This window comes from Acinetobacter sp. WC-141 (genome assembly GCF_000313935.1).
Classification (GTDB): domain Bacteria; phylum Pseudomonadota; class Gammaproteobacteria; order Pseudomonadales; family Moraxellaceae; genus Acinetobacter.
In genome coordinates this window covers 56,568-149,060 of the sequence record NZ_AMSS01000044.1, presented here as the reverse complement: position 1 = coordinate 149,060, position 92,493 = coordinate 56,568, and the positions used below count along the sequence as shown (strand labels likewise).

Here is a 92,493-nt window from a genome sequence, read left to right as displayed (position 1 = left end):
CTGTAGCGACCCTTTGCCGTGAACACGGCATGAGTAATGCTACCTTTTATAAATGGCGTGCCAAATATGGTGGTATGGATACATCATTAATGGCTCGACTGAAAGAGCTAGAAGCCGAAAATACCAGACTTAAAAAGATGTATGCGGAAGAGCGATTAAAGGCCGAAATCATCCAGGAAGCGATGGCAAAAAAGTGGTAAAGCCATCTTGCCGGCGTAAGATGGCACAACAGGCAGTTGCCCAGCATGCCATTAGTATTCGTTTGGCTTGTAAAGCATTTGGCATTAGTGAAACCTGCTACCGCTATCAAGCCAAACTCAGCGATGACAATGCACTCATTGCTGAACAGCTCATTGAACTCACTGAGGAAAATTCCGATTGGGGCTTTGGTTTGTGCTTCTCGTATTTACGGCATGTTGAGAGTTGCTGCTGGAATCACAAGCGGGTTTACCGCATTTACTGTGAGTTGGCACTGAATCTGCGTATTAAACCGAGAAGAAGACTAAAACGGCATGCGCCTGAACCATTGAAAGAACCAATCCGAGAAAATCAGGTTTGGTCATTAGATTTTATGCATGATCAGCTTTCCGATGGTCGCAAGTTTCGATTATTGAATGTGATTGATGATTACCGCCGCGAAGGCCTAGCCATTGAAGCAGGGTTCTCATTGCCCACAATCAGGGTTATTCGTACGTTGAATCAATTGCTGGAGTGGAGAGAAAAACCGTTAGTGATCCGATGCGATAATGGTCCCGAATTTATCAGTCACGAATTTGTGCGCTGGGCTACTGAGCACGGTATTCGTATTGAATATATTCAACCGGGTAAGCCACAGCAGAATGCGTATATTGAACGCTATAATCGGACCATACGTTATAGTTGGCTGAGCAAGCATTTATTTGATACTTTGGATGAAGTACAAGATTATGCAACAAACTGGTTGTGGCATTACAACCATGAAAGACCACATCAAGCTAACAAAGGAAAGCCACCTCTAATGGCTGCTTAACCTCTACTTTTAACTTCGGTTATTTATGGGAGGATTACCGCGTGTCGCTAAACTATATTATGATGTTCTACTTATCAATCATTGTATCTTTTAGGGATACAGTTTGTATTTAAATGAATATCTAGTAGTTTACAGTTATTTTTGATTTTATATAGTCTGCTAATTAATTTGTTTGGTGAGCTATATAAATAATCATTTTAAATATCTAAATTAAAATCATATTTCTTGAAAATATTAATATTTTTATAACTTTATAGGGTTGTTAAAAATCGAAATGCCAATGAGGTAAATAGATGAGTGACTTAATTAATAATAATCCTGTGTGGGTAAAAAAGATCTTATCAATTCATGGATTGCTGCCACTTCTTCGACTTGCATTAGTTTCAGCCTATTTAGTCGGTGGAATTAATAAATTAATCGGATTTCATATGGCTATTGAGGAGCAGGCGAGTTTTGGTTTACAGCCTGCTTGGCTCTGGGCATCTACAGCGATTTTGATTGAAATTGTGGGTTCGCTCTTGGTTATTTTTAATCGTTTTGTCTGGTTAGGTGCCGGGGCTTTAGGCTGTCTAACCGCCATAGCGATGCTGGTTGCAAACGATTTTTGGAATCACACAGGTCCAGCATTTTTTAGCACCTTTAATAGTTTCTTTGAACACCTCGGTCTCATTGCCGCTCTAGTAATGGTCACCATTCTTTCTAATCAACAAACAAAGTCACAATAAGTTGTAGTACTTAATTTTTACGGAGTCTTTTATGCGTAAATCATTATCAGCCTTGCTTTTAAGCACAATGCTAGTGGGCACAAATGTTGCCATTGTTCCTCAAGTTTTTGCCAAAACAACAATCAATGTAAAAAGTGAAGCGCCCGGTGTAGCTCCTCAATACGATACAACGCATGTGTATGTTAACCCAGAAGAATTCGATAAATTTACCGAGAGCTTAGTCGCGACTTTTGGTGGAACTAAATCTAAACAGGGCGTTTTTCAGGTGACGCCAACACCAAGCCAGACCATTTCTCAACTTGTATTGACTCCAGTAGGAACACTGTCTGTATTTGGTTTTAAAACTCCCGTTCCATATCCTTTTGGCTCGGAAAGAACAGGCTATTTAGTCAAAGATATGGATGCAGCCGTACAGTCTGCCAAAGCAAATGGCGCAGATGTGATTGTTGATGCATTTCCTGACCCAATCGGGCGTGATGCAGTCATCCAATGGCCGGGTGGCGTAAATATGCAGCTTTATTGGCACACCACTAAACCGAGCTATAACAAACTGGAAACTGTTCCAGAAAATCGTATTTATGTTTCAAAACAAAGTGCCGATTCTTTCGTTAAAAAGTTCGTTAATTTCTCGCACGGCAAAGTGGTTTCAGACAACCCTAAAGCGGCTGGTGTAGAAATTGGACGCCCAAATGAAACGTATAGACGTATTCGCGTTGAATCTGATTTCGGCAAAATGACAGTATTGGTTACTGATGGTCATCTTCCATATCCATATGGGCACGATATGACGGGTTATGAAGTCAAAAATTTATCAGAGACTTTAGATAAAGCCACAAAAGCGGGTGTGACAGTCTTGGTGAATGCCTATAAATCAGAGGGTCGTGAGGCGGCAATGGTACAGTTCCCGGGTGGTTATATTGCCGAAATTCATGCTGCTACAAAGTAATTTATTGTCTTAATGATTGTTCGAAATCAATGCTCATATGGCCTAAGGGCGGTGTGAGCGTAAAAGACTAAGTCTCTGCAATGACCTGTTTATTACCGTGGATAATTATATGGCCCAGCCTATTTCTAATGATAGAAAATATCGCACTAAGACCTCAGAAAATTATCTCAAAATTATAAAAATGAGTTTCTTGCTTACGGGGAGTTTATTTCTTTATGAATTTGCTCATGCAGAAAATGAAGCTTCAAATATAAATACATGTCCAACTCGTCCAAAAATTTCAACCAATCGTTGGCAAGAAAATTGGGATGTTTTAAAAAACTCGTGTGTACCAAAGAAAATAGGCGATGATTTCAAATATATACCCTTTGGCAATAATAATTATTTGTCATTGGGTGCGAATATTCGTGAGCGTTTTGAAGTCAATAATAATGCGAGATTTGGCAGCGGAAATAATCAAGCCGATCGCTATTTAATTCAAAGATTACAAGTTCATGCAGATGCACGTATTGGCGATCATTTACAATTATTTACTCAGCTTAGTGATGCAAGAGCGTTTGATAAAAAGAATATTAGCAGCACCGACCAGAATAGACTTGATGTAGAGCAAGCTTTTATTGCTTGGGTGAGTCCTTTAAATAACGGAACTTTTAAGTTTAGAGTTGGCCGTCAAGAGATGGCTTTTGACTTACAACGCTTTATTTCAAATCGCGAGGGGCCAAACGTTCGGCAAGCCTTCGATGGCATTTGGTCTGGTTATGAATATGGCGATTGGAGAGTTTTAGGTTATCTCACTAGACCTGTTCAAATTGAAAAAGATTCAACTTTTAATGACCACTCGAAAAGTAATTTAAGTTTTAGTGGCTTTCGTGTAGATAAACAAAATGTGTGGGGAGGTGAGTTATCTGGTTATTACTCACGTTATGAACGGGATAATGCATCTTTTACAAGCGTTAAGGGTAATGAAATTAGAGACTTATATGACCTTCGCCATATGGGTAAAAAGAATAATATCGATTGGGATGTTGAAGGTATGTTTCAACATGGAAGGATTGGTGGACAAACTATTCAGGCATGGGGACTCAGTAGCATTACAGGATACACGTTTGCTGACCAAGCTTGGTCGCCGCGTTTAGGCGTCCAGTTTGATATTGCTACAGGTGATAAAAACGCCAACGATAATGAACTCAATACTTTTAACCAGCTCTTTGCAAACGGCTCATACTTTACTTTGGCGGGTTACAGTGGCTACAGCAATATTATTCACATAAAACCCTCTCTGACACTTAAGCCTTCAGATAAACTTACTCTGTTAAGTGCTTTAGGTTTTCAGTGGCGTGAAACCACCCACGACGCAGTTTATTTCCAAGGCAATAACAGCATGGCAAACACAGCAGGCCAAGGCTCAAGCTGGACAGGGGCATATATTCAATTGAGAGCAGACCAAAAAATAAATGCTAATTTGTCTGTGGCTGCCGAAGGGGTTCACTTTGAAGTTGGAGATACAGTTAAGAGAGCAGGTGGTAAAGATGCAAACTATTTAGGCCTTGAGCTTAAATATGGATGGTAAAACCAGAAGAGAAAAAATATGAGCACAGATATAAAGCAAACAAAAATTGGAAGTTACCAAAATCTAGACATCGAACTCGTGACTTGGGATTGTACCTCGGCTGAGGTTGAACTTTCCTGTGCTTGTATTTTTGAACATGAAATGCATAACCGCTCTTTTTCGGGTGGATTGGCACATTTAGATGAAGCTCTAAATGGAAGACTAAATGAAATACGAAAAAATAACGGGTTCAGCGCGAAATTGAATGATGTTCTTTTAATAAATCAAACTCCATCAACCATACAAGCCTCTAATGTTTTACTTGTCGGGATGGGGGCACCAGAAGATTTCACGATAGAAAGAATCGAGACTGCGATAAAAACTGTTGTGAAAACAGCCCATCAATTGGAACTCAAAAGTGTGGCATTTGCGCCTAGTATTTTAGATACAGGTCTGAATCCTCCCGCTGGTTTAAATGAACTCATGCTAAGAAGTTTAAGAGAAGAATTAGACAAACATCATCAACTTTATTTGCAAAATTTAGTCAAAAAATCTGAAATTGAAAGATGGGTATTTGATTCAGGTTTTCAAAATTATGAGGCAAAGGCTGAGCAATATATAGCGTCTTTTGCCAAAATTTTTACTCAAGATTAATTCTGATTTTAAGAGAGAATTCGCAAAGCGTTATAAAAAGAAAGATGTTTTAATCTAACTGCATCAGCCTATACGATGCAGTTAAATGATCAATATTAAGAAATTTCTAAAATTTTTTGGGCGATATATAAATCTTGTATAGATAACCCTGAACTATCATAAATTGTGATTTGTTCCTGAGACTGTCTTCCTTGAGCATTTGCTAAAAGCACATCACCGATATTTATTAAAATTGCAGACTCGGGCGCGTGTTGGAATTCACCAATGACTTTAGACTGGCTATTCAGATCACAAAATAAACCACTATGTGCAAATAACTCTGGCGGAAGTTCTTGTTTGCCTTGTTTATCTGAACCCATAGATGAAATATGAGTACCGCTTTTTACCCATTCTGCTTTAAAAAGAGGAGTGTGGGAGGAGGTTGTGGTCACAATAATATCAGCCTGTTCACAAGCTTCTTTTGCATCAGTAATTTTAATTTCAATCCCTAATTGCTTTAGAGCTTCTGCCATTTTTTCAGCTTTACTTGAGTTGCGTCCAACTATCAAAATCTGCTCGAAATTTCTAATTTTTGCTAAAGCTTCACATTCATATTTTGCCTGATTTCCTGTACCAAATATCGCTAATACTTTTGAATCTTTTCTTGCAAGTACATGAGTTGCAACAGCATTAGACGCAGCTGTTCGAAATGCATTAACTTTGCCTGCTTCAATGGCTGCTGCCATTTTTCCGTTGGTCTGATTAAATAATAAAATGAGTGCGTTATGGCGAGGCAAACCATTTTTAGGGTTATCTTCCCAAAAAGAACCAACTTTAAGACCAGCTAAGTGCTGAGTCGCCGATGATTTAACACTAAATGTATTTTTGCTATCGGACGCATGACCGTGAACTACAGGAAAACTTTGAGTGTCCGTTTGAGTTGCAGCAATTAAAGCTTGGTAAATGGCGTCATAAGCCAGTTCATGATTGATGAGAGCAGAAGATTCAGACTCAGAAATAAATCTCATCACATCTCCAAAAGTTTATTTAAATTAAGACGCGAACAGATCGAGAGACGAGTAGACATGTAATGTCTACTTATGACGCATTAATTGGCATCATAGATAGACATCGACTTTTATTACGCAGATAAAAATTCTACATATTTAGAAATATCGACATTGCCACCGCTAATAATGATGCCTATACGTTTGCCTTTTAACTCATGTTTTAAATTACGCGCAGCAGCAAATCCGAGACAGCCTGTCGGTTCAACCACCATTTTCATTCTTTCAGCAAAGAACTTCATACAGCTAATCAGGTCTTCATCTTCTACTGTCAAAATGTCATCTACATTCTTTTGAATAATAGGGAATGTTAGTTTGCCTAGATATTGAGTTTGAGCACCATCGGCAATGGTTTGCGGCGTATCAATATGAACAATTTCTCCTTTTCTAAATGACATTTGTCCATCATTTCCTAAAGCAGGTTCAACACCATATATTTTACAGTTAGGCGAGAGCTGGCGAGCAGACAGGGCAGAACCTGCCAATAAACCACCACCACCTAAACATACAAACAGATAATCTAAGTCACCCACTTCTTCAAATAACTCTTTTGCAGCCGTTCCTTGTCCAGCAATTACATGAGGATGGTCATAAGATGGAATGAGTGTCAGGCCATTTTTTTCAGCTATTTCTTTTCCAATTTTTTCCCGATCTTCTGTATAGCGGTCAAATTCAACAATATCTGCGCCGTATTCTCGTGTTGCTGCCATTTTTGCAGCAGGAGCATCTTGGGGCATAACGATTATGGCTGGAATACCAAGAGTTTTTGCTGACAGTGCAATCGCTTGTGCGTGGTTTCCCGAAGAGAAAGCAACCACACCAGCTTTTTTTTGAGCATCATTGAATTGCAAAAGTGCATTCATTGCACCACGAAATTTGAAAGCGCCAACACGTTGAAAATTCTCACATTTAAAGAATACTTCTGCTTCAAATTCATTGTTAACAGTACGTGAAGTTAAAACAGGGGTTTTATTGACCAAACCTTTTATACGTTCAGCAGCGGCTGCGACATCTTCATAAGTTGGAAGGGTTAAATTTTTCATAATTAAACCTAATTCTATTCAATGTTTTTGGGTGCAAGATTTCGTATCGCTCAAGGAATACACAATAGATTGACCTTGTTTAGATAAAATATATATATTTAGATAAAATGTCTAATTTTATTTTCTAATGTGATAACAATGAGATATAAGATTTTGATTTACATTAAGTTTAAAATTAGATAAAAAGTCTAAATTACTATTGCATGCTTTACGCTAGGGTATGAAATAGTAAGTAAGTCATTTGGAGAAAATAAATTGGGCAATCGTGATAAATATTTACTCACTCAGCTAGATACAATTGCAAAAGGATTAAGTGAAACGCTATCTCCTTTTTGCGAAGTTGTGGTCCATGACTTAACAAATCCTGAGCATGCCATACTCTCAATACACAATAATTTATCTGGTCGAAAAATTGGAGATCCAGCAACTGAGTTAGGGTTGGCTAGAATCATGTCTCCAGAATTTCCAAACCTTATTTCAAACTATGCAAACCAGTTTGCAGATGGCCGTCCCGCAAAAAGCACGTCTATTGGAATTAAAGATGAAGAGGGCCAGTATGTGGCTGCTTTATGTATGAATATTGATTTAACGCTATTTAGAGGTATGCAAAGCGCTTTAGAGCATTTCACTAAAATTGAAACTGATAAAATTGTTGAAAATTTGGAGCCGAGTGGCACTGAAGCAATCCGAAAATATATCGATCAATTTGCCTCAAAACATGCCACTACACCACGTATGTTAAAACTCAATGAGAGAAAGCAAGTAATACATGAGCTCAAGAATAATGGTTTGTTAGACATTAAAAAGGCTTTAGAGACAGTGGCACAACATTTAGGTATATCAAGAGCGAGTGCCTATTTGTATGTAAAGGAAACTTAAGATTTATTTATATCTATCAAAATACAACTTGTTTATTGAGCATGACTCATTTAAATAATGAAATAGGAACACAACAAGCATCTCTCTAGCTTGATTTAGGAGGTCGTTATTTGAAGTTATTTATAATTATATTTATTGCAATTTTTTCTAGTATTGGACTGATCTGCTTAATTGCTCTACTCAAAAATCTAAAAAACAATTCGTCATCTGGCGAACACGATTATTCATCTTCTTCAACACATCATTTTCACGATAATAGTCCTAGTCATCATAGCTCTAGTTATTCAAATGATTGTTCATCATCTTCAGATTCAGGTAGCTGCGATAGCGGTGGCGGTGGAGATTAAAAAAAAGCCCTTTTATGCAAAGGGCTTTTGATGACTTTAAGGTAAATCGAACCAGATAAATTGACTATCTTCAGTTGCTTGAATCGTCGCTTTATCTTCAAAAACAAAGGCATCACCAGCTTTGACTTCTTGATCACCAATACGAATGACACCAGAGATCACGTGAACATAGTTCACTTTTTTAACTGGCTCAACATTTAACTCATGTCCTTTTTCCAATACAGCAGACTTTACTTCTGCATCTTGGCGAATATGCATCGGTGCATTTGTATCTGGACCTGCTATTAAATGCCATTTGTTTGGATCTTTACGCGGGTCAAGATTAATTTGCTGGTAATTTGGTTCTGCATCTCTTTCATCAGGAATAATCCAGATTTGAAGTAAATGGACAGGTGTATCACTGTTATTAATTTCACTATGAGCAACACCTGTGCCAGCACTCATGAGCTGCCATTCACCTGCGTTAATCTCGCCTTCATTTCCCATGGTATCGCGGTGTGAAATAGCACCATCAAGCACACAGGTTAAGATTTCCATATTGTCATGCGAGTGTGTACCGAAACCATTATGCGCATCAATTCTGTCGTCATTAATGACTCGTAAAGCACTTACACCCATATATTTAGGGTCATACCAGCTACCAAATGAAAAGCTATGATAAGACTCTAACCAACCTGCTTTAACATGTCCTCGATCTTCACCACGATGTAGATAACCATTCATGATCTAATCTCCCAAATTTTTATTTATCTCTTGAGAAATATCTTAACGTTCTATTGAGGCTATAAAAATAGGCTAACTGCAACATGTCGTTGCATAATTGATATGGTTGTAAAGTTTTTTATGTATCAATGCATTTTTTAGAATAAAAAAACCTGCCATGTAGGCAGGTCTTTTAAAGAAAATATTGATTATTCAAGGAATTTAACAGTTACGCCAGAACGTACTTTACTTCCTAAATCGTTTGCATCCCAGTTCGTTAAACGAATACAACCGTGTGATGCAGTTTTAGAGATTAAAGATGGGTTTGGTGTTCCGTGAATACCAAAAGATTTTTTACTTAAACCAATCCAGATATTACCAACAGGAGCATTAGGACCAGGTGGTAAAGAAAGTGGTTTTAAGTTTTTGCCTTGTACGAAGTTCGAAGGTGAGTAGCTGTACCATGGGTTACGTGCCACACCCACTACCTTGTAAGTACCGGCCGGAGAAGGCGTATCAGTACTGCCAATTGTTGCAGGAAATGAGGCAATCATTTGGTTCCGGCTATTGAAGAGATACAATTGTTTTGCACCTTTGTGGGCAATAATCAAATGAATGTCTTCTGGTAAATCATTGCGTACGTTTGGAACAATGATTTTTTCACCCGCTTTTTTGAATGTTGCTGTTGGGTTTAATCTCTTTAAGAAAGCTTCATCAATATGAAACTTCTCGCCCAACATTTCGCTAACACGAGTGTAGTACAAACCTTTCATTTTAGCTTGTAATGCGTAGTCAGAAGGAATCGACTCAGCATATGGACCTTTTAAGTCAGCATCAGAAATAGTGTATTCAATAAATGCTGGCTTGGTTTGTTTAGCAACTAACGCATCCCAAGTTTCTTTAGTCAGTTCACCAGTAGGTGATAAACCATTCATTTGCTGGAATGAAGAAATTGCTTTTAATGTGTTTTTACCGCTCATGCCGTCAATAGCACCTGGCGATGCATGCGCATTATTAAGCATAACGTGCGCACGTGCATAAACTGGAAGTTGGCCTTTACCAATATTTTCAGACCATTCTGCCGAGTTCAAGCCATCTAGTGTCCATGAAGCAGCAGGTACTTGTGTGGTTTTAGACGCCGTTGTGCTTTTAGCAGTTGCTGGTGTAGACGCAGCAATACCAGACTCAGCATTTGGGTCTTCGGTTTTTTGCAAATTTTGTAATGTTGTTGACGCTCGATTTAGATCATTTTGTTCTTGAGCGGTAATTTGTGTCGGAGCTTGAGCTTGTACAGTTGAAGCTGCATCTACTGCTAAAGGATCAATCGGATCTTCTACAGGAGCTGATACCTTTTTAGGGTTCAGTGGTTGCTCAGTTGTTGAAGCAGCAAAAGCAACATTAGCAATAATACAACTTAAACTCATAGCGAGTAATGAGCGAACAAACATGTAATTCAACCTTAAGAATTTTCATATAGGCAATAGGGGATTGATCTGTTCTTAAAGTGCAAAAAATTACCAATAACTCATCTCTATGAGCCCAAGATTGGCAATTTAGTGAGTCAAAGAATACCAATAAACCCAATGTAACATGTTGCAAGTATTGCAGAAAACCCCGCATCTTGCAGTAGACTTTTGTGTAAATATGCATTTTTTAGTAGATTGACGAGTTTTTTGTGTGAAATTGAAATTATAAAAATGTCTCTGTTTTTGATATGATGCTGCCACATAAAGAAGATAGAGATTGGTAATGACGGCTTTGAAAAATGATCGTTTCCTCCGTGCTTTGTTACGCGAACCTGTAGATACCACCCCGGTATGGATGATGCGTCAAGCAGGACGTTATTTGCCTGAATATCGTGAAACACGTTCAAAAGCAGGTGATTTCCTATCTTTATGTAAAAATACAGATTTTGCCTGTGAAGTGACTTTGCAACCTTTGCGTCGCTATGATTTAGATGCAGCAATTTTATTTTCAGATATTTTAACCATTCCAGATGCATTGGGTTTAGGACTTTATTTTGAAACTGGCGAAGGTCCTAAGTTCCAAAAGACCGTACGTACTGAACAAGATGTGGCTAACTTACCAAAGTTAAATGCAAAATCAGATCTTGATTATGTGATGAACGCTGTAAGCACAATTCGCTCTGCTTTGGGTGGTCAAGTTCCACTGATTGGTTTTTCTGGTAGTCCTTGGACGCTTGCAACCTATATGGTTGAAGGCGGTTCAAGTAAAGAATTCCGTTTTACCAAGCAAATGATGTATGCGCAGCCAGAAGTTTTGCATGCTTTGCTTGGTCATTTAGCAGATTCAGTTATTGATTATTTAAATGCTCAGATTGATGCAGGTGCTCAGGCGATTCAGATCTTTGATAGCTGGGGCGGGGCATTGGCACATCGTGAATATGTCGAATTCTCTTTAAACTACATGAATAAAATCATTGCTGGTTTACAACGTGAGAAAGATGGCCGACGCATTCCTATCATTGTGTTCACTAAAGGTGGCGGCCAATGGTTAGAGCCAATGATGACCACAGGTGCAGATGCATTAGGTCTAGATTGGACGACTCCATTAAATACAGCTCGAACTACAGTGGCTGGGCGTGTAGCTTTACAAGGAAATCTTGATCCTGCTGTTTTATACGGTTCGGCTGCTTCAATTGAAAAAGCAGTGAAAGCAATGTTGGATGATGCTTACGCAAATGGCGAAAAGACCGGTTACATTGCTAACTTGGGCCATGGGATTACTCAGTGGGTAGACCCTGCACAACCAAAAATCTTTGTAGATACAGTGCATGAGTATAGTGCTAAATATCTAGGATAGTTTTTTGTGCAATATCTCACTTTACCGTTTCAATTTATCGGCAAGGCTGTTTCGGCAGCCTTGTTTGGTATTTTGCTTTTAATTGCTTTTGCTTTAACAGCGCCGATGGGAAGCCATGAATATATGGGTTTTTATCGTTATGATTATTTACTCATCTATGCAGTATTAATCCAGATTTGCTTACTCTATTTAAAACTGGAGTCGTGGGCAGAAGCTAAAGTGATTGCTTTGTTTCACGTCATGGCAATGGTCATGGAAATATTCTTAACGCATCCTGCGATTGCATCGTGGCAATATCCACAGCCTGCCGTATTTAGAATTTTAACAGTGCCTTTGTTTGCGGGCTTTATGTATTCGGCTGTAGGTAGTTTCTTCGCACGCTCTATACGACTGTTTCAAGTGTCTTTTGAAAAGCTTCCAAGTTTTGGAACTATGCTTTTGCTGGCATTTTTCTCATATATAAACTTTATGAGTAAATTTTTTGTTCCCGACATTCGTTATATTTTATTTGCCATTAGTATTTTTATTTTTTGGAAAACAAAACTTTATTTTCAACTTAATCAACATAAATTTAAAATCCCGATGTTACCCATATTATTGACGCTCGCGTTTGTGATTTGGGTCGCTGAAAATATAAGTACATTTTATAAAATCTGGCTCTATCCAAGTCAGGTTAATGCTTGGCATATGGTGGGTTGGGGTAAGCTAGGTTCATGGTATTTATTATTAATTTTGAGTCTAGTGCTGGTGCTTAAAATATTAGGTAACAGGGATAATCAAGGTAACTGGAATTTAAGATAATTTTTCTTTTGCACTTTTCATAATATTGTTTATTTTTTAATTGCTAAATCACAGCCTTCTCGCTATCTTTAATAGCGTGTAATAAGAATTACACATAACAATACAACACATAAGAAACAATCAATAATGATTTTGGAGATTTACATCTATGTTAAAAAAATTAGCTTTAGCTGCTTTATTAGTAGCTGGTTCAAGTGTTGCAATGGCTGATAACGATGTGGGCTGTGGTGTGGGTACACAAGTATGGGCTGGCAAAAAAGGAGTAGCGCCTAAAATTCTTGCTGCAACAACAAACGGTATTTTTACTAACCAATTACTAGGGATCACTTTCGGTACTTTAGGCTGCCGTCAAGGCGGAACAGTAACAGCGCAAGTTGTCACATTCACAAATGAAAATGCAGAAGCTTTAGCACGTGATATGGCAGTAGGCCAAGGTGAAAGCCTGAACGTACTTGCTGAGTTAATGCAAATCAAACCTCAAGATAAAGAACGTTTCTTTAAAGTTTCAAAAGCAAACTTTGGTGAAATCTACTCTGCAAACAACCAAAATACGCTTCAAGTTTTAGCATCACTACAAACTGTAATGGCTAAAGACGACGTTTTAAAAGCTTACGTATAAGTTTGAAACTGAAAACCCTGTCCTATGGCAGGGTTTTTCTTATATTTAATGATAAAAATTGATGAGCTTAATGAAGTCAGTTGTTTTAGTTTTTGCCTCGTTGGCAGTGAATATTGCGTATTCAGCAGATATAAATCCATCTATTCAAAAATATTGGTCAATTGCAGAACAGAAAAAATTAGATCAAGACATTACATGGCAAAGGCTCATGTATGCCAATAAAAACCATAAAAGTGATGTCACTTATTCTGGCTATTTCATATCAGAAAATGGAAAAAATAATTTAAAAGAAGAACTGAAAGCCGACATCTCGGCATTATTTATGCCTGCTCAAGATAATCAGTCGATTCGCTGTAAATTTCCGGCACGCAGTCAATGGCTCATGCAGAAAGTAGGCATTCAAGAAAATGAATTACCTCAAGTAAAATGTTCAGAATTTGAAAACTGGATTGGACAGATTAAGCCTCATAAAGCGACCTTAATTTATGCGACCGATTTTATGGGCAATCCAAGCTCAATGTTTGGGCATACTTTATTGCGTTTAGATCCAAAAGATCAGCAGCAATTAAACTTAGTTTCCTATGCTGTAAATTATGCAGCAACTGTGGCTGGAAACGACAACTGGTCATATGCCTGGAAAGGCTTAACAGGGCAATATCCGGGTGAATATTCACTGATGCCTTATTACCGTAAAGTAAAAGAGTACGGCGATTTTGAAAGCCGTGATTTATGGGAATATGAGCTAAATTTAACGCCTGAAGAAACACGGTTTTTAGTAGCTCATATTTGGGAAATGCAGCATGTGAGCTTTCCTTATTACTTTGTGAGTGATAACTGCGCCTACAGGTTGTTAGGTTTAGTCGATTTAGTAAAACCTGAGTCTCACCTGCAAGAAAAATTCACTCATGCTTCTATCCCCATGGAAACCATTAAATCGATGCAGTAGCAAGGGCTCACCAAAGCTCCTGTGTATCGACCTGCTTTAGAAACTCAGTTATTGGCCCAAGCTCATCAACATGGCACATCTTTGGCAAAAGTGGCCCATCAAATTGCGATGATGCCCACTCAGCAGTCTTCTCAGATTTTAAAATCATTTAGTGAGCAAGATCAGGCTAAAATTTTAGAGATGGCTTACGATGATTTATATCTTCAATTTACCAGTCGTCAAATAGAAGAAAGCATTGCTCAGCCGCAGTTGCGTCAGCTTTTAGCACTCAGAAGCCAGATTGATTTAGACAAACAGCGTCAAGAACCTAAAAGACCAACAAAAGAGCCAACTCAAGGTCACAATGCACGTAATATTTCAGTCAAAGCAGGCGAGGTTCAAGGAGACAAGTTTCTCGAACTTGGTCATCGACAAGCCTATCATGACTTAATAGATCCTCAAGGAGGATACCGTGCAGGCACTCAATTACTTTTTTTAAATGGCAGTGCGCAGTGGAGAGATGATCATTTAAAACTAGAAAATCTTGATCTGTTAGAAGTAAATTCTTATAACCCAATACAACCTTTTAAAACACCGCTGAGTTGGGGATTTAATTTAGGCTGGCGTCAGGAAGCGCTTCAGGATGGTACTTTTAGTGAAGAAAAACAGCACGGCGTAGCGAATTTTAACGCTCAGGTTGGATATAGTTTTGCTGACTATGAGCGCAAACATATTTGCTATGGGCAACTACAAACCTACGTACAAGCAGGTTCAAATCTAGATAAAGGGTGGCGTGTCGGCCTAGGCCCAACTTTAGGTTGCATGAACCAATGGTTTGAACACTTCAACTCTGTGGTGCAAATTGAATTGCCTTATTGGGAAGACCAAAATCAATGGAATTTGAGAGTAAATACCCAGTGGCAATATGTGATTAATCGTAATAATGCCGTTCGATTAAATTGGGATTATGAACAACAAAATCATCAAGACTGGATGAAATCAAGTCTAGGTTATGTCTGGTTCTTTTAAAGAATAAGCCCATAAAAAAAGAGAAATGACATCATTCATTTCTCTTTTTTGTTTTAAGCAAATATTATTTCTTTATTGCATTCAACACTGCGTAAGCTGCTTTAATGCGTTCTTCATTGGGAATACGTTTATTGGTTAACATGACTAAACCAATATTCTCTTTAGGAATAAACACGACATACGTTCCAAAGCCATTGGTTGAACCAGTTTTGTGGTAAATCTTAACTGAAGGTTCTTTGGAAATGGCAGTGACTTTATTAGGCTTCATCACGATTTGCTCTGAATTACTGTCTAATAAAGTCTGTAAAGGTGCTGGATAAGAGAACTCTTCCCAACCTAATGCTTGATGCATCGTACCTACTTGATAGAAACCTTTATGTGTCTCATTAATTGCGCGTTGAATATCAGCCGGATATTTTTGTGGATTTAGATTGGCATTAACGAAACTCAGCATATCAGGTAAGGTCGATTTAACGCCGTACGCAGGCGCATCTAGTGGGCCGGGGTTAACTCGAATCGGCTGATTTTCTTGGTTATAGCCAAATGCATAGTTTTGCATTTGAGTCTTAGGCACATTTACATAGCTATGTTTTAAGCCAAGATCTGGAAAAATGGTTTTTTCTAAGACTTGGTCGAAAGGTTTATTCATAGACAAAGCTACAACTTTGCCAAATAGACCAATGCTGGGATTTGAATATTGTCGATATTCACCGATTGGGTTTTTAGGTTTCCATTCTTTGAAAAAAGTTAAAACTTGCTGATCTGTTTGGACTTCATCTGGGAATTGTAGCGCAAGGTTGCCACTCGTATACGTCGCAAGCTGAAGTAGGGTAACTCGGTCAATTGGTGTGTTTTTTAATTCTTTCCAATACTTTCCGGGTGTGTCTTCAAAAGAGATTTTTCCTTTTGTTTTTGCATATCCACCTGCTGTGGCGGTAAATAATTTACTCACTGAACCTAGCTCGAAAATGGTATTGCCATTTACGGCTTTTTTATCTTGAACCGATTGCAGGCCATAATACATTTCATAGTTTTTATTATTTTGGATAACTCCCACGGCCATGCCAGGCACATCATATTTTTCTAATAACGGTTTAAAATTTTGATCTACCAGTTTTTTAATTTCTTGCTCTTTGGGTGTATTGTCTGCATAAATTGAGGTATTAAAAATGAAAAGAGAAGGTAAAAGTAAGCAGGAAATTTTTTTAAATCGCATGATTAACTCATAAATTATTTAAAAAGAAAGATGCGTACTTTTATAACAAAAATCACATAATTTAATTGTTATGTTTTATAGACTAAGTGCTTTATCTAAATATAAAAAAACCCAACTCAGTTGGGCTTTTAAATGTGTCACTAAAGAGAAATTAGTAACTTTCAGGTACGGCACTCAAGAACTCACGGCGTGATTCTTTATCGGTTTTAAAATCTCCGATAAATGAAACAGTACGCGTAGTAGACTCTTGCTTACCTACACCACGCATCATCATACACATATGTGCTGAATCGATGACTACAGCGACACCGCGCGCGCCCGTGACTTCAACTACAGCTTCAGCGATTTGCTGAGTCAGGTTTTCCTGAATTTGCAAACGACGTGCAAACATTTCAGTAATACGGGCAAATTTCGACAAGCCAAGAACCTTGCCTTCTGGTAGATAGGCAATATGTACACGGCCATAGAATGGGAGGAGATGATGTTCGCAAAGCGAATAGAATTCAATATTCTTCACCAATACCATTTCATGGTTATCTGATGGGAAAACAGCATTATTGGTGACTTCTTCTAAAGTTTTACTATAGCCAGAAGTTAAATATGAAAAAGCTTTAGCCGCACGCACAGGCGTATCTTTAAGGCCGGGACGATCAAGATCTTCACCGACGGCAGTCAGAATATTTGCGTACGATTGCTGCATAGACATAAGAATGTTCACTTACACTGGTTGAACAAAACGGCATTCTATCAGAAAACTATAAAAAGTCTGAATTCTGTAGAAAATGCCGCTTTATTGTTGGTACTTGGGATTTTTTTCTGCGCGTTTAAGCAGTACGAGAACAGCGCCTGTGCCACCTTGATTTTCTGGTGCACTTACAAAAGCTAAAACATCGCGGTGTTGGCGTAACCATCCGTTGACATAGGTTTTTAAGACCGCTTCAGGGCCTTTACCATGCACAATTTTGATCACATTTTGGTTTTCATCTTTTGCCATTTGGATAATATGTAAAACCGCCTCACGTGCTTGCTCAATCGTACAACCGTGTAAATCTACAGCTTCAAACCAACGTATTTTCCCAGCTTTTAAGTCTTCAAAAACTTTATGCTGAAGGGTAGCAATGCGATAGCTTAATGTTGCTTGGCTTGCGACAGGATTTAAAGCAGCTTGAGTATCAGAGAGTTCAGCATGCTCAGTGTCACGACCACCTTCGGCAGCTGCACGTTTAGCGAGTGTTTGAGCATCAACTTTTTTCGCGCGAGGAGTCCTTACATCAGCAATATTACTATTATTGATGGGTTTAACACCTGCTACAGCACTTTGAAACAGATTTGCACTTTCCAATTCTTCAGACTCAGCCTGAGGTTGTTTGGCCTCAGGCTGACTTGCGATTTTGCTTGAATGAGGATTGGAGATTTGCTTTTTAAATTGCTTCAATAACTTTTGTTGCTCTTTAGAAAGCGATGAATCTTTATTACTCATATATCTTCTATTAAACCGTTTGGGGTTGTCCAAAAAGGGCGTTAAAGGCTTGATCTGGTCTTGGTTGTTTCATAAAACTTTCGCCAACCAAGAAGGTGTGAATATCATGTTCTTGCATCATACGAACATCATCTGGAGTGGCAATGCCACTTTCAGTTACGAGTAAACGAGAAGCAGGAAGTAAATTTTTCAAACGAACTGATGTGTTTAAATCTACATCAAAGGTTTTTAAATTGCGGTTATTCACACCTAACAAACATTGCTCAGACAACTTTAAAGCACGTTCCAGTTCTTCTTCGTCATGAACTTCAACCAATACATCAAGCTGATGTTCAAAAGCAGTCTTAGACATTTCTTCGAGCTGCTGATCTGACAAAGATGCAACAATCAATAAAATACAGTCAGCATGTAATGCACGTGCTTCGACTACATTATATGGATCAATCAGAAAGTCTTTACGTAAAGCAGGTAAAGCACAGTGGCTTCGTGCAATCGCAATATTTTCATCCGCACCCTGAAAAAAATCAACGTCAGTTAAAACAGATAAACATGCTGCTCCAGCTTGTTCGTACTGTTCGGCAATTTCAGCAGGATTAAAATCTGCACGAATAATGCCTTTTGATGGAGATGCTTTTTTAATTTCAGCAATTACGGCAGGGCGCTTATGCTGTAAAGCTTTTGCGAAACCTCTTACCGGAGTTGCCGCTTTAGCAAGTTCTTCAATGTCTTGCAAATTACGTTGTTTTAAACGTGCAGCAAGTTCCTCATGTTTACGGTCAACAATTTTACCTAAAATGGTATTTTGAATATTAATCATGAGAAGTCCTTAATCTGCCTGACATTGTTTTAATGTTTTGGTAAATTCAGCCAAAACACTCATTTTCTCTAATGCTTGTCCGCCATAGATAATATCTTGAGCGAATGAAACAGCCTGCGCATAAGTTTTGGTAATACCCGCCACATAAATACCAGCACCCGCATTAAGCGCAATCATATTTGCTGCTTTTTCGCCAATGTCAGTTTTATTTTTACTCAATGCATCTTTAATCAGTTTTAAACTTGCTGCTGCATCAGCAACAACTAAGCCATTTAAGGTTTGTGACTCAATGCCGACATCTTCTGGATTAAGTGTCCATTCCGTAATTTCGCCGTCTTTGAGTTCTGCAATAGCTGTAGGAGCGGCAAGGCTGATTTCATCAAGACCATCTCTTGAATGGACAACCATGACATGCTCAGCACCCAGTTGCTTCATAACCTCTGCAATCGGACGACAAAGCTCATCTGAGAACACACCAATCACAAAGCGTTTTACACCAGCTGGATTGGTCAGTGGGCCAAGTAAATTGAAAATACTACGAATGCCAAGTTCACGACGTGGACCAGCAGCATATTTCATGGCTTTATGATGGTTTGGTGCAAACAAGAAACCTACACCCATTTCACGGATGCAGCGTTCGGTTTGTTGCATATCTAAATCAAGATGAATACCTGCTTGTTCAAGTAAGTCAGATGAACCTGATTTACTTGAAACGCCACGGTTACCATGTTTTGCAATGGTTGCGCCTGCTGCTGCAATTACAAAGCTAGAAGCTGTAGAGACGTTAAATAAATTTTGACCATCACCACCTGTACCCACAATATCAACTAAATGTTTGATATCGCTCACATCGATCTTGATCGCAAATTCACGCATGACACGTGCAGCAGCTGTCATTTCGTCAATGCTTTCACCTTTCATGCGTAGCCCCATCATTAAAGCACCAATTTGTGCTTCGGTTGCCTCACCTTGCATGATGCTGCGCATAATTTCTTCCATTTGAGGCTGAGTCAAATGAATGTTCTTGGTAATGTGGTTGAGCGCCTGTTGGATATTCATAGTCATGATTTACAGCATTAATGATTAAAATTTTTAGGTGAAGTTGATCAAGAGTGGGATGTTCAGCGTGTTGCATTCCATGTTTCACTAGCTACGGGGAGCTATGTTAGCAGAAAATAACCAAAGTTTTTTGTAGTTCCTTAAGAGTTTTAAAATTTTTGCTAGTTCACTGCGTTGGTTTTATTCATAAATAAAATTTATTTATTGAAAAAGGTTTTAGTTTATTGTGAGTTTTTATGATAAATAATTAACCATTTGGTATATCTTAAACATACATATATCTAGAAAAAATGTGTATAAATCAAGCAAATAAAAATGGATATAGTAGGGCGATCTTTATTATATCTATCAATAAATATGTATTTAAATAACTTGAAATATCTAGGGCCTTTAAAAAATAAGCGCTCATTTATTTTTGTATTTGTTGCACTGTTTCATCCATTAGAAAGCTATGCACAAGAAACCGTAGAGCAACCCCAAAACCAAGCTAAACCAGATAAAGTAGTTCGTGTTGCTGTGACAGGATCTCGGATTTCAAAAGCACAAAAAGATGGGCCAACCAGTGTGACCGTGATTACCGCAGCCGATATTGAAAAACAAGGTTTTAGTAATGCATTTGATGCACTCAATAATTTGACGCAGAACACGGGGTTTGTACAAGGTGCCGATTATGGAAATACTTTTACACCTGCTGCTAATGCCATTAGTTTACGAGGCTTAGGACCGAATCACACCTTGACTTTGATTAATGGACATCGGGTTGCAGATTATCCTGTACCGTATGATGGCTCTGTCAATTTCGTAAATTTAGCCAATATTCCAACCGCTATTATTGATCGTATTGAAATATTAAACGGTGGCGCTTCTGCAATTTATGGTTCAGATGCAATTGCAGGGGTTGTGAATATTATTCTAAAAAAGAAAACAGATGGCACACAATTTAATATTAAGGCAGGTGGAACCAAAGAAGGCGGCGAAAATTTACGTTTACAACTGAGTGGCAGTAAAACTTTAGATAAGCTTAGTCTCGTTTATGGGGTTGAACTCAGCGGCCGTGAACCGATATGGGCAGCCGATCGAGATTTTATGAAGAGCCGAACTCGGTTGGGAGAGAGACCTGACACGATTGTGGGGCGTAAAAATGCTGATACTGGTAAATATCTTTCAATTGGTGGGTGTCAGGCCTTTAATGGTTTATTTAACGGATCAGTCAATAATATTGGACAAGTAGGGGCGGACAATTGTGCCAGTGGTTTGGCTCGACCGACTTATTGGACTGTTCAAACTCAAAATCGCAGTCAAAATGGTTATCTCGGTCTAGACTATGAGTTAAATGATAAAACTCAATTATTTGCAGATTTTTTGATTGGGGCAAACCAAATTGAAAATAATACCCGTAGTCCGATATGGACTTCTTTAGCTGCAACGAGTGGTTATTTCCTAAATCAAGATTCAGGAAATTATGAAATTTGGAATCGCCGTTTTGCACCTGAAGAATTAGGTGGGGTAGAACGAATAAATAAAAAATGGAAAGAACTTTCTTCTAACTTAAATTTTGGAATTCGAGGCGATATTGGAGAGACGAGCTGGAGTTATGAAGCAGCCTATAATGGTTCTATTTATACCAGTCAGCTACGCCGCCAAGGCTTATTACGCTCGAATGTTGATGAGTACTTCTTAGGTCAGCAACTTGGTACAGATGCAGATGGTATTCCTATTTATTCACCTCATTTAGATCGTTTAAGTCGTCCACTCACAGCAAGTGAATTTGAAAGTATTTCGGGCACAACAAAAGAAAAAGATAAGTCGTGGGCGCAAAGTTTAACCTTAAGCGCGAATGGTGACGTATTTAAGTTACCTGCAGGAATGGCCAAACTTGCGACTGTGGCTGAAATCGGACGTCAAGGCTTCTCGATTAAGCCAGATGAGGCGATCGAAAATGGTGAATATTATAATTTAAGCTCTAGTGGCGAATATGGCGGTACACGTACCCGCCAAGCACTTGGAGCAGAATTATTCTTACCTTTAGCAAAACCATTAAATTTAACCCTGTCCGGACGCTATGACCGTTATGCTTTGTCAGATAACAGTATTGATAAGCTAACTTTCGGTTCAGGCCTTGAGTTTAGACCACATCCGACTTTATTGGTGCGCGGTAACTACGCGACCAGCTTTCGTGCACCAGATATGAACTATCTGTTTTTAAATAAACAAAAAGGTTATTTTCCAAGTACCACCGATTATTTACGTTGTAGCCAAACGGGACAACCTTTAGATAAATGTAGCTTTAAAGATTACGCACCTGGGGCGAACTACACTTTAACTGGAAACAAAGAGCTTAAACCTGAAGAGGGTAAATCTTATGGTGCAGGTTTTGTTTGGTCGCCAACCAATAAATTTGATATTAGCGTCGATTACTGGGATATCAAAATTGATAATCTTGTGACCAACTTAAGTGAGGACAAAATTCTACGCTTAGAAGCAGATTGTCGTTTAGGCAACCAAGATATTAACTCTGCAGCCTGTATTGATGCATTAGCACGTGTGGAGCGTAACCCTGCAAATGCAGTTGTCGACCCAAATGTGATTAAGAATATAAATATCGTTCCGATTAATGCTGCATCAGACCATACCCGTGGGATTGATTTCACTAGCAGATGGCGTTGGAAAACAGACAGCTTTGGTAACTTTCTCTGGACGGTAAATTATAGCCGTGTACTAGAACATGAATATCAACAATCAAAAGATGGCGAGAAAGATGATTACTTAAAAGATTTAAGCATTCCTGATTGGCGTGACCGTTTTAATACCAGTCTCAGCTGGAGCTTTGGAGATTGGGCATCAACAGTATTAGTTAATCGTTATGGCAAAATTCCAAACGGCGACCAGACTGCCTATTTAAGCCCAACGTATTTAGTGAACTGGAGTGGTACTTATCAAATCTCTCCAAAAGCTTCTGCTTCAATCATTATTAATAACTTGTTTGACAAAGTGAAACGAGATGACACAGGCGGTTGGCCGTATTATCCGATAGGATCATATTCACCATTCGGCCGTCAAGGTTGGTTGGAGTTTAACTATAAATTTTAAGAATGATGTATGGATGCAGCGAAGTGGTACAGCAATTGCTGCATCTTTTTATTTAAAACTACAGAGGATAAAACCCCTTATGTTGGTCAAGCCTTCATTTAAAAAAAGATTACTACTTACAACATTATTATCTTTATCGGCGACACAGATTTTTGCATCGAATAACAGTGAACAAATCCCGATTGGTAAATTACCTGAGTGGGTCGTACCCGAATCTTATGATTTAGATTTTAAGATTGATCCCGCACAAAAAGGCTATACCGGTAAAACCACTATTCATTTAAAGCTGGCTCAAGCCACAGATCACATCTGGATTCATGGTAAATCTTTGACGGTGAAAGATGTGAATATCACATCGGCAGAGGGTGCTAAAACCAAAGCAAAATATGAACAAGCCTCTGAGATAGATGGGGTAAGTAAAATTAAATTTGCCAAGACTTTGCCCGCAGGCCAGTATCAACTCGTTCTAGATTTTAATGCGGCGTACGACCAGCAGCTCGACGGTATTTATAAAATCGAGTTTGAGGGTAAACCTTATGTGATGACTCAAATGGAAGCAATTAGTGCACGCCAGTCATTCCCGTCATTTGATGAGCCACGTTTTAAAACTCCGTTTAATATTCGTTTGACGATTCCAAGCAAATATTCAGGGTTTGCCAATACCCAACAAACTTCCGAGCAAGCAGAGAAGTCGGGTTGGAAAACACTTAGTTTTGCACAAACTAAACCACTGCCAACGTATTTACTTGCGTTGGCTGTCGGACCGTGGCAATTACAAAAAGGGCCAGATATTGGGGCAACTTCATGGCGTAAGCAGCCGATCCAGTTACGTGGTATTGCGCCTGATGCTAAAGCTGAAAAAATGCAGCATGCTTTATCTGAAACGCCAGCCATTTTAAAAACTTTAGAAGATTATTTTGCCTTTGGTTATCCATTTGATAAGTTAGATTTACTTGCAGCACCAGACTTTGCAGCTGGAGCAATGGAGAACCCAGGGCTGATTACTTTTAGAGACTATCTAATGTTGCTAGATAAGGACTCACCAGTCTCTTTTGTACAGAATTCATTTAACGTCAATGCACATGAGCTCGCGCATCAATGGTTCGGTGATGTCGTCACGATGCCGTGGTGGGATGATCTGTGGCTCAATGAATCGTTTGCCACATGGATGCAAAGTAAAATTACTCAAAAATTACATCCCGAATTTAATGCTGACCTAGAACGTATTGCAGATACTGCTGATGCGATGAAAAGTGATAGTTTGGTGAGTGTACGTCGTATTCGTCAGCCTATTTTAAGCAATGCCGATATTCAAACGGCTTTTGATGGCATCACTTATCAAAAAGGTGCGGCTGTTTTAAATATGTTTGAAAGCTATTTAGGTGAAGAAAAATTCAAACAAGGGGTACGCAATTATATTAATAAGCACCAATATGGTAATGCGACAGCCAATGATTTAATTAGCGCTTTAGCAGAGCAATCTGGACAAGGTGAGCGCTTTACTAGAGCGATGAAAAGTTTTCTTGATCAACCAGGTGTGCCTTTAATTAACACCGCATTACAGCAAGAAGGCAATAAAGTCTTTTTAAATGTGAAGCAAAGCCGTTATCTACCTGTGGGCTCAAAAGGTGATGCAAGAAGCCTGTGGGGCATACCGTTATGTGTACGTTATGAAGTTCCAAATGCTGCTAGTAAGGTCCAGTGTGAGTTGGTAGATCAAGCAGAAGCTAAGATTGAACTCAAAGGTGCTAGCCTTGGCAGTTGGTATATTCCAAATGCAGATGCGGCAGGGTATTACCAATTTAGTTTGCCACAAAAAGAATTTGCTCGTCTGACTGCTGCCACAGAAAAGCTTTCTAATACTGAACAGTTGGCCTATGCCTATGCAATTTCAGCGGCATTTAACCATGGTGATATTAATTTGTTGGCTGTCGTAGAGGCTGCGAAGAAATTTGCCAATTCAAATAGCCGACAAATTAGTACAGCCTTGTTTTCCCAGTTAAGTACTATTCATCGTCATGTATTAAAAACAGACGCTGAACGTGAACATTTTAGAAAAGTTTTAGCTAATTTATATTTACCTAAATTAAATCAGTTGGGTTATGTAAACAAAAAAGATGAATCAGCCGAAGACAGTTTATGGCGTAGTGAGTTAGTTAAGTTTCTTGCTTTAGATATTCAAGTTCCTGAAGTTCGTACCCAACTGTTAAAACAGTCAGATGCACTCTTTGCTCAAAAGCAGCTTAACTTTGCACAAGTAACCCCTGAATTATTGCCAACCATTTTAGCTGTACGTGTACAAGAAAAAGGCCAACCTGCTTTTGATCGTTTATCTAGTGAGTTACAACGTGTGACTCAACCGACACAACGTCTTGCAATTCTTACGGCCTTAGGTTCAGCAAATCAAGAAGCAACACGCCAACAAGCACGTCAGTTGATTTTGAACCCGCGTGTTAAAGTCGGTGAAGTTCGTACTGTGGTTAACTCCATCAATAATTATGGAGATGAACAAGGTGGTTTGTGGTCTTGGTTTAAAGTAAATCATGACGCCGTGTTTGATCGTTTAGGTAAATCTTCTGCTGGGCGTTTCCCTGCAATGTTTAGTGGGGCCGCATGTACCCAACAACAGGCAGTACAGTTAAATGACTTTTTTGCACCACGAACTAAAGAATTGGTCGGGGTAGAAAGAGGATTGAAACAGGCTAAAGAGCGTATTCAACTCTGCGAATCTTTAGTGGCAAAACAAGATGGATCGATTGTGCAACAGTTACAGTTGTAATTGATTCAGCCATAAAAAAAGCCAACTGATCGCAGTTGGCTTTTTTTATTCGGGTTACTTATCAAATCCAGTCATTTTTAAAATGACTTATTCGAGGCTACCTTAAGCGTAGATATCTAAAAAGTTTTTAAAGATTTGATGGCCATGTTGACTCAAGATCGACTCGGGATGGAACTGCACACCTTCAACAGGAAGTGTTTTATGTTTAACACCCATGATTTCTTCCATTGAGCCATCTGCTTCATTGGTCCAGCATGTTACTTCAAGGCAATCAGGCAGTGTTTCCTGATCAATCACCAAAGAGTGATAACGAGTTGCCGAGAATGGGCTAGGAAGATTACTGAAAATACCTTTATTGCTGTGGTACATATCAGATAAACGTCCGTGCATCACCGTTTTGGCTCTTACAATGTTTCCGCCAAAAGCTTGCCCAATACTTTGATGCCCTAAACACACGCCAAGCAAAGGAATTTTTCCAGCAAAGTGGTTAATTGCAGGAATGGAAATACCCGCTTCGCTCGGAGAGCAAGGGCCAGGACCAATCACGAGATATTTTGGTTGCCATCGTTCAATATCCTCTAATGTGACTTGATCATTGCGAACAACTTTTACTTCCTGATCCAACTCGCCAAAATACTGGACGATGTTGTAGGTAAAAGAGTCGTAATTGTCGATCATTAGAAGCATGATGAACTTAACCTCATGATAGTTAATATATATTTAATAAGTGACTAAAATAGTTACCCATATTGATACCCGTTTTCAGAAAAGGCTTTTAGATTTGAAATAAGAAGCCAATTTCTAATCGGCTAATGTACCAGAATTTCCTTGGCTTGTAATAACTTCATGCTTTATTGCTAGCAAAAGCATATTAATAATTCTAAGTTGATGTATTTCTTAAACTAAAACTAGTAGGGAAAATCGATAATTTAATTTGAAATTGCCTCTGTGTTATTAGGCAAAAGTTGCCACACAAAATTTTCTTGATTCAGTGGAGTAAAGCCCATTTGTTTATAGAAACCTGAGGCTGTACTGGTAAGTAACATAATTCTGCGAAGTTTGAGAGACTCCAAGTGTTCTAAGCAACATTCCATTAACCATAGCCCTAAGCCCAATTTTTGAAATTTATCGATCACAAAAACATCTTTTACATAAGCAAAGGTTGCATAATCTGTAATGATTCGAGCAAGACCAATTTGTTGGTTGTTCGGATCATATAACCCAAAGCATAAACTGTTTTGTATGGCGGTTTGTATTGTTTCTAAATCGATCCCTTTTGCCCATTTTGAATGGTATAGAAACGAATGAATCACTTCTATGTCGAGTTTAGAAGGATCTGTAGAAACGGTATAATGATCATCACGGGTGACTGCGAAATTGGATACCTGCATAGGGAAACCCTTTAATTCAAAGAAACATTGAATACGGTTAAAAATAGCATAGTGCTTACAAAGTTTTCTTCAAAACTACCTTTTTATAGTTACCATTATGTTTCGTAATCACTAATAAAAATTAAAAATTGCTTTATGCTAATAGTTGAAGGGTTTTCGATGAAAAATTTCGCTTCACTTTATTTTTAGAAAAAAAGAGCACTTTCTTATTAGAACTTTATTTAACTCAACCAGCTTTGATACATCTTAATTTATTGGAAAATAGAGATAATTACAACTCAGGCAAAATAAGATTGTTATTAGAAATAGAAAATTATTCTGCCTGAGTAAAAAAGAAGATTAAATCGCTCTAGTGTTGTAAATCAGCCAGTCTAAAACTTCTCCAGACAAATGTTCAGCGAGTCTTTCTTGAACAGTTTGATGGTAACGATTTAACCAGTCTTTTTCTTCATTCGTTAGCATATCAATAACGATACAATTTAAATGAATCGGGCAAAGGGTCAGCGTTTCAAATTCCAAGAATTCTCCGTAAGTTTTTTCAAACCCAGTGTGAAGTTTGTTTGCAACCAGATTTTCAATGCGAATACCATATTGTCCCTCATGGTATAAGCCCGGTTCGTTAGAAATAATCATTCCTTCACGCAATTTGCTATAGGCATGTATAGGCGCGTAATAAGAAAGAACTTGCGGACCTTCATGAACATTAAGCGCAAAGCCTACGCCGTGGCCTGTTCCATGTCGATAATCTAAACCATGTTGCCATAAAGTATTACGACAAATTGAATCGAGTAGAGGAGCAGCTAAACCTTCAGGATAAATCGTTTTTGCTAAAGCAATGTGACATTTTAAAACCAAGGTGTAGTCACGTTTTTGTTGCCCTGTTGGCGTGCCTACAGGAACAACACGAGTAATATCCGTTGTTCCATCTACATATTGCCCACCTGAGTCAATGAGCAATAGACCATCGCCTTCGATAAATGAATAGTGCTCTTCAGTTGCACGGTAGTGGGGTAAAGCACCATTAGCATTAAAGCCAGCAATCGTTGAAAAACTTGGTCCTATAAATCCATCTTGCTGAGCACGGAAAGCTGTAATCTTTTCATCAATGGTGAGTTCTGAAATGCTTTCACCATGATGAAGTGCTTTCTCTAACCAATGGAAAAAGTGGCAAAGCGCGACTCCATCTTTAACCATTGCATGACGGATATGAGCAATTTCGCTTTCATGCTTACGCGATTTAAAAAGTGTACTCGGGTTGATGTCGTATACAACTCGAATATCTTTTGCGATGGCTTGTTCATGAAAAATCGACACTTTCGCTGGATCTAAAAGTACTGAGGCATCAGAAATATTCGCTAAAAACTTAGCTGTATCTTGGTAGTTACGAATTTCAATACCATCGGCTGCCAAAGCTTGCTGAATGCTTACATCAACTTTTTCAGCATCAATAAAAAGAATCGTTTGTTTTGCACTGACATATAAATGTGAAAGGAACACAGGGTTATATTCTACATCTTGCCCACGTGCATTTAAGACCCAAGCAATATCGTCTAAAGATGAAATGAAATGACCCGTAATATTCTTGCTATCTAAAGTTTCACGAATAGCCTGAATTTTTTCTTTACGAGATAGGGCATTTAACCCTTCTGGCATGAGATGAATTTTTTTTGATGGAAGTTCTGGGCGGTTTAACCAAATCTCTCCAATTAAATCTTGTTGGGTTTCGAGTTTATAATTATTAACTCGTGCAGTATGTTCGAGCGCCTTAAATTGCTGAATTGATAAAGTATGTCCATTTACGACAATAACTGATTCTGGCTGTAGATTCTTTTCAATCCAAGCGAGATGTGTTGAAGATTCATCACTTGTTAATTTTTGAAGATCAAAGCCAGTTCCAACAAGTTGTTGCTCAGCTTGTACCCAATAGCGACCATCAGCCCAGAGTCCTGCAAAGTTTTGGGTCACGACGAGCGTACCAACCGAACCACTAAAACCGCTTAACCACTGCCTTGCTTTCCAGTAGTCCGGTAAATATTCTGACATGTGAGGATCGGCACTCATGACAATCAAAGCATCTACATGTTGCTTGCGCATGAGTTCACGAAGTTTCTCAAGTTTTTCTGGAACAGTTAAAACGCTCATATAGTTTCCAACTCAGGTTGAACTTTACTGGTACTTTTGTTCATTAATCTATTGATAGGTTTCTTTAATAAAAATAACACAATTGCGCCGATCACTAATGCCAAGACACATCGCATAAAGAGACTCGGTAAATGATTAATGCCATCTGCCGATACATGTCCGCCAATTAAACCAGCGATAAGATTACCCAAAGCTGAACCTGTAAACCATAGGCCCATAATTTGACTACGGATAACATCAGGTGCAAGTTTAGTCATGGTAGATAGACCAATTGGGCTTAGACAAAGTTCTCCGATAGTAAGTAGAAATAAAGTACCTACTAACCAAAATGGTGAAACTAATCCACCTGCAATAGCAAAACTGCTTGCAAGTGACATCAATAAGAAACCACCTGCTGCGAATAACAATGCGATAATAAATTTGCTGATATAACTTGGGTCTTTATTTGCCTTACCTAGTCTAGCCCAAAGCCAAGCTGCAACTGGAGCAAAAACAATAATAAACAGAGCATTGATTGATTCAAACCATACAGTTGGGATCTCAAATCCGAAAACAATACGGTCCGTATAATCTTGCGCAAATAAAGTAAAAGTTGTGGGCTTTTGTTCAAAAGCTGACCAAAATAAGGCAGATGCTGCTAATAAAACAAAGCAAATAATAATTTTGAATTTATCATGCTGCTCTAAATTCAGGAAAAGTAGTAAGTACGCAAAATAAGCAATAATACCAACGCCGATTCCTACGGTTAAGTAGGTTGCTACAGCGACTGGATTGATGTGAATGACACCAAAGTAGGTAAGAGCAATAACGACTGCGACAGATAGTAAAAAGGAGAAAGCAATTTTGGGAGCATTTTTATTTTCTATGACAGGTTTATTCCAGTTATCAGTTTGCTGGCGCAATTGATTGAAAGACTGTAGTTGTGGAATAGCGAATACACGAAAAATAAGTAATGCAACTAACATTCCAAGACCACCAATCCCGAAACCTAAGTGCCAGTTATGATCACGTGCAAATAGGCCTGTAAGAAGTGGAGCAATAAAAGAACCTATATTAATTCCCATATAAAAAATGGAGAAACCAGCATCTCGTCTACTATCCTGAGCTTTATATAATGTTCCGACAATCACTGAAATACACGTTTTAAACAACCCTGATCCAAGAACAATAAGAACTAAACCGAAATAAAAAAAGAATTGATCAAAGACAGGGGTAAGTGCAATCGATAAATGACCCAATGCAATAATGATGGAGCCATACCATACAGATCGTGCCTGACCTAACCAGTTATCAGCAATCCAACCCCCTAAAACGGTCATTAAATACATGGAACCTGCAAATAATCCAACAATTGCAGCAGCGGTAGGACGGTCAAGTCCTAAACCACCGTCATTGACCATTGCAACCATATAAAGGACCAATAGGGGACGAATTCCATAGTAAGAAAAGCGTTCCCATAGTTCTGTAAAAAATAAAGTTTTTAAGGGTTTTGGATGGCCGAAAAAAGCGGTGTCGCATTGTTCGAGTTCATTCTTCATTTCAAATCCTTTGAATATATTAATTGTTTAATAAACCAAACTTTTAGTTTGTTTAGTTATAAAAAAAAGTTATGTTTTATTTTTTAGTTTTATTTAAATTGAAAAGCAAGTTGGTACTGTATAAAAAAGGTATATAACAAATGGTAAAAAACTCCTTTGCGCTTCTTAGTGCACCAAAGCTGATCAAAATTTACCTCATCGCAGCGAATTCCATAATAAAAAAGTAAATTAAGAGATTTTTAACAAACTTTGAAAACAAGAACTCCGTCATAAAGGAAAATAATTTTTTAAAACCTCATTATTTTAATGGATGAGGTATGACGTCATAGATGACTTTTTAAGAAGGTTTTGAGAGTGATTTTATAAAACAATATTTATATTAGAACCCTTTTGGCAAAAGCATGGCGTAGATATCGTATTCTCAACTTAATTTTAAAACTTCATCATTCACCATTTATTATTTTCGTTCAGTGCAGTAAGAAGATCAGCATTCTATATAAGAAAGTATTATGATCATGAATTACTGTTAGAAATTGATGCGATGATTCATATTAGCGCAACAATTTTGCACTAAATTAGGGCGATTGCGAGCTATTCTTGTATGCCATAATTTGAAAATGTCTGAATATGGTGCATTTAACTATGCAAACAGTATAATGGGTTCAAGACAAGGGACCTAAATCATAGATAGTTATAAGCAATTCAATGTTTTAGGTAAGTCTTATAAAGTTGGTATGAGAATTGCTATATAAATACCAGCAATTAACACGCACTTAACAAGTGCAACAAAATTTCATTGGAGCAAAATGAGCATGGCGAACAAGGTCCTTCAACTCATACAAGAAAGTGGCGCAAAATGGGTCGATTTTCGCTTTACTGATACTAAGGGTAAAGAGCAGCATGTAACTTACCCAGCTGATTCTATTGATGAAGATACTTTTGAAGACGGTAAAATGTTTGATGGTTCTTCAATCGCTGGTTGGAAAGGCATTGAAGCGTCTGACATGATTTTACGTCCAGATGCAGAAACTGGTTTCATCGACCCGTTCTTTGCTGAACCAACTGTAGTTGTGACTTGTGACGTTATTGAACCTTCAACAGGTCAAGGTTATGAGCGTGACCCACGTTCGATTGCTCGCCGTGCAGAAGAATACTTAAAATCTACAGGTATCGGTGATACTGCATTCTTTGGTCCAGAACCAGAATTCTTTGTATTTGACGAAGTGAAGTGGGACATCGATATGTCTGGCGCTCGTCATACATTGATCGCTGAAGAAGCTGCTTGGTCTACTGGTAAAGATTACGAGTCAGGTAACTCTGGTCACCGTCCACGTGTTAAAGGCGGTTACTTCCCAGTTCCTCCTGTTGATTCTTCACAAGATATGCGTGCAGAAATGTGTGCAAAAATCGAAGACATCATGGGTCCAGGTCGTGTAGAAGTACATCACCACGAAGTTGCTTCTTGCCAGTTAGAAATTGGTGTGAGCTTCAATACACTTGTACGTAAAGCTGACGAAGTTCAACAGTTCAAATATGCTGTTTGGAACGTTGCTCACCAATATGCAAAAACTTCAACCTTTATGCCTAAACCAATGGTAGGTGATAACGGTTCTGGTATGCACGTTCACATGTCTATCTCTAAAGATGGCAAGAACTTGTTTGCTGGTGATGAATATGCAGGCCTTTCAGAAATGGCGTTGTACTTCATCGGTGGTATCATCAAGCACGCTCGTGCATTGAATGCAATCACAAACCCATCTACAAACTCATACAAGCGTTTGGTTCCTCACTTCGAAGCACCAATTATGCTTGCTTACTCAGCGCGTAACCGTTCTGCTTCTATCCGTATTCCATACGTTTCTAGCCCTAAAGGTAAGCGTATCGAAGCTCGTTTCCCAGACCCAATGATGAACCCGTACTTAGGTTTCGCTGCATTGTTAATGGCTGGTATCGACGGTATTCAAAACAAGATCCATCCGGGCGAAGCTGCTGATAAGAACTTGTACGATCTTCCTCCAGAAGAAGAAGCAAAAATCCCAACAGTTGCTCATAGCTTAGATATGGCTCTTGAAGCACTTCAAGCAGATCACGAATTCTTGTTGAAAGGCGGCGTGTTCACTAAAGAAATGCTTGATGCATACATCGAACTTAAAACTGAAGATGTACGTCGTCTTAACACGACTACTCACCCAGTTGAATTCGATATGTACTACAGCTTGTAATACATATTTTCATAAAAAAGCCTGCTTATGCAGGCTTTTTTATTGCTTGGAATGTTGATTGAATTCTCTACGTTTTTTATCAAAAAATTGGGGTAAACTAGGTGCGAGTTTTCATGTGAGCAGATTATGCGTAAACGTCAACCAGTACTTAAACAGGAAAAGACTTTAAATCCTGAATTGAAAACATGGTTGTATGCGTCTGGTTCTCTGACTCAACAATTGACTGAACTGGCGGGTGGCAAGTTTAGTGTGAAGCCTTTTAAAGAACATTTTCAGCGTTTAACTTTTGCAGATAGTCAATGGATGAAGATGTCTCATGCCCACACTTCATGGGTGAGGGAAACCTATTTATATGGTAGTGAAATAGAGCCATGGGTGAAAGCAAAAAGTATTTTTCCAATTCTAAGCCTACAAAAAAAAGCCCGTATATTTCAGCACATTGGTTCTACACCCATTGGCTTTTTTCTATTTCAAAGAACAACTCCGCTTTGTGACCGTCGTGTCATTCGTTTGCCAGAAGGTTGGACGAGACAAAGTTGCTATACTTGGCATGGATGTAAATTTATCGTCCAAGAAACATTCTTACCGGCTTTTGAAGCTTTTTTAAATCAGCAGCACGACAAGGAATTACTATGACGACTGCAACAAGCACAACATGGCGTCAGCGCTTAGAAGCTTATTATTATCTATGTCGATTTGATAAGCCTATTGGCACTGAACTGGTTTTTTGGCCAACCATGTGGGCGCTTTGGGTTGCATCAAAAGGAATACCTGATTTAGGTATTTTATTTGTCATGATTTTAGGCGTAATTTTTATGCGTGCCGCTGGTTGCGCTATTAATGATTTTGCAGACCGTAAAGTTGATGCGCATGTTGAGCGCACGAAAACGCGTCCCCTCGCAACTGGGGTGATTCGTGCAAGAGAAGCAGTATATGTGTTCTTGGTACTCGTTTTAGCAAGCGCATGTTTGTTGTTCTTTTTACCCATTGAAACCTTTTACTGGTCATTTGGAGCATTATTCTTAGCGTTCATTTATCCATTTATGAAACGCTATACCAACTTACCTCAAGTTTTTTTAGGTGCCGCCTTTTCATGGTCTATTCCAATGGCCTTTACTGCGGTAGGTAAAACCCCAGATTTGACTTGTTGGCTTCTTTATTTTGGTAATCTAGCGTGGACAGTGGCTTATGACACTCAATATGCAATTACAGACCGTGAATATGATTTAAAGATTGGCGTCAAATCTACGGCTATTCTTTTTGGTCGATATGACATCCAGATTATTGCACTCTTACAGGCAACCAGCCTTGTTTTGATTGGGGCTGCACTGTATTTAGAAAATATCTTATTTCCATGGGCGATCATTGCTTTAATTGTTGTTGCATTCGATTTTATATATCAAACAATTAAAACCAAAGACCGCAACCCTCAAGTATGTTTTTGGGCATTCCGTCACAATCGTTGGGTAGGATTAATCATTTTTCTGGGAATATTTTTAAATTTCATATAGTAAAAATGACCACAAGGTTGAAAAGTGTTCTATGCAGAGCACTTTTTTTATGTCTTAATATTTGTGCATAAAAAATATGCGGAATAAATAATACATAAAAAGGATATTCTATGAAACGGTCAAAAATTGCTTTAGCTATAACATTATCGGTTTCAACATTATTTCTTGCAGCATGTAATGACAATGATGATGACTTTATTGGCATAAACCCTGATAAAACTTATATTTCTGAAAAAGCTTACTCTAAGGATAGCTTGAGTGATGCTGCATCAATAAAAGTCATGACTTATAACATGGTCAATGTACAAGGGAAAACAGCTGAAGCAACGGCCCTAGTGATGTTTCCTAAAGCGGCTCAGCCTAAGGATGGTTATCGCGTAGTGGTATGGGAGCACGGCACTGTAGGCGTAGGGGATAGTTGTGCCCCAAGCAACAATACGATTAATCCACGCTTCAAAATTCTAGCGGATACATTATTGGCAGCTGGCTATGTCGTGATTGCTCCAGACTATGAAGGTTTAGGTACTCGAGGAATGCATCCATACCTTAATTTAGGAAGTGAGGCTAAATCTGCAATTGCAGCAGTTAAAGCTGCGAAGGATCATTACGGTAGTCAGTTAAATAGTTCATGGATGTCAATTGGCCAGTCTCAAGGAGGCCATGCTTCATTAGGAACAGCTGAATTTGCTAATAACGACAGTAACTACAAAGGAGCAGTTGCAACAGCACCAGCTTCTAGCCTTGGCGATATTATTTCTAAAATTGCTCCGCAAGCAATTAAAGACATTCTTGAGAAAGAGCAGGCTGGTAAAGCACCTATTGGTACGGCTGTAGAAGTGTATGCTGAGCTACTCGCCTATGCTGCATATACCACAGTGGGTATTACAGCTTATGAACCCAAATTTAATTATCGTGAAATTTTCCAACAACGTTCTCAGAGTGTAGCTGAGTTTGCAGAAGGGACTACTGGTGAAAATGGTGTATGTTTAACTGATTTGCATAATAAATTTGCAGATGATATTCGTGATTTTCTTGCGACTAATACTGACAAAACAGTGTTAGATTATCCTGGTTTAGCTGGTAACTTCCAAGAAAACCCAACTGTGAAAAAATTCTTGGCGGATAACCAACCTGCAACCAAAAAAATTAATTCACCGGTCATGATTGTTCAGGGTACTGCTGATATGGCTGTACCATATCCTATTACTCTTGCCTTACAAGAGGGGCTTAAAAAAATGGGAACTGATGTGACATTTGTGCCTGTTCTAGGGGCTGCTCATACTCAAGCGATTGTATGTAGAAATGCTGAAATTTATCAATTTGTTCAATCTAAGATGCCAGCTAAAACAAATATAGTGCTTGATCCATCGGTAATAGATGCTAGCCAAAGTCCTCATTGCACAGGTAAATTCTAAGATTTAATTATCTAATTAAAAATTAGCTTTAAAAAAAGAGCCACTTTATAGCGGCTCTTTTTGTTATATTGTTACGTATTCTGAAATTGATATTGTTTGAGTTTGAAGTAGTCATGAGCCAACGACCTGTTGAAAAAAAATCTGTTCCTTGGTTATTAATGGGATTAGGTTTACTCATTCCTTTTTTAATTATTGGAATACTTTTCTTTGCTGCAAAAAGTGATGCTAATACTAAAAAGCAATATGAACAGGAACGTCTGGAGATGGCAAAAAGAATAGCTGAGAAAGAAGCTGGTAATTCTGAAAAGAAATAACAGCTTGTTAATGAATATCCTTTTGTAACTGGCGTACAGTCGGAATATTGGTGTAGCGCTTTACAAGGTAACCTGCTTCTGTGAGCATTTGATCACGAATACGGTCTTCTTCTGCTTTTTCAAGATGGGTAGGGTCATCTAGCTCAATAATGGCAATTACTTCCATCTTGTCGTTAAGCACAACGAAGTCGGTAACTTTTCGGTTGAACTGACTACGAATTTTATAGTCATTACTGGTAATCAAAGCACTAAAAGCCACTTGGGCTAAAACGTGATAACTTGGAAAACTTTGTTTTAAACGAATAAACATCTGAGTTTCAAAGTTAGTAATGACAGGACGAGCAAAAAATTTTTGTTTTGGAAATAAATAAGGACGTAAACAAACAACAAGAAAAATGCAGGTGCTTAAGCAACCTAAAACAATAAAAAATAAGTGACTCGATTCGAACATGTGAAGGCATCATACAAATAAAAACCCACTCATGATGAGTGGGTTTTTAAGAATCTTGGCTCTCCAACCTGGGCTCGAACCAGGGACCTGCGGATTAACAGTCCGTCGCTCTACCGACTGAGCTATTGGAGAATCTGGAAAAGGATTTTAGGCAGGAAAGGGAGCTGGGTCAAGTCTTAATAATAGAATTAGTCAGAATATCTAATCGTTTGGTTTAAAAATATCCGAAACATTGATTTTATTAAAAATAATAGAAAAATATTAAATGATTGGATAAGAAAAAGCCCACAATAAATGCGGGCTTTTAGAATCTTGGCTCTCCCACCTGGGCTCGAACCAGGGACCTGCGGATTAACAGTCCGTCGCTCTACCGACTGAGCTATGGGAGATTAGTAGATGGCTCTCCAACCTGGGCTCGAACCAGGGACCTGCGGATTAACAGTCCGTCGCTCTACCGACTGAGCTATTGGAGAATCTGATGCGCATTTTATGGATGAAATCTAAAAGCGTCAATAAGAATATTAAAGAAAATGAATCGTTTGCTTGATTAATATGCTTTTGTTGTATTAAAAATAAAAAAACCACCCAAAATAGGGTGGTTTTTTATAGAGAAATAAAATTATTTCTCTACACCTGCTGGTTGACCTGCAAGTTTTGCATTTGCATAGTCCCAGTTCACTAGGCTTTCTAAGAAAGTTGCGATGTATTTAGGACGTAAGTTACGGAAATCGATATAGTAAGCATGTTCCCATACGTCAATCGTTAATACAGCAATTTGATCATGTGCAAGTGGAGTGTCTGCATTAGAAGTTTTAGTAATAGATAATTTACCGTTTACTTCATCAGCAACTAACCAAGCCCAACCTGAACCGAATTGAGTTGTTGCAGCAGCAGTAAATTCTTCTGCAAATTTTTCGTAGCTACCAAAAGCTTCTTCAATTTTAGCAGCGATTGCGCCTGTAGGCTTACCACCACCATTTGGCTTCATAGAATTCCAGTAGAATGTATGGTTCCAAACTTGAGCAGCATTGTTGAAAATACCTGCTTTAGATGCATCACCAGCAGTTGCTTTGATGATTTCTTCTAAAGTTTTACCTTCAAGGTCAGTCCCTTTGATTAAGTTGTTTAGGTTAACAACATAGGTATTGTGGTGTTTATCGTGATGGTATTCTAAAGTTTCTTTACTGATATGTGGCGCTAAATCATCATAGCCATATGGAAGTGCAGGTAAAGTAATGGTTGTCATGTTCCTATTCCTTGCATTTGCTGGGTTATACAATATTAAGTGGCTCTATTGTAAATGATTCTGTTCACAATAGGGCATCGTTTTAAAGAACTATACACAATAAAGATCTAATTAATACGCATAACACAGATTGAAAAAAAGACTTAATTAAATCGGATTATTCAATTCAAAATATTCACTTTCAATAGCGAATTGCTGTGAAATTGCTTGTGCTAATCTCTGAACTCCATAACGTTCAGTTGCATGATGACCACATGCAAAATAGTGAACGCCTAATTCTTTTGCTTCATAGAAAGTTCGTTCACTGACTTCGCCTGAAATATAAGCATCGCAATTTTGTGAAGCTGCTTTAGCAATAAAATCTTGAGCACCACCCGTACAAAAGCCTACTTTTTGAATGCTTTGCTTCTCAGCTGGTAAATGAATCACCTTAAAATCAAAATTATCTTGTAATTTTGATTTAAATTCTTCAACAGAAATAGCTTGCTCTAAATATCCAATATTTCCAATTGGATGTTTCTCGGCTAAATCGAGTGGTTCTAAATGGTGTAATCCCAATTTTTCTGCAATAGCTACATTGTTGCCCAAAGTTGGGTGGGCATCCAAAGGTAGATGGTAAGCTACGAGTGAAATATTATTTTGAATGAGTTTTTTAATGCGGTTACCACGCATTCCTGTAATTGGATACGGTTCGCCCTTCCAAAAATAACCATGATGTACGAGTAATAGGTCGGCATTCTGAGCGATTGCTGCATCAATCGCATCTTCGGACGCAGTAACGGCGCAAACGATACGTTTTACTTCAGTTGAACCTTCAATTTGCAGGCCATTTGGTGCGTAATCTTTAAATTCTGCTGCTTTTAAGGTTTGGTCGCACCACTGAATAATTTCATGCAAATTTGCCATGATATTTCCTGAATTGAGTAGTAAATAATTGCCAAAGCTATAAAAACATATTTTGTTGTGTAACTAAAGCTAGACAAATCTTTTTTGAGTTTTTTATGTATATCGACATATTTAATTTAAAATGCTTAACTGAAAACTCTTTTTGTTCAATATATTAATTTAATTAAAAACTTCTTTTCGTAGAGGATATGAACGTGCGCCGCACCTTTACATGGTTACCTTGGGTGTTACTTATTATTGTAATTGCCAGTTTTATTGCATGGCAAAAATACCATCAGCCGAAACCAACTGTTGCAGTTGATGGGGTGCAAATGCCTGCCGAGAAAGTTGAACCACTGGTTGATACTTCACGAGCGGGCGGGGTGGTGTCATATAGCGCTGCGGTCAAAGTTGCAGCGCCGGCAGTTGTTAATATTTTTACGACCCAGAAAGTTAAACAAAATCATCCCTTGTTAAGTGATCCAGTATTCCGTGAATTTTTCGGAAATCAGGCTCCTGAACAACAGCAAAATGAAAATAGCTTAGGCTCTGGGGTTATTGTACGTGCTGATGGTTATATTCTTACCAATAATCACGTAATTGCTCAGGCTGACCAAATTGTAGTTGCATTACGTGACGGACGCCGTGCGGAAGCAACAATTGTTGGAACGGATCCAGATACAGATTTAGCTGTAATTAAAATCGATTTAGATAAATTACCTGTGTTGCCATTTAAGCTTAGCGGTAATGAAGTGGGTGATGTTGTTTTGGCAATTGGTAACCCATTTGGCGTAGGGCAAACGGTAACTCAAGGTATTATTTCTGCCACTGAGCGCTCCGATTTAGGTATCAATACCTATGAAGACTTTATTCAAACAGATGCTGCAATTAACCCAGGTAACTCAGGCGGAGCATTAATTGATGTCGCTGGTAACTTAATTGGGGTAAACACTGCTATTTTCTCTCAGTCGGGTGGTTCTTTAGGTATTGGCTTTGCAATTCCAGCTAAAATTTGCCAACAAGTATTAAACTCGATTTTGAAAGATGGCCGCGTTGTACGTGGATGGTTAGGCATTAGTTTAGTACCGCCTACCCAAGACGACGTATTGGCACCTAAACAGCAAATTGGTGTTGTGGTTGCAGATGTCTTAAAAAGTGGTCCAGCGGCTTCAGCAGGTATAAAAGTGGGTGATAAGATTGTTCAGGTCAATAATGAACCAATCACTTCGGCATCTCATTTGATTAATTACGTTGCATTACAAGCGCCTAATAGCGAAATTAATGTAGTGGTTGAGCGAGCTGGGAAGCAAGAAAACTTTGTAGTAACAGTTGGCGAAAGAAAAAACCAAAATAGTCAATCTCAATATATACCGCTACCTAAACAGTAAAGTTAAAAAAAGCCTCATCATGAGGCTTTTTTATTGGTTTAAATTAAGAATGTGAGGGTGTTTGGTGTTGATGTTTGAACTCAGTTAAAGCATCAATGCGATATTGAATTAACATTTCACCAATTTCAGCACCCTTAATGTTCTCTGGTAAATCCTGAACTTTAATAGAGCGAACCACTTGCATTGCATCTAACATATATTGAGCTTGAGGATAAGGCCGGTCTTCTAAACCTAATCTTCCTTTAGCATCACATTCACATGCCTGTACAAAAGCTTCCACTCTCTCAGGGCGACGTAATACATCGAGACGCTGTAATAGACGCCATACAGTTCCTGGTTTTAAGGACATAATCTGATGACATTTTAGATGCTCTTTACACACCGATAATGCTAACTGACGAGTCTGCGTTGGAACTTTTAAACGTTCACATAATTCAGTAACGGGTTTCACTCCGCGTTCTTCATGCATGATATGGCGAGGGAGTTCATTAACAGGAGTTAATGCTTTACCCAAATCATGTACTAAAACAGCAAATCGAACATCAAGCGAGTAGTTTGACTTACATGCTTGCTGTAAAGACATGAGAGTATGTATGCCACAGTCTACTTCCGGATGATATTCGGGACGCTGCGGGACACCAAACAATGCGTCAATTTCAGGGAAAAGATGTTTTAATGCACCGCAATCCCGTAGTGTCTGAAAATAAATATCTGCATGATCTTCTAAAAGCGCGCGTGAAGTTTCTTTCCACACTCGTTCAGGTGTTAATGCATCAAGTTCACCTGATTCAGCCATCGTTTGCATGAGCTGTAATGTTTCAGGCGCAATATGAAAACCATATGCAGAATATCGAGCTGCAAAGCGTGCAACACGTAAAACACGTAAAGGATCTTCAGCAAAAGCTTCTGAAACATGGCGTAAGGTTTTATTTTCTAAATCAGTCTGACCACCATAGGGGTCATATAATTTGCCATCTTGATCCATTGCTATGGCATTGATGGTTAAATCACGACGAATTAAATCTTCTTCTAAACTTACTGTGCTATCAGTAAAAAATTGGAAACCGTGATATCCCTTACCGGACTTTCGTTCAGTACGTGCAAGTGCATATTCTTCTTTCGTTTCAGGATGAAGAAACACAGGAAAATCTTTGCCTACAGGTTGAAAACCTTGGGCGAGCATGTGTTCCGGCGTTGCACCGACCACAACATAGTCTTTTTCTTGATAGGGATGCCCAAGTAAAGAATCACGGACAGCACCGCCTACTAAATACACTTGCATGAAAAAACCTCTATTCTTCAAGCAATCATGCTACAGAATAGAGGTTTTCTCAAGTCATTAGAGAGGCTTTTCGTAAAAAGCAGTTTCTAAATTACTTTTCTTGTTGTTGGATTTCAGCAACAGTTAAAGCAGTCATATTGATAAGACGACGAGTAGTTGCAGTCGGTGTCAAAATATGAACAGGTTTTGCTGCGCCAAGCAAAATTGGACCAATTGTTACATTGTTACCAGAAGTCGCTTTCAACAAGTTAAATGAAATATTTGCTGCATCTAGGTTTGGCATAATGAGCAAGTTTGCAGAACCTTTAAAACGTGAACCCGGGAATGCAAATTGACGAATGTTTTCATCTAATGCTGCATCACCATGCATTTCACCTTCAACTTCAAGCTCAGGAGCTTGCTCAGATAAAATACGATAAACTTCACGCATTTTTTGAGCACTTGAATCAGTTTGGTCGCTACCAAAACTTGAATGAGAAAGAAGTGCTACGCGTGGAGTAATACCAAAACGACGTACTTCTTCAGCTGCCAAAATAGTCATTTCAGCAAGTTGTTCAGCAGTCGGGTTCGTGTTTACGTAGGTATCTGCAATAAACAAGTTACGATCTTCAAGCATTAATGCATTTAATGTGAAGAAGTTGTTCATGCCTTCTTTAAGACCGATAACATTACGTACAAAGTCAAGGTGAATGTTATAGCTACTGTAAGTACCACATAACATACCGTCTGCTTTACCGAATTTAACTAGTAAAGATGCAATTAAAGTTGAACGGCGACGAGCTTCACGTTGAGCATATTCAACAGTAATGCCTTTACGTTGCATTGTTTGATAGTAGTCTTTCCAAAACTCTTCATACATTGGGTTTTGTTCTTGGTCTACGATCTCAATATTTACGCCGTGTTGTAAACGTAAGCCTAATTTTTTGATATTAGCTTCAATTACAGCAGTACGACCTACTAAAATTGGTTTAGCTAAGTCTTCATCAACAGCAATTTGTACTGCACGTAATACGCGCTCGTCTTCACCTTCCGCATATGCAATACGCTTTGGATCAGCTTTTGCTTGAGCAAAAATTGGCTTCATCAAGAATGCAGAGTTATAGACAAACTCAGACAATTTTTGACGATATACAGCGAAATCTTCGATAGGACGAGTTGCTACACCTGAGTCCATTGCAGCTTTAGCAACTGCTGGAGCAATTTCTAAAATTAAACGTTGATCAAGTGGGCGTGGAATTAAATAGTCACGACCAAATGAAGCAGATTTTTCACCATATGTTGCTGCATCAGCTTCAACATGAGCCATACGCGCAATTGCATGTACACATGCAATTTTCATGTCTTCATTAATTGTAGTTGCGCCAACGTCAAGTGCACCACGGAAAATGTATGGGAAACATAATGCATTGTTTACTTGGTTTGGATAGTCAGAACGACCAGTTGCCATAATGACGTCAGAGCGTACTTCATGAGCATGTTCAGGTAAAATTTCTGGATCTGGGTTCGCCAAAGCAAAAATAATAGGGTTCTCAGCCATCTGTTTCACCATTTCTTTGGTGAGAATACCAGCAGCAGAAAGACCCAAGAACATATCAGCGCCAGCCATTACTTCATGAAGCTGAGATGCTGTAATGTCTTGAACATAACGTTTTTTAGATTCGTCTAGGCCTTCACGTGAAGTTGTTAATAGACCACGAGAATCGGCAACAATAATATTTTCTTTTTTAGCACCAAGCGCACAAAGCAAGTCTAAACATGAAAGTGCTGCTGCACCTGCACCTGAAGCAACGATTTTGATTTCATCAATTTTTTTATTTACAAGTTGCAATGCATTGAGCAAAGCTGAACCTACAATAATACTTGTACCATGTTGATCGTCATGGAATACAGGAATTTTCATGCGTTCACGAAGTTTCTTTTCAATATAGAAACATTCTGGCGCTTTAATGTCTTCGAGGTTGATACCACCGAAAGTTGGCTCAAGAGAGGCAACAATATCCACGATTTTATCTGGATCGTTTTCTGCAATTTCGATGTCAAATACGTCAACACCAGCAAACTTCTTGAAAAGAACGCCTTTACCTTCCATTACAGGTTTAGAAGCCAATGGGCCAATATTACCTAAACCAAGAACAGCAGTACCGTTAGTTACTACAGCAACCAAGTTTCCGCGTGCTGTATATTTAGCAGCAGTTGATGGATCACGTTCAATCTCTAAACATGGCGCGGCAACTCCTGGTGAGTAGGCTAAAGCCAAATCTCGTTGGTTGACAAGTTGCTTACTTGGGGTGACGCTGATTTTCCCTGGGTTTGGATATTCATGGTAATTTAAAGCGGCCTGTTTTAAAGATTGATCGTCCATCTGAGTCTCTATTTGATACAAAAAAGCAAACTAGTCAAATCACTCATTCAGGGAGAAGGCAATTCAGTTATTTTACTATGCTTTAATTTTTACCAATTAAGAGAATAGTAGACGAATTGCCAATAGCCCTGTAGTGAGCTAAATGCTAAAGAATATAACACTACTTCTTTATTTCTCACAGTCAAAAACGCTCATTTTTGGAAAAAGCGGCATATGTGAAAATAGTCTGTGAGAACAATTAAAAAGTAGGCGGATTTGTTTGTAGATAAGGAATAATCTGCTCAGCCGGGATAGGTCGACTAAAGAAATAGCCTTGTAAAAAATCACATTGCTGTTTTTGTAAATAGGCAACTTGTTCCTCTGTTTCTACACCTTCAGCCACCAGTTTAAGCCCCATGCTTTTACCCATTGCAATCATGGCATTTACAATAGCTTCTTGTTTGTGATCACCGATTTTAGAAATGAAAGCCCGATCAATTTTTAATACATCAATTGGATATTCTGTCAGATACGCTAAAGAGGAATAACCTGTACCAAAGTCATCTAGAGCAATTGAGATATCCCGCTGTTTTATTGCATGTAATAGCGTTTTGACGTTATCAGTATTGTCCAAAAGAGCCGACTCAGTAATCTCAAGTTCTAGATCTGAACCTTGTATATTATATTTTTGCAAAACCTCATCTAGATCATTGAGTAATAAGCCACGATGTATTTGCTGGGCAACAATATTCACTGAAACTTGAATGTTTGTGTAGCCTTGGCTTTTCCATTCTTGGAGCTGTTTTCCAACTTTATCTAAAACGACTTTACCAATGTCCGAAATCAGGCTACTACGTTCAGCAAAAGGTATAAACATATTTGGCAGAACTAATCCCTTTTCGGGATGTTGCCAACGAATTAATGCTTCAAAACCTATCACTGAATGATCGAGTAGACTAATTTTTGGTTGGTAATAAACGACAAATTCATCATTTTGAATGGCTTTGCGTAACTCTTGTTCTAAATCAGCAGTTTTATATGGATGCTCTGCTTTATTGCAATAGTAAGAAATGGTATTGCCTCCTAAGCGTTTTGCTTCTGAAAGTGCTTGTTCTGCATGGTTGTTAAGATGATCAATTTGTCGGCCATGCTCAGGAAAGCATGCAACACCGATTGATGCCGTAATAAAATATTCGTGATTATCAATATAAAAAGGTGCGTTGAGCGCTTGTAAAATATTTTGGCAATATTGCTCAATATTTGGATGAATGGGAGAAATTTCATAAATAATTGCAAAATCGTCACTATTTAAATAGGCAACCAAAATTGCATTAATATTGATTAAGCGTAAACGCTGAGCAAACTGTTTAAGCAGTTCATCGCCACTATCATTATTTAAAAACTCATTAAAAGCACGGAAGCGGTCAATATTTACTCGTATTAGAGCTAAATTTTTAATGTTATATGAAGGGTTTACAAGATATTGATGTAATTGATTGTAATAGTAAAGACGATTAGGCAGGTGAGTGAGACTATCATAATTTTTTAAATAGGATAGATGCTGTTCCTGACGTTTTTGCTCAGTGAGGTCACGTGCAAATCCAATATAATTTGTGATTTGATGGAATTCATCTTTAACCACATTGATGTGTAACCACAAATATACGCTTTTGCCAGAACTAAACTTTTCATCAAATTGGCCCATATATTCTCCAGTTTCGAGGAGCTGTTGGGTAATTGAGGTATGAAATTGTTGTTGTAATTCTTTTTGATTCATCGCAATGCTAAATAATTTTTTATTTAATAGTTCTGATTTAGAGAATCCGGTTAATTTTTCGTAGTAAGGATTAATATCAATATAGTTTAGGTGCTCATCTAGAATAAATATACCTTCGGCCGCCTGTTCAAGCACAATTGCCGATAGCCTTAAGTGTTCTTGATCTTTTTTCTCTTGATGTATATCTCGGGTCATACCTACCATACGAAGTGCTTTTTGTGTTTTAGGATCTCTTGTAATGACCCGCCCTACATCCTGAATCCATCGCCATGAGCCATCTCGTCGTAATATCCTGAAATTGATATTAAAATGATCTGTAATTCCTTCTATATGTTGTTTTAAACGCTCTTCAAAAAGTTTTTTATCACTTGGATGTACGCGGTCTAAAATGCTATTGAGATGAATAACGGTCGTCTGTGTTTGCTTTTGTTGATCGAAAAACGTAATTTCTAATTTTTGATTTTCAATATCCCAGTCCCAAGGCCGAATACCAGCAGTTTCATGTGTAAAAGCTAAATTGTAATGATGGCTTTCCAATTGCTCATTCATTTTGGTGAGATCGTAAGTGCGCTCTCGTACTTTTTGTTCAAGCAAATGGTTATTAAATTGGAGCTGGGCTTCAATATCTTTTGATTTGTTCACTTCTTGTTGCAGCTGTACACATAACTCTTCAGCCCACTGAGTATGTTGATCTGAAATTTGAACGAGCTGTTTATTTTTAAATAATAGTTGAGAAATCTTTTTATAGTTACGTTGAGTTGCGTATGCGCAGAGTACAGTAGCGACAAAAGCTATATTGTAAGCGAAATAAAAAGGTAGTTGAGTAATGGGCGTATGTGTAAATTGAGCAATTAATAGGGGTAAGGTACTGGGAATGAATAAAAGATAGAAATATCGGGGTTGTTGCGTTAAAAAGGTCAGTCCAATGATATGAGCAGAAGTAATAAACAAAGCAATTAAAATATGAGCATCTGGTAGGGCAACCAATTCTGCCGGAAGATAAAAATGAATAACTGTAACGTTTATTCCAAGTAAAATTCCTGAAATAAAACAAATACTTTGTAAGATAAGGTCGGCTTTTTTAATAAAATCAATAGTACGGTAATTGGTTAAAATATTTGGAATAAACCATAAGCATATAAAAGATATTATAGTAAGGCCCATAGACCAACTAAATGTTGTTATTGATGATGAAAAATAATAGGAAAAAATAGCATATGAAATCAGGCAGAGTAATATTAAGCTAATCAAATACCAGCGTATATATTGAATTGAAAGTTTAAGCTGTTCAATTTTCGTTTGATGCTGTAGATATTCTTCCTGAAGCCCAGACATAAGATTTTTCTATCCTATTTTTTTACATATATACAGAAAGAATCTGATTTATCAGTGATAAAGAATTTGAAATTTTATTCATACAATAAAAGTAAATTAACTTTAAATAACGATTTAATCAATGTTCAATGAACTCAGGTGGATAAAAATCGATAATTTAAAATAGACAAGGCAACTACAGGCGCAGTTTCTGTACGTAAGACGCGGTCACCAATACACCAATTCATAAAACCAGCTTGATTGGCTTGAGTAATTTCATTTTCACTTAAACCGCCTTCTGGTCCAATCAAAAGGGCCAGTTCGGGTTGAATACCGGCTAATACATCTCTTTGTTCTTTTTCTGGTGCTAAAACAAATTTAGATTGAGGAAGTTCAGAAGAACTTATCCATTCACTTAGAGAAATGGGTGCTAAGACTTCTGGAACTAGGTTTAATCCACATTGTTCACATGCTGCAATTGCAACCGCTTGCCAGTGATCTAATTTTTTTTGATCTCGATCGTATTTTAAGCGCATTTCACAGCGGTCACTGGTAAGCAATTGAATTTGGCTTACACCCAGTTCAGTGGCTTTTTGAATGGCATAATCCATTCGGTCACCTTTACTCATGACCTGTCCCAGAACTGCTTTAAATGGGGCGTTACGATTTGCAGGGTTAAAATTCTCAATTGTGACAAAAGCATTTTTTTTATTAATTTCGGTCAATGTAGCCAGATATTCGCCGCCTTGACCATTAAAGAGAGTCGCTTGTTCTTGTAATTGTGCACGTAAAACACGCACCCAATGATGAAATACTGATTCAGTTAGTTGAATAGTTGAACCAACTGTAAGTTCAGTTTCGATAAAAAAACGGTTCATTGGGTACGCCTTACAAAATTAATTTAAACCAAGATCAACAACGAGTTGACGAGTTGGTTCGACTTGATTCATTGAATAGAAATGTAAGCTTGGTGCACCACCTGCAATGAGGCGCTCACATAGCTTCACAACAACTTCATGACCAAAAGCTTTAATACTCTCGCTGTCATCTCCATAGGCTTGTAATTGCTTACGAATCCAACGAGGAATTTCTGCCCCAGTACCATCAGCAAAGCGGATTAAGTTGCTGGCGTTGGTAATCGGCATAATGCCAGGAGCCACCGGAATATTAACTCCAGCTTTTTCTAAGCGCTCCATAAAATAAAAATATGAATCTGGATTAAAGAAGAATTGGGTAATTCCTGCATTAGCACCAGCTTGTACTTTTTCTATAAAACGTTGGATATCTGAATCAAGATTTTCAGCTTGAGGATGCATTTCTGGATAAGCTGCAACTTCAATATGGAAATGATCACCTGAATGCTCACGAATAAAACGTACTAAATCTTGAGCATAAGGAAGTTCGCCAAGGCCAACTTGACCAGAAGGTAAGTCACCGCGTAGAGCAACAATACGGTTAATACCTTGTGCTTTATAGAGGTCGAGTAGTTCAGCAATACGCGCTTTATCATCACCAATGCACGAAAGGTGAGGTGCAACTGGTGTACCTTTACCATTGAAATCGTCAATAGCAGCAAGCGTGCGTTCACGAGTAGAACCACCAGCACCATAAGTAATCGAGAAGAAATCTGGATTTAATAGTTGTAATTCTTGATGAACAATACGAAGTTTTTCAGCACCGGCATCAGTTTTTGGTGGGAAAAATTCAAAAGAAATGGGTATACGTTTAGTCATGTCAAATCCTTGTAAACAGCGAAACAATATTTTTAGAAAAAAGGGCAGTCGGTTCACCGTCTGCCCTTAAGTTCTTAGTATTTGTAAGCGTCAGACTTGAATGGTCCCTCAACAGCAACGCCTAAATAGCCGGCTTGCTCCTGAGTTAATTGGGTAAGTACACCACCGAAACCTGCAACCATTGCCGCAGCAACTTCTTCATCAAGTTTCTTAGGAAGAACTTCTACACGAATTTTTGCAGCTTTTTCATTTGCAGGAAGGTCAGCAAATTTCTCTTGGAATAAGTGAATTTGGCCTAATACTTGGTTAGCAAAAGAACCATCCATTACACGTGATGGGTGACCCGTTGCATTACCTAAGTTCACAAGGCGACCTTCAGAAAGAAGAATGAGGTAGTTATTTTCATCTTCTGAACGATAAACTTGGTGAACTTGTGGCTTAACTTCAACCCACTTGTAACCACGTAAATAAGCAGTATCGATTTCTGTGTCAAAGTGACCAATGTTACATACAACTGCGCCAGCTTTTAAACTGTCTAACATTGCAGCGTCACATACGTGGTAGTTACCAGTAGTCGTTACAACAAGGTCAGTGTTGCCAAGTAAATCTTGGTTAATATCTTCTTTTTTACCTGTTTGTACGCCGTTTTTGTATGGAGATACAACTTCATAGCCGTCCATACATGCTTGCATTGCACAAATAGGGTCAACTTCAGTTACACGAACGATCATGCCTTCTTGACGTAAAGATTGAGCAGAACCTTTACCTACGTCACCATAACCGATCACAAGCGCACGACGGCCAGACAAAAGCATGTCAGTTGCGCGTTTGATTGCATCATTTAATGAGTGACGGCAACCATATTTGTTGTCGTTTTTAGATTTAGTAACCGAGTCATTTACGTTGATTGCAGGTACTTTCAAAGAACCGTCTTTCCACATTTCGATAAGACGTTGAACACCTGTTGTAGTTTCTTCGGTAATACCGTGAATGCGTTCTAAAAGAGCTGGATATTTTTCATGAACAAGAGCAGTTAAGTCACCGCCATCATCCAAGATCATGTTGGCATCCCAAGGCTGACCATTTACATTAATTTGTTGTTCAAGGCACCATACATATTCTTCTTCAGTTTCGCCTTTCCAAGCAAAAACAGGAATACCGCGAGCAGCAATTGCAGCAGCAGCATGGTCTTGAGTCGAGAAAATGTTACATGAAGTCCAACGAACTTCCGCACCTAATTCAATAAGCGTTTCAATAAGAACCGCTGTTTGAATGGTCATATGGATACAACCAAGGATTTTTGCACCAGCAAGTGGTTTAGACGCCGCATAACGTTTACGTAAACCAATTAAAGCTGGCATTTCTGCTTCAGCAAGTTTGATTTCTTTACGACCGTAGTCAGCAAGTGAGATGTCAGCAACTTTGTAATCTGTAAATGAAGCATTAACCGCGTTCATCAGGATCTCCTAGGGAAAAAATAGTATGGATCGTTCTGTTCGCGGATGCCGTTGTTGGTTAAAACGAGTGTTTAACCGATTGTCGAGCCTGGCAAATTGATCTTTAGTGCCGATCATTTGTCGCAGCATCCCTCGACTAGCGCAACATTGTACTTGGAAAAGCTTTTAGTGCCAATCCAGTTTTGTTTATTATCTGCCTAATTATCTTTATAGATTCAAATTATGGCCTTAAATATTCCCGAATCTTTAGCAAACCTCGAAGCGAATAGCGGTATTTTTGCAGTTTGGATGGTACTTCGGCATCATGGGGTTCAAATTGATATTTCCGAGCTGATTCAAATTTGTCGATATGATGAAGACGGCACCTATACAATTGCCTTGGCTGTTGCTTTAAAGAAATTTGGGTTTGAAGTGTCATTTCACTCAGATGAAGACCCAAATATTAGTCCAAGCGAACGCATGAGTTATAAAGAAGCAAATGTATTGAAAATACCAACGGGCCCAGCGTTAAGCTATCAGGATATTCAAGCTGAGATTCAAAATGGGAAAATGATCATCGTCTATTACGATACTTTAGCAGGAGTGGGGAACCAGTCACTTGTATATTCTATAGATCAAAATGAAATCTGCTTTTTTGATAGTTTTGAACCGATGTCAGCGGCAGTCTTTGAAAAGCAGCGTCAACTGGAAGGCATTTGTCGTCAGGTTATCGTGATTGATGATCGTAATTTTCAAATGCATTCAATCAAATTAAATTAGATAAAAAAGAGCCAGTAGAGTGCTGGCTCATATTAAAGTTATTTTTGTTGATATTCTTGAATTACTTCTAAAGCAGCACGAAAAGCCTCTTGTGTAGCAGGCGCACCGCAATATGGCAGGCTATGCAATAACGTTTCCTGAATTTCTTCAACTGTACAACCATTGTTGAGCGCGCCACGAATATGGCCTTTAAGTTCAGTTGGTGACTTAAGTGCAGTTAACATTGCCAAAGTAATTAATGAACGATATTTGCGCGGTAATACACCTTCACGTTGCCAAGTTGAACCCCATGCATGTTCGTTAATCCAGTCTTGCAATGGCTGTGTAAACGGAACAGTGTTGTCTTGCGCACGTTTTACAAAAGCTTCTCCCATCACTTCGGTGCGAACTTTTAATCCATTTTCGTAATCTTGCTTAGACATTAATTTCTCCTAAAAATAAAAGCGTCGATTGACGCTTTTATAGCTGTTTATTAATTAATGCGAATCACAAGTGATTGCAATAGTGAATTAGTGGAGGCGTCAGTCACTAAATTTGATGAGGATTCGACAAAGGAAGATCTTTATCTAAATTTTCATCAAAAACATCTGTCAGCATGCTGTCGAATCGAATTGCGTTGTATTGCAATAATTGTTGAGCCTCGCTTTCAGAAATGAAACCTTCTTTTGTAGCGTGTGCAATATTCTCTTCAAAAGTAAGTCCGGTAAACTTGCCTTTAGATTCAGCTTTCTTAAACTTATCCCAAAGTGGTTCCAGAGTCCGTAAAATTTGGAATGCATGCTCTAAACGTCCAGTCACATCATCGGCTTTGGTAGAATAAAATACGTGATTTTTAAGCTGCTCTCTGAAAGGGTGCTCTTGCATCATGAGTTCAGCGACTTGCTGTTTTAACTCATCATCGGGTTTTGAAATCACACGACCAAAAGGGAAACAGATCCATTTTACAAATGCTGCGGGAAGTTTAGCTGGGAAGTTTTCAAATAAGCCCCAAAATGCTTCCTGAATATTCAAGAAAGCTTTTTGCAGAGCTAATTTAGCATGAAGTTGTTCAGCCTCAGTTTTTTGGCCAGCTTCATAAAACTTTAAAATCGCAGTAGAAATAAAAAGGTGTGCATGAATATCGGCCAAACGTCCTGACAACATTTCTTTGCGTTTTAAGTCTCCGGCAAGTAAGCCAAGCGCCATATCTGAAACCAAAGCAAAGTTGGCACTAAAACGGTTAATCGTCTTATAGTAACTGGCAGTAAATTGATCTACCGACTGAGGGGCATCACTTGAGCCACCTGTCCAACCATAAGCAAATGATTTTGCTCCGCGGTTAAAGGTATAGGCTAAATGTTTAAATAACAGATCATCGAATTTTTTGACAGAAGTGGTTTTATCTTCAGACTGAAGTAGTTGTAACTCTTCAAAAAGGTAAGGGTGACAACGCATTGAACCTTGACCAAAAATCATCAATGAACGAGTTAAAATATTTGCGCCTTCGACTGTAATTGCAATGGGAATAGCTTGATAGGTAAGTGCAAGGAAGTTGCGTGGTCCAAGTTGAATTGCACGTCCTCCGGCAATATCCATTCCATGATTGACCACTTTACGCATCGTTTCAGTTGCATAGTATTTTGCCATGGCGGTCATCACTGCGGGTGTTCCACCTTGATTTAGACCACACGTCACTAAATAACGGAATGCTTCAAGCATATAAGCATCACTTGCAATTTCACTGGTCGCTTCTTGGATACCTTCAAATTTACCAACAGAGATATTAAATTGCTGGCGAATTTTCGCAAAAGCTCCCACAGTTAAATAGCTCATTTCACCTGCGGCGGTTGCTAGGGCTGGAAGGGAAATACCACGGCCAACACCTAAACATTCCATGAGCATTCGCCAGCCTTTACCAGCATTTTCTTGTCCACCAATAATCCAGTCAATTGGAATGAAAACATCTTCTCCTTCTACTGTTCCATTCATAAATGGAGAACCTGGGAAATGACGCGCTCCTATTTTTACACCCGCATGACTAGCAGGAATTAAGGCACAAGTAATTCCGTATTCTGTTTTGTTTTTATCCCCGAGTAGGCCTTCAGGGTCATATAGTTTAAAAGCAAGACCTACGACTGTGGCAATTGGTGCAAGCGTAATCCAGCGTTTAGAGAAATTCATGCGTAGCCCAAGAACTTGAGCACCTTCATATTCACCATAACAAACAACGCCTGAATCTGGAATGGCACCAGCGTCTGAACCTGCTTCTGGACTGGTTAAACCAAAGCATGGAATTTCTTCACCTTTAGCAAGGCCCGGTAAATATTGCTGCTTTTGGGCATCAGTACCGTAATGCATGAGTAGCTCACCTGGTCCTAATGAGTTAGGAACCATACAACTCACAGCGGTGGTGAGTGAGCGTGAAGCAATTTTGCTCATAATTCGGCTTTGTGCGAATGAGCTAAATTCTTTACCGCCAAAGGATTTTGGAATAATAAGGCCTAAAAAACCTTTGTCTTTAATAAATTGCCAAACTTCAGGTGGAAGATCTTTTAAATGATGATGAATTTCCCACTCATTGAGCATGCTACAAAGTAGCTCAACTTCATTGTCGATAAAACTTTGTTCTTCTTCTGACAATTTTGGGTAGGGATACTTTTCAAATTGAGACCAGTCAGGTGCTCCCATAAATAATTCTTTTTCCCACCAACTTGTACCTGCTTCTAAAGCCTCTTGTTCTGTAGTACTAATGCTTGGCATTGAGTTTGCTAAAGTTTTATAGGCTGGCTTGGTAATCAAGTTAAATCGTAATGGCTCAACTAAAATAATGATGCTGAGCGCAATAATTGGAATACCTAAAAGCAAAGACCATGGTGTTAGCAAGAATGCTGAAAGTATGGCAACAATAATGGCCACACCGCTACCAAGAACTTTATTTAAGTTAAAAAAGAAAATTGCCCATACTGCAATAAGCTGAATAATAATACTTAATATAAAGAGTAGGAAAATCATACTTGCTCCTTACTAGCTAAGCCCTCAGGTGGATGACGTTACAAAAGCGAGGAGATATTTAAGGCTTAACTAGCTATTTTGATGCTGTTTAAATTTGAGTTTTTATGTCGCAAATATTGATGTATATGCTAGAGCAGGGATATATCGTACTTTTAGGTATAAGATATTTTTCAGTGAAAGTGTAATGGGTTGTTTTATCGATTTGTCAAGAAATGTTATTGATTTTCTTATACAAATAAAAAAGCCCTCTGTATTAGAGGGCTTTCATAGATATTTAACTTTTAAGCTTCGATGGTTTGAACAGCGATTTTTTTAGCTGTATCTACTTTACGACGAACTTCTGGTACTGGTTCACCATGGTATTGACGATCAGCAAAGTAGCTTGAACGAACCATTGGTGCAGACCAAATATTTCTAAAGCCAAGTTTGCGGCCATGCTCTGCATAACGTTCAAACTCTTCTGGCGTTACAAAGCGGTCAATTGGCGCATGCTGTTTAGAAGGCTGTAAATATTGGCCAATCGTTACATAGTCCACATCGTGAGCGCGTAAGTCATCAAGTAATGCAATGACTTCTTCTTCAGTTTCACCAATACCGACCATCAAACCACATTTTGTTGGGATATCTGGGCAGTATTCTTTAAACATTTTTAATAAGTTTAAAGAGTGTTGATAGTCTGAACCTGGACGCATTGCTTTATATAAGCGAGGCACAGTCTCAATGTTATGGTTAAATACGTCTGGCGGACATTCGGTCATAATGCGTAAAGCAATATCCATACGTCCACGGAAGTCAGGTACTAAAATCTCAAGCAGTGTCGTCGGGCTAAGTGCACGAGCTTCTTTAATACAGTCCACAAAGTGTTGTGCACCGCCGTCAAGTAAGTCATCACGGTCAACCGAAGTAATTACTGCATACTTGAGTTTGAGATTAGAAATGGTTTCTGCCATGTGACGAGGTTCATCAGCATCGAGGGCATTTGGACGACCATGTGCAACATCACAGAAAGGACAACGGCGTGTACAAATATCGCCCATAATCATGAATGTTGCCGTACCGCCACCAAAACATTCTGGCAGGTTAGGGCAAGCAGCTTCTTCACAAACGGTATGGAGTTTTTGAGCACGTAAAGTCGTTTTAATACGCTGAACTTCTTCTGGTGCCGTCATCTTGACACGAATCCAGTCAGGTTTACGCGGCACTTCAACCGTAGGTACAACTTTTACAGGAATTCTTGCGACTTTTTCTGCGCCACGAAGTTTTACACCCTGTTCTGGTTTACGGTGTTCTGACATATGTAACTTTTCCACTCGTTTATAGAGACATTGACATTGTATTATAGCGAAGTTCTTCAGTTAATAGCGGAAAATAACTATTCATATAATAAATGTGGTTATTCAGAAATATAGGGTTGAGAAATACATAAATTCACCGCATATTAGTCATAATCTATTATAAAATATGGTCATTCAAGAGAGGAAGGAGCTTTCAATGCCACGTAAAAAAGAGGTCGTTAGTGGGAATTTCGTTAAATACGATGCGGTAGTTCTCGGTTCTGGACCTGCAGGTGAAGGCGCGGCAATGAAGCTTGCAAAAGCGGGTAAGCGTGTTGCAATTGTAGATGTGCGTGATCAACTGGGTGGTAACTGTGCACACGTAGGTACCATTCCAAGTAAAGCATTACGTCAAACAGTTTCTAGTATTATTCGCTATCAACGTGATCCAATGTTTCAAAAAGTAGGTGAGTGGAAACAGTTCACCATGAAACAGGTTCTACGTAATGCCCATAAAGTGATTCAACAACAGGTTGATACACATACACGTTTTTATGACCGCAACAAGATTGGTGTCTTCCACGGTCGTGCATATATTCAAGATAAAAATACAGTTTTAGTTTTTAGCCATGAAGGCATTAAAGAAACCATTATTTGTAAGCAAATCGTGATTGCAACAGGTAGTCGTCCTTATCATCCACAAGGTCTCGACTTCGATCATCCTCGTGTGTTTGATTCAGACAAGATTCTTGATCTTGATTACTCAATTCAAAAGATCATCATTTATGGTGCAGGCGTTATTGGCTGTGAATATGCCTCAATCTTTATTGGTTTAGATCATAAAGTTGACTTGATCAATACCCAGCAAAAACTATTAAGTTATTTAGATGATGAAATTGCTGATGCTTTGTCTTATCACTTACGTGAACAGGGTGTATTGATTCGCCACAATGAACAAATGGATCATCTTGAAACGTTTGATGACCATGTGGTTCTACATTTACAAAGTGGTAAAAAGATTAAAGCCGATGCCATTCTTTGGTGTAACGGCCGTTCAGGAAATACAGAAGGTTTAGGTCTTGAGAACGTTGGACTAGTTCCAAACAGCCGTGGTCAACTTTCTGTAAACGATCAATATCAGACTGAAGTTGAAAACATCTATGCTGCTGGTGACGTGATCGGCTGGCCATCACTAGCTTCGGCTGCTTATGACCAAGGGCGCTGTGCTGGTGCTAACATGAGTGGTGAAGATGCGAAACCAGTACGAGACATTCCAACTGGTATCTATACCATTCCGGAAATCTCATCAATTGGTAAAAATGAACAGGAATTAACGGAAGAAAAAATTCCGTATGAAGTGGGTCAAGCTTCTTTCCGTCATTTAGCTCGTGCACAAATTACGGGTGATACAGTTGGTGAATTAAAGATTCTTTTCCACCGCGACACTATGGAAATTTTAGGTATTCACTGTTTTGGTAATAACGCTGCCGAAATTATCCACATCGGGCAGGCAGTTATGCACAGCCCAAATAATACCTTGAAATATTTTGTTGAAACGACATTTAACTATCCAACCATGGCTGAAGCATATCGCGTAGCTGCGCTTAATGGTATGAATCGCTTGTTTTGATTTTAAATAAGTTTTTAATAAAAAAGCCCGCAAATTTGCGGGCTTTTTTATTTTCATTAGACCATAGGTTTTTTATATTTTTATGACAATCCAGACTATGATTTCAGCTTTTCATCATACTAATGTGGACAAAACGCTTGGTTAAAATATTCAAATAAATCTGGTGTTTGTTTCCATAAAGCGATAGAAAAAACCAGAAGAGCTACGATGAGGAAAGTCATAATTGTTTTCAAAAGTAAGGCATTATGCATCATGAATAACAGCCTCCTCATTTACAAAGAAATGTACAATAACACCTAGTATACTTAAGGCTATAGAACAGAGCCAAATCGCATCGTAATTACCTGTTAAATCATGGTTAACACCGCCAAGCCATCCACCAAAGAAAGAACCGACTTGATGGGTGAAAAACACAATACCACTTAGCATTGATAGGTACTTTACCCCAAACATATTTGCCACAATGCCGTTTGTAAGGGGAACTGTAGAGAGCCATAAAAGCCCCATAATGACTCCAAAAGTATATACAGTATAAGCGCTTAAAGGTAATAACAAAAAGGCAATGATCGCGATACCACGGCTACCATAAAGTGCCATTAATAATTTAGGTTTTGAGAAACGATCTCCTAACCAACCTGCACCGTAAGTCCCCACAATATTAAATAATCCGACTAAAGCAAGAAATACAGTACCCGTAGCTGCGTCAAAGCCGTGATCAATTAAATAGCCGGGTAAATGGACACCTAAGAACACAACTTGGAATCCACATACTAAAAAGCCTAAAGCTAACCACCAAAAGGGTTTATGTTTTCTGGCAATGTTAAGTACTTGCTTAAATGTGAGTTGAGGCTCAGCAATTGTTTTTGGTGTTTGAGTGCTAGGGCCTTTTAACATCCACGCTAGGGGAATGATGAGGGCAATTAATAGCGCACTGACTATTAGAGCTGCCGACCATCCGACATTTTTGAGTAAGAGCAGGGTAGATGGCAACATAATAAATTGACCGAAAGAACCTGCTGCACTTGCAATCCCCATTGCCATACTTCTTTTTTCTGGAGGGGCGGCTCGACCTACTGCACTCAGTAAAACTGTAAAGGAGGTTACTGATAAAGCTAGACCAATAATAAGACCTAGGCTTAAATTTAAGATTAAAATGCTTGAGCTAAAGGCCATTAAGAGTAGGCCAAGGGAGTAAAGTAATCCGCCAGCAGCAACCACAATTTTACTGCCATATTTATCTGCAATTGCGCCGGTAAAAGGTTGAACTGCACCCCAGATCAGATTCTGCATGGCGATTGCAAGACTAAAAACATGTTGGCCCCAGCCAAACTCATGGCTCATTGGCACAAGATAGAGACCGAAACCATGCCTAACGCCTAAAGAAAGTGCCAAAATAAGAGCACTTCCAATCAACATATAGATGAGGGGCTGAGAAAATTGATTGGCAGTTTTAGTCATGACTCATGGAAAATTATAATAATGTGAGCATTTATTGTAGAAGATATATCGAGTAATATCGATATATGGGGGAAGAATATTTAAGAAGAATTAAAAAGTTCGTAAGGATCGTGTTTTATGATCAGAAAATTAAAGAAGCAGAAATCATTTTGATCTCTGCTTCTTATAAAATTAAGCTGCGGAATTACGTTCGAGTAATGCTTGTTCAAAAAGAACTTGTTCTTTTTCTTTATGTTCGGTTGTGAAGCGAATCAAAATTACGCTACAGCCTGCGACCATAACCAGCCCCCCTAAAATAAATAGGCAAGTTTGAACATCAAGTAAACCTTTAAGTAAAAAACCAGCTGCGACGGCACCCACATTGCCACCTGCACCAATAATACCTGCGACACCACCTAATGCATTACGATCGATAAATGGTACGAGTGCGTAAGTTGCACCACATGCCATATGAGTAAATAGTGCAAAAATAGTCATCGAAATAATTGCGAGCGCAACAGCATTCATTTGTGAGAAGAGTATTAAGAATAAACCTTCACCCAAAATCATAAGTACAAGTACTTTGGTACGACCATCTAAACCTTTTTTAAGTGCCACTTTGTCGGAAATGATGCCACCCAGTGCGCGAGCAAATAATGCCAGTAGACCAAAGATTCCAGCAGTTAAACCAGCGGTTTTTAAATCCATTTTGAACTGATCAACATAGTACATTGCTGCAACGTTATGGATAAAAATCTCAATACCGAAACTTGCCCCATACGCCAAAAATAAAATCCAGACACGATAGTTACGAGCGGCTTGCATTAAAATTGCCGTACCACCTTTTTTACCACTGCCGACTTCAATACCTTGTGCACGAACTTCTTTAAAGTTTCCTTGAGGACAGTCTTGAGTTAATTTCCAGTAAAGAATGCCAACAATAACCATCATTACGCCAGGTACAATTAATGCCACGCGCCATCCCATGGTCTGCTCAACACCAAACATCACAATCGCACCCAGTAATAAAGGCATCAAAGCTTGCGTTGCACCACCGCCAGCATTTCCCCAACCAGCTGCTGCTGCATTTGCTGTCCCAACTATGTTCGGGGCAAACATCACACTTGTGTGATATTGGGTAATGACGAAGCTTGCACCAATAGCACCAATAAGTAAGCGAAAGAATAGAAAAGATTCATAACTATTGGCAGCAGCTACACCGAACACTGGAATGCTACCGACCAATAGGAGGGTTGTGTACGTAATACGTGGGCCATATTTGTCACAAAGTGGTCCGACAATAAGCCGTACTAAAATCGTAATTGCAACAGCAGCAATATTAATATTGGCAATTTGATCTTTTGTTAAGCCAAACTCACCTTTAATAACGGGCATTAATGGTGCACATGCAAACCATGCGAAGAAACAGACAAAGAAAGCGAGCCATGTCATGTGGAAAGCACGCATTGCTGGAGTTGAAAAACTGAATAATTTAATCTCAGTTGCTTTTTTTGCATCTAGATTGATATTTGAAGACATACGCCGTCCCCCTGAACTGAACGAAATTTTAATTTGCATGGCAATTTATTGCCTATCTGCAGACCGATCAGAGCGGACATCGTTGGCCGTCTTGGTGTATTCATTGAATCATCATTGATTCATCATGCAATGAATAAAGCAAAGGGCGTGCCAAAAAATAAATTTTACTAAAAAGGAAAAATTACTTTCTAATTTTATTAAGTTAGTTTGTGAAGATAAAAATAATTAAAAAGATCACTAAGACGAGTGAGCAGTAATAAGGATAAAGGAAACTTGGTTTATCTGTAGTTTTTATTAAATATGCTCGTTTTTTTAGCATTTTGATTTAAAAAGAAGCAATTTTTAGAGGGAAGAAATTGAAAGAAAGCTATAAAAACGTGCATCAGTTTTTATAGCTTTATATGGCACAGAAGTTAGAAGCGGTAACCGACCCCAACATATGTAATTAATGGATCAATATCAATTTTGGTATTCGCTTTGATGAGCTCTTTACCTGTATTTTGGTCAGTCACATAGATTTTTGCTTCACTATTCATTTTTGAATAAGAAACTGAACCAACAGCAAACCAGTTCGGTTTAAAATCATAAGTTGCCCCTACAGTAACGATAGGTGCAAAAGTATCGGTCGCTTCTAATTTTACGATAGGATTTGCTGAGGATGTTTTGCGATCTAATGCTGCACCTGCTTTATTATCGTGGATATTCTGGATCATGTGACCTGCTTGAATTAAATCAGCTTCAATACCGGAATTCATTTTTAAATCATTAAAGTATGCATACATCACCCCAGCTCCGATATAAGGACGGAACTTATTTACACCTGTTTTACCAAATTGATAATGTAGCTCAACGGCTGGTAACCATGCACGTGCGGTCGCAGCCTTACCCCCTTGAGCAAGATCAGTAATATGAAGGTCTTGTTTTAAAGGAATATCTCCACCAGCCTTGGCAAGTCCATCTCCTATGATTCCCCCAATCACAGATCCATCTTTTAATGGAGTCGCTTTTCCAGAAAGAGGAGCATAAATATTACCTTTTCCATTAATATCTACTTTAGGGGGAATACCACCTTTAACTTCTAAAGATAAATTGTCCGTAAAGTTGTAGTTAAACATAAGACCAGCAGTATCAGCATCAGCAGCTTCTAAGCCAGAACCTTGTTGTTCCCATTGAGAAAGACCATTAATTTCTGCTGTACCTGCAAGTGATGAAGGAAGGGTGTCTGTAAACTTATCAAGAAGGCTTATAGTGCCATACCAGAATTTTCCTGAATCTTTACTTTGGTCTATTGCATCTAAAACGGCTTTTGTAGATACATCTCCAACTTTAGATGTTGTACCTTCTGCAACACTAGTATTGATATTAACAGGGTTTCCTGAGCCTTGTGGCATGGCATGGAGCCAACCAGCAGAGACTGAAAAACGTTTGAAGCCATCACCATCCTTTAAACTAAAATATGGAGAAGCAGCGTTAGTGATTGTTGGCAGGGCAAAAAAGGCAGCTGTCATACAAAATAATGACTTTTTCATCATAAAAGGACTCCATGTCCGAACATTTGTTTACTGATTTTTATTGAGCCAACCATACCGCGTTTTATTAAAATGATTGTGTATTAAAAATTAATAATTGTAATTTTTTTGAAATATTTGTTTATATTTGGAAAGATTTCTTAATGAAAAGTACATAATAAATAATAAAAGGCTACAAAAAGCAGCCTTTTATTTAAGTTTGTTAAACTATTAGTTGAAGCGAGATAAGTCTTCTTCAGGTCGTGCAGTTAAAACTTCGATACCCGTTTGAGTGACTAAAATAGTATGTTCATATTGAGCTGAAAGTTTATGGTCCTTCGTTACAACAGTCCATTTGTCGCCTAATAATTTAGTTTGCCAGACGCCCGCATTTACCATAGGTTCAATGGTAAAAGTCATACCTGCTTCCAGACGCATACCTGTACCAGCTTGACCATAATGTAATACTTGAGGCTCATCATGGAAAACAGTTCCAATACCGTGACCACAATATTCACGGACTACACTAAAACGCTCTGATTCAACATATTTTTGGATTGCATGGCCAATATCACCTAAATATGAACCATCTTTAACAGTTGCCATTCCTCGATACATCGCTTCTTGGGCAACCTTACAAAGACGGTTAGCTAAAATAGAAGTTTCTCCGCCAACGATATACATCATGTTTGTATCACCGTGATAACCATCTTTAATCACAGTCACATCAATATTTAAAATATCGCCGTTTTTTAAAGTTTTATTTTCAGAAGGAATACCATGGCAGACAACATGGTTAACCGAAGTACAAATAGAGTGCTGAAAAGCAGGGCGTCCAGGAGCACCACCATAGCCGACACAGGCAGGAATAGCATGCTGTACATTTTCAATGTGATTACGGCAAATGGTATCAAGTTCAAGTGTACTTACACCTGCCTTAATATAGGGCTTGATCATCTCTAGAACTTCAGCCGCCAGTCGTCCTGCAATGCGCATTTTTTCAATTTCATCTGGAGTTTTGATTAATCGACGTGGAGCTGTATAAGTACTGTTCATGATCTCTAAAAACTTTTGGTAATTTACAAGTGTCTATGGTATAAATAGCCGCCCATTTTATCAAATGCTTTTCGTGAATATATTTTACGAACAATTTTGATAGATGGAGTAAAAAATCCGCACATATATCGTCACATTACTCTGGGTGCCTGTAAAAGGGTGGAGAATGCGGATATATGGAGGCCTAACCCAACTTTAAGGTAAAGAAAATGGCAGATTACAACGTAAGCATGCGTGACCTTCTTCAAGCAGGCGCGCACTTTGGTCACCAAACTCGTTTCTGGAACCCAAAAATGCGTCAATACATTTTTGGCGCGCGTAACAAAATTCACATCATCAACCTTGAGCACACTGTTCCTGCGTTAAATGATGCTTTGAACTTCGCTAACCAATTAGCAAGCAAAAAGAATAAAGTTTTGTTCGTTGGTACAAAACGTGCTGCTTCTAACATCATCCGTGAACAAGCTCAACGCGCTGGTCAACCATATGTAGATCACCGCTGGTTAGGTGGTATGTTGACGAACTGGAAAACACTTCGCCAATCTATCAACCGTTTAAAAGATCTTCAAACTCAATCTCAAGATGGTACTTTTGCTAAGCTTACTAAACGTGAAGCTTTAGAACGTGCTCGTGAGATGGAAAAACTTGAGCGCTCTTTAGGCGGTGTTAAAAACATGGGTGGTTTACCTGACGCATTATTTGTAATCGACGTTGATCACGAAGCGATTGCAATCAAAGAGGCGAAGAACTTAGGTATTCCTGTTATCGGTATCGTTGATACAAACTCTAACCCAGACAACGTTGATTACGTTATTCCGGGTAACGACGATGCGATCCGTGCAGTAACTCTATATGCTTCAGCTATGGCTGATGCAATTCTTGCTGGTAAAGAATACGCTCAATCTCAAGCGAACGCTCAAGCAAAAGGCGACGACGCTGCGAAAGACGCTTCTGAGGCTTAATGCGTTTTGACGCAGGCTTGTCATTTTTGCGACATGTAATGGTGGCAAATTAAGCGTCGAGAGTGCAAACGGCCCAGAGTTTCTTTGGGCCGTTTTTGTTGAAAAGATTTATTTTCTACCGATTTTAGGAGATCAACATGACTGCAATTACTGCAAGCATGGTAAAAGAATTACGTGACCGTACTGGTCTTGCAATGATGGAATGCAAAAAAGCATTAACAGAAGCGAACGGTGACATCGAGCTTGCTATTGATAACCTTCGTAAATCTGGTCAAGCTAAAGCTGCTAAAAAAGCAGGTAACATTGCTGCTGACGGTGCAATCACAATCGTTCAAGAAGGCAACAAAGCAATTTTAGTTGAAGTTAACTGTCAAACTGACTTCGTTGCTAAAGACGAAAACTTCTCTAACTTCTCAAAAGCTGTTGCTACTGCTGCTTTAGCTGCTGGTGAAACTGATGCTGCTAAAATCGCTGAATTAAAATTAGCAGACGGTCAAACAGTTGAAGAAGCTCGTATTGCGCTTGTTCAAAAAATCGGTGAAAACATCCAAGTTCGTCGCGCGAAAATCGTTGAAGGCGAAAACTTGGCTATTTACAAACACGGTTTAAAAATCGGTGTTGTAGTTTCTTATACTGGTGATGCTGATACTGGTAAAGGTATTGCAATGCACGTTGCTGCATTTAACCCAGTAGCTGTAAATGCTGAAGCTGTTCCTGCTGACCTTATCGCTAAAGAAAAAGAAATTGCTGAAGCGAAAGCGTTAGAATCTGGTAAACCAGCTAATATCGTTGAAAAAATGGTAACTGGTTCTGTTGATAAATATTTGAACGAAGTTGCTCTTGATCGTCAAATGTACGTAATCGACAACGACAAAAAAGTTGCTGATGTATTAAAAGCAACTGGTACTAATGTTGCTAGCTTCGTACGTTTCGAAGTTGGTGAAGGTATCGAGAAGAAAGCAGAACTTAGCTTCGCTGAAGAAGTTGCTGCTGCTCAAGCTGCTGCGAAGTAATTCGTATCACAATAAAAAAAGCCCCATTGGGGCTTTTTTTATCTCAGTTAAAATAAAGGCATACAATGACAAATAAAAAGAATCTCAGTATTGGTGGTGTCATAATTTTATTGATTGCTGCATATTTTGGCCTGGATTTATCTGGACATAAGCAAAGTCAATCACCATCCACTATACCCGAAGCTCAGCCCACTGAAACTACATTAGAAAGTAATGGGGTGGACACTATAAAAGCTGCTTATGAGCAGAGACGTAGTAATGTTCAAGTGCAGGGAAGTGGTCGAGTAAAAGCAATTTTAAGAGATGATAATGATGGGTCAAGACACCAGAAATTTATTCTTGTATTAAAAAATGGCCTTTCAATTTTAGTCGCACATAATATTGATTTAGCACCTAAAATTTCTAATTTAAGAAAAGGTGACGTGGTAGAGTTTTATGGCGAATACGAATATAACCCTAAAGGTGGTGTATTACACTGGACACATCGTGATCCACAAAATCGTCATGAAAGCGGTTGGCTCAAACATGATGGGCAAATCTACCAATAAAGCCAAATAAACGAATAAAGAGATTATTTTTATAGAGCAATTTTATTCTATTCAGTTTCTTAAAACATGCTATGGTTTTTTTAATGAATAGATGAGACGTATTTATGCAGCGGGAGCAAGCCGATTATCTGCATGTGCGAGAGCTGGGTGGTCTAGAGTTATTAAAAGCACATTATCACCAAACTCAATTTTCGAAACATACTCATGAAGGGTATTGTATTGGTGTGATTGAAGAGGGAGCACAGTCTTTTTTTAGGACGGGCCAGCTGCATGTAGCTCCTAAAGGCGATATTATTTTAGTAAATGCTGATGAGATCCATACGGGTTCATCTGCTGTTGAGTCAGGTTGGCGATATCGGGCGATTTATCCCACACCTGAAATGTTGGCAGAAGTCAGCCAAGATTTTTTTGAAAATTCCCGAGGGGCACCCTGGTTTCCTCAAGCTGTTATTCGTGACTTGGGTTTGGCTCAACAACTTTGTTTGCTCTTTGATTTATTAGAACAAAAAGATAATTTCCTGCTTAAAGAAACAATGTATTTGTCTACTTTAGCCTGCTTAATGAAACGACATGGTAAATCAAATCATACTTTTTGTGAGTTGCCAGAGGCATATTCAAAAATATTAAGAGTTAAAGAGTTGCTGGTAGAAATGCCTGAAACAAACTTTTCTTTACAAGATTTGGCCGACATGGTGGGTTTGAGTGCATGGCATTTCTTAAGACAATTTAAAAAATATGTAGGTTTGCCACCTCATGCCTGGCTTGTTCAAGCACGCTTACAAAAAGCAAGGCAATTATTAAAACAGGGTGACCAAATTGCGATGGTGGCACAGCAATGTGGTTTTTCTGATCAAAGCCATTTTAATCGTCACTTTAAAAAAGCAATGGGAGTGACCCCAACTCAATATGTAGTCAGTCTAAATAACTAAATTATTAAAAATTTATTTACAGCAATTTTATTCAATATAAATCAACTCTCATTACGCATTTTATAGAGAGATCTTTTATCTTGGATTTTATATATGAATATTCAGCTTCATCAGTTGGTGAGGTTTCCAAAAAATAAGCCATCCTATCTTTTTTTACGTGGTGCAATGGATATTTTGCCCTTGTCAATCTCTGTTATTCCGTGGGCAATTTTAGCCGGATCTATGGCAATTCATGCCGGTTTATCTTTTTATAAGGCGCTTGCAATGTCAGGAATTGTCTTTGCTGGGGCAGCTCAATTGGTTAGCTTAAGCATGGTAATGGAAGGTGCATCCGCTTTTACAATTTATGTGACGATTTTCTTTTTAACGGCTCAGCATTTCATTTATGCATTAACTTTAAGAAATGACATTTCTGCTTTGTCTCTTTCGAAACGATTAAGTTTGGGTTTTTTATTAACGGATGAATTATTTGCGGTGTGTGCATCCGGTGAAAAAAGACAGCCAGAATATCTGTTGGGTGCAGGTTTGTCTTTTTATTTATTCTGGGTGGTTTTTAGCTTGGTCGGAATACTTTTGGCAACAGTGATTCCTGATTTACTAAATTATCATTTAGATTTTTCAATTGTGGCTATTTTTATTGCCATGATAGTGCCGCTATGTAAGGGCTTACCTGTAGTTGTGGGTGTACTAATGACTTGTTTAAGCGGATTTTTCTTTAAATTTTATCAAGTTGAAGGAGCAATTTTACTTTCAGGGTTAATAGGGATGTTGGGTGCTGTGTTAACTGAAAAAATAGGTAAGGAGCAATAATATGTCTTGGTTTATAATTTTAGGTTTGGCAGCAATCGTCTTTTTTAATCGTTATTATTTTTTAGAGCCCAATGTTAAAGTTAAATTACCGCTTATTATGAATAAGATGCTTAATTATTCTGCACCCTGTTTATTAACCGCAATATGTATTCCAATAATTTTCTTTGAGGGCGATAATTTAAAGGGAATTCTTGATAATCCTTATATTTATGCAGCAATCTTTTGTGTTGCGATTGCCTTTTATCTGAAGAGGGTGCTTTTAACTGTTATTGCCAGTTTGATTTTTTTCTATTTTATATATTTTCTAATAAATCAGTAAAATGTAAAAAGCTGAATCGAAATGATCCAGCTTTAATTGAACATTTAGGAAATAGCGTGTTTTTGTCTGCTTTTCCATTTAGGTAAGACTTTCCCGAGATAAGCATCCATGCACCAGACTGGGCCAATGAGTAGAAATTGTAAATCTTTAAAGAAAGATGGTTTTTTACCCTCAATTTTATGGCCATAAAACTGTCCGACCCAAGCAATCACAAAAATAGCAATATAAAATCCTACTCCTACAGGTAGGGTATAAATGAGCCACGCCATAACAACCAGTAAAGCAGCCATTGCAACAGCAAGTACAAGATCTAAACGGGCATAAAATACTAAAGTGAGTACAAGTAATAGAGCAGTGAGTAAGGTGCTGAAATGGGCAATGATTCCAATAATAGAAAATAAAATGGCAGGAACGCAGAGCCAGTGAATTTTTTTATTGGTTGGGTTCTGATGACTTTCGCTATATTCATCAAACCATTCTGTAACGGATTTCATTAATGACACACTCCTTGTTTTAACTTTGAATTATTTTTTCTGATTATATTTTATCCTGTTCTTCGGTTAAGCGACAAGAAACCGATACTATTCAACTATAGAAACCTCGCAATACGTGTTTAAAAAAATCATGAGAAAAAACGTAATGCCTAGATTATAGAAAAAGTACTCAATCTAACCTTGAGAATGATGCAATTTTTCAGAATATTTTTTATTGGTTACTAGAAGATGAAATCATCAAAAAAAGTGCAATTTTGAGATGGGTGGGAAAATTATATAAAAAAGCTCTACTCATCTACTCTAAAAACGCCATAAATAGCCCTAATTTTAGGGAAATGGTACTAGGGTAGCGCAAATTTAATAAAGTCGTGCTAAGCGCAATTTAGAGGCTAAATTAGCTTGAGGAAAATAAAGGTAATTTTTTGTGCAAAAAATGTGCAAATTTAAGGTTGGAGAAGGGCTAAAAAAGAAATTTTTTTAACCTAAATTAGAAATTATTTTTAAAGTTTAAAAAAGAAAAAAGCCGCAGAAAGAATTGCGGCTTTTTACATGAACTCTAGAGGCTATAACTTATGAAGTTGGACCATCAACACGTTCAATATTTACTTTTGCAGTTCCAGCATTGGTAATGCCAAGGCGTTTAGCTGCACCGTATGATAGGTCAAGTACACGATTGCCATGGAAAGGACCACGGTCATTTACTTTTACAACCACACTTTTACCATTGTCTTTATTGGTTACTCGGATGTAACAGTTCAATGGTAGGCTACGGTGAGCAGCAGTTAGAGCATTCATATCGAATGTATCACCACTTGCTGTTTTACGACCATGAAATTGACGACCATACCAAGATGCCATACCAGTTTGGCTAAACTTACGAACAGTGTTTGAAGCTACTGTGTTAAGTTTTTCAATCACTGAAGGCTCATCTTCAGGGATTTCAATTTTTGCTGCGATCGCTTGACGACGGATTTGGTCGCCAGAACGTTCAGTGATTGAAAGACTGTTAATGTTAGAAAAACGAGAATTAAAATTTTGAGTATCTTTACTCAATACACGAGCTGCTAAATTAGAACCATCTACATCACTATTTAATGATGAGGATTGCACCATTTCAGCGTGCAATGGGGCCATACTTAAACTAGCCGTCAGTGCAAGAACGTATTTCAGCGATAACTGCATTTGTATAAACTCCTGAGAACATGTACTTTTTTCTTTCAGCTATGGGCTGAAATTTAAAGTGAACATGTCTTATTATTCACTTTTGCAATTGCTACATTGGGGTGGATAATATTCATCGCTTACGGAGAGTGTCTAGTCTTTAACGAGAAATCGTTACAAAAAGGGCAAAAACTTACAGTTATAGGTTAAAAAGTAATCAAAAGTGTAACAAGAAATTAAATTTGTGCATATTGTGAACTGTTTAACAAAAATATTTATTGACTTTTACATAACTCATAAAAAAGATAGCCTATCGGCTAGCCACTTCAGTACCTAATAACCATACAGCGGTAGCATACATACGGCTCTTATTATAGGTCGTAATCACTTGAAAATTCGGGTAAGTTAAATAGTAAATTGGACCGTTATAGTCTTGTAATTGAATAACATTCACCATATCCAGATCATCAATTTTAACTAAAGGATTTAATGGTGAAATCCCTAGTGTTTTTAATGCACCATATGGAAAAGGCTGAGTTAAATCTTTAGCAATAACACTTTCTGGATTTGATCCCGTGTAACGCGCCATAAATCCGATAGGTTGATCGCGTTGCCAACCTTGTTTTGCTAAGTAGTTTGCGATTGAACCGATTGCATCTTCGGCAGAGTTTCTTAAATCGATGTGTCCATTACCATCATAATCGACCCCATATTTACTAATATTGCTCGGCATAAACTGTGGATAGCCAATTGCACCTGCATAAGAACCTACAATACTATTTGTTGGGTAGCCTTCTTTATAAGTCCATGCAATAAGAGCAGCTAACTCATCACCAAAATATTCAGCACGGCGAGGGTACCCAAAAGCAAGGGTGGCTAAAGCATCACGTGTAATAAAAGAACCTTTATTTGCGCCATAGCCTGTCTCGACACCCAAAATACCCAAAATGACAGCTTGGGATACACCATATTGTTGTTCAGCGCGGTTTAAAGCATCTGCATATTGGTTTTTAAATCGGACGCCACGTTGAATTGTCCCTTCAACCAAAAACATAGAACGATAGTCATACCAAGGTTTGCTTTCACCTGGACGAGTCATAATATTTAGAATGTTTGGTAAATTTTTTGCACCATTCATTGCGGCATCAACTTGATCGCCACTTAACCCATAAGCGCTCATGGTTTTTTGTTTAAAATTTAAATAATCAGGATGTGTTGCAAAATCGTTGGCCTGGGCGAAATGACTTGTACTGATTAAACCAGTACACAAAGCGAGCATTTTTAAAGTTTTATTTAAGTGTTGAGACAACATATCGTTTTAAAATTCCAGATTATCGATGTGTATGAATGGACATGACTAAACCAAAGGTGGCCATTAAAGTAATAATAGCTGTTCCACCATAACTCATAAAAGGTAAAGGAACACCTACTACAGGTAAAATACCACTGACCATTCCCGCATTTACAAATACATAAACAAAAAAAGACAAACCAAAGGCGCCAGCGACTAATCGTCCATAGTTATGGAAGCTTTGTAAACCGATTTGGAATGTTCTAAAAATAATAGCAAAATAAAGAATAACTAAAATAAGTACGCCAATGAGCCCAAACTCTTCGGAGTACGCAGCAATAATAAAGTCGGTATGACCTTCGGGTAAAAAGTGCAAATGTGATTGGGTGCCTTCAAGAAATCCTTTACCTGAAAAACCACCCGAACCAATTGCAGTTTTAGATTGAATAATATTCCAACCTGTACCGAGTGCATCTGCCTCAGGATCAAGCAACGTTAAAACCCTTTGACGTTGATAATCGTGTAAAAGAAATTCCCAAGCAATCGGAATAATGACCGCAGCGCAAGCTCCTGCAGCACCGATCATACGCCATGACAGTCCACTTAAAAATAAAACAAATATGCCACTTGCTAGCACTAACACTGATGTTCCTAAATCTGGTTGTTCCGCAATTAATAAAAAAGGAATACCAATTAACATTAGTGATAAAATAACTTGTGAAAAGCTAGGGGGAAGAGGCTTACGTGCTAAAAACCATGCGACCATCATGGGCATGCCGATTTTCATGAACTCACTGGGTTGAACACTTCCGAAACCGGGAATATCAATCCAGCGCTGAGCACCCATTCGGACTTCGCCAAACACCATGACTGCCACAAGTGAAAATAAGCCAAACAAATAAAAATATGGTGAAAAAGCTTGATAGACCTTAGGCGGAATTTGGGCTAAACCAATCATCACGATGAAGCCAATACCAAAACTCATGGCTTGTTTACTTACTAACCCTACATCCTGTGCAGAAGCACTATAGAGTACGGTTAGCCCTAACAACGCATTTAAGAGCAGAAATAGGCATAACCAAGGGTCAACATGGAGTTGTTGCCACTTTGACGGTTGCATAGCGGTGCTAAGACCATCTCGAGGAGCTTGGCGTAAAAATTTATATTGTGGACTAGGAGACATGCGGCGTTAACTAAGGTCAATCAGTGCTTGGCGCATGCTAACATAAACGTGGTTAATGGCAATGTATATCAATATTTTGCAATAAAAAAACCTAGCTTTCGCTAGGTTTCCGATAGTCTATTTTTTTATTAGTTAAAGAATAAACCATCATGGTATTCAGCCATCGCTTTAAGTTCAGTACGATTTAAGCTTGGAATCAGTTTGTCGATTGCAATGTGAACAGCTTTTGTTACGGCTGCTGCACCAATATCGGCTGCTTTACGCTTAATCATGCCGAGGTCTAATGTTTTATTAAAATCAGACATGAAGTGTTTGATCATGGCATCGCCGAATTGTTTATATAATTCCGCTAACGCAGCTTTATTAATGTCATTGCCTGCTTCAAGCTCAGTAAAGTTATGCTTAAGGTTAGTTACTAAACCTGCATCTAAATTTACGCCTACTTTATATTGGCCTTGTGGGTCTTTAAATAAGCTTTTTTCAGAAAACTCTACTGACTGTTTAACTACATCATTTGGTGCTTTGCTTAACAATTGCTTTAAAAGTACGGCAACTGTAGATTTGACATAACCAGCAAGTTTTTCGGCAGTATCGCGTTTTTCACTCGCAGGAAAATGCTGAACTAACTGAATTAAGACATTATCAATAATTTCTTCATTGAGTTGTAAAGCAATCTTATCGCGAAGTGGATATAAAGGTTCACTAGAATTTTTATTCTCAATTCCAGTTTGTATATCGTTCAATAAGCCTTCAGAAGGGGTAAAACCAAAAAACGGCATGGTATATCCTCAAATTATTCGTTTTATTGTCGTGCCAATCGAATCGGTTTTGGCATCCATGAAAGATCCGATACTCGGCAAGGGTTAATATCAAGTCCGCCGCGACGAGTATAAGTTGCATAAACCATCAGCTTTTCAGGCTCTAGATTTTGCCAAATATCGGCAAAGATCTGTTCGACACATTGTTCGTGAAAGCCGTTATGCTGACGGTACGAGATAATATAAGCTAAAATACTACGATAACAAGGTTTTTTGCCTTTAAAACGAATAAAAACTGTACCCCAATCTGGTTGTCCTGTGACTGGGCAGTTACTTCTCAAAAGATGAGAATACAGTTCAATTTTAACTTCTTCATCAGACTCATCTCTTTTTAAAAGAGTCGCATCTGGATGTTGCTCTAAACGCTCTGGGTTTAGATCATCAATACAAATGCCTTGAGGTTTAGAAATATCTAAATCATCAACCTGAAATAGGGTTAATTCAACTTTTGCACCAGCCGCCGTAGAGAGGTCTTTTTCAACCGTTTCAATGAACGACTCTTTCGAATCAAATTGAGTGAAATTAAGACTATTGAAGTAAAGTTTTAATGACTTTGACTCAATTAAATTTGGTGAAGAAGCAGGCAATGTAATTCTGCCAATTGCAACTTGCGGGATAGCATGAGCGTTTAACCATGAGATTTCAAAAACATGCCACCAATCTTTACCTTGCGTAATACCTTCAATGTGCGAGTAAGCTTCACGAGACTGAGCACGGGCAATTGGAAATAAAACATCAGGTTGATAGTTAGTTGGATATTGGGTTTCTTTACCCAATAAAGACTGTTCGACACTCATTCACGCATTCCTGAACCACGAGCAAGTAAATAGTAAGCAATTCCGTAAAGTACAGCACAGCATAATGTCACAATGATTAAAGAGAACGTAACGTTCACATCACTATGACCCAAAATGCCGAAACGGAAAGCATTGACCATATACACAATAGGGTTAATTAAAGAAAGTTTTTGCCAAAAAGGACCAAGTGCACTAATGGCATAAAACACACCACCTAAATAAGTTAGAGGTGTAAGAACAAAGGTGGGAATAATAGAAATATCATCAAATGATTTTGCATAGACTGCATTAATAAAACCACCTAATGAGAAAAGAACCGAGGTAACTAAGACTGTATATATAGTTACGAACCAGTTGTGTATAAAAAGGTCGGTAAAGAACATGCTCATTGCAGTCACAATTGTACCAACTAATACACCACGGCAAATACCACCAATCACATAGCCCCACAAAATAATATGTAGTGGCACAGGGCTCATGATGAGTTCTTCAATGCTTTTTTGGAATTTTACACTGAAGAAACTGGAAGAGACGTTGGCATAACTGTTTGTAATGACAGCCATCATAATTAAGCCGGGTACAATAAATTGCATATAGCTCACGCCACCCATTTGTCCAATGCGTGAACCCACCAGATTACCAAAAATGACAAAGTACAAACTCATTGTAATTGCGGGTGGTAATAAGGTTTGGGGCCAAATGCGTAGAAAACGGCGTACTTCTTTACGAACTATGGTCCAGAGAGCAATTTGTAGTTGGCTAAAATTCATTTTGCCTCTCCTTCAAGATTTTTCTCGACCATTTTGACAAACAATTCTTCTAAACGGTTTGATTTATTACGCATACTACGAACACGAATACCTTGAGATTCTAATAGCTGGAATAGGTCATTTAATGTATGCGCTCTATCCATTGTTACTTCTAAAGTATTGCTATCAATTAAGTTAAACTTTACACCAATAATGTTTAACTGAAGCGGCCCAATCGGTTCGGCTAAATCGAAGATAAATGATTCTTCATTCATCTGATTAAGGAAGCTCTTCATGCTGGTATCTTCTTTAATTACACCGCGGTCAATAATCGCAATGCGACGACACAACATTTCTGCTTCTTCTAAATAGTGAGTCGTTAAAATAATAGAAGTACCACTTTCGTTCATTGCGGTCAGAAAATCCCACATAGAACGGCGTAATTCAATATCTACACCAGCAGTGGGTTCATCTAAAATGAGAAGTTTAGGCTCATGCATCATGGCACGGGCAATCATCAGACGGCGTTTCATACCGCCAGAGAGCATACGTGCTTGTATATTGCGTTTTTCCCACAGACCGAGTTTTTCTAAATAATGTTCGGCACGTTTTTCTGCAATCTTTTTGTGGATACCGTAATAGCCAGCTTGAGTGACTAAAATATCGAATGTTTTTTCAAACTGTCCGAAGTTAAATTCTTGGGGAACGACGCCAAGCTGCTGTTTTGCCAGAGATGGATGGGTATCGAGATTGTGCCCAAAAATCTCAACTGTTCCAGCGGTTTTTTTCGTGAGGGAGCTGATAATACCAATGGTTGTTGATTTGCCGGCACCATTTGGGCCTAACAACGCATAAAATTCACCTTCAGGCACAGTGAGGTTAATACCTTTTAACGCCTGAAAACCATTACGATATGTTTTGGACAAATCTCTTAAAACCAAAGCATCAGTCATGAAATTCTCACATTATGAAAGAGGGGTATATTTTGAGCGATAATGATTAATAAACCAAGTAAAATAGTCGGAATTTTTTAAAATTAAGATAAATTGAGAAATTATTATATAAAAGCTGGTGCGCCCGGCGGGGATCGAACCCACGACCCCAGGTTTCGGAAACCTGTACTCTATCCAACTGAGCTACGAGCGCATGCGTGGGGCACATCATAGGAAAAAAACACTTGCAGGTAAAGCACGAAATACATGCCAAGTGGATTTAATGCTTAATTAAACAGCAAGTTGTTCAATATTTTATATACTTTGTTAAAGAAGCTGAATTGAATAGGTAATTGTTCGTAAAGCGCTTGCAAGCTCCTGAGGGGGAATCCGTGATTCTTGCAAATTGGTAATCCATTGCATCTGACATAATTTAAGCTCTTGTATTGTTGTGGATTTCTCTATTTTTTGAACAAGTGGTTTAGTCATTAGCCCACAATAGCCACTAAGTGTTTTCATCATTAACAGTTGTATTTCTTCGAAAGAAAGAGTCTGGGGTGGTATTGCTGGTTGAGAAAGCTGAATTTCTCCCTCAAGATAAGGAGTTTGCTCTATAGAGTTAACAACAGATTCTTTTTGATTTCCTTCCATTTTATTTATTGGTGATGTGTTTAAAATAATTTCTTCACCAGTAGATGCTTCGGTAGAGGCAATTGGGGCAATAAGTTTTAAGTCTATAAGTTGTTGAATGAGTTCTGGAGATGCAATACGTTTTTTAAATTCACTATTTAAGTTTTGAAAATCTTCATGGTCTATTAACAGTAATAAACGTCTTTGTTTTGCATTTAAAACTATATTGCGTTGTTGAAGCGCAACTCTTCCCAAATTGGTTCTATAAAAACCAGCCATCGTTTTTCCCCAAATAAAAAATAAATCTGACTGTTCAATCTTCTGAGTTGAACAGTACTGTTTTTAATAAAATATAAATGGGGTTAACAATAAAACCTAAAAATGACAATATGATGAATAATCTATAAATATCATTTGGTTAAATTATTAAAAAGCATTTTCTAATGCTTTGCGAAGATAAACATCGAGCTCATCTTGGCGTAATAGCCATTGAATATAGTCTTTAGGAAGTTCAGTAATTGCTGTGCCTTTATGCTTACCAAAGTTAACAGTAGTGGGGATACGTGCTTCTTCAGAAACTCGGTAAAGCTCTTCAATATCTTGAATATTTAAATGATAGACAATATGCATCAAAATATTAGCAGTCAAAATAATATCCGCATCAGCACGGTGAGCACCTTTAAGCATTTCCCGGGCTTTACTGCTGCCTTGAGAAATCATATAGATGAGTGCTGAAATGTTATGAGCTTCTGCATCAGGCCAAGTTTTGCGCGCTAAAGCTAGTGTACAAATTGGTTTAATATTTGATACATCTACACCGCAACGAGCAATCGCAGCAATATCATAATCAATATTGTGTCCAATAATATAAGTTGTAGTTTCTGGCAATTTAAAGGTTTTATAGTGGGGCTGGTTTTCTAAATCTGACTCTAATATATGATGAACTGCCATAGCGGCATAAGAAATAGGAGCTCCCACTTGATAGAGCTGATCAAACAATTTGCTTTTATCTAAGGTGAGTTTGCCTTCATTAAGTTCAATCGGGGCATACGCAATTTCAATAGGCAAACCATTTAATGTATGAGTTTCTGTATCTAAAATAATGGCTTGCATATATGGCTCTTTAAACAATCACGAGTAATCAAGAATGTTAACAGTTGGCTATTCACTTTAAAACATGAAGTGAGGCCAGAAAGTAGTGAGAACGTTAATTTATATTAAAAATAAAGTTTTCAGAGATTAATTTCATCCAATAGAACTTGCGAAAAATAAAGATTAGGCGTAATTGTTTTTAAGGCATTAGAAAATGTTGATTAAAAACTAAAGCACAACAAAAATGGAATTTAAGGGATATATCAATGAAAAAGAAACTATTAATGACGAGCGTTCTCAGCACGAGTTTATTTTTAGTCGCTTGTGGAGGAGGAAGTAGCGATGACAGCCCAGCAAATACTAATCCATCTGGAACTCCAACCAATAATATTCAAAACCCAGTAGTTAAAGTAGATGCTTACACAAGTACTAACTTAGGATCAGTTGCTGCAGAAAGTAGTATTTTGACTTATAAAATGTTAGGCCAAAGTGGCCAAGAAGTGCAGGCAACCAGTCTAGTATTTACACCAACTACTCCACCACCAGCAGGCGGTTGGCCAATTGTAGTCTGGGCGCATGGTACTACTGGTGTCGCTGATGCTTGTGCACCAAGTAAGGCCGCTTTAGCAGACAGTACAAAAGATTTAATTAGTAAATTACTTGCAGCGGGTTATGTGGTCGTTGCGCCTGACTATGAAGGTTTAGGCACACCAGGCATACATCCTTTTTTAAATGTTAAAAGTGAGGCTTTTTCAATTACAGATGCGGTGGTTGCAACACGTAACTATTTATCACAGCGTAATTTATTAACTTCAAAAAAATGGCTGACAGTCGGACATTCACAAGGGGGACATGCTGCATTGGGTGCTGCACAATATGCGAGTCGTGCACAGTTAGACTATAAAGGTACTGTAGCCGTAGCACCTGCTTCTAATTTAGGATTTATTTTAGTAGCGGGAGAGCAGTCCGTTGCTACTGCGACCTTAGATAAAAAGATCCCAATGTATGCCCAGCTTGATACATATACTGCGTTAGTTACAGCAGGCATTCGAAATACACAGCCAAGCTTTAATTATTCGCAGGTATTTACTTCACAAACAGAAAGTACAGCACAGCAGGCAGAAACGATTTGTGCAGGGCCATTAGCGCAAACTTTTGCAGTTAATATGCAAACCTACGCAGAAACACATGGCGGCACACTAGATGGTTATACACGTACACAAACTAATTTTATGGGTGTGCCAATTGTTAAGGCATTCTTAGATAAAGATTCGCAGCCGCTACAGGCAAAGGTATCTACACCAATCATCATTTATCAGGGGCTAGCAGATACGACAGTACCTAAAGTAGCAACGGATATCTTGATATCTAATGCCACTGTAGTAGGCACAAAAATTAATAGTTATGTGACCGGTAACTGGGACCATAATACGGCGATGAGTAGTAATGTTGATAACATTGTTGGAAATGTTCAGACTTTGCTAACAGCACAATAGAGTTATTGATATTTAAAGTCTTTTTAATATTTTCATAAGGTGAAGTTAACAATGAAAAAAATTCAAATGTAAGCTTTAAACCAGCTTTTTAACTGATTTATAAATAATGGCTCATTTTTTATAAAACTTGAGCCATTTTTATTTAAAACTGAGCTAACTTCATTCTGTTTAATTATAAAGTTCATGCTACAATATGTCGCAATCTTAGCACGGCTTAAAAGCCCTAATTTATAGGACCCCCGCTAATGTTTGCCAATATTTCCATTTCTGAATTTGATCCAGAATTAGCTCAAGCAATTGCTTCTGAAGGTGAGCGTCAAGAAGCACATATCGAGTTAATTGCATCTGAAAACTATTGCTCTCCTGCTGTGATGGAAGCGCAAGGATCAAAACTTACGAATAAATATGCAGAAGGTTATCCAGGTAAACGCTATTATGGCGGTTGCGAATATGTGGATATCATTGAGCAAATGGCGATTGATCGTGCTAAAGAACTTTTTGGTGCAGATTACGCAAACGTTCAACCACACGCTGGCTCACAAGCTAACTCTGCTGTTTATCTAGCACTTCTTAACCCAGGCGATACTGTTTTAGGTATGAGCTTGGCTCACGGTGGTCACTTGACTCACGGTGCTAAAGTAAGCTTCTCTGGTAAAACTTATAATGCAGTTCAATACGGTCTAAACTCTGAAACTGGTGAGATCGATTACGAAGAAGTTGAACGTTTAGCATTAGAGCATAAGCCACGTATGATCGTTGCTGGTTTTTCTGCTTACAGCCGTGTTGTAGATTGGCAACGTTTCCGTGACATCGCGGACAAAGTTGGCGCGTACCTTTTTGTTGATATGGCTCACGTTGCAGGTCTTGTTGCTGCTGGTGTATATCCAAACCCAGTTCAAATTGCTGACGTAACCACAACTACGACTCACAAAACACTTCGTGGTCCACGTTCTGGTTTAATCCTTGCGAAAGCGAATGAAGAAATCGAGAAAAAACTTCAATCAGCTGTATTCCCTGGTAACCAAGGTGGTCCATTAATGCATGCGATTGCTGCTAAAGCAATCTGCTTCAAAGAAGCAATGTCTGATGACTTTAAAGCTTACCAACAACAAGTTGTGAAAAATGCTCAAGCTATGGCTGAAGTATTAATCGCTCGTGGCTATGACGTTGTTTCTGGCGGTACTGACAACCACTTATTCTTGTTATCTTTAATCAAACAAGATGTAACTGGTAAAGAAGCAGATGCTTGGTTAGGTGCTGCTCACATTACTGTGAACAAAAACTCAGTTCCAAATGACCCACGTTCTCCATTTGTGACTTCTGGTATCCGTATCGGTACTCCAGCGGTAACAACTCGTGGTTTTGGTGAAGCTGAAGTTCGTGAACTTGCTGGTTGGATCGCTGACGTGATTGACAGCAAAGGTGACGAAAAAGTTATTGCTGACGTAAAAGCGAAAGTTGAAACTGTTTGTGCAAAATTCCCTGTATACGCACAATAAGTTGTAGATATAAAAAAAGCGCCATATGGCGCTTTTTTTATATCAAGTTAATTAGGTAAGAATTAACTTTTAGATTTTATCAATGGTTCGGCATCATGCCAGCCACCACCTAATGCGCGGATTAAATCTACACTAGCCATCATTCTACTGCCGTTAAGCTGTGCAGAGAGTTGCTCTTGTTGCAAAATAGTGCGGTCAGAGTCAATCACATCAAGATAACTAATTGCACCTTCTCGATAACGTAGATGAGAAAGCTGATTTGCATGACGAGAAGAGGAGAGTGCTTGGTTTTGAGCCTGAATTTGCTGATCGAGAATACGTTGATCGGACAAGCCATTTTCAACTTCGCGAAATGCATTTAATACGGTTTGGCGATAGTTTGCGACACTTTCTTCATAGGCAGCTCGTGCTTGAGCAACGCCAGCCTTCCGTTGTCCGCCGTCAAATAATGGCAAAGATAAAATAGTGCCTGCAACTGGACCAAGTAAGAATGTACGGCTGGACCATTTACCCAACTCACCTAAAGTTGATGATTCATAACCGAGCGCACCTGTTAGGTCCAGTTTTGGGAAGAACGCAGCACGCGCAATTCCAATACGCGCATTATCTGCTGCCATAGCACGTTCAGCCGCAGCAATGTCCGGTCGTCTTTCTAGTAAAGCTGAAGGTAAACCTGCTGGAAGACGAAGACTATTTGCAGTTAATGGTTGAGTTGCCAAGCTAAAATCAGCAGGTGTTTTGCCTAACAATACTGCAAGTGCATGCTCTGCATTCGCTCGGTTACGAGCGATGTTCAGTGCATTGGTTTGTGCTGCAGCCAGTTCAGTCTGTGCGCGAGAAACATCTAATTCACTGACTAAACCATTTCTAAAACGTGTTTGAACTAAGTCTCGTGTCTCGCCAAGCAATTTAATTGTGCGATTATAAATTGCTTGTTCAGCATCTAACTGACGAATCAGAAAATAACCTTGAGCAACATCTGCTTGTAATGCTAAAAGTGCTGACTGATATAAAGCTTCTTGTTGCTGTACATCAGCTGTTGCTGCATTGACACTACTGGCAATACGGCCAAATAAATCGAGCTCATACGATACATTCGCTTGAGCACGCCATAAGGTTTGTGCAGATGTATGGGCATTTTCGTCTAAACCTAATGAAGCGGGAGAAGGTTTTTGACGAGTTGGTCCAAAGCCAGCACCAATACTTGGCAAACGTTCAGCTTGTGCTGCTGAACGTAACGCACGTGAAGCTTGAATATTAGCCGCTGCCGCTTTAAGACTCTGGTTTCCAGAAATGGCTTGTTGTTCAAGCTCATTCAACTGAGCATCATTAAAAACACGCCACCACTCACCTCGAATCTGCTGATCGGCAGGTTGGGCAATTTTCCAATTATTGTCTTCAAATTTAGGATCAGACTCTTTAAATTTAACTGGAACTATCACCTTTGCAGGTTGATATTCTGGAGCCAAAGAGCAGCCTGCAAGGAGCAGGCTTCCCATGAGTGAGGACAATAATAAGCTTTGTTTTGTTGTAGCCATCAAATATCCTCCTTAATGATCATGTGGGGTAGATAAAGGTGCTTCATGAACTGCTGCTGAGTGCAATTTATGTTTGCTGTTCAGTGTACGAATCAGCACATAAAAGGCAGGGGTCAGGAACAAACCAAACAGCGTTACACCGATCATGCCGAAGAACACAGCAATACCCATGGCATGACGCATTTCAGAACCTGCACCAGTTGAGGTAACAAGTGGGACTACACCCATAATAAATGCAATAGAAGTCATTAAAATTGGACGTAAACGTAGACGACTTGCTTCAACAGCTGCTTTAAAGGCAGTTGCACCTTGCATTTCAAGCTCCCGTGCAAATTCGACAATTAATATGGCATTTTTACAGGCCAGCCCGACCAGCACCATCAGACCAATTTGGGTAAAGATGTTGTTATCTCCACCTGTTAGCCAGACACCTGTCAGAGCTGCCAAGATTCCCATCGGTACAATTAAAATTACAGCTAAAGGCAAAGTTAGACTTTCATATTGAGCAGCTAAAACTAAGAACACCAGTAATACACTAATTGGGAATACCCAAAGTCCTGCATTACCTGCCAAGATTTTTTGATACGTTAAATCTGTCCATTCGAACTTAATACCACGTGGTAGAGTTTGAGCAGCAATACGTTCAACCGCAGCTTCTGCTTGGCTAGATGAATAACCCGGTGCAGGGCCGCCGTTAATATCCGCTGAGGTATAGCCGTTATAACGAACCACCATTTCTGGACCGTAAGTTTGTGTCACATTGACCAGTGATGACAATGGCACCATTTGTCCGGCACTGTTTCGGGTTTTAAGCTGCAAAATATCTTCAGGGTTAGCACGGAAAGGCGCATCGGCTTGTGCACGGACCTGATAAACACGTCCAAAACGGTTAAAGTCATTAACGTACTGAGAGCCTAAATAAATCTGCATGGTATTAAAGACATCTGTCACAGCAACACCTTGCTGTTTGGCTTTTACACGGTCCAGATCTACGTTTAGTTGAGGTACGTTAATTTGATAACTTGAGAACATTGGACCAAGTTCAGGCGCTGACTGAGCTGCTTTCATAAAGTTTTGTGCAGCATCATTTAAGGCTGAATAGCCTAAGGCACCTCGGTCTTCGAGTTGGAGTTTAAAGCCGCCCATGGTCCCTAAACCCATCACTGGTGGTGGTGGGAAAACCGCAATATAGGCATCTTGAATGGCTGAATATTTCTGGTTGAGAGCACCAGCAATTGCATTTGCAGATAAGTCTTTAGCCTTACGTTCATCAAATGGCTTTAAGGTCACAAAGACAATACCAGCGCTTGAGCTGTTGGTAAAACCGTTAATTGAGAGGCCGGGGAAGGCAACAGCACTTTCTACACCAGGTTGTTTAAGTGCGGTGTCACTCATTTTACGGATGACTGCTTCGGTACGATCTAATGACGCACCATTTGGCAGTTGAGCAAAGCTAATCAAATATTGTTTGTCTTGAGCAGGAACGAAACCACCCGGAACAATATAGGAAATACCAACGGTTAAACCTAAAAGTGCTGCATAGACGCCCATTGCGGATGCTTTGTGTGAGATGACACGACTCACACCTTTACCGTAACGATCTGAGGTACGTGTAAATACGCGGTTAAACAGCGCAAAGAAACGTCCAAATACACGGTTCATAATGCGTGTTAGTGCATCTGGTTTTGCATCATGTCCTTTTAGTAACATGGCTGCTAAAGCAGGAGACAGAGTAAGCGAGTTAAATGCTGAAATGACTGTTGAAATGGCAATGGTCATAGCAAATTGTTTATAGAACTGACCAGTTAAGCCCGTCATAAAAGCAAGAGGAACGAACACGGCAACCAGTGTTAAAGCAATGGCAACAATCGGTCCGCTCACTTCTCGCATGGCCCGATAAGTTGCATCTCTTGGACTCAAGCCTGCTTCAATATTCCGCTCGACATTTTCGACGACCACAATGGCGTCATCGACCACAATCCCGATGGCAAGTACCATCCCGAACAGTGAAAGTGCATTAATTGAGTAACCAAAAGCAAGCATGAGCGCGAATGTACCAATAATTGAAACTGGTACTGCAAGCAATGGAATGATTGAGGCACGCCATGTTTGTAAGAATAAAATAACAACAACAACTACCAGTGCAATCGCTTCAAGTAAAGTATGAACAACCGCTTTAATACTGGCACGTACGAATTGAGTTGGGTCATACACAATGTCGTATTTAATTGAAGATGGAAAATCTTTTGAAAGTTCTTTCATCGTGCTACGCACTTGATCAGAAACTTGCAAAGCATTAGCGCCCGGCGCTTGGAAAATCGGAATTGCGACCGCTTGTTTATTATCGAGTAATGAACGCAAGCCATATTGCGAGGCTGCAAGTTCAACACGTGCAACATCACCCAATCGGGTGACCGCGCCATCAGGAGCAGTTTTTAAAATAATATCTGCAAACTCTTGCTCAGTCGTTAAACGACCTTGAGCATTCACTGAAAGTTGTACAGGAGAATTAGTGGGTGATGCACCGATTGTACCTGCTGCAACCTGAATGTTTTGTTCGCGGATTGCACTCACAATTTCAGTTGCTGTGAGATTACGTTGTGCAACTTTTTGTGGGTCAAGCCACACACGCATCGCGTAGTCACCAGAACCAAATAAACCGACTTCACCTACACCTTGTAAGCGCGCCAAACGATCTTTTACGTTAAGCACTGCGTAATTACGCAAGTAGGTCATGTCATAGCGATTATCTGGTGAAGTCAGATGCACAACCATGGTTAAAGTCGGTGAGCTTTTTAAGGTAGTAACACCCAAACGCTGAACGTCTTCAGGTAAACGAGGCAATGCTTGCGACACACGGTTTTGAACCAATTGCTGAGCTTTATCTGGGTCAATACCGAGCTTAAAGTTCACTGTAATGGTTAAGTTACCGTCGCTGTTTGCTTGAGATTGCATATACAGCATGTCTTCTACACCGTTGATCGACTCTTCAAGCGGAGAAGCAACAGTTTCAGCCATTACTTTCGGGTTAGCACCCGGATATTGAGCACGTACCACCACAGATGGCGGAACAACTTCCGGATATTCAGAAATCGGTAATTTAAATACCGAAAGTAAACCGGCAAGTAGAATCAATACTGATAACACACCAGCAAAGATCGGCCGATCAATAAAAAATTTAGAAATATTCATATGTGATTAACCTTTTGCCGGAGTTGATGTTTTATCTGTTGGCTGAGGTTGAGGAGTAGTGCTGCTCGCAGTGATTTGTGCATTTGGCATCGGAACGAGGTGGGGGGTAACAGGATCACCCGGACGAATTCGCTGTAAACCATTTACCACAATACGATCACCTGCTTGTAAGCCACTATTCACGATTTGCAAGCCATCTTGTTGGGTGCCAAGTTTTACTTCACGGTAAGCGGTCTGATTTTTAGCATCGACTACAATAACAAAACGTTTATCTTGATCGACGCCGACTGCGGTTGGGCTAATCAGGATCGCTGAACGTGGTTGACCACCACCTAAACGGATTCGTGCATATAAGCCTGGTAATAAAACTCCGTTTGGATTATCGAAAGTCGCGCGGACACGAATCGTACCAGAGGTCGTATCTAGGTTATTGTCGATTGAGTTGATCGTTCCTTCACGAGAAAAACCTGTTTCATTGGCAAGTCCCATATAGACAGGAACTTGTGCAGAGTTACGCTGGTTACTGATGTATTTGAGGTAAGTTTGTTCATCCACATCGAAAGATGCGTAAAGGCGAGAGACAGACACTAAACTTGTTAAAACCTGTGCTCCATTTCCTGCAGAAACTACGTTGCCTACGGTTACTTCGGCACGAGAAATTCGACCACTGACTGGTGCAGTAATACGGGTGTACTCAAGATTTAAACGTGCAGACTGAACGGCTGCTCTAGCGGCTTGCAGGTTGGCATTGGCTGAGCGCGCATCATTTTCTGCCAGATCTAGCTCTTGGCGTGATACAGCGTTACTTTGAATGAGGCGTTGAATACGGGAAAGATTAGAACCCGTATAAGTGACTTGTGCTTCAGCCGAAGCGAGTTGAGCTTGGGCACGATTGAGTTCTGCTTCGAAAGGACGCGGGTCAATTGTAAAAAGCAAATCACCTTTTCTAACGAGGCTTCCATCTTTGAAGTGTACAGCAATGAGTTTGCCCGAGACTTGAGGGCGAATATCGACTTGGTCGATCGCTTCTAGGCGACCGGAATATTCTTGCCAATCGGTAATGGTTTTGCTGATGACATTGGAAATATCAACAGTAGCAGCTTGTTGGGCTGTCGTCGGTGCAGCTTTTGCATCGGCATTTTCATGTAAAAACATAAAACTGCCACCCGTTGCCAAAATGGCGACAAAGATGGCAGACAGCGCGAACTGTTTGCGAGAAAATGACATGAGGTGCTCCTACTTATTTGGATACCTGTTTTTCAGACTTTTAATTATGGTCCGTATGGGAGAAACAGGGTTTATGGGATGGACGGAGCATAAAAGTTTGTCAATCACGAATAAATATATTAAATTCGATAACACTATTCGTATTTTTATAACAATTGATGTATTTGAATGAAAAAATGCATTGATAGGAGTGTGCGTGTGGATCTATTTCATGCGATGAGAGTATTTAACAAAGTTGTCGAAACAAATAGTTTCAGTTTAGCGGCTGACAGTTTAGGCCTACCGCGTGCTTCTGTGACGACAACGATTCAAGGTTTAGAGAAGCATTTACAGGTTCGCTTATTGAACCGAACCACTCGTAAACTTAGTTTGACACCAGACGGTGCGGTTTATTATGAACGTACTGCGCGAATTTTAGCCGATGTTGAAGATGTTGAATCGAATTTCCATGATTCGGAACGTGGACCACGAGGACGTCTACGCATTGATGTTAAAGCTTCAATCGGACGACTCATTCTGATTCCAATGCTTTGTGATTTTCATGCCAAGTATCCCGATATTGATTTGGTGATTGGAATGAGTGATCGTCCTGTCGATTTGGTACAAGATGCGGTGGACTGTGTCATTCGTATTGGTCAGTTGAAAGATTCAAGTTTGGTTGCACGCCGTATCGGAACAATTCAGTGTGTGACGGTTGCTGCACCTCGTTACTTGGCGGAACATGGCGAACCCAAAACTATTGATGACTTAAAAAAACATCAGGTCGTGCATTACTTTAACAGTCGTACTGGACGCAATATCGACTGGGATTTTATGGTGGATGGTGAGATTCATAGCGTTGGTGTGAAAGGGCGTGTTTCTGTCAACGATGGCGATTCATATGTTGATTTGGCTGTACAAGGTTTTGGTTTAATTCAATGCCCATATTACATGGTGGCGAAACATCTAGAAGATGGCACGCTCAAGGAAGTGCTGACTGAATGGTTGCCTGCACCTATGCCAATATCAGTCGTATATCTACAAAACCGTCATTTATCACCTAAAGTTCGAGTGTTTGTGGATTGGGTGGCTGAATTATTTGCTGGTTGTCCATTGTTGAGTGGTTGCTCAATGCTATGGGATCAGAAATGTGAATTTGCCAGTGCTAAAGAACATAACCATGAATATACCATTCGGACATTGGTCGAAAATGAAAATATGGCAGAAGCCTATGCACTCAAAAATTAGTCTCGTCGTTTGAATGATTTTTCAGCATTTAATCAGGTCATATGATCTGCTGTTTTGACATCTTCATAAATCCTTAATTTATGGTATAGAAATTGCAATTATTTCGACAGAAGAGTAAGTTAGAAATACTCAAATTTTTATCACCTTATTTGGATTTTAAGGAGAAGCTTCAAGATGGCAAGCTTTATGAAAAAAATGTTCGTTTCAACAACCTTAGTTTTGGCTGCTGTTGCAACGAATGTACAAGCAAAGGATTGGAAGGTGATTCGTTTTGGTACGGAGTCCTCTTATGCACCGTTTGAATATAAAACACCAGATGGCAAGTTAACTGGTTTTGACGTTGATTTAGGTAATGCCGTTTGTGCAAAACTCAAAGCTAAATGTGTTTGGGTTGAAAACTCTTTTGATGGGATGATTCCGGCACTTAAAGCGAAAAAGTTTGATGGCATTCTTTCATCAATGACGGTCACTGATGAACGTGCAAAACAAATTTTGTTTAGTAGCAAAATCTATAATACGCCAACGCGTATGGTCGCAAAAAAAGGCTCACCATTATTACCGACAGCGGCATCATTGAAAGGTAAGCGTGTAGGCGTACAACAGGGCACAATTCAAGAAACTTACGCTAAAACCTATTGGGCACCAAAAGGTGTGAGTGTTGTTCCTTATCCAACTCAAGATTTGATTTACCAAGACATGATGTCTGGTCGTTTGGATGCAACTTTACAAGATGCAATCATGGTTGATGGGGCTTTCTTAAAACAACCAAAAGGCAAAAACTTCGCTTTTGTCGGTGGCAATGTAGTTGATGCAAAAACACTGGGCGTAGGCGCAGCGATTGGTTTACGCAAAGAAGATGCAGATTTGAAAGCGAATATTGATAAAGCACTCGCAGCAATCATTGCGGATGGTACATACAAGAAACTAGAGAAAAAATATTTCTCCTTTAACATTTACTAATGATGTGAAAAATGTCGGCTTAGTGCCGACATTTTTAAATCTATTCTCATCTCATCAATATTAGATATGGTTTTTAAGGAGAAGATGAGTCATGTTTTTATCTGGCTATGGACCACTCCTTCTCAGCGGGACATGGATGACGCTACAGCTTGCACTATTGTCACTTTTGCTTTCTGTCATTATTGGCTTAATTGGTGCGAGTTCAAAACTCTCTAATATTAAAGCATTACGCTATATTGCGACCGCCTATACCACACTCATCCGTAGTGTGCCTGATTTGGTCATTATGCTGCTGTTATTTTACAGCTTACAGTTAGGTTTAAACCAAATTACTGAATCACTGCAAATGGACCAAATTGACATCAACCCATTTGTCGCTGGTGTGATTACTTTAGCGTTCATTTATGGTGCATATTTTACAGAGACCTTTCGTGGTGCATTTCAATCGGTTCCAACGGGTCAAATTGAAGCAGCAATGGCTTATGGTATGACCCCTTGGCAGGTTTTTCGCCGTGTATTATTCCCTCAAATGATGCGTTTTGCATTGCCAGGTATTGGTAATAATTGGCAGGTTTTGATTAAGGCAACTGCTCTGGTTTCCATTATTGGCCTGACTGATATTGTAAAAATTACGCAAGATGCGGGTAGAAGTACCATGCAACTGTTCTTTTTCAGCATCGTGGCTGCTGCGATTTATTTGGCAATTACCACTATGTCAAACCTCATTTTAATGTGGCTTGAACGTCGTTATTCTGCTGGTGTGAGGAAGGGACAATTATGATTGAAATCCTTCAACAATATTGGCAGGCATACCTTTGGACAGATGGCTTACAAATGACCGGTGTCGCGATGACTGCTTGGTTATTGGTGCTTTCTATTAGTATTGGTTTTGTGCTTGCGGTGCCTTTATCCCTTGCACGAGTATCAGAAAGTCTTTGGTTGCGTGGCCCCGTTTGGTTATTTACCTACGTTTTTCGTGGCACACCACTGTACATCCAATTGCTGATTATTTACTCGGGCATTTACAGCTTTGATTACGTCCATGAACATCAGACGCTCGATGCATTTTTTCGAGAGGGCATAAATTGCACCATTTTGGCATTCGCGCTCAATACTGGTGCATATACGACTGAAATCTTTGCTGGAGCGATTCGTTCTATTCCACATGGCGAGATTGAAGCCGCCCAAGCTTTTGGTATGTCAAAATGGAAACTCTACACACGTATTATCATTCCATCGATGTTACGCCGTGCTTTGCCATTTTACGGTAACGAAGTCATTTTGATGTTGCATGCGACAACCATTGCATTTACAGCAACTGTTCCTGATATTTTAAAAATTGCGCGTGATGTAAATGCGGCAACCTATGACACCTTTAATGCTTTTGGGATTGCCGCGGTGTTATATGCGATGCTGGCATTTATTTTGATTTGGATATTTCGTCGGCTTGAAAAACGTTGGTTGGCATTTTTAAAGCCATCGAATCATTAGGAGTTATAAATGGAACAAGTGGCAAAACTAGTGATTCGTGATTTACACAAAACATTTGGCGATCATGAAGTACTAAAAGGAATATCACTTGATGCAAATGCTGGTGATGTAATTAGTATTATTGGTTCATCTGGTTCAGGTAAAAGTACTTTGCTGCGTTGTATCAACTTTTTAGAGCAACCGAGCAATGGCACCATTAAGCTCAATGGCGAAAAACTACGTACCGTCTTTGATAAAAAAGGCAATTTAAAAGTGGTTGATTCAAAGCAACTACAGAAAATGCGTACTCAGCTCATGATGGTGTTTCAGCACTTTAATTTATGGTCTCACATGACAGTGCTTGAAAATGTCATTGAAGGGCCAATTCACGTACTCGGAGTTAAACGTGCTGAGGCAGAAGAACGTGCACGGAAATATCTACGTAAAGTTGGATTACCTGAAAGCGTTGAAAGTAAATATCCAGCATTTTTATCTGGTGGTCAGCAGCAACGTGTAGCGATTGCTCGTGCTTTGGCGATGGAACCGGAAGTCATGTTGTTTGATGAGCCAACCAGTGCGCTTGACCCAGAGTTAGTGGGCGAAGTACTGAAAGTAATGCAGGGTTTGGCTGAAGAAGGGCGTACCATGATTGTGGTAACACATGAAATGGGCTTTGCACGTCATGTATCTAATCAAGTGATTTTCTTGCATCAAGGGAAAATTGAGGAACAGGGCCATCCTGATGAAGTACTCAATAATCCGAAAAGTGAACGTTTAAAACAATTTTTGACGGGCAGTTTGAAATAAGCTGTTCATACTCGGTTGCTTACTGGCAGATATATTGTTCAGGCACGAGTGTTAAAAATTTAAAGTTATTTTTATTGTATTTTAAACATTTAGGCACCCTAGACCAATAAGGTACTACGGGTGCTTTTTAATTGTAATTTATAGATGGGTATTTTTAGAAAATACATTAATAATGATAATACCTGCGATCATTAAAGTAAGACCAATACAGGCTGCCAAGTCTAAATGCTGTTTATAAAATATCCAGCCAATTGCAGAGATTAAAATAATACCTGCACCCGACCAAATGGCATATGCGATTCCGATCGGAATCGTTTTTAGCGTAAGGGACAATAAATAAAAAGCAATTGCATAGCCCACAACTGTAATGATGGATGGAATAGGAACAGTAAAACCTTGAGATGCTTTTAAGGCTGAAGTTGCAATGACTTCACAAGCAATCGCAATTGCTAAATAAAGATAAGACATGGGGAGCTGCGCCAGAATGAGTTTTAATCAATCTACATGAAATGTTGAAATGGTTTGGCAGTTTTAACGATTGTTTAATTTTTTTGGTACAAAAATACCAGTAAATCAAACTGAACTGATAAATTGATTTTAACACTAGCAAAGTGACCTCAGCTATTTATTCGTTTATTTAATCATTGAGCTGCATAGTTATTTAAGAGGATCAGCGACTTTAGCCTGATCCTCGATAGGCTTTTTAAAAAATAGATTAGCCGAGTATATTTAATCCCTTAAATTTCTCTAACAGTTGTTCTTTATTTTCAATATGCGCAGGGTCTGGTTTTATGCAATCGATAGGGCAAACCGCTTTACATGTTGGCGCATCGTAAAAGCCTACACACTCGGTACAACGAAGTGGATCAATTTCATAAACTTTGCTCCCTTCAAAAATAGCGATGTTCGGGCATTCCGGTAAGCACATATCACAATTGATGCAGTCACTGGTAATCAAAAGTGCCATTTTCAACTCGCTGAATAAGCTAATGTAGAGGCAGTAATGTTTTCCTTGGCATGCGGCAAATTGCGTATGAGTAGGGCATAACTAACATCAACATTTTGTAAGAGTGGAATCTCAACAAAATACCCCGAACCTTTAGCATCTGTAATTGGGTTACCTTTTAAATCACGCATTTCGGTTAAGGTAAAGGTGATGTTGCCTTGAGGCGTCATGAGTTCAAGTGAGTCGCCAACCACAAAACGGTTTTTAACTTCGATGCGAATATAATCACCGTGACGTTCTAAAACCTCTCCACAAAATTGTTGATAGTCAAAATGTGATGAACCATCGGCATAGTTTTGATATTCGCTATGGACATGACGTCTTAAAAAACCTTCGGTGTAACCACGGTTCGCCAACCCTTCGAGCTGAGCCATTAAGCTTGCGTCAAATGGTTTATCTGCTAAAGCATCATCAATGGCTTTTCGATAAATTTGAGCAGTGCGGGCACAGTAAAAATATGATTTAGTACGACCTTCAATTTTGAGTGAGGCGATGCCCATTTTGGTTAAACGATCTACATGTTGTACCGCACGTAAATCTTTAGAGTTCATAAAATAGGTGCCGTGTTCATCTTCTTCGGCAGCAAACATTTCTTCATCATTGCGTTGTACCAACAACGTTTGAGCCGAGGTTGTCTCTGATTGTGCTGATGAGCAGCAAGACTTTTCTGAGGTGTTGAGTTGAGTGACGGGAATCACATCGCCGTTTGCATCTTCTCGGGCTTCATGCAACTTATAGTCCCAACGGCAAGCATTGGTACAAGCACCTTGGTTGGCATCACGTTTGTTCATATAACCAGAAAGTAAACAACGGCCTGAATAGGCCATGCATAGTGCACCATGTACAAAAACTTCTAGTTCAATGTCTGGCACATGTTGCTGGATTTCTTCTATTTCTTCTAATGACAACTCACGCGATAAAATCACACGGCTTAAACCGTAATCTTTCCAAAATTTAACAGTGGCCCAGTTAATGGCGTTGGCTTGAACCGATAGATGAATTTGGACCTCTGGGAAATGTTCTCTCACCATCATAATTAAGCCCGGGTCAGACATAATGAGTGCATCTGGCTGCATCGCTACAATAGGTTCAAGATCACGAATAAAGTTTTTTAATTTGCTGTTATGTGGCTGAATATTCACCACAACATAAAACTTTTTACCCAAAGCGTGGGCTTCATCAATCCCAATTTTTAAGTTGTCATGATCAAAAGCATTATTACGCACACGTAAACTATAACGTGGTTGGCCTGCATATACGGCATCTGCACCATAGGCAAAAGCATAGCGCATGTTTTTAAGTGAACCTGCGGGAGAGAGAAGCTCAGTTTTCATAAAATAAAAGGCATAAAAAATATATGGGTTTATTTTATTAACTCTGCATTTTTGATTCAACCTACTGAATTAGTAGGGATTTGATCTAAATCTCTTTGCGCGGGTAGCATGTTTTTTGCTAACTCTCCTAAGCGCATCAAAGCATTTAACATTTTAGGGTTTAATTCGAAACACGCTGCTATACGTAAACAATGACTAAAACGTTTATCAGCCGAACATAAAATTCCTGGCATGCATAAGATTTTTTCATCCATTGCCTGATGAAACAGTTCTAGTGCATCAATAGATTCGGGCAACTCTAACCATAAAATAAATCCCGCTTGCGGACGACTCACACGGGTACCGAATGGAAAATAACGACAAATATAAGATTTAATGGCGTCAATTTGCTGTTGATAGCGTTTCTTGAGCTGCCTTAAGTGTAGGTCATAACCACCATTTTCTAAGAAAAGTCCTAAAGTTTCTGTAAGTAGAGCTGGCTCGGCAACTGTCGTTGTAAATTTCAGTTGCTGCACAATGTTACGAAAGCGCCCAGCTTCTAGCCAACCAATTCGATAGTCTGGTGCTACAGTTTTGGTATAGCTACCACACACCAAAACCCATCCATTTTGGTCAAATGCCTTAATGTTTGGAATGAGAGGTTCACTCAGTTGCAGTTCGGCGTACATTGCATCTTCAATGATGGGAACCTGAAATTGATTAGCGAGCTCGGCTAAGCGACGGCGGCTGCTTTCAGGCATGCTAAAACCGAGAGGATTGTGTCCTGTTGGAATAGTTAATATGGCTTGTACACTTTTAGATTTTAAGAGTTCTTCAAGAGCATCTAGGCACATACCTGTATGTGGTGAAGTTGGAACTTCTACAATTTTT

80 protein-coding genes, 4 tRNA genes and 1 pseudogene (1 of these 85 cut by a window edge) are annotated in these 92,493 nt (G+C 38.9%); 34 read left to right on the top strand and 51 right to left on the bottom strand.

Annotated elements, in window-relative coordinates; genetic code table 11:
* The 5 genes from ACINWC141_RS08125 to ACINWC141_RS08105 all read left to right on the top strand — a co-directional run.
* Nucleotides 1-1,009 (top strand): IS3 family transposase gene (locus tag ACINWC141_RS08125; protein WP_155757872.1). Its coding sequence is split into 2 segments (ribosomal slippage), with 1,010 coding nucleotides annotated over them: nt 1-186 and nt 186-1,009; the frame shifts between segments, so codons are not numbered across the junction. This gene is flagged as partial in the annotation.
* 293 nt (nt 1,010-1,302) lie between these two features.
* The gene (locus ACINWC141_RS08120) at nt 1,303-1,734 is read left to right on the top strand and encodes a DoxX family protein (RefSeq protein ID WP_009389993.1); all 432 of its coding nucleotides are present in this window, start codon (nt 1,303-1,305) and stop codon (nt 1,732-1,734) included.
* A gap of 31 nt (nt 1,735-1,765) precedes the next feature.
* A complete protein-coding gene (locus tag ACINWC141_RS08115; RefSeq protein WP_009389971.1) occupies nt 1,766-2,680 on the top strand; it encodes a hypothetical protein in 915 nt (304 codons plus the stop codon).
* A gap of 109 nt (nt 2,681-2,789) precedes the next feature.
* Nucleotides 2,790-4,250: an alginate export family protein gene (locus ACINWC141_RS08110; RefSeq protein ID WP_009389905.1), complete on the top strand. Its 1,461-nt coding sequence runs from the start codon at nt 2,790-2,792 to the stop codon at nt 4,248-4,250.
* A gap of 18 nt (nt 4,251-4,268) precedes the next feature.
* A complete protein-coding gene (locus ACINWC141_RS08105) occupies nt 4,269-4,883 on the top strand; it encodes a M17 family peptidase N-terminal domain-containing protein (RefSeq protein ID WP_009389768.1) in 615 nt (204 codons plus the stop codon).
* A 95-nt stretch (nt 4,884-4,978) separates the two neighbouring features.
* On the opposite strand, the gene ACINWC141_RS08100 is transcribed toward ACINWC141_RS08105, so the two are convergent.
* Complete coding sequence (locus ACINWC141_RS08100) at nt 4,979-5,890, bottom strand: ornithine cyclodeaminase family protein (protein ID WP_009390045.1); 912 nt, start codon at nt 5,888-5,890, stop codon at nt 4,979-4,981.
* A gap of 113 nt (nt 5,891-6,003) precedes the next feature.
* The gene (locus tag ACINWC141_RS08095; RefSeq protein ID WP_009389789.1) at nt 6,004-6,972 is read right to left on the bottom strand and encodes a threo-3-hydroxy-L-aspartate ammonia-lyase; all 969 of its coding nucleotides are present in this window, start codon (nt 6,970-6,972) and stop codon (nt 6,004-6,006) included.
* 255 nt (nt 6,973-7,227) lie between these two features.
* On the opposite strand from ACINWC141_RS08095, the gene ACINWC141_RS08090 reads away from it, so the two are divergent.
* Entirely contained in the window at nt 7,228-7,851 is a 624-nt protein-coding gene (locus ACINWC141_RS08090) for a helix-turn-helix transcriptional regulator (protein WP_009389939.1), read from the top strand.
* A gap of 110 nt (nt 7,852-7,961) precedes the next feature.
* Nucleotides 7,962-8,198 carry a hypothetical protein gene (locus ACINWC141_RS20670; RefSeq protein ID WP_081400064.1) on the top strand — a complete coding sequence of 79 codons (237 nt, stop codon included), beginning with the start codon at nt 7,962-7,964 and terminating at the stop codon, nt 8,196-8,198.
* Between the two features lie 36 nt (nt 8,199-8,234).
* Here ACINWC141_RS20670 and ACINWC141_RS08085 read toward each other — a convergent pair whose 3' ends face one another.
* Nucleotides 8,235-8,921 carry a pirin family protein gene (locus tag ACINWC141_RS08085; protein ID WP_009390027.1) on the bottom strand — a complete coding sequence of 229 codons (687 nt, stop codon included), beginning with the start codon at nt 8,919-8,921 and terminating at the stop codon, nt 8,235-8,237.
* 188 nt (nt 8,922-9,109) lie between these two features.
* A complete protein-coding gene (locus ACINWC141_RS08080) occupies nt 9,110-10,348 on the bottom strand; it encodes a L,D-transpeptidase family protein (RefSeq protein WP_009389879.1) in 1,239 nt (412 codons plus the stop codon).
* A gap of 301 nt (nt 10,349-10,649) precedes the next feature.
* On the opposite strand from ACINWC141_RS08080, the gene hemE reads away from it, so the two are divergent.
* The 4 genes and pseudogenes from hemE (at nt 10,650) to ACINWC141_RS20065 (ending at nt 15,097) form a co-directional block, all read left to right on the top strand.
* Nucleotides 10,650-11,723, top strand: a complete 1,074-nt coding sequence (gene hemE / locus ACINWC141_RS08075; RefSeq protein ID WP_009390017.1) for a uroporphyrinogen decarboxylase — start codon at nt 10,650-10,652, stop codon at nt 11,721-11,723.
* Nucleotides 11,724-11,729: 6 nt separating this feature from the next.
* Complete coding sequence (locus ACINWC141_RS08070; RefSeq protein ID WP_009389935.1) at nt 11,730-12,524, top strand: DUF817 family protein; 795 nt, start codon at nt 11,730-11,732, stop codon at nt 12,522-12,524.
* Nucleotides 12,525-12,672: 148 nt separating this feature from the next.
* Nucleotides 12,673-13,143: a DUF3015 family protein gene (locus ACINWC141_RS08065; RefSeq protein ID WP_009390001.1), complete on the top strand. Its 471-nt coding sequence runs from the start codon at nt 12,673-12,675 to the stop codon at nt 13,141-13,143.
* Nucleotides 13,144-13,213: 70 nt separating this feature from the next.
* Nucleotides 13,214-15,097: pseudogene (locus ACINWC141_RS20065) on the top strand (Lnb N-terminal periplasmic domain-containing protein).
* A gap of 64 nt (nt 15,098-15,161) precedes the next feature.
* Here ACINWC141_RS20065 and ACINWC141_RS08055 read toward each other — a convergent pair.
* The 5 genes from ACINWC141_RS08055 to trpD form a co-directional block, all read right to left on the bottom strand.
* Nucleotides 15,162-16,313: an extended-spectrum class C beta-lactamase ADC-295 gene (locus tag ACINWC141_RS08055; protein ID WP_009389984.1), complete on the bottom strand. Its 1,152-nt coding sequence runs from the start codon at nt 16,311-16,313 to the stop codon at nt 15,162-15,164.
* Nucleotides 16,314-16,464: 151 nt separating this feature from the next.
* Nucleotides 16,465-17,013, bottom strand: a complete 549-nt coding sequence (folE, locus tag ACINWC141_RS08050; RefSeq protein ID WP_171061966.1) for a GTP cyclohydrolase I FolE — start codon at nt 17,011-17,013, stop codon at nt 16,465-16,467.
* Between the two features lie 90 nt (nt 17,014-17,103).
* Entirely contained in the window at nt 17,104-17,793 is a 690-nt protein-coding gene (locus ACINWC141_RS08045; protein ID WP_009389787.1) for a Smr/MutS family protein, read from the bottom strand.
* A gap of 10 nt (nt 17,794-17,803) precedes the next feature.
* Complete coding sequence (gene trpC, locus ACINWC141_RS08040; RefSeq protein WP_009390012.1) at nt 17,804-18,610, bottom strand: indole-3-glycerol phosphate synthase TrpC; 807 nt, start codon at nt 18,608-18,610, stop codon at nt 17,804-17,806.
* Between the two features lie 9 nt (nt 18,611-18,619).
* The gene (gene trpD / locus ACINWC141_RS08035; protein WP_081400068.1) at nt 18,620-19,669 is read right to left on the bottom strand and encodes an anthranilate phosphoribosyltransferase; all 1,050 of its coding nucleotides are present in this window, start codon (nt 19,667-19,669) and stop codon (nt 18,620-18,622) included.
* Between the two features lie 357 nt (nt 19,670-20,026).
* Here trpD and ACINWC141_RS08030 point away from each other — a divergent pair, with 357 nt between their 5' ends.
* Nucleotides 20,027-22,759, top strand: a complete 2,733-nt coding sequence (locus ACINWC141_RS08030; protein ID WP_009389771.1) for a TonB-dependent receptor plug domain-containing protein — start codon at nt 20,027-20,029, stop codon at nt 22,757-22,759.
* A gap of 13 nt (nt 22,760-22,772) precedes the next feature.
* Nucleotides 22,773-25,538, top strand: a complete 2,766-nt coding sequence (locus ACINWC141_RS08025) for a M1 family metallopeptidase (RefSeq protein WP_009389885.1) — start codon at nt 22,773-22,775, stop codon at nt 25,536-25,538.
* A gap of 102 nt (nt 25,539-25,640) precedes the next feature.
* On the opposite strand, the gene ACINWC141_RS08020 is transcribed toward ACINWC141_RS08025, so the two are convergent.
* The 4 genes from ACINWC141_RS08020 to ACINWC141_RS08005 all read right to left on the bottom strand — a co-directional run bounded on the left by ACINWC141_RS08020 (nt 25,641) and on the right by ACINWC141_RS08005 (nt 30,627).
* The gene (locus tag ACINWC141_RS08020) at nt 25,641-26,225 is read right to left on the bottom strand and encodes an anthranilate synthase component II (protein ID WP_009390033.1); all 585 of its coding nucleotides are present in this window, start codon (nt 26,223-26,225) and stop codon (nt 25,641-25,643) included.
* A 242-nt stretch (nt 26,226-26,467) separates the two neighbouring features.
* The gene (locus ACINWC141_RS08015; protein ID WP_009390043.1) at nt 26,468-26,929 is read right to left on the bottom strand and encodes a GNAT family N-acetyltransferase; all 462 of its coding nucleotides are present in this window, start codon (nt 26,927-26,929) and stop codon (nt 26,468-26,470) included.
* A gap of 339 nt (nt 26,930-27,268) precedes the next feature.
* Complete coding sequence (locus ACINWC141_RS08010; RefSeq protein WP_009389738.1) at nt 27,269-29,071, bottom strand: aminopeptidase P family protein; 1,803 nt, start codon at nt 29,069-29,071, stop codon at nt 27,269-27,271.
* The gene (locus tag ACINWC141_RS08005) at nt 29,068-30,627 is read right to left on the bottom strand and encodes a peptide MFS transporter (protein ID WP_081400063.1); all 1,560 of its coding nucleotides are present in this window, start codon (nt 30,625-30,627) and stop codon (nt 29,068-29,070) included. The genes ACINWC141_RS08010 and ACINWC141_RS08005 overlap by 4 nt, the downstream gene beginning before the upstream one ends.
* A gap of 788 nt (nt 30,628-31,415) precedes the next feature.
* On the opposite strand from ACINWC141_RS08005, the gene glnA reads away from it, so the two are divergent.
* From glnA to ACINWC141_RS07980, 5 genes are all read left to right on the top strand, one after another.
* Nucleotides 31,416-32,831, top strand: coding sequence for a type I glutamate--ammonia ligase (glnA, locus tag ACINWC141_RS08000; protein ID WP_009390016.1), 1,416 nt, complete (start codon nt 31,416-31,418; stop codon nt 32,829-32,831).
* A gap of 126 nt (nt 32,832-32,957) precedes the next feature.
* Nucleotides 32,958-33,467, top strand: a complete 510-nt coding sequence (locus ACINWC141_RS07995) for a chorismate--pyruvate lyase family protein (RefSeq protein WP_009390024.1) — start codon at nt 32,958-32,960, stop codon at nt 33,465-33,467.
* Complete coding sequence (gene ubiA / locus ACINWC141_RS07990; RefSeq protein WP_009389888.1) at nt 33,464-34,342, top strand: 4-hydroxybenzoate octaprenyltransferase; 879 nt, start codon at nt 33,464-33,466, stop codon at nt 34,340-34,342. Before ACINWC141_RS07995 ends, ubiA begins: the two co-directional genes overlap by 4 nt.
* 110 nt (nt 34,343-34,452) lie before the next feature.
* Complete coding sequence (locus ACINWC141_RS07985) at nt 34,453-35,757, top strand: alpha/beta hydrolase family protein (protein WP_009389959.1); 1,305 nt, start codon at nt 34,453-34,455, stop codon at nt 35,755-35,757.
* A 113-nt stretch (nt 35,758-35,870) separates the two neighbouring features.
* Nucleotides 35,871-36,071: a hypothetical protein gene (locus ACINWC141_RS07980; protein ID WP_009390041.1), complete on the top strand. Its 201-nt coding sequence runs from the start codon at nt 35,871-35,873 to the stop codon at nt 36,069-36,071.
* Between the two features lie 7 nt (nt 36,072-36,078).
* Here ACINWC141_RS07980 and ACINWC141_RS07975 read toward each other — a convergent pair whose 3' ends face one another.
* From ACINWC141_RS07975 to ACINWC141_RS07950, 6 genes are all read right to left on the bottom strand, one after another.
* Nucleotides 36,079-36,522: a DUF2726 domain-containing protein gene (locus ACINWC141_RS07975; RefSeq protein WP_009389766.1), complete on the bottom strand. Its 444-nt coding sequence runs from the start codon at nt 36,520-36,522 to the stop codon at nt 36,079-36,081.
* Between the two features lie 56 nt (nt 36,523-36,578).
* A tRNA-Asn gene (locus ACINWC141_RS07970) sits at nt 36,579-36,654 on the bottom strand.
* Between the two features lie 181 nt (nt 36,655-36,835).
* A tRNA-Asn gene (locus tag ACINWC141_RS07965) sits at nt 36,836-36,911 on the bottom strand.
* A gap of 8 nt (nt 36,912-36,919) precedes the next feature.
* Nucleotides 36,920-36,995 (bottom strand) — tRNA-Asn (locus tag ACINWC141_RS07960).
* Nucleotides 36,996-37,141: 146 nt separating this feature from the next.
* Nucleotides 37,142-37,768, bottom strand: coding sequence for a superoxide dismutase SodB (gene sodB / locus ACINWC141_RS07955; RefSeq protein WP_009389881.1), 627 nt, complete (start codon nt 37,766-37,768; stop codon nt 37,142-37,144).
* A gap of 147 nt (nt 37,769-37,915) precedes the next feature.
* Complete coding sequence (locus ACINWC141_RS07950; RefSeq protein ID WP_009389900.1) at nt 37,916-38,674, bottom strand: Nif3-like dinuclear metal center hexameric protein; 759 nt, start codon at nt 38,672-38,674, stop codon at nt 37,916-37,918.
* 194 nt (nt 38,675-38,868) lie between these two features.
* On the opposite strand from ACINWC141_RS07950, the gene ACINWC141_RS07945 reads away from it, so the two are divergent.
* Nucleotides 38,869-40,041 (top strand): S1C family serine protease, encoded by a 1,173-nt coding sequence (locus ACINWC141_RS07945; RefSeq protein WP_009389955.1) that lies wholly within the window; start codon nt 38,869-38,871, stop codon nt 40,039-40,041.
* A 43-nt stretch (nt 40,042-40,084) separates the two neighbouring features.
* Here the strand turns inward: ACINWC141_RS07945 and ACINWC141_RS07940 are convergent, their stop codons facing one another.
* The 6 genes from ACINWC141_RS07940 to ahcY all read right to left on the bottom strand — a co-directional run bounded on the left by ACINWC141_RS07940 (nt 40,085) and on the right by ahcY (nt 49,945).
* A complete protein-coding gene (locus ACINWC141_RS07940; protein ID WP_009389911.1) occupies nt 40,085-41,323 on the bottom strand; it encodes a multifunctional CCA addition/repair protein in 1,239 nt (412 codons plus the stop codon).
* A gap of 91 nt (nt 41,324-41,414) precedes the next feature.
* Nucleotides 41,415-43,685: an NADP-dependent malic enzyme gene (locus ACINWC141_RS07935; RefSeq protein ID WP_009389996.1), complete on the bottom strand. Its 2,271-nt coding sequence runs from the start codon at nt 43,683-43,685 to the stop codon at nt 41,415-41,417.
* A gap of 238 nt (nt 43,686-43,923) precedes the next feature.
* Nucleotides 43,924-46,776 (bottom strand): putative bifunctional diguanylate cyclase/phosphodiesterase, encoded by a 2,853-nt coding sequence (locus ACINWC141_RS07930; protein ID WP_009389929.1) that lies wholly within the window; start codon nt 46,774-46,776, stop codon nt 43,924-43,926.
* Nucleotides 46,777-46,910: 134 nt separating this feature from the next.
* Nucleotides 46,911-47,633: a 16S rRNA (uracil(1498)-N(3))-methyltransferase gene (locus tag ACINWC141_RS07925; protein WP_009390018.1), complete on the bottom strand. Its 723-nt coding sequence runs from the start codon at nt 47,631-47,633 to the stop codon at nt 46,911-46,913.
* 18 nt (nt 47,634-47,651) lie between these two features.
* Complete coding sequence (gene metF, locus ACINWC141_RS07920; RefSeq protein WP_009389890.1) at nt 47,652-48,488, bottom strand: methylenetetrahydrofolate reductase [NAD(P)H]; 837 nt, start codon at nt 48,486-48,488, stop codon at nt 47,652-47,654.
* A 74-nt stretch (nt 48,489-48,562) separates the two neighbouring features.
* Entirely contained in the window at nt 48,563-49,945 is a 1,383-nt protein-coding gene (gene ahcY, locus ACINWC141_RS07915; RefSeq protein WP_009390035.1) for an adenosylhomocysteinase, read from the bottom strand.
* A 222-nt stretch (nt 49,946-50,167) separates the two neighbouring features.
* Here ahcY and ACINWC141_RS07910 point away from each other — a divergent pair, with 222 nt between their 5' ends.
* Complete coding sequence (locus tag ACINWC141_RS07910) at nt 50,168-50,704, top strand: cysteine peptidase family C39 domain-containing protein (protein WP_009389755.1); 537 nt, start codon at nt 50,168-50,170, stop codon at nt 50,702-50,704.
* Between the two features lie 38 nt (nt 50,705-50,742).
* On the opposite strand, the gene ACINWC141_RS07905 is transcribed toward ACINWC141_RS07910, so the two are convergent.
* The 3 genes from ACINWC141_RS07905 to lipA all read right to left on the bottom strand — a co-directional run bounded on the left by ACINWC141_RS07905 (nt 50,743) and on the right by lipA (nt 54,990).
* Nucleotides 50,743-51,126: a carboxymuconolactone decarboxylase family protein gene (locus ACINWC141_RS07905; RefSeq protein ID WP_009390040.1), complete on the bottom strand. Its 384-nt coding sequence runs from the start codon at nt 51,124-51,126 to the stop codon at nt 50,743-50,745.
* Nucleotides 51,127-51,232: 106 nt separating this feature from the next.
* Nucleotides 51,233-53,695 (bottom strand): acyl-CoA dehydrogenase, encoded by a 2,463-nt coding sequence (locus ACINWC141_RS07900; protein WP_009389987.1) that lies wholly within the window; start codon nt 53,693-53,695, stop codon nt 51,233-51,235.
* Between the two features lie 281 nt (nt 53,696-53,976).
* Nucleotides 53,977-54,990, bottom strand: coding sequence for a lipoyl synthase (gene lipA, locus ACINWC141_RS07895; RefSeq protein ID WP_009389772.1), 1,014 nt, complete (start codon nt 54,988-54,990; stop codon nt 53,977-53,979).
* A 196-nt stretch (nt 54,991-55,186) separates the two neighbouring features.
* On the opposite strand from lipA, the gene sthA reads away from it, so the two are divergent.
* Complete coding sequence (gene sthA, locus ACINWC141_RS07890; RefSeq protein WP_009389909.1) at nt 55,187-56,599, top strand: Si-specific NAD(P)(+) transhydrogenase; 1,413 nt, start codon at nt 55,187-55,189, stop codon at nt 56,597-56,599.
* Nucleotides 56,600-56,842: 243 nt separating this feature from the next.
* Here the strand turns inward: sthA and ACINWC141_RS07880 are convergent, their stop codons facing one another.
* From ACINWC141_RS07880 to map, 4 genes are all read right to left on the bottom strand, one after another.
* Entirely contained in the window at nt 56,843-58,057 is a 1,215-nt protein-coding gene (locus ACINWC141_RS07880; protein ID WP_009389877.1) for an MFS transporter, read from the bottom strand.
* A 171-nt stretch (nt 58,058-58,228) separates the two neighbouring features.
* The gene (locus tag ACINWC141_RS07875) at nt 58,229-59,575 is read right to left on the bottom strand and encodes an MFS transporter (RefSeq protein WP_009390028.1); all 1,347 of its coding nucleotides are present in this window, start codon (nt 59,573-59,575) and stop codon (nt 58,229-58,231) included.
* 413 nt (nt 59,576-59,988) lie between these two features.
* Nucleotides 59,989-61,107, bottom strand: coding sequence for an OmpW/AlkL family protein (locus ACINWC141_RS07870; protein ID WP_009389769.1), 1,119 nt, complete (start codon nt 61,105-61,107; stop codon nt 59,989-59,991).
* A gap of 207 nt (nt 61,108-61,314) precedes the next feature.
* Entirely contained in the window at nt 61,315-62,139 is an 825-nt protein-coding gene (gene map, locus ACINWC141_RS07865; protein ID WP_004790999.1) for a type I methionyl aminopeptidase, read from the bottom strand.
* 209 nt (nt 62,140-62,348) lie between these two features.
* Between map and rpsB the strand changes: the two genes are divergently transcribed.
* The 6 genes from rpsB to ACINWC141_RS07835 all read left to right on the top strand — a co-directional run bounded on the left by rpsB (nt 62,349) and on the right by ACINWC141_RS07835 (nt 66,720).
* A complete protein-coding gene (gene rpsB / locus ACINWC141_RS07860) occupies nt 62,349-63,101 on the top strand; it encodes a 30S ribosomal protein S2 (protein ID WP_002118204.1) in 753 nt (250 codons plus the stop codon).
* A gap of 137 nt (nt 63,102-63,238) precedes the next feature.
* Nucleotides 63,239-64,114 (top strand): translation elongation factor Ts, encoded by an 876-nt coding sequence (gene tsf, locus ACINWC141_RS07855; RefSeq protein WP_009389901.1) that lies wholly within the window; start codon nt 63,239-63,241, stop codon nt 64,112-64,114.
* A 65-nt stretch (nt 64,115-64,179) separates the two neighbouring features.
* Nucleotides 64,180-64,662, top strand: a complete 483-nt coding sequence (locus ACINWC141_RS07850) for a DUF3465 domain-containing protein (RefSeq protein WP_009389982.1) — start codon at nt 64,180-64,182, stop codon at nt 64,660-64,662.
* A gap of 104 nt (nt 64,663-64,766) precedes the next feature.
* The gene (locus tag ACINWC141_RS07845; RefSeq protein WP_009389796.1) at nt 64,767-65,591 is read left to right on the top strand and encodes an AraC family transcriptional regulator; all 825 of its coding nucleotides are present in this window, start codon (nt 64,767-64,769) and stop codon (nt 65,589-65,591) included.
* 93 nt (nt 65,592-65,684) lie between these two features.
* The gene (locus tag ACINWC141_RS07840) at nt 65,685-66,401 is read left to right on the top strand and encodes an AzlC family ABC transporter permease (protein ID WP_009389886.1); all 717 of its coding nucleotides are present in this window, start codon (nt 65,685-65,687) and stop codon (nt 66,399-66,401) included.
* Nucleotide 66,402: 1 nt separating this feature from the next.
* Nucleotides 66,403-66,720 carry an AzlD domain-containing protein gene (locus ACINWC141_RS07835; protein WP_009389874.1) on the top strand — a complete coding sequence of 106 codons (318 nt, stop codon included), beginning with the start codon at nt 66,403-66,405 and terminating at the stop codon, nt 66,718-66,720.
* 44 nt (nt 66,721-66,764) lie between these two features.
* On the opposite strand, the gene ACINWC141_RS07830 is transcribed toward ACINWC141_RS07835, so the two are convergent.
* The 11 genes from ACINWC141_RS07830 to ACINWC141_RS07780 form a co-directional block, all read right to left on the bottom strand.
* Nucleotides 66,765-67,214: an Mpo1 family 2-hydroxy fatty acid dioxygenase gene (locus tag ACINWC141_RS07830; RefSeq protein ID WP_009389973.1), complete on the bottom strand. Its 450-nt coding sequence runs from the start codon at nt 67,212-67,214 to the stop codon at nt 66,765-66,767.
* 570 nt (nt 67,215-67,784) lie between these two features.
* A complete protein-coding gene (locus ACINWC141_RS07825) occupies nt 67,785-68,396 on the bottom strand; it encodes a septal ring lytic transglycosylase RlpA family protein (RefSeq protein WP_003650639.1) in 612 nt (203 codons plus the stop codon).
* A 289-nt stretch (nt 68,397-68,685) separates the two neighbouring features.
* On the bottom strand, nt 68,686-69,687 hold the full coding sequence (gene mltB, locus ACINWC141_RS07820) for a lytic murein transglycosylase B (protein WP_009389972.1): 1,002 nt from the start codon (nt 69,685-69,687) through the stop codon (nt 68,686-68,688).
* A 19-nt stretch (nt 69,688-69,706) separates the two neighbouring features.
* Nucleotides 69,707-70,849: a rod shape-determining protein RodA gene (gene rodA, locus ACINWC141_RS07815; RefSeq protein WP_034678005.1), complete on the bottom strand. Its 1,143-nt coding sequence runs from the start codon at nt 70,847-70,849 to the stop codon at nt 69,707-69,709.
* Nucleotides 70,850-70,977: 128 nt separating this feature from the next.
* Nucleotides 70,978-71,628: a hypothetical protein gene (locus ACINWC141_RS07810; protein WP_009389961.1), complete on the bottom strand. Its 651-nt coding sequence runs from the start codon at nt 71,626-71,628 to the stop codon at nt 70,978-70,980.
* A gap of 23 nt (nt 71,629-71,651) precedes the next feature.
* Nucleotides 71,652-72,464 carry an NADPH-dependent 7-cyano-7-deazaguanine reductase QueF gene (gene queF / locus ACINWC141_RS07805; protein ID WP_009389887.1) on the bottom strand — a complete coding sequence of 271 codons (813 nt, stop codon included), beginning with the start codon at nt 72,462-72,464 and terminating at the stop codon, nt 71,652-71,654.
* On the bottom strand, nt 72,461-73,234 hold the full coding sequence (locus ACINWC141_RS07800) for an ABC transporter permease (protein WP_009389974.1): 774 nt from the start codon (nt 73,232-73,234) through the stop codon (nt 72,461-72,463). The genes queF and ACINWC141_RS07800 overlap by 4 nt, the downstream gene beginning before the upstream one ends.
* On the bottom strand, nt 73,231-74,166 hold the full coding sequence (locus tag ACINWC141_RS07795) for an ABC transporter ATP-binding protein (RefSeq protein WP_009389779.1): 936 nt from the start codon (nt 74,164-74,166) through the stop codon (nt 73,231-73,233). The genes ACINWC141_RS07800 and ACINWC141_RS07795 overlap by 4 nt, the downstream gene beginning before the upstream one ends.
* Before the next feature lie 116 nt (nt 74,167-74,282).
* Nucleotides 74,283-74,359: transfer RNA gene (locus ACINWC141_RS07790), tRNA-Arg, on the bottom strand.
* A gap of 113 nt (nt 74,360-74,472) precedes the next feature.
* Nucleotides 74,473-75,054, bottom strand: a complete 582-nt coding sequence (locus tag ACINWC141_RS07785; RefSeq protein WP_009389976.1) for a hypothetical protein — start codon at nt 75,052-75,054, stop codon at nt 74,473-74,475.
* A 147-nt stretch (nt 75,055-75,201) separates the two neighbouring features.
* Nucleotides 75,202-75,888: a 3'-5' exonuclease gene (locus ACINWC141_RS07780; protein ID WP_009389740.1), complete on the bottom strand. Its 687-nt coding sequence runs from the start codon at nt 75,886-75,888 to the stop codon at nt 75,202-75,204.
* 245 nt (nt 75,889-76,133) lie between these two features.
* Between ACINWC141_RS07780 and ACINWC141_RS07775 the strand changes: the two genes are divergently transcribed.
* The gene (locus ACINWC141_RS07775) at nt 76,134-77,363 is read left to right on the top strand and encodes an alpha/beta hydrolase (RefSeq protein ID WP_009389988.1); all 1,230 of its coding nucleotides are present in this window, start codon (nt 76,134-76,136) and stop codon (nt 77,361-77,363) included.
* Nucleotides 77,364-77,425: 62 nt separating this feature from the next.
* On the opposite strand, the gene ACINWC141_RS19490 is transcribed toward ACINWC141_RS07775, so the two are convergent.
* Nucleotides 77,426-77,548 (bottom strand): hypothetical protein, encoded by a 123-nt coding sequence (locus ACINWC141_RS19490; protein ID WP_081400062.1) that lies wholly within the window; start codon nt 77,546-77,548, stop codon nt 77,426-77,428.
* A 60-nt stretch (nt 77,549-77,608) separates the two neighbouring features.
* On the opposite strand from ACINWC141_RS19490, the gene glyA reads away from it, so the two are divergent.
* The gene (gene glyA / locus ACINWC141_RS07770) at nt 77,609-78,862 is read left to right on the top strand and encodes a serine hydroxymethyltransferase (protein WP_003650657.1); all 1,254 of its coding nucleotides are present in this window, start codon (nt 77,609-77,611) and stop codon (nt 78,860-78,862) included.
* A gap of 62 nt (nt 78,863-78,924) precedes the next feature.
* On the opposite strand, the gene ACINWC141_RS07765 is transcribed toward glyA, so the two are convergent.
* Genes ACINWC141_RS07765 through adeF form a run of 3 tightly spaced genes read right to left on the bottom strand, consistent with a single transcriptional unit; the run spans nt 78,925 to nt 84,819 of the window.
* The gene (locus ACINWC141_RS07765) at nt 78,925-80,400 is read right to left on the bottom strand and encodes an efflux transporter outer membrane subunit (RefSeq protein WP_009389798.1); all 1,476 of its coding nucleotides are present in this window, start codon (nt 80,398-80,400) and stop codon (nt 78,925-78,927) included.
* A gap of 12 nt (nt 80,401-80,412) precedes the next feature.
* Complete coding sequence (gene adeG / locus ACINWC141_RS07760) at nt 80,413-83,592, bottom strand: multidrug efflux RND transporter permease subunit AdeG (RefSeq protein ID WP_009390010.1); 3,180 nt, start codon at nt 83,590-83,592, stop codon at nt 80,413-80,415.
* A 6-nt stretch (nt 83,593-83,598) separates the two neighbouring features.
* Complete coding sequence (gene adeF, locus ACINWC141_RS07755; RefSeq protein WP_009389933.1) at nt 83,599-84,819, bottom strand: multidrug efflux RND transporter periplasmic adaptor subunit AdeF; 1,221 nt, start codon at nt 84,817-84,819, stop codon at nt 83,599-83,601.
* 198 nt (nt 84,820-85,017) lie between these two features.
* Between adeF and ACINWC141_RS07750 the strand changes: the two genes are divergently transcribed.
* From ACINWC141_RS07750 to ACINWC141_RS07730, 5 genes are all read left to right on the top strand, one after another.
* Entirely contained in the window at nt 85,018-86,046 is a 1,029-nt protein-coding gene (locus ACINWC141_RS07750) for a LysR family transcriptional regulator (protein ID WP_009389953.1), read from the top strand.
* Nucleotides 86,047-86,220: 174 nt separating this feature from the next.
* A complete protein-coding gene (locus tag ACINWC141_RS07745) occupies nt 86,221-87,006 on the top strand; it encodes an ABC transporter substrate-binding protein (RefSeq protein WP_009389897.1) in 786 nt (261 codons plus the stop codon).
* A gap of 91 nt (nt 87,007-87,097) precedes the next feature.
* Nucleotides 87,098-87,787 (top strand): ABC transporter permease, encoded by a 690-nt coding sequence (locus ACINWC141_RS07740; protein ID WP_009389945.1) that lies wholly within the window; start codon nt 87,098-87,100, stop codon nt 87,785-87,787.
* Nucleotides 87,784-88,497, top strand: coding sequence for an ABC transporter permease (locus tag ACINWC141_RS07735; RefSeq protein ID WP_009389884.1), 714 nt, complete (start codon nt 87,784-87,786; stop codon nt 88,495-88,497). The genes ACINWC141_RS07740 and ACINWC141_RS07735 overlap by 4 nt, the downstream gene beginning before the upstream one ends.
* Before the next feature lie 9 nt (nt 88,498-88,506).
* Nucleotides 88,507-89,283, top strand: a complete 777-nt coding sequence (locus ACINWC141_RS07730) for an ABC transporter ATP-binding protein (protein ID WP_009390022.1) — start codon at nt 88,507-88,509, stop codon at nt 89,281-89,283.
* 138 nt (nt 89,284-89,421) lie between these two features.
* On the opposite strand, the gene abeS is transcribed toward ACINWC141_RS07730, so the two are convergent.
* From abeS to ACINWC141_RS07710, 4 genes are all read right to left on the bottom strand, one after another.
* Complete coding sequence (gene abeS, locus ACINWC141_RS07725) at nt 89,422-89,751, bottom strand: multidrug efflux SMR transporter AbeS (RefSeq protein ID WP_003650669.1); 330 nt, start codon at nt 89,749-89,751, stop codon at nt 89,422-89,424.
* A 247-nt stretch (nt 89,752-89,998) separates the two neighbouring features.
* Nucleotides 89,999-90,250: a YfhL family 4Fe-4S dicluster ferredoxin gene (locus ACINWC141_RS07720; RefSeq protein WP_009390021.1), complete on the bottom strand. Its 252-nt coding sequence runs from the start codon at nt 90,248-90,250 to the stop codon at nt 89,999-90,001.
* A gap of 2 nt (nt 90,251-90,252) precedes the next feature.
* Nucleotides 90,253-91,623 (bottom strand): prephenate-dependent tRNA uridine(34) hydroxylase TrhP, encoded by a 1,371-nt coding sequence (gene trhP / locus ACINWC141_RS07715; RefSeq protein ID WP_009389978.1) that lies wholly within the window; start codon nt 91,621-91,623, stop codon nt 90,253-90,255.
* A gap of 56 nt (nt 91,624-91,679) precedes the next feature.
* Nucleotides 91,680-92,493: the 3' portion of an aminotransferase-like domain-containing protein gene (locus tag ACINWC141_RS07710; RefSeq protein ID WP_081400061.1), read on the bottom strand. Its footprint extends 653 nt past the window's final position; only the last 814 of its 1,467 coding nucleotides appear in the window; the start codon falls outside the window, past its right edge; it ends in the stop codon at nt 91,680-91,682.

Coding starts and splice junctions, on each gene's coding strand:
- ACINWC141_RS07840 (WP_009389886.1), top strand. CDS start 65,685: ATGAATATTCAGCTTCATCAGTTGGTGAGGTTTCCAAAAAATAAGCCA.
- glyA (WP_003650657.1), top strand. CDS start 77,609: ATGTTTGCCAATATTTCCATTTCTGAATTTGATCCAGAATTAGCTCAA.
- glnA (WP_009390016.1), top strand. CDS start 31,416: ATGAGCATGGCGAACAAGGTCCTTCAACTCATACAAGAAAGTGGCGCA.
- ACINWC141_RS07985 (WP_009389959.1), top strand. CDS start 34,453: ATGAAACGGTCAAAAATTGCTTTAGCTATAACATTATCGGTTTCAACA.
- ACINWC141_RS07810 (WP_009389961.1), bottom strand. CDS start 71,628: ATGCCGTTTTTTGGTTTTACCCCTTCTGAAGGCTTATTGAACGATATA.
- metF (WP_009389890.1), bottom strand. CDS start 48,488: ATGACTAAACGTATACCCATTTCTTTTGAATTTTTCCCACCAAAAACT.
- ACINWC141_RS07870 (WP_009389769.1), bottom strand. CDS start 61,107: ATGATGAAAAAGTCATTATTTTGTATGACAGCTGCCTTTTTTGCCCTG.
- ACINWC141_RS07730 (WP_009390022.1), top strand. CDS start 88,507: ATGGAACAAGTGGCAAAACTAGTGATTCGTGATTTACACAAAACATTT.
- ahcY (WP_009390035.1), bottom strand. CDS start 49,945: ATGAACGCGGTTAATGCTTCATTTACAGATTACAAAGTTGCTGACATC.
- ACINWC141_RS08120 (WP_009389993.1), top strand. CDS start 1,303: ATGAGTGACTTAATTAATAATAATCCTGTGTGGGTAAAAAAGATCTTA.
- ACINWC141_RS08045 (WP_009389787.1), bottom strand. CDS start 17,793: ATGAGTAATAAAGATTCATCGCTTTCTAAAGAGCAACAAAAGTTATTG.
- hemE (WP_009390017.1), top strand. CDS start 10,650: ATGACGGCTTTGAAAAATGATCGTTTCCTCCGTGCTTTGTTACGCGAA.
- ACINWC141_RS08030 (WP_009389771.1), top strand. CDS start 20,027: ATGTATTTAAATAACTTGAAATATCTAGGGCCTTTAAAAAATAAGCGC.
- ACINWC141_RS07925 (WP_009390018.1), bottom strand. CDS start 47,633: ATGAACCGTTTTTTTATCGAAACTGAACTTACAGTTGGTTCAACTATT.
- ACINWC141_RS07735 (WP_009389884.1), top strand. CDS start 87,784: ATGATTGAAATCCTTCAACAATATTGGCAGGCATACCTTTGGACAGAT.
- ACINWC141_RS07940 (WP_009389911.1), bottom strand. CDS start 41,323: ATGCAAGTGTATTTAGTAGGCGGTGCTGTCCGTGATTCTTTACTTGGG.
- lipA (WP_009389772.1), bottom strand. CDS start 54,990: ATGTCAGAACACCGTAAACCAGAACAGGGTGTAAAACTTCGTGGCGCA.
- ubiA (WP_009389888.1), top strand. CDS start 33,464: ATGACGACTGCAACAAGCACAACATGGCGTCAGCGCTTAGAAGCTTAT.
- trhP (WP_009389978.1), bottom strand. CDS start 91,623: ATGAAAACTGAGCTTCTCTCTCCCGCAGGTTCACTTAAAAACATGCGC.
- ACINWC141_RS07775 (WP_009389988.1), top strand. CDS start 76,134: ATGAAAAAGAAACTATTAATGACGAGCGTTCTCAGCACGAGTTTATTT.
- ACINWC141_RS07795 (WP_009389779.1), bottom strand. CDS start 74,166: ATGACTGATGCTTTGGTTTTAAGAGATTTGTCCAAAACATATCGTAAT.
- tsf (WP_009389901.1), top strand. CDS start 63,239: ATGACTGCAATTACTGCAAGCATGGTAAAAGAATTACGTGACCGTACT.
- ACINWC141_RS07800 (WP_009389974.1), bottom strand. CDS start 73,234: ATGAATTTTAGCCAACTACAAATTGCTCTCTGGACCATAGTTCGTAAA.
- ACINWC141_RS08055 (WP_009389984.1), bottom strand. CDS start 16,313: ATGCGATTTAAAAAAATTTCCTGCTTACTTTTACCTTCTCTTTTCATT.
- ACINWC141_RS08065 (WP_009390001.1), top strand. CDS start 12,673: ATGTTAAAAAAATTAGCTTTAGCTGCTTTATTAGTAGCTGGTTCAAGT.
- ACINWC141_RS07845 (WP_009389796.1), top strand. CDS start 64,767: ATGCAGCGGGAGCAAGCCGATTATCTGCATGTGCGAGAGCTGGGTGGT.
- mltB (WP_009389972.1), bottom strand. CDS start 69,687: ATGTTGTCTCAACACTTAAATAAAACTTTAAAAATGCTCGCTTTGTGT.
- ACINWC141_RS08100 (WP_009390045.1), bottom strand. CDS start 5,890: ATGAGATTTATTTCTGAGTCTGAATCTTCTGCTCTCATCAATCATGAA.
- trpD (WP_081400068.1), bottom strand. CDS start 19,669: ATGAATATCCAACAGGCGCTCAACCACATTACCAAGAACATTCATTTG.
- ACINWC141_RS07910 (WP_009389755.1), top strand. CDS start 50,168: ATGGCCTTAAATATTCCCGAATCTTTAGCAAACCTCGAAGCGAATAGC.
- ACINWC141_RS07780 (WP_009389740.1), bottom strand. CDS start 75,888: ATGCAAGCCATTATTTTAGATACAGAAACTCATACATTAAATGGTTTG.
- ACINWC141_RS07850 (WP_009389982.1), top strand. CDS start 64,180: ATGACAAATAAAAAGAATCTCAGTATTGGTGGTGTCATAATTTTATTG.
- folE (WP_171061966.1), bottom strand. CDS start 17,013: ATGCAGCAATCGTACGCAAATATTCTGACTGCCGTCGGTGAAGATCTT.
- ACINWC141_RS08095 (WP_009389789.1), bottom strand. CDS start 6,972: ATGAAAAATTTAACCCTTCCAACTTATGAAGATGTCGCAGCCGCTGCT.
- sthA (WP_009389909.1), top strand. CDS start 55,187: ATGCCACGTAAAAAAGAGGTCGTTAGTGGGAATTTCGTTAAATACGAT.
- ACINWC141_RS08010 (WP_009389738.1), bottom strand. CDS start 29,071: ATGAGCGTTTTAACTGTTCCAGAAAAACTTGAGAAACTTCGTGAACTC.
- rpsB (WP_002118204.1), top strand. CDS start 62,349: ATGGCAGATTACAACGTAAGCATGCGTGACCTTCTTCAAGCAGGCGCG.
- queF (WP_009389887.1), bottom strand. CDS start 72,464: ATGAGTGTCGAACAGTCTTTATTGGGTAAAGAAACCCAATATCCAACT.
- ACINWC141_RS07835 (WP_009389874.1), top strand. CDS start 66,403: ATGTCTTGGTTTATAATTTTAGGTTTGGCAGCAATCGTCTTTTTTAAT.
- adeF (WP_009389933.1), bottom strand. CDS start 84,819: ATGTCATTTTCTCGCAAACAGTTCGCGCTGTCTGCCATCTTTGTCGCC.
- ACINWC141_RS08105 (WP_009389768.1), top strand. CDS start 4,269: ATGAGCACAGATATAAAGCAAACAAAAATTGGAAGTTACCAAAATCTA.
- ACINWC141_RS07930 (WP_009389929.1), bottom strand. CDS start 46,776: ATGTCTGGGCTTCAGGAAGAATATCTACAGCATCAAACGAAAATTGAA.
- ACINWC141_RS07935 (WP_009389996.1), bottom strand. CDS start 43,685: ATGGACGATCAATCTTTAAAACAGGCCGCTTTAAATTACCATGAATAT.
- ACINWC141_RS08085 (WP_009390027.1), bottom strand. CDS start 8,921: ATGAATGGTTATCTACATCGTGGTGAAGATCGAGGACATGTTAAAGCA.
- ACINWC141_RS07905 (WP_009390040.1), bottom strand. CDS start 51,126: ATGTCTAAGCAAGATTACGAAAATGGATTAAAAGTTCGCACCGAAGTG.
- map (WP_004790999.1), bottom strand. CDS start 62,139: ATGAACAGTACTTATACAGCTCCACGTCGATTAATCAAAACTCCAGAT.
- rodA (WP_034678005.1), bottom strand. CDS start 70,849: ATGTCTCCTAGTCCACAATATAAATTTTTACGCCAAGCTCCTCGAGAT.
- ACINWC141_RS08020 (WP_009390033.1), bottom strand. CDS start 26,225: ATGCTTCTAATGATCGACAATTACGACTCTTTTACCTACAACATCGTC.
- ACINWC141_RS07740 (WP_009389945.1), top strand. CDS start 87,098: ATGTTTTTATCTGGCTATGGACCACTCCTTCTCAGCGGGACATGGATG.
- abeS (WP_003650669.1), bottom strand. CDS start 89,751: ATGTCTTATCTTTATTTAGCAATTGCGATTGCTTGTGAAGTCATTGCA.
- ACINWC141_RS08025 (WP_009389885.1), top strand. CDS start 22,773: ATGCAGCGAAGTGGTACAGCAATTGCTGCATCTTTTTATTTAAAACTA.
- ACINWC141_RS07745 (WP_009389897.1), top strand. CDS start 86,221: ATGGCAAGCTTTATGAAAAAAATGTTCGTTTCAACAACCTTAGTTTTG.
- ACINWC141_RS08110 (WP_009389905.1), top strand. CDS start 2,790: ATGGCCCAGCCTATTTCTAATGATAGAAAATATCGCACTAAGACCTCA.
- trpC (WP_009390012.1), bottom strand. CDS start 18,610: ATGATTAATATTCAAAATACCATTTTAGGTAAAATTGTTGACCGTAAA.
- ACINWC141_RS07980 (WP_009390041.1), top strand. CDS start 35,871: ATGAGCCAACGACCTGTTGAAAAAAAATCTGTTCCTTGGTTATTAATG.
- adeG (WP_009390010.1), bottom strand. CDS start 83,592: ATGAATATTTCTAAATTTTTTATTGATCGGCCGATCTTTGCTGGTGTG.
- ACINWC141_RS07830 (WP_009389973.1), bottom strand. CDS start 67,214: ATGAAATCCGTTACAGAATGGTTTGATGAATATAGCGAAAGTCATCAG.
- ACINWC141_RS08015 (WP_009390043.1), bottom strand. CDS start 26,929: ATGCAGGTATCCAATTTCGCAGTCACCCGTGATGATCATTATACCGTT.
- ACINWC141_RS07900 (WP_009389987.1), bottom strand. CDS start 53,695: ATGATTTTCCTACTCTTTATATTAAGTATTATTATTCAGCTTATTGCA.
- ACINWC141_RS19490 (WP_081400062.1), bottom strand. CDS start 77,548: ATGAACTTTATAATTAAACAGAATGAAGTTAGCTCAGTTTTAAATAAA.
- ACINWC141_RS07765 (WP_009389798.1), bottom strand. CDS start 80,400: ATGGCTACAACAAAACAAAGCTTATTATTGTCCTCACTCATGGGAAGC.
- ACINWC141_RS07995 (WP_009390024.1), top strand. CDS start 32,958: ATGCGTAAACGTCAACCAGTACTTAAACAGGAAAAGACTTTAAATCCT.
- ACINWC141_RS07825 (WP_003650639.1), bottom strand. CDS start 68,396: ATGCAGTTATCGCTGAAATACGTTCTTGCACTGACGGCTAGTTTAAGT.
- ACINWC141_RS07720 (WP_009390021.1), bottom strand. CDS start 90,250: ATGGCACTTTTGATTACCAGTGACTGCATCAATTGTGATATGTGCTTA.
- ACINWC141_RS07975 (WP_009389766.1), bottom strand. CDS start 36,522: ATGTTCGAATCGAGTCACTTATTTTTTATTGTTTTAGGTTGCTTAAGC.
- ACINWC141_RS07875 (WP_009390028.1), bottom strand. CDS start 59,575: ATGTCTTCAAATATCAATCTAGATGCAAAAAAAGCAACTGAGATTAAA.
- ACINWC141_RS08115 (WP_009389971.1), top strand. CDS start 1,766: ATGCGTAAATCATTATCAGCCTTGCTTTTAAGCACAATGCTAGTGGGC.
- ACINWC141_RS07785 (WP_009389976.1), bottom strand. CDS start 75,054: ATGGCTGGTTTTTATAGAACCAATTTGGGAAGAGTTGCGCTTCAACAA.
- sodB (WP_009389881.1), bottom strand. CDS start 37,768: ATGACAACCATTACTTTACCTGCACTTCCATATGGCTATGATGATTTA.
- ACINWC141_RS08080 (WP_009389879.1), bottom strand. CDS start 10,348: ATGTTTGTTCGCTCATTACTCGCTATGAGTTTAAGTTGTATTATTGCT.
- ACINWC141_RS07950 (WP_009389900.1), bottom strand. CDS start 38,674: ATGGCAAATTTGCATGAAATTATTCAGTGGTGCGACCAAACCTTAAAA.
- ACINWC141_RS07880 (WP_009389877.1), bottom strand. CDS start 58,057: ATGACTAAAACTGCCAATCAATTTTCTCAGCCCCTCATCTATATGTTG.